This is a genomic window from Pseudoalteromonas sp. BDTF-M6 (genome assembly GCF_018334135.1).
Taxonomy (GTDB): domain Bacteria; phylum Pseudomonadota; class Gammaproteobacteria; order Enterobacterales; family Alteromonadaceae; genus Pseudoalteromonas.
In genome coordinates this window covers 57672-173014 of the sequence record NZ_JAGXTQ010000005.1, presented here as the reverse complement: position 1 = coordinate 173014, position 115343 = coordinate 57672, and the positions used below count along the sequence as shown (strand labels likewise).

Here is a 115343-nt window from a genome sequence, read left to right as displayed (position 1 = left end):
TGCCGTTTGCACCTGGAGGGCTTTCGCTCTACCGTACCGGTGAGCGTGGAACTGGGCGACATATTAGACGCTAAATTAGAGAATGCCTCAGTGGTGGCGATGAACTTTACCCTGCAGTTTATCGAGCCGGAAAAACGTCATGCGCTCTTAAGTCGAATCTACAATGCCCTGAAACCAGGTGGCGTTTTACTGTTGAGCGAAAAGCTGCGTGGTGAAAACCAAGTCGTCGACGACCTGTTGATAGATCTGCACCATGACTTTAAGCGAGCCAACGGCTATTCCGAGCTGGAGATCAGTCAAAAGCGCACCGCCATTGAAAATGTCATGCGCACCGACACCCTAGGCACGCATCTTACCCGCCTTAATGAGATTGGCTTTAGCCAAACCCAGGTGTGGTATCAATGCTTTAACTTTTGCTCCATGGTCGCCATAAAATAAACGGAACAACAATGAATCAATGGTTTAACGAATTCTATCGCCATATTGCCTGCACCGAGCTCAGTCATTGGCTCAATACCCTGCCGGCACAACTGCAACACTGGCAAGAAGAAGCCCGCCATGGCGATATGCCCAAATGGCAAAAAGTGCTCAATAACCTGCCAGAATTGAATGCCTCAGAAGTGAATATTCAAACCCAGGTGCAAGTGGGCACCAGCGAGGATATTAACGAGGGCCAGCGCAAGCAGCTCATCCATTTATTGCAGCGTTTTATGCCCTGGCGCAAAGGCCCCTTCTCACTGTTTGGGATTGACATCGACACCGAATGGCGCAGCGACTGGAAATGGGATCGTGTTTTACCTCATATCAGCCCACTGCATGGTCGCAAGGTGCTGGATATCGGCTGTGGCTCCGGCTATCACCTGTGGCGTATGCGCGGCGAAGGTGCCGAGCTGGTAGTGGGCATCGACCCAAGCGATCTCTTCCTGTGCCAATTCCAGACCATTAAAAACTATAATCCAGATCCGGCGGTGCACCTGCTGCCTTTAGGGGTAGAGCAACTGCCCGAGCTAAAGGCCTTTGATACGGTCTTTTCCATGGGCGTATTGTATCACCGCCGCTCACCTATCGACTTTTTAGCCCAGTTGCGTGCCCAGTTGCGTAAAGGCGGTGAGTTGGTGCTGGAAACCCTGGTAATTGAAGGCGATATCAATACCGTGCTGGTACCCGAAGACAGATACGCGAAAATGCGTAATGTCTGGTATATCCCCAGCACCGAGGCCCTGATGCTGTGGATGCGCCGTGTTGGTTTTAAGGATATTCGCGTCGTCGACACCGACCAAACCTCGCTCGACGAGCAGCGCCGCACCGAATGGATGGAAAATGAATCCCTGGCCGATTTCCTGGACCCCACTGATCCAAACAAGACCATTGAGGGCTATCCGGCACCATTAAGAGCCGTTATTGTGGCTACTGCATAAACAAGGACAAAGGTCCTCCTTTTCCTAGCTAAGCCGCGGCATTTGCTGTAAAATGCCCGGCGTTTAGAGGGCCTGTTTATCTTTGTGGTTTACTTTATGTTCAATCTAAACGCATTCTGATCACGACGCTCGTTATACTGCATAGTCACTCTATGTACATGGCGAGCAACACAGAGCAGGAGGCGTTTAGATGAACCCACAGGGCAGCGTTTGTAGCGCATTTCTACTGTGTTGTTACATGTTCATGTAGAATAACTACACCACACATGTGCCGCCTTGTACAAATCTGCTACAAACTGCTGCAGAAACAAACAACAAAGGTCAACAGACCCTGATCACCCCTAAATTAAATTTTGAGGAAACCCTGTGAGCGAACAAAAACAGTCTCTTAGCTACAAAGATGCCGGCGTTGATATCGATGCGGGTAACGCCCTAGTAGAACGCATTAAAGGCGTTGTGAAAAAGACCAAACGTCCTGAAGTGATGGGCGGCATCGGCGGCTTTGGTGCGCTATGTCAGCTACCGACTGGCTACAAAGAGCCTGTTTTAGTTGCCGGTACCGATGGTGTGGGCACTAAATTGCGCCTTGCTATCGACCTTAAAAAACACGACACCGTAGGCATCGACCTGGTTGCCATGTGTGTTAACGACCTTATCGTTCAAGGTGCCGAGCCACTATTTTTCCTTGATTACTATGCCACTGGCAAACTAGACGTAGACACGGCTGCCGACGTAGTAACGGGTATCGGCGCAGGTTGTGAGCTTTCTGGTTGTGCCCTTATCGGTGGTGAAACCGCTGAAATGCCTGGCATGTACGAAGGCGACGACTACGACATGGCTGGCTTCTGTGTGGGTGTGGTAGAAAAAGAAGGCATTATCGACGGCACTAAGGTTGCTGCCGGTGATCAGCTTATCGCCCTTGCTTCTAGCGGCCCTCACTCAAACGGTTACTCACTAATTCGTAAAGTATTAGAGGTATCTGGTGCAGACACTAACAGCGAATTCGAAGGCAAGACCCTAGGCGAGCACCTGCTTGAACCGACACGCATCTATGTTAAGCCGGTACTAGAGCTACTTAAGCAAGTAGACGTACGCGCGCTTTCACACATCACCGGTGGCGGTTTCTGGGAAAACATCCCACGCGTATTGCCTGAGTCGGCTAAAGCCGTGATCAAGGGCGACAGCTGGCAGTGGCCTGCGGTATTCAACTGGCTACAAGAAAACGGCAACATTGAAACGCACGAAATGTACCGCACCTTTAACTGTGGTGTAGGCATGGTGATTGCGGTTCCTGCCGACAAGCTAGAGCAAAGCCTGAGCATTCTTAAAGATGCGGGCGAAAACGCTTGGCACATTGGTGAAATCCAAGATGCAGCCGCTGGCGAAGAGCAAGTTGAAATCCTTGGCGGTGCGCAATAATGACACCAGGCCAGGTACCTGCCCGACTCGTTGTACTTATTTCGGGCAGTGGCTCTAACCTTCAGGCCATCATTGATGCGGTTGCAGCGGGTACCATCCCCGCTGAAATCTGCGCGGTGATCTCCAATAAGGCCGACGCATTCGGCCTTGAGCGAGCTAAAATGGCTGGCATCGAAGCAAAAGTGTTAGACCACAAGGCGTTTGCCTCACGCGAAGAATATGACGTGGCTCTGGGTGACCTCATTGAGAGTTTTTCACCCGACTGTGTTGTATTAGCTGGATTTATGCGTATTCTAACAGCTGGCTTAGTGCAAAAATTTAAAGGGAAAATGTTGAACATTCACCCTTCCCTGTTGCCTAAGTACCAAGGGCTGAACACCCACCAGCGTGCGTTAGATGCAAACGATAAAGTGCATGGCGTTAGCGTTCATTTTGTGACCGAAGAGCTCGACGGCGGACCTGTGATAGTTCAAGCACAGGTGGCCATCGAAAGTGATGACACGGCTGACAGCTTGGCGCAGAAGGTTCATGCACAAGAACATATTATCTATCCGTTGGTGGTTAAGTGGTTCAGCGAACAACGACTGAAAATGGAAGATAACTATGCAGTGCTCGATAACAACACCCTTCCAAGCCAAGGCGCCGACCTCAGCGCGTACTTGGACAGCTAAATTATTGATTGCCGCAGTCCTTGGCTGCGGTATCAATCTTGCTCATGCCGAGCCGCAAGACGCCAACCCCGCGTCACAAACCACCCTCAACGAATACAGCGCCGAATACATAGTGACCCGTCAGGGTGAACGCCATGGTGCCGCGCAGCGAAGCCTCACCCGAGTCGACGATAACCTGTATCAATTGAGCTATCACAGCGAAATAGAGTGGATGATTTTCTCAGACGAGCGTCAGGAAAGCAGCCGCTTTAAGTTTGTCGACGGCACCGTATTACCGATTGACTATGTGCTTGAGCGCACCGGCACCGGCCCGGATAAAACCTATAAAATCAGCTTTGATCACCAGCAGCAGCAGGTATTTAGCAACCAGTCCAAATACCCGCTCGAATGCACCTGGAACCAAAACTTCCAAGATGTACTCTCCTACCAGATCTCACTGCGCCAGGCTCTGAGCAAAGGCGAAACCAAGTTCAGCTATCCCATAGTGGATAAAAAAGGCAATGACCGAGAGTATCAATTCGAGGTGGTTGGCAACGAAACCATTACCTTGCCCATAGGCAATGTGGAAACCATTAAGGTGAAACGGGTGTACGACAACGATAAGCGCCAAGCCATTGCCTGGTTTGCACCGAGCATGGACCATATGATGGTGCGCATGTACAAGGGCAAAGACGGCGTAGAGCAATTCCAGGTGGAATTGGCCAAGTACACGTCGGGTACCGCAACCCACTAATCTGAGAACACACAACCAGGCGCTACACTTTAGCGCCTGACCTCTCTTACCTCAGCACTGCTGATGCTTGCCCGCTCCCTGTATTGCCAACAGCTGCCCGTTACTGTCAAAAGACAAGGCCAACAAGGTGCCGGATTGCAATTTCACTCCAGGGTGCTCTACTCGTTTCAACAGTTCCGAGCTCAAGGCGATCAACACCTGTTGCCGGCAATCGGCCAACAACCAATCCCCTTCGCTTTGCACTAAACGCACTAAGCGTATCGGCTCCGTTTCACTGCCAAGCGCATAGGCCTGGTGTTGCACCCGCAGCTGATTTGCCAGCTGCAGCTCGGCTTGATCTATGCTGCGCAATTGCGCTGGCACTGTGTCGCTGATGCGCATGCGCTGCTCGCCACCGGCGAGGTCAAAAATTTCCATGCGCGTATAGCTCTCAACACTATACAGGGGCGCATGCTCTTGCTTTGCCGCCTGCCAGGTGACCGACACCAGGGTTAATAAGGCCACACAGGCCATCAGCCACTGACCCTGATGCCACCAGCTACGGCAATTACGGGGGCTCGAATCGAGGGCCGACAACAAGGCTTTTTTCTCCTGTGCCTGCAGGGCGCTTTGTTGTTTTTGCTGTTGCTGCCATTGGGCCAGTTTGTCTGATCCGCGGTTTGCCATTACTGTTCTCCTTTGACCATGGTGGCGGCGATTTTTGCGCGTGCATAACGCAATCGGGTTTTTACACTCTCTTGGGCGCTGGCGGTGATCTGGGCAATTTCCTGCAAACTAAAACCCTCGAGTTGCAAGGTTAAAACCTCGCGTTGTAAGTGCGGCAAATCTGCTATCGCCGCTGTTAATTGCTGCTCGGTGGCGGCCATGATCAGTCCCTCTATATGCTGGGCGTCGAGGTGCAAATTAGGCTCTTGCAGACATTCTTCTACCGGTAGATGACGCTTTTGCCTGCGGGCATAATCAATCACCTGATTGCGGGCCAGACTAAATAACCAGGCCTTAAAACTGCCCTGCTGTTGCGGACTAAAGCGTTGTGGCTGGGCCAACCAGCGCAACCACACCTCATGCAATAAATCGAGCGCCAATTGCCGCCGCGTGTGACTATCCTCACTTAAGGACACTAACTGGGCCTGCAAAAAATACAGTACATCGTCGCTTAGCCTGAGCACCAAGACATCCCGTGCCTTGGCGCTGTCGGCGGCCAGTTGCGCCAATTGCTCGTCACTATAGTGGCTATAGTTTGGCGACAAGGGCGCAAATATCCGTGTGGCAACCGCTTTTAGCATCTTCACTCCTTAAATCGGCGACACCCTGGGCTCAAATCCAGGGTGGCGCCCTAGGCGACTAATTTTGCAAGTTAAAGTCTAATCTTACCTGTTGATTGGGCTGGCTCCTAGCCACACCCTCCACAACCTTAGGGCTAAACTTCCATTTACTCAGCGCCTTAAGGGCCTCACGATCAAAAATCCGCTTCGGCTCGGCGCTAATTACCTTAGCATTGATAACCTGACCGGTTGGGGAAATATCATAGCTCAGTATGACATAACCTTCGATCCCCTCACGGGCGGCGGTCGCTGGATATTGCGGCGGTACCCGCACCAAGGGCATGGCGGTATCGCGAGACATGGATGAAAATTCCCCCAAGTCCGACATCTCGGTGCCCACATCCGGCAATGTCGGCGCTAACGTCAGCACCTCATCACCAGGTTCCGCAGCCAGGCTTGGTCTTGCCTGCGGTCTTGGCTCAACCTTAGGTGGCACCGGCTTGGTTTTTGTGATCACCTCGGTGTGCTTAGGCGGCTCCATGATTTCCACAATGACATCGTCAAACACCTCAACGGGCGCACGTTGCTCTGCGGTCAATAGCGACACCATAAAGCTAAAGGTTGCCAAGGTGATCGCCGCAGCGGCTAAGGCAAAGGCAACCGCCTTAAAACCTGGTGCAATCAGATTATGGCTGGGCTCAAAACCCGGTTCGTATGTGCCACTCTGGTGAGCGCCCTGAGTAATATTCAATGTATTTTCCATGCTCTTTCCCCTTAAAAACTGACACCCTGACAAGTAAGGTGCTTAGTAAGAAAACGCATGGGGGTATGAAAAGGGGTGAAAATATTTTTAAGATTTTTGCATAGAGCTTGCTTTGGCCCAACTAAGGTTGGCCGTAAACAGGAGTCACAAAGCAATTCACATTGATAGAAGCGTTGAAATTAACACAACAAGGAATTTGTCGTTTGAAGTATAAGCTGACATAGTTTTGAAGTGAAATTGCTAAAAAGTTACCAACTACTATTTTCCGGTTTGTGCCAATTAGAGCCATTCAGCTACTTCTTCACACAACTAATAAAACCAATATAGCGGACGTTCAAGCTAGCCCTTTTTTGGACAGAAACAAGTTAGTGTATTTATTCGGTAACGCCCTACTGAGGAGCGAGTAATAGTAGGCTAAAATGTGTAGCGAAGCGAAACCGAGCCAACTGTTACGAGTCCCGTTTCAGTGGTTTGTTATGTGAAATTACACGTTCTCCATGAAAATTCCACCTGATTTGCATAGTTACTTCAGATATAGGCTGTGAAATAAACTCCTGAACTTTATCACAACGTACTACAACACCATCAGTGCTTAGAGGCACGAGTTGACCAGTCCAAGCAGAGCAATTAGCAATTAGTTTTTTTTCTTCTGTATATGCCTCAAATTCAACCGCCACACTCTTCCAAGTACTGCTACCTTTGTTACTTATAACACCTGAAATCTCTATCACTTCCCCCATATCTTTGTAACTTTGAATGCTGAAATATAAATCATGGCTCGGGTCATAATACATATCAGGAATATCACTTAAAAACAGTTCATCAGAGCTTATTGTCATCGACTCTCTTAACTGCTGCGCTTTTTCCATAGCATCTTCGAAGTCATTCAATCGATCTTTTTTACTTAGGTGATAGTGTGCTTCATCAACAATAGATATTCCCAAACCTAAAAGAACACCAATACCTAAGTATTTAAATACTGACTTCACGTATTTATCCCTTTCACATAACGCCCGCCACAAACGTGAGCAACGTGTTGCGAGTCGTTTTTGATGGCGATTGTTATATTTCCATTCTAACTAAAGGTGCTCGTTCACCCATGTAAATACTGACAGGAACAAGTAAACGCTTATCATCCTGCTCTCGAAGTTGATAATAATCTTCGGTGCATTCATAAGAAAATGAGTTATTTTCCCGAAGCACTAATTTTTGCATGACACCATTGCCGTTTTTGGCGCTGAGTTGACCATTATCGAATGTAACAGTCATAACCGTATCGTCTGCACCTTTGTATGTACCAATCAGAGCCTTAGCTTGCTCCGTGATGTCTTTCTCAGCAATTGGCGCTGGTGAAAGGTTAAGTTGCCTTGCAATCATATTTAACAAAGCCGGGCCTGGGTGAACAGCGTCATTGTTACCGAATACTGTGCCAAGTAAATCATGTGATGGAAAATAGACTGACCATGCCATAAAACCTGGCACCTGCCCTTGATGACTGTACGACGGTTGATCACTTATAGGGTATACATCAGTACCAAATCCATAATTTACTGATTCACCGTTGTTTAATTTTGCTCTAGTTACCATCAGCTGATAATTTTCAGCCGAAATTACCTTCCCTGAACTTAAACCACGATGCCACAGGCTCATGTCATCAAGAGTAGATGCAATTGCCCCCGCTGCATAAATCCAACTGCGGTCAACGTTTTCGGGAGCCACATACAGATCAGGCGCGTTTCTGTTTGAGGTATAGCCTTTAACAATTCGCTTTGAACTTACCCCTTTAGTAACAACAAACGAATTCTTCATGCCTAAAGGGGAAAAAATATTCCGTTGTAAATACTCGCTATATGTCAGCCCAGAAGCAACCTCAATCACCTTTCCCAACAAAATATATCCGGTGTTTGAATACGCATAATCAACACCAGGCTTAGCCAGGACTGGCATTTTACTCACAACATTGATCACTTCATCAATGGGGGCGTACTTGTCCCATCGCTGCCTGACCTCTGTATCCGAGTTGTAATTTGGCAGCCCGGAAGTATGGCTTAGAACACTTTCAATCGTCAGGCTTGCGTACTCGACTGGAATATCTGTAATAAAATCACCTAGGGTACTTTTTAAGGATAACTTTTTATTTTCAGCGAGTTGAAGTATCGCAGCGGCAGTAAACTGCTTTGAAATGGAGCCGATCTGAAAAGTGTCATCAACTCTTAATAGTTCGCGAGTGCTTAGGTCTGCAACACCAAGAGCGCCTTTGAAAACATGCTTTCCAGATTGTTCGATGCTAACTGCAAGTCCCGGTTTATCCGATGATGCATGGCAAGATAATATGGTTGGAAAATCATGTTCTTGTGCATCAACACAGGAAACAAAAAATAGAGAGCTAAACAGTAACTTTCTCAACATGAAAATAAACACTCCTTTGCAATGGAAATATAACATGTTTATAGCGAGCGAATCGCGCGTTTTTCTACCACAGCGTCGCTCGCTTTTCTGAATGACTCATTTGTAACAAACTTCTTAACTAATTGCCATTACTACTAAAATTCTGTAGTTCTAGCTTTTGTCTCAGGACAAAAACGAGCGATTGGGTCGTTTTCCTGACTATGCAAGCAATATACTTTGACGAAATAGAAAAGCAATTTTGAACGGCCGAAGTTCGCTCTTTTGAGTAATTCGCCTAAACACGTCTTGGGGCACAGGTGAGTTTGCCGTAATCGGCGCAAGCACACCTCTGGACAAAATTGAGTTAGGACGAATGCGTGCTTTGTGCCATTAGCTGCCGTTCACTGACTCATGTTTTACAGTATGATTCCCATTCTTCGAACTTAACTTGAAGGAAGCTTTCAATCTGAGGTATTAAATGCAGGTCGTGCGCCTGAACGTCATAAGTAAAGTAAAAATCTTTATATATGAAGCTTCTTTCGCATCTAAAGTTCATGGGCTTCTTGCCAATACAGCTTCCAATAAACCAATCATCAGGCATTGCATCTAGACGCGGATTAGGCGGGGTTTTCGCTAAACTCCACCACGTATCAATAAATCTTCTGTCGCCTATTTCATATAAATTTAAGCTTTCATTAAAATCTACTGCTGGCTCAGTTTTTTCTATTTGGACATTCCATGCAGCTTCTGCGACACCATTTGGTTTTCCGATTTGATTTAACCCCCAAATGATCCCTGTTATTTCATGTTTTAAATCAACGTTGTATTGGTTTATATGACTATAAGTATAACCAGCAATTGAGTCAGCTACTTCTTGTGCTGATATTTTATAAAGACCACCAGCGGCATTTTCATCTAGATCTTCATCATCAATAAACCAAAGATAAGGTACATTGACCATGAGTTCGTAAGATTTTGGAATGCAAAGCTTAGAGTTCGATACATTGACGATTCCATATTCCCTAAATGATTCTTTGACGTAATTAAAGCCAATAAAAAGCACAAGTAATATTGCTAGATATTTGAAAAACGTTTTCATTGAGTGTGTAACAATCCTTGATACCGTTATTCTGTGAAACACGATAGGAAATCATTAAGGTAGCTTCCGCTTATCGCTCACAGCCGAATTTCGCATACGTGCCATTAGTGGTCTTAAGGCGATCATTGAGTGTGAGCAGACGTTGAGTATAACGTATATTTGGACAGACAGTAGTAGTGCAACAGGCTGTTACCACAATTACTGTCACTAGGAGTAAAAATTAGTTACTGAACCCACAACATTATATTTGCCTCTATTTTAATCAAAGCCCCTTGAATTAGATACTGTATACCCATACATAGAAATTAGTGCTTTAGGAGGTGAAACAGCAAGTTGCATTGTTGTTCTTGAATGCACGACAAACTTATTTCATTTGAGTATAGGAGTCATTTATGGCGAAAGGTTCAAGTATTAACGGTAACGGTGGTAATAGCAGTGGCAACGACAGTTATACAATTACTGGTCGGGGAGAGGTCAGTAGAGCGCGGTTAGTCCGAGAGGTCAAACAAGGTAAGCATCCTGATACTCACATCTACAAACGTAATGGTATTGAGTACGCTAGAAACAACCCTAATCACGACAGACCAGATAACATTAACGAATAACCACTTTCTAAAGGGCTAGGCTGTAATAGCCCTTTGATTTTATTACCTACCAACCATTAATCAACGACTTTTTTGTCGCCCATGATATGTACGCATCCAATGTACATTTAGTTAATTGCCATGTGCCGTCATAAATATTATTAGTTCGAGTGGGAGCGTTCAGAAATGTTATGAGTAACAACTCTAAGTGATTTTGGGGCAGAAATGCGTTAGCCGAACGTCGGCTTTGTAGAATTGAGCAAGTTGCACTAGATGACTGTGAACGTCTCTAGATCGCTCTTTAGTGACATAAAGCAACAGACAAAAATCGGCACCATGGGGTGCCGATTTGTTGATTTAAACTTGTTGTTGCTTTAGTCGCTGTACATCTTTTAGCGGTGGTAAACCAAAGAGGCGGCTGTACTCTCTCGAAAACTGAGAAGGGCTTTCATACCCCACTACCCCGCTTGCTTGGTTGGCATCAAGACCATTGATTAGCATTTGATCTCTTGCCTCTTGCAAGCGTAGCGTTTTCAAATACTGCAACGGACTAGTGCCTGTAGTACTTTTGAAATGCTGCCTAAATGACGACGCACTCAGATGAGCTTGTTGTGCTAACTCGCTGTGCGTATGCGATGACCTATTGTCTACTGATAGTCTGAATTTTTCGGTAGCAGAGGGTGCGCGATATTTTTAGGGTATTACTGTTGAGTGAGCAGTTGCTATATAGAGAGAAAGTGAAAAGCGTGCGAGAAAAAAGCGAGCCTAAGATGTATGCGGCGATGCAAAACGTGAGAAACATTAAATAAGGATATTTCTCAATTCAAATTTATGTCAGTTTTAGATTAAAACTTGCAGATTTACACTTCAAAAAGCAAGGGGGAGAGAAAGTTGGGTGGTAGCCTTACCAGCCACATCTCGGCACACACATCACACGCTGTGGCTGCTCCCTTCCGGGCCTGACCAGGTTCACATGCTAGTGTTGCGAGAGGACCAATAAGGCCACCATAGTGGGCCTCTTTGGGCGCAGGAGGGATTATCCCGACTTTAAGGGTGAGATTCAAGGGAAATCCGTGAATTGTCCGATAAAACCAAGTTAACTGCCTAGTAAACAAACAGTTGGTTGTGTCTTGGGCGCGAGTTTAGGATATTGGGCCAGCCTGATGGCCAGCCCACCTCAGTGCTATCGAGAACCGAATGGCAGTGCCACCGACTCTCTTATTACCGGCATTTAATCAAGCTGGGCGCGGAGCTCGCGTAACACCCCTTTCACCTTGGCCACGTTTTCCGGGCCCATGCGCAGCAATTGCTTTTGCGCCGGCGGCAGGTTTTCCCATTCTGAATAGGCGTACTTATAGGTAACCGAATCGCGCAACAGCGGAATTTGTGTGGTCATCTCCGGCGTTGCCAGTACCAGGTCGATGGCCTGCACCAGGCGCTGCTCAAAGCTGGTACCCGGCTCACCTACTTCGCCATAGGCTTCGACAAAGAGTGGCTCGAAGCGTTTATACAGCGCCAAAAGTTGCTCGCTGTCCAGGGCGGTAAGAATGGCCACATAAGGGTCATAGCGTTTAAAACTTTGCGGGTCCATGGTCAGTACATCGCCTTCAACAACGCTGAATGGTTCTTGCAATTTAGTCACCGGCGAGTGATTGGTGGCAACGCGACCGGCGGCGAGATTATTAACAAATACCACGGTGCGACGGATTAAATCATCGTTCACCAATAGCTCGGCACTGCTGGCGGCCAAGGATTGCTCTACCCGCTCGCTGACCTCTGCATCGCTGTCATCCAAGCTTGGTAAGGGCTCTTCCATCACGGGCTCAGGCTCGGGCTGAACGGGCTCGGGCTGAACAGGCTCAGGGGTTGGCTGCGGCTCTAACTCGGGTTCGGGCTCTTGCGGCTCAATAACCACCTCTTTAGGTTCGGCAACAGGAGCCGGCTCAGTCGGTTGCTGCTGATTGCTGAGGGCAATAACCACCACAATTACCAGCACCACAACAACGATGGCGGCAAACAACAGGGTATTTCTGTTCGGTGTTTTCGTGTCTTGTTCGGGGGGCTGCTCTTTCATAGGTGCTCCGTTAACATAACCACGGTTTCAGCAAGGGCGATGGCCATCAGTGGCAGTGCCAACATTGGCAACACGCTTGCCTATACGTTTCTTTTTACTGAAGAATCTTTTACATTAAAGCTAGGTCTCCATTTAAGTGCAAATAATATGCGAAAGCAAACTAATTGCGGTCAAAAAGGCACAGCACTTTTTTTAAGCGGCGGTGGCGCTCGTGCGGCCTACCAAGTGGGGGTGCTTAAGGCCCTCACTCATAGTCTACCGCGTACTGCCCCGCTGCCGTTTCGTATTATCACCGGCACCTCTGCCGGGGCGATCAACTCTGTGGCACTGGGCTGCTGGGCATCCTGTGCCCATTTGGCCAGCCGTAAGCTGGATGCGGTATGGGGCCAATTTCATACCTCGCACGTGTATCGCAGTGACTTCGTCCATGTTTTTGGCCATCTTCTTCGCAACATACTCACCAGTTTTCGCTCCGGCCATGCCAACCATGCTCCGGGCAGCCTGTTTAATAACGCACCACTGCGGCGCCTGTTGGCCGAGGTACTGCCCATGGAGCGCATCGACCGTAATATTCACCGCGGTATCATAGATGCCCTGGCGGTCACCGCCTCGAATTACAGTAACGGCGATTCCATTACCTTTTTTCAAAGCCAAAGCGCCGAACCCTGGCAACGGGTGAGGCGCCAGGGACTAAAAACCCGTATCCATATGGAACACCTGATGGCCTCCAGTGCCATCCCCGTGGTGTTCCCCAGTGTAAGAATTCGACAGCAATATTATGGTGATGGTTCCATCCACCAAATGTCGCCGCTTTCGAGTGCCATTCACCTTGGAGCCGATCGCATTTTTGTTATCGGTGTCGAGGCGCCAAAAGATGAAAACCGTAAGTATGCCCCACACTATCCGGGTATTTCGCATATTGCCGGTCACCTGCTCGACAGTGTGTTCGCCGATACCCTGCAGGCCGATCTTGAACGCGTTGAACGCATTAACCGCACCCTGAGCCTGCTAAAAGACCGTGAAGATCACAAAGAGCTCAAACATATCGACACCTTTGTTATTAACCCCTCGCACAACTTTAATACCATAAGCAGCGAGTATTACGACGATATGCCCCTTGCCATTCGTATGCTGTTGCGGGGCATTGGTGTGAAACGCTACAGCGAGTCGAGCTTACCCAGCTACCTGCTGTTTGAGAAACGTTATACCCAACATTTGATCGACCTCGGCTATCAGGACGGACTTAATAAGCTGCCCGAATTACGCCACTTTTTGCGTTTAGATTAATGCCCCAGGTTAAGTATCGCTGCCATTGAGCAGGAAGCGCTCAGCAAGCTCCACCCGCCGCGGCTTGCCCTTCAGTACCAGCACATCCTGCCCCTGCAGCACGGTTTCGGCGCAGGGGTCGTCAATTTCCTGACCATGGCGGCGCATGGCCGCCAGGCTAACACGGCGCTGACCCAGGTTTAGCTCGGCAATGGTCTTTCCCACCGCATAGGCGTTATCCGCCAAGGCCATCACATGCAGGTATTCCAGACGGTCGCTCTGGATCTCACGGTGCGGGGCCTCATCGCTGATGTAAAAGCTGTGTAATAGCGAATACCGATTCTCCCGCTCCTGACTAACGCGACGTAAAATCCGCTTCATCGGCACACCACTCATAAATAGAACATGAGACGAGAGCATTAAGCTCGCCTCAAGGGACTCGGGCACCACTTCCGAGACGCCACATTCTTTGAGCTCTTCAAGGTGAGCATCGTCCGGCATGCGCGCTAAAATTTTAACCTCAGGAGCAACTTCTTTAATCACTTCGGTCACTAATTTGACCTTAGCTAGATCGGTGAAGGTGATCACCACCAGGCGCGCATTGGCGGTGCCTGCTCGCTGTAAAATCCCCTTTTGTGTTACATCACCAAACATCAAAGCGGCATTGGCCAAACGCCCTTGCTGAACCAGGTAGGGGTCTAAATCTATGGCCACAAATGGCAACGCCTCGGTGCTTAGAAAACGACTGATATTTTGACCGACACGCCCATAACCGCAAATGATCACATGTTCGCTCTGGCGCTCATCGACACAATTGATCTGATCGGGCTCTGCCGTGGCGGTAAACATGCGATGCACCCATCGCGGTGCGCAGTCGATCAAATAAGGAGTAATGGCCATGGATAAAACGCCCACGGCAATAAGTAATGACGCCAATTCGGTATCGAGAAGCCCATGGGTTTTCGCCAAGGCAACCAGCACAAAGCCAAACTCACCCATTTGGCATAGCATGATCGCAGCGCTGAAGGCATCACTTTTACGCTCTCCCAAAAGCTGTGCTATCAGCGCCAAAATCAGCCATTTCATCAGCATCATGGCCACTAACACCGCGAGCACGATATGAACATGGGAGACCACATATACCAAGCTGATCTGCATACCCACGGTGACAAAGAACAGGCCCATAAGAATGTCACGAAATGGGCGAATATCGCTTTCAAGTTGATACCGATACTGGCTTTCACCGAGCATCATGCCCGCCAAAAAAGCCCCCAGAGCCATAGACAGACCGAACCAATAGGTTAAACCTCCGGCAAACAGGGTTACCAGCAAGGTAGTCAATACAAAAAGCTCTTCATTGCGCATCCGCGCAACTTCGTTAAAGAGCCTCGGCAACAACCACTTGCCTATGGCCCATAACAAGGCGCACACCAAGCCCCCTTTGGCAAGGGCAAAGGCCAGGCTATAGAGTAATGATTGCTCGGCGTCTCCTGCCAATAAGGGAATAGCGATCAGTAAGGGCACCACCGCCAGGTCTTGAAATAATAATACGCCTACCGCCAACTGGCCCCGGCGTTTTTGTAACTGACCACTGTCTTTGAGGCATTTCACCACCACGGCGGTGGATGACAGCGCCACTAGGGTCGCTATCGCAAACGCGCTCAAGGAGTCGAACGAAAATAACCACAAACAACAAAAGAAGACGACCGAAGTCACCAATACCTGCAACAAACCGACGCCAAATACGATATTGCGCATCGCCAGCAGGCGGGGGAAAGAAAACTCAAGGCCTAAACTAAAGAGTAGAAAAACAATGCCTAGTTCGGCAATGCCATGCATCTGCGAACCGTTGGCGAGCCAGTCAAAGCCGTGGGGGCCAGCCATGACTCCGGTAACCAGGTAAGCCAGTATGACCGGCAGGCCAAGACGTTTAAACAACCATACCAGCGCCACCGCACTGACTAACAAGCCAAAGACTTCTATAAACAGCTGCTGCATGGCGCTCCTGTAGCGTCAACACCCTGACCGACTAATCACCCTCCATTAACTATAGCAAGGGCTTGTTTTATGGCTAGTTTGAATTAATGGCATAGTTTTAGCATGAAATCCTATACGAATTTAGTCTTGGAGCGTAACGCTTGGATAACGTCCATATTTTGACATACGGTCACACCGCCATGACCCAAGATGCGAGCACAGCGGCACATTTTTACCGCCCAACTTCGGTCGTCAACGTCACCGCATTGACACAAGAGCTCCAACGCAGTCTTGAGCTCCCCACCCTGCTTGATATTTTTGCCGAGCATGTGCGCCCACATGCCTACTTTACCGGCCTGCAACTGCATTCCTGTCTGGGTGTCAATGAAATGACGAACAGCCAAGACAATGCGGTGGCTAATCGTTTCGATATTGAGGTCGAGGGTGAGCACTTAGGCCGCTTGGTGTATTTAAGTGACGCCACCTTTAGTGCGGCCCTGCAAGAGCAGCTAAAAAAATGGCAACAAGTCCTCGCTTACCCGTTACGCAACGCCCTGACCTATAATCGCGTACTCCGCCTGGCCACACGCGATCCGCTGACTGGGCTTAATAACCGCAGTGACTTCAATATGAGTGTGGAAAAAAAACTGGAAGCCTGCCGACGCCAGCACCGTCCTTTTAGCCTGATGCTGTTAGATTTAGATTACTTTAAACAGGTCAATGATAATTATGGACACCAGGTGGGCGACCAAACCTTACAGGAATTTGCCACCCTGTTGCGCCAAAGCGTACGTGCCACGGATTCGATTTTTCGCTTTGGCGGCGATGAGTTTGCCATTCTGATCGACGATGACCATTACACCACCAATACGGTGATCGCCGAGCGTATTCAAGCGGCGGTGGGTAACAGCGAGTTAATGAACCGCTATGGCGTCAGTTGCAGTATCGGCTTTGCCCTTGCGCAAGCCAAGGATGTGAATATCAGTCTGTTCGAGCGCGCCGACAAGGCCCTGTATCAGGCTAAATTCAGCGGCCGCAACACCTATCAGGGTGCCTCTGAATTGTCCGCAGTGCCTTTTACTAGCTTAAATGCCCACAACGACAACCAAAAGCCGCCAAAGAATGCCAAAATAAGCTGATACAAGGACGTAAAGCTTGGCAGCTCGGCGAACATCACGGCCAACAAGGGCACCAGCAAGCCGACAATGAAATAAGTGCCGCCTTTACCCAGCCAATAGGCCAGTAACAGCGCCCCGCACACAACACCAAAAACCAGCGCTAATCCCAACACCGGCCACATTGGGCCATAAACACCGACAACTACGGCCAATAACACCAAGGTCACCAACACAGCCAAGGGCGCCTTTTGCACTAAAGACAGGCCTACATGAGGCTTCTTTACGGAAGAGTTGTTGTCAGTTGCCATTGCAATCCTTGTTGTGCCAAAAAATCGTAATTATAAAAGTAACCTACCACCGCCACTAGGGTGTCATTGTAAAAAATAAGCGGGATGCGTTGGCGCTCCCAGGGCGGCACCTTGAGCTCTTTTAGCCAGTGACTCAGTTTATTGCCATAGGGTTTGTGCTGCGGACGAATGCGGGCATTAAGCACCCCAAAACGCACCCACACCTGCTCATCGGCATTTGGCGCTCGCACCCCGACTCCGGGCTGACACATCAAGGTGCGCCCATCGTTTAGAGCATGTATACCCGGGTTAGCAAGGCGCTCGGCTATGGGCTCTACTTGGTGTTGAACCAAATACAGCTGCTCGTTGAAGCGGCGCACGCTCACCTCATCGCCGCAATGAGTGCGCAAGGTTAAACTAGGCTGACTATCTGCCCGAGCGCTCAACAGCTGCGCACACAGGCTTTGCAGCTGTAATTGTGAAGGCATGGCGACATCATGGCTCTGCAGCCAGTAACGCAGGGCATTATTGGCTCGGGCCTCGCCTAATGCCATTAACGGCGCCAGGGTCAGTTGCTCGGAGTTAACGCTCAGCTGTGTTAGGTCTTGGGCGGCGATCTCATCAAGCAAGCGCTGCTGCTGTTGCAGTAGCTCTGTGGTTTGCGCCACCTTGGCACTAAAGCCAGAGAAGCGTTTGTTCAGTTGGGGCAAAATTTGATTGCGTAAAAAGTTACGATCAAAACGGCTGTCGTCATTGGACTCATCGTGAATATGCTTTAGATCATGACGCTCGACAAAGTGCTGCAACTGCTTGCGGCTGATCCCGAGCAAAGGACGAAGCAAAGGACGCTGTTGCCAGTAGCTCAAGGCCTGCATGCCGCCGAGCCCTTTAAGCCCGGCCCCGCGCTTGAGGCGCAAAAAGAAGGTTTCTACCTGGTCGTCGCTATGCTGACCCAAAAGCAGCGCATAGCCTGCAGGCAAGGCCTTATCCATCGCCTGATAACGGGCCTGACGGGCCTTGGCTTCGATACCCAGCCTGGTCTGCTCCGACAACACCACCTGCTCGCTGTAAAAGGCAATGCCACGCCTACGACATTGCTCGGCACAAAAGGCCTGCCAATGATCGGCATTGGCGCTTAAGCCATGATGGATATGAATGGCACACAAGGGCATGCCCTTCTCCTGGGCGTAGCGCTGCGCCAGCTCGAGCAACACCATGGAATCCAGGCCGCCACTGAGGGCAACCGCCAAGCCCTGACAGTCGGGCAGCTCGTTAAGGAGGTGTGCTAATTGTATGGCAAAGCGTGTGTACATTGGGCTGGTCATTAGACGGTATTAGGCTGGCATTAAAAAAGGCCGACTGAGCGGCCTTTTTTTGCTTAACAGTAACCGAAGCTCATTAAGCGTTTGTAGCGCAAGTCCAGCATTTCCTCAACGCTGTTTTGACGCAGCTCGGCCAGGTCACGCTTCAACTGTGCCTTGAGGCTCTTGGCCATGGCATCATAGTTGCGGTGCGCGCCGCCTAGCGGCTCTTCGATAATGTTGTTGATCAAATCCAACTCTTTCACGCGCTGTGCGGTTACACCCATGGCTTCAGCAGCCAATGGTGCTTTCTCAGCACTCTTCCAAAGGATTGATGCACAACCTTCTGGAGAAATTACCGAATAGGTGCTGTATTGCAGCATGTTAACGCGGTCACCGACACCAATGGCAAGGGCACCACCTGAACCACCTTCACCGATCACGGTACAGATAGTTGGCACTTTCAGCGCCGCCATAACCTTAAGGTTGCGGGCAATGGCTTCACTTTGGCCGCGCTCTTCCGCACCCACACCTGGGTAGGCACCCGGAGTGTCGATAAAGGTGAAAATTGGCATTTTAAAACGTTCGGCCATTTCCATCAGACGCAAGGCCTTACGGTAGCCTTCCGGCTTTGGCATACCAAAGTTACGTTTGATCTTTTCCGCTGTATCACGGCCTTTTTGCTGACCGATAACCATCACTGGTTCACCGTCTAAACGTGCTACACCACCAAGAATGGCCGGATCGTTTGCAAATGCACGATCGCCCGCGAGTTCGTCGAACTCGGTAAAAATACGCTCGATGTAATCACGTGTGTATGGACGCAGTGGATGACGAGCTAGTTGCGAAACCTGCCATGCACCTAGTTCAGAAAAGATTTTATTAGTTAGTTCAACACTTTTCTCTTTTAGGCGACCGACTTCTTCTTCTAGCCCTAAATCCAGTTCGCCCGCTCGACTGACGTGACGTAGCTCTTCAATCTTCGCTTCCAATTCGGCAATTGGCAGTTCGAAATCCAAATAATTGAGACTCATGTGCTCATTAACCCATTTAATTAAATTCTAATTCTATATTTTGTGCCGCCATCAGCGATAACTTATGAATTAAGTCATCGGCAGGCGTCACACACCATTGTGTTCCTAGTTCCAACTCAGCCAAGGCATCTGGCCGCCGGTACAGTATTTTTACCGGACAGGTGCCAAATTTGTACGGTTCCAGCACTTTTTCCAACTTTTCGAAGAAGTTGTCGTCAATTTGCGCCATGTCCACCGTCATTTTCATCGCTTTAATGCGCTTTTCACGGGCCTCAGCGAGGGTACAGACGTCTCGGGCGGTCATTGTAATGCCGCCAGAGAAGTTATCAAAGCTGACCTGTCCAGTTATCACCAAGATATTGTTGATTTGCAGCAATTCTTGGAACATTTCAAACTGTTCTGGGAATAAGCGTACATCAATTCGGGCACTCTTGTCATCTAAGGTGATTAATCCCCAGCGTTTATTCTTCTTATTTATCAAAGTTCGGGCACTGATCACCAAACCTGCCGCGGTGGTTTGCACATCTCGCTCGGTCGGCGTCAGATCGACGAGTTTACCGCTAGTATAGTGCTTAAGTTCGCCACGATACTGATTGATTGGGTGCCCGGTCAAGAATAATCCCAGGGTTTCACGCTCACCATCAAGCCATTGATTATCGGTAAAGTATGGCACTCGTTTAAAGGCTTGTTCAACCTCTTCTGGCTCGGTGGCAAGAAGACCGAATAGATCACCCTGACCCAGTTGCTCGGCCTTATTGTGTTGTTCGGCGGACTTAATCGCCTCGGGCAGCGAGGCCATCAAGATGGCACGACCGCCCTGCACCGGATCCGGGCCCAGTTTATCCATGGCCCCGGCCATAATGAGTTTTTCAATAACCCGCTTGTTCAGGCGTTTCAAATCAACTCGGGCGCAGAAGTCGAACAGGTCCTTAAATGGCCCGTCCTGCTCACGGGCGCTCAAGATCGCTTCTACCGGGCCCTCACCCACGCCTTTAATGGCGCCGATACCATAGACAATCTCGCCCTGCTTGTTCACGGTAAACTTATACAGGCCAGCGTTCACATCCGGTGGCAACAAGGTGAGCTTCATGTTTTCACATTCGTCCACCAGGGTGACGATTTTATCCGTGTTATCCATATCCGCCGACATTACCGCGGCCATAAATTCGGCCGGATAATGGGTTTTCATCCACAGCGTCTGATACGACACCAGGGCATACGCGGCGGAGTGTGATTTGTTAAAGCCATAACCGGCGAACTTCTCTACCAAGTCGAAGATTTTCATCGCCAGTTCGCCGTCAACGCCGTTTTGTATCGCCCCTTCTTCGAAGGTCGAGCGCTGCTTGGCCATTTCTTCCGGCTTTTTCTTACCCATGGCGCGACGTAATAAGTCGGCGCCACCGAGTGAGTAGCCCGCCAGGACCTGGGCGATTTGCATAACCTGCTCCTGATACAGGATTACGCCATAGGTCGGCTCCAAAATGGGTTTCAGACTGTCGTGCTGGTACTGAGCATCCGGATAAGAGATTTCCTCGTTACCATGCTTACGGTCGATAAAGTTATCTACCATGCCCGATTGCAGTGGCCCCGGACGGAACAAGGCCACCAGGGCTATCATATCTTCGAAGCAGTCCGGTTTAAGGCGGCGAATAAGGTCTTTCATACCGCGGGATTCGAGCTGGAACACCGCCGTGGTTTCGGCGCGCAGCAGCAGCTCTATACTGGGTCTGTCATCCAGCGGAATGGCATTGATATCCACCGGCGCTTTGCCCTCGCGGGCGAGGCGCTCATTGGTCATATCCAGGGCCCACTGCAAAATAGTCAGTGTACGCAGACCCAGGAAGTCGAATTTAACCAGACCGGCGGTTTCTACGTCGTTCTTATCGAACTGGGTAACCGGGAACTTTCCCTCTTCATCGCAATACAGGGCGGCAAAGTCGGTGATGGTGGTCGGTGAGATTACAACACCACCGGCGTGTTTACCGGCGTTACGGGTACAGCCCTCGAGAATGCGACACATGTCAATGAGGTCGCGCACTTCCTCGTCGCCGTCATAGGCCTCGGGGAGGCGAGGCTCCACTTCAAAGGCTTTGGCCAAGGTCATACCCGGGTCGCCGGGCACCAACTTAGAAATACGATCAACGAAGCCATACGGGTGACCCAGCACCCGGCCCACGTCGCGAATAACCGCTTTTGCAGCCATGGTACCGAAGGTGATGATCTGCGATACCGCATCGCGACCATACAATTTGGCCACGTGGTCGATTACCTCATCGCGGCGATCCATACAGAAGTCGACGTCGAAGTCGGGCATGGAGACCCGCTCTGGGTTTAGAAATCGCTCGAATAGCAGGTCAAACTGCAACGGGTCGAGATCGGTGATCTTCAGGGCATAGGCTACAAGTGAACCCGCACCGGAGCCTCGCCCCGGACCTACGGGAATATTGTTATCCTTCGACCACTGAATGAACTCCATTACGATCAAGAAGTAACCTGGGAACCCCATTTGGTTGATTACGTCGAGCTCGATTTGCAAACGCTCGTCATACTCGCCACGGCGCTCTGCACGCACCTGCTCGTCTGGGAATAAGAATTGTAAACGCTCTTCGAGGCCGTCGCGGGATACCTTCACCAGGAAGTCATCGATTTTCAGCGAGCCCGTGGGGTAATCAGGCAAGAAATAGGTACCCAGTTGCACGGTGACATTACAGCGTTTGGCAATTTCCACCGTGTTTTGCAGCGCCTCGGGGATATCGCTAAACAGCTCGGTCATTTGCTCGGGCGTTTTTAGATATTGCTCTTGCGAGAAGCGCTTGGGTCTGCGCTTATCTTCCAGGGTGTAACCATCGTGGATAGCCACACGAATTTCATGGGGCTCAAAGTCGTCCGGTTTTAAGAAGACCACCTCATTGGTGGCCACCACCGGCAGTTGATGTGCATAAGCGTGCTCAACCGCCAGGTGTAAATAGGTTTCTTCGTCGGCGCGGGAGGTGCGGATCAGCTCTAAATAATAATCACCGGGGAAATGAGTGCGATAGAATTGGCTGATCTCTTCGATAATGCCAGCATTGCCCTTAAGCAGTGCCTTGCCCAAGTCGCCGTCTTTACCGCCGCTGATAATGATCAGGCCTTCACCATGCTCCGCCAGCCAGTCTCTGTCGACCATGGCACGGTGCATTACATGACCGCGCAAATAGGCCTTGGAAATAAGCAAGGTGAGGTTTTTATAACCCTGATTGTTTTTCGCCAGCAGCAACAAACGACAAGGCTCATCAGGAAATTCCGGGGTATTGAGCCAGATATCGGCCCCGACTATGGGCTTAATCCCGGCGCCGTGGGCAGCACCATAAAAGCGCACTAGGCCGCAGAGGTTCATTTGATCGGTAATAGCCAGGGAGCTGAGCTGCAACTCCTGCGCCTTGGCCACTATGGGCTTGGTTTTAGCCAGGCCATCGACCATGGAAAAGTCGCTGTGAACCCGTAAATGAACGAACTGAGGGGCTGCCATCGCTTATTGTCCTCGCTCGGCCAGTACCCGTTGGACGGGCTTAAAACTTTTTCTGTGCTGCTCAAGGGCACCATGCTCGGCCAAGGCTTCAAAATGCGCCTTGGTTGGATAGCCTTTATGCCCGGCAAAGCCGTATTGGGGATACTGGGCATCGAGCTCGATCATTTCCTGATCGCGCGCCACTTTAGCCAAAATGGATGCGGCACTGATCTCCGCCACCAGCGCATCCCCTTTGACCACGGCCTGCGCCGCCATATCGAGCGCCGGCAAACGGTTGCCATCGACAAACACAAAGTCTGGGTTAATATCCAAGCCGGCAACGGCGCGGCTCATGGCCAGCATGGTAGCGTGGAGAATATTGAGCTCGTCAATCTCTTCCACCGTGGCGCGGGCAATACAGTAACTCAGGGCTTTTTCTTTGATTTCTTCGCTCAGTGCCTGGCGCTTTTTATCGCTCAGCTTTTTCGAGTCGGTCAGACCGGTAATGGGCTTATTGGGGTCAAGGATCACCGCGGCGGTGACCACATCGCCCACTAAAGGCCCGCGCCCCACTTCGTCGACACCGGCAATATATTGAACGTCTGGGCGATTAATTTGCATCGATAAGCTCCAATACGGCTTTGGCCGCCTGACGGCTGGCATCACAACGAATATTCTGATGGATTTCGGTAAAACGGGCAATTAGCGCACTGTTGTCACCGTACAGGCGGGGCTCTAGCGCCGCACACAGGGCGTCGACGTTGCATTCATGCTGCAAATACTCGGGCACCAATTCTTCATCGGCCAATAGATTTGGCAGCGAGAAGTACTTGATGGTAAAGGTAAAGACGTTTTGCACCATCCAGTAGGTCATGGGTTTAAGTTTGTACCCCACCACCATAGGCTTTTTATACAACATGCCTTCCAAAGAGGCAGTTCCAGAGGCCAATAAAATGGCGTCGCTGGCCTGCATCGCTAAGCTTGACTGACCGTCGAGTAAAATAGCCTTAAGATTGGGCGCATGCTCTTGTTGCAGGGCTAAAAACTGCTCCTTACGCGCCGCATTAACCAGGGGCACCACCACCTTTAGATCCGGATTCTGTTGCTGCAAACGCTCGGCGGTTTGCGCATAGGTAGGGGTTAGCAAGCCAACCTCGGAGCCACGGCTGCCGGGCAGCAAAGCAAGTACCTTATCCTCGGGCGATAAGCCCAATTGCTCCCGCGCCTGGGTATTATCCTGCTCAACGGCAATATCATCGGCCAGGGTGTGACCCACAAAGGTGCAGGGCACCTGGTGCTCATCGTAAAATGCTTTTTCAAAGGGTAACAGGGACAACACCAAATTAGTGGCCTTGGCGATTTTATGAATACGTTTTTGTCGCCATGCCCACACCGACGGGCTGACATAATGCACGGTTGTAATGCCCGCTTCTTTAAGCGGCAGTTCAACACGCAGATTAAAATCCGGCGCATCGATACCGACAAACACATCCGGCGGATTAGCGATAAAATGCCGCACCAACTCTTTGCGAATACGCAGCAGACGCGGCAGACGCGAGAGCACCTCAACCAGGCCCATCACCGATAGCTCTTCCATATCAAACAGGCTGTCGCAACCTAACGCCTGCATGCGCGGACCACCGATGCCGACAAACTCTGCGTCCGGGTGAGATTTTAATATCGCTTTCATCAGGCCTTCGCCGAGAATGTCGCCTGACATTTCTCCGGCAACAATACCGATACGTAGAGGTTTAGCTGCTGCGCTCATCTAAAGGGGGCTTCCCATTTACCACTGTTATTATTAACAGCCTAGTCTACCCTGTTTAGGGTGTGCTTAAAACCTCAGCGGCGCACAAATCCATGACGCTGAAAAATAGCCGATTCTTTAGCCCTTTGGCACAGAGCGCAAGCCGGCTGTTTTTTCATCGCAATGAACTTTTTTATAAATTAGCAACTGCTAATGTGTGGTTGACTGTTAACCAATAAGTACGGATACTATGCAAACTTTCAGTTATTACTGAAAGTTCAAACAGCTTACATTAGGGGTAAACCATGATAGATGAATCCTTTGTAGACATATCCCGTCTGCAATTTGCAATAACGGCCTTCTATCACTTTTTATTCGTGCCACTGACATTAGGGATGACATGGATTTTGGTGATAATGGAATCGGTCTACGTGATGACCGGGCGAGAAATATATCGTGATATGACCAAGTTTTGGGGCAAGTTATTCGGAATTAACTTTGCGCTTGGGGTCGCCACCGGACTGACTATGGAGTTCGAGTTTGGTACCAACTGGTCCTACTATTCGCATTATGTTGGCGATATCTTCGGCGCACCGCTGGCCATCGAAGGCCTGATGGCCTTTTTCCTTGAGTCCACCTTCGTCGGCATGTTCTTCCTCGGCTGGGACCGCCTGACCAAGGTACAGCATCTCGGCGTAACCTTCTTAATGGCCATAGGCACCAACCTCTCCGCGCTGTGGATCCTTATCGCCAACGGCTGGATGCAAAACCCGGTGGGCTCCGAGTTCAATTACCAAACCATGCGCATGGAAATGCAAAGCTTTGCCGAGCTGGTCTTTAACCCGGTGGCTCAGGTGAAGTTTATTCACACCGTATCCGCCGGTTATGTGGCCGCCTCTATGTTTGTGCTTGGGATCAGCGCCTATTATCTGCTTAAAGGACGGGACGTGGCCTTTGCCAAACGCTCTTTTTCGGTGGCCTGTAGCTTCGGTTTAGCCTCGGTGCTGTGCGTTATCCTGCTCGGCGATGAGTCCGGTTATGAGGTCGGCGAGGTGCAAAAGGTTAAACTCGCCGCCATTGAAGCAGAATGGGAAACCGAGCCCGCCCCCGCCGCCTTTACCCTGTTCGGCATTCCCGACTCAGAAGCACAGGAAACCCACGCCGCGGTTAAGATCCCCTATGTGATGGGTATTATTGCCACTCGCTCCCTGGATGAAGAAGTCACCGGCATCAAGGAATTACAGCAGCAGCACGAGGTACGGATCCGCAGTGGTATGATTGCCTATCGCTATCTGGAAAAGTTGCGCAATGGTGATACCCGCCCCGAGATCGTTGCCGAATTTGGCAAGTACAAGGCCGACCTCGGCTATGGTTTGCTGTTAAAGCGGTATCGAGATGATGTCTATAACGCCAGCGAAGAAGAAATCGCTATGGCGGTGAAGGACTCGATCCCTGCCGTCGGCCCGCTGTTTTGGACCTTCCGCGTCATGGTGGCCTGTGGGGTGATCATGCTCTTTATTTTCGCCGCCTCTTTCTATTACAACGCCAAGCGCGTGATTGAGACAAAGCGCTGGCTGCTAAAGGCCGCCCTATTCGCCATTCCCCTGCCCTGGATAGCCATAGAAACAGGCTGGTTTGTGGCCGAGTTCGGTCGCCAACCCTGGGCAATTTCAGAAGTGCTGCCCACCTTTATGGCCACTTCCAGTCTGACCTTTAATGATGTGCTGATATCCCTGACCGGCTTTATTATCTTTTACACCATACTCGCTATTATCGAGGTGTGGTTGATGCTGCACTTTATTAAACAGGGTCCCAGCTCGCTGCACACCGGCAAGTATCATTTTGAACGCCAGGCCGCCCTTAAGGAGACTCAGGTATGATTTTCGATTACGAAACCCTAAAACTGATCTGGTGGCTGTTAATTGGTGCCCTATTGATCGGCTTTGCCATCACCGATGGCATGGACATGGGCGCCGCCGTCTTACTGCCCTTTGTCGCCAAAAAAGATGTCGAGCGCCGTGTGGTAATTAACACGGTCGGCGCGCACTGGGATGGCAACCAGGTCTGGCTGATCACCGCCGGTGGCGCATTATTTGCGGCCTGGCCCATGGTGTATGCCGCGGCCTTTTCCGGCTTTTACTTCGCCATGATGCTGGTGCTGTTTGCGCTGTTTTTCCGTCCCTTGGCCTTTGACTATCGCTCCAAGCTGGATAACCCGACTTGGCGTAATCGCTGGGACTGGGCGCTGTTTGCCGGCAGCTTTATTCCGGCGCTGATATTTGGTGTCGCCTTTGGCAACCTGATCCAAGGGGTGCCCTTGCATATAGATAATCTGATGCGGGTCAGCTACCTGGGCTCTTTCTTCGCCCTGCTCAATCCCTTTGCCCTGCTTTGTGGCCTGATCAGCGTGGCCATGTTGGTCGCCCATGGCGGTCTATGGTTGCAGCTGCGCACCGTGAACCCGGTGGCCTTGCGCGCCGCGAAATTGGGTCGCCTGGCATTGATCATAGCTCTGGTAGGCTTTGCCATTGCCGGAGTCTGGTTAACGCAAATCGAGGGCATGCAAATTGTCACCATGGCCGATACCAATGGCCATGCCGATCCCTTGGCGAAAACCGTCAGCACGGGTACCGGCTTGTGGCTCGATGGCTATCAACAGCGTCCGTGGAGCCTGGCTTTTCCGATATTGGCCTTTGTTGCCGGAGGCTTAGCCTTAGTAAGCTCATGGCGTAACAAAGCCGGGGTGGGTTTTGTGCTAACGAGCCTGATGCTCGTGGGTATCATAATGACCTTTGGCGCCAGTTTGTTCCCCTTCATCATGCCGTCAAGCCACGATGCCAATATGAGTCTGACTATTTGGGACGCGGTCTCAAGCCATATGACCCTTAACATTATGTTTATCGTGGTGGCATTGCTGCTGCCCATAGTACTGAGTTACACCACCTGGTGTTATGTGAAGATGTGGCGTCGCGTCAGTCATGAAGAAATCGAAAACAACTCTCACGGCAGCTATTAAGGAGGCATTATGTGGTATTTCGCTTGGATTTTAGGCGTACTCTTTGCCGTTGCGTTCGGCGTGATCAATGTGATGTGGTATGAAATGCAACAGCACACCGACAGTATTGCAGACGACGAGCAGGAGCACTTCTAAGCTCATGAACCCCCAACCAAATCGCGCGCAGCAACTCCAGCTGCGCTCCTTTTTAAAGGAATTTACCCGCCCCCATAACCGCCCCTTGCTGCTAAGCATATTTTTGGGCTTTAGCAGTGGCGTGTTGATGATCATCAGTTGCTATGTGCTGGCGCAGTTGTGCCATCAGGTGATGTTTGCCGGGCAAGACTTAGCACAGCAGGCACCAGCCCTGTACTTGCTGGCTGGGTTAAGCCTGCTACGGGCGCTGTTAATGGGCGCCAGTCGCTATGTGGCTGAACGCAGTGCACTCAATATCAAGCTGGCGATGCGTGAAGCGCTGTGGAAAGCCTTGGTCAAACAGCAAGGAAACGGCTTAAAAACCGGCCCTGCGGCGCAGTGGGTGCTCACCCTCAATCAGGGAGTGGAAGCCCTGCATGACTACTTCGCCAAATACCTGCCGGCGGTGGCCTATGCCGGGCTTATCCCCTTTGCCATTATCGCCGTGGTATTTCCCATCGACTGGCAATCCGGGCTTATTTTTCTTATCACCGCACCACTGATCCCATTTTTTATGATCCTCATTGGTTACAAGGCGCAAGCGCTAAACGAGCGTAATTGGCAACGGTTACAATACCTGGGGCAATTCTTTTTTGACCGCTTAAGCGGCCTGACTCAATTAAAACTTTTTAACAGCGCCCAGGGCCAGGTTAAGCGCGTTGAGCAGATGGCGGATCAATTTCGTATTTCCACGCTGTCGGTGTTGCGCATCGCCTTTATCTCCACCCTGGCATTGGAGTTTTTAGCCACCATCAGCATCGCCCTGGTAGCTGTGATCATCGGCTTTCGTTTGTATTTCGGCACCTTGGACTTTGCCACCGGCTTTGTGGTGCTCTTGCTCGCTCCCGAGTTCTACTTGCCGCTGCGTCAACTGGGGCAGCACTATCATGCCAAACTCAAGGGCCTCGCCAGTGCCGATTCCATGATGGCCATTTTGACCCAGCAAGAGCCCGCGCAGCAGGTTAACCAACAGAAAGACACCATAGCCTCGGTCACCAAGCTGCAGGTGCAAAACTTAAGCCTGCACCTTGATGAAAGCACCAATGCGGTATTAAAAAATATCAGCTTTGACACCGACGCAAATGGAATTTTAGCTCTGGTGGGTCACAGTGGCGCCGGTAAATCTACCTTAATGGACTGCCTGATGGGCTTATATCCGCAAACGAATAAGGCTATACGCATCAATGGCATGCCTTTAACGGATATCGATATCGCCAGCTATCAAAAGCGCATTGCCTGGGTCGCGCAAACGCCGACCTTATTCAGTGGCACCCTGGCGGAGAATATCGCCCTGGGAAGCGCGTCAATCGACCTTGCAGCCATTCGCTCGCTGTGCAAAGAGCTCGACCTGGACGCCTTTATCATGGCTCTTCCGCACCAATATGACACCCAGTTAGGCGAATTAGGCCATGGCCTATCCGGGGGGCAAATTCAACGCCTGGCTTTGGCCAGGGCCCTGTTACGGCAACCGGACATCCTCTTTTTGGATGAACCCACGGCGGCGCTTGATAAGCATAGCGAGCAAAAGGTGCAAGCCTGTCTTGAGCGCCTCAGCGCACACACCCTGGTGGTGATCATTGCCCATCGCCTCAATACCCTGACTCGGGCCCAAAAAGTCTTGGTGCTACAACAGGGCGAACTCGTTGAGCAAGGCAGTTACAAGGATTTGTTCGGCACACCCGGCTCGCACCTGGCAAAGATGATCCATGCTCCGGAGGTCGTCCATGGCTAATTGGTGCTTTCTTATTTCCCTCATTCGCCCGCACCTTGGTTGGGCGCTCTTAGGCATGCTCTTGGCATTTCTTGCCCTGGCCGCCAACATCACCCTGCTGGCCGTGTCCGCTTGGTTTTTAGCGGCCATGGCCGCCGCTGGCTTACATGGGGTGACCATGAACTACTTCACCCCGGCGGGCATTATTCGCTTTCTCGCCATCGTTCGTACCGCCAGCGGCTATGCGCAACGCCTGGTGAATCACAACACCACCTTTTTAATTCTGAAAACGCTGCGAGTACACATTTTCGCCGCCCTCACCCAGGTTCCGCAGCAGTGCTTTGCCAGTGTTGGGCGCCGCTTGTCACAGCTGCAAGAAGACGTTGAGCAACTCGATGAATTCTATATCGGGGTATTGGTGCCGCTGTTGCTGGCCGTAACGGCCTTGCCACTGATAGCCTGGGCGCTGGGCGTTTACAGCCTGGTGCTTATGCTGGTGACGGTAACGGCCCTGCTAACTACAGGCTTCTTACTACCGACCTGGCTCGGTCGCAATCTAAAGGGAGTGGGCAAGTGCACCCAGGAAGCGCAAAGCGATTTAAGCGAGTGTCTGGTTGAAGGAACGCGCGGCTTAAAAGAGCTGTATCTTGCGGGTGCCACCGAGCAATATTGGCGGCGCCTCGATACGGCGCAGCAAGCGCTGGCCGAAGAGCAACAAAAAGCCCACCGCTGGTTTGCCGGCCACCAAGGTCTGTCTCTGTTTATAAGCCAGTTGACCCTGGTGTTGGCGCTGCTGACTTTGATCCCTCTGGTCAACAACGGCCAGTTGGCAAACGTCGAATTAGCCATGCTGGTGCTCTTGGTGTTAGGTGCGTTTGAGTCCGTGCTGATGCTCCCCGATGCCATGCTAAAAATGGAACTTACCCTGGCCAGCGCCGGGCGCATTCGTGCCCTGCTGGCCGAGGTGGAGCATACTCCCACACCTGGCCTACAGGGAGAAAAACAGGCTTCCTCGGTCTTTTCCCTTGACCAAGTTCACTTTGCCTATCGGGCGCAGCAGCCCGTATTTCATGCTTTATCCCTGGACATAAAACGAGGTGAAAAGGTGGCCATTGTAGGCAGAAGTGGCGCCGGTAAGTCTACCCTGCTTGGCCTGCTAACGGCGCAATTACATGCGCAACAGGGAAAAACCCTGGCGTCTGGTATACCGATAGATGCGCTCGACCCCGCTTGGCTTAATCAGCAGCTGGGCGTGCTCAATCAGTATAGCCATACCTTTAGCGCCACCATTAGGGAAAACCTGCTGCTCGCCAAGGAGGATGCCTCTGATGATGAAATCTGGTCGGCTCTCGAACAGGCGCAACTAACGGCCACGGTAAAGCAAATGACTAAGCGCCTGGACACCCAAGTGGGGGCCACCGGACGCCAGCTGTCCGCTGGAGAAGCCAGACGTCTGCACCTGGCCCAGCTATTTTTACGCGACCCACAGGTATTGCTCTTGGATGAGCCCACCCGTGGCCTAGACGGTGATAATCAAAGAAAGGTGTTTGCTGGCGTGTTAGCCCTCGCAGAAAGCCGTACACTGGTGGTAAGCACCCATGAAGCCGCGCTACTTGGGCAAATGGACAAGGTGATCTGGATGGAGCAAGGCCGGATCAAGGCCATGGCCAGCCACGAGGCGCTCACGCGTCAATACCCCGAGTATCACACCCTTACTCACCTGCTTAACTAAATCTACGTATCAAAAGTGCATGCATAAAAAAAGCGCTAACAACCGGGTTAGCGCTTTTTCTTCAATTTTTGCTCTGTGAGCAACTCTTTAAACGGCTCGATTTAACGAATAATGCCGCGCGTAGAGTTGGTAACCAAGTCGATCATCGGCTGAATAGCCGGGAAGTTAGCCACTTCCTCTTGCAATTGTGCCAGCGCCTCATCCGCCTTAAGTCCCTTACGGAACAAGGTCTTATAGGCACGACGCAAAGCCATGATCTCATCAGACTCAAAACCGCGACGCTTCAAGCCTTCGGTGTTGATAGCAACGGGACGCGCAGGAGTGCCGATAGTGGTGACATAAGGTGGCACATCCTGGTTTACACCCGAGTACATGCCGATAAAGGCATGAGCACCCACTTTACAAAACTGATGCACGCCTGAGTTACCCGCCAGGATCACCCAGTCACCGATGTGCACGTGGCCCGCGACACTGGCGTTATTCGCAAAAATAACGTTGTCGCCAATCACTGCGTCATGCGCAACATGGGTATAGGCCATAAATAGGTTATTACTGCCAATCTTGGTGATACCCTGATCCTGAATGGTGCCACGGTGAATGGTGGCGCATTCGCGAATAATGTTGTTATCACCAATGATAAGCTGCGTCGGTTCATCCTTGTATTTTTTATCCTGGCACGCCTCGCCTACCGATGCGAATTGAAAAATGTGGTTGTTTTTGCCGATTTTCGACGGCCCTTTCACTACCACATGAGATTCAATAATGGTACCTGCACCGATTTCAACGTCATTGCCTATATAACTATAGGGACCAACTTGAACATCATCAGCAAGCTTTGCACCGGGTTCGATAATTGCGGTCGGATGGATCACGATTAAAACTCTCTTCTTGCACACATTAGTTCGGCGCTGCATACGACTTTATCGTCGACAACTGCTTCACCGTAGAATTTCCACATATTGCGACGCTCTTTTAGGAACTTCACATGCAAGTGCATGGTGTCGCCAGGTAATACCGGCTGTTTAAAGCGCGCATTGTCGATGGCTGCAAACAAGTATAGCTCGTTCTCACCACGATTTTCTGTGGTTTTAAAACCCAATAGGCCGGTTGCCTGGGCCATAGCCTCTAGGATCATCACGCCTGGGAAAATTGGCTGGTCAGGAAAGTGCCCGGTAAAAATCGGCTCATTAATAGTCACGTTTTTTACTGCGTGCAGGCTTTCACCCGGTGTGTAATCCAACACCTTATCCACCAACAGCATCGGGTAACGGTGCGGTAGTAAACTCAGTATCTCTTGAATATCTAAGCTATTTAACTGATTAGCCAACTTCTTTTCCTTAAAACAAAGTTATTCTTGTGACTTAAGCTCGGCCTCGATGGCCTTGATACGCTTGTTCATGTCACCAATATTGCGCAGGTGCGCTATGGTACGACGCCACTCTTTATTCTTACTGTGCGGCAAGCCCGAGGAGTAAATACCCGGTTCGCTAATGCCGCTGGTGACCATATTCATACCGGTTAGTACCACCTTGTCGCAGATTTCCACGTGACCTGTGATGGCGCTAAGACCGCCGATCTGGCAGTAACGACCTATTTTGGTACTTCCCGCAACCACGGTACAACCGGCAATGGCAGTCCCTTCGCAAATTTCCACATTGTGGGCAATCTGACACTGATTATCGATGATCACATTATCGTGGATAAGGGTATCGTCGATAGCACCACGGTCTATGGTGGTACTGGCACCAATCTCAACGCGGTTGCCAATTATAACAGAGCCGATTTGTGGGATCTTCACCCATTGGCCACGCTCATTGGCATAACCAAAACCGTCTGCACCTATCACGGTATTGGCCTGCACCAAACAGTGTTCACCCAGTTGCACCTGGTGGTACACGGTCACATTATTCCACAGCTTGGTATGGGCACCGATTTGCACATCTTTACCGATAAAACAGTGCGAGCCGATTTGCGCATGATCGCCAATCACCGCCCCCGCTTCAATCACCACCAATGGACCGATATTGGCACTGGCACTGACCTTGGCATCAGGGCTAATCACCGCGCTTGGGTGAATCCCCACGGCCGAAGCCGGCGTGCTGTCTAGCAACTGCGCCAACTTGGCATAAGCCACATAGGGGTCTTGGCAAACCAGTTTATTACCGGCAAAGTGCTCGGCGTCGGCGGCACTTAGGATCACCGCACCGGCCTGCGTATCGGCCAGTTGGCTGCGGTATTTTTTATTTGCTAAAAAACTAATATGCGCCGCAGTTGCTTTTTCAAGCGTCTGGATGCCAACGATTTCAAGGGTGCCGTCACCGATAAGTTCGGCACCTAAATGTTGGGCGATGTCAGCTAAGCTTTTTGCCATCATTACTTCTTACTTACGCGCTCAACCACTTTTTCTGACAGATCAGTTACTTCTTTAGGGTTGAAGTAAATAGTGCCGTCTTTAACCTTCACTTCGTCATAGTCACCGTCTTTGGCGATTTCTTCAATGGCGGTAATGATGGTTTTTTGTAGCTTGGCCAGCTCTTGGTTTTGACGTTGCTTGATTTCTTGCTCTAGCGGACGACCTTTTTCAGCAAGCTGCTTTTGCATGCCGTTAATCTTATCGCCAAGCGCCTTTTTCTGATCTTCGCTCATGGTTGGTGCTTCACGCTGGAACTTTTCCATTTCAAAGCGGATGTCGCCCTGAAGCTTTTCTAGTTCTTGGCGACGCTCTGAAAACTCACTTTTCAGTGTGTTTTCAATGGCCATTGTTTGTGGCACCTGAGAATAAATAGTTTGCATATCAACGATGCCAACCTTGTGCGCCAAAGCCTGCACCGAAGTACCCATGGTTAGCGCGGCTAATACTACTAGTGCTGTGTTTTTGAATAGTTTTTTCACAGAAAACTCCTTAGAAAGTGTTACTAATGTTAAAGCTAAATGTCTTGGTCTTATCATCTTCTTCTTCTTGCAACGGATAAGCAAAACTAATTAGCATGGGCCCCATGGGCGAGATCCACTGGATTGAAAGACCAGTTGAAACCCTGAAACGAGCTGGATCGGAAAAATCATCCAAGCGCGCCCGCTCATCGGGCTGAAGGTTTTGATAACGGTCAACGTTAAACTCTGTATCCCATACGTTGGCCGCATCGACAAAGAAACTGGTACGAACAGAACTGCTGTTCTCTTCATCTAAAAACGGCGTTGGAACTATCATTTCTACACCCGCTACCGCCTTAGCGTTACCACCGATACGACCGGCAAGTCGTAAGGTATCGAATTCCTCGGCACCGCCTATATTGCCGGTCGGTGTGCCGTCCGGCAAGGTTGTACCCGGGATATTCTGTGGAGAACGTATTACCGCCTGTGGCAAGATGGTATTACGGTCAAAGCCACGTAATTCCTGCTCGGTAATACGGAAGAATTCCTGCACCGGCAAGACCTGATCATAGCCATTGGTTTCGCCATAACCATTACCATAACCCAGCGCTGCACGTGCCGAGAACACCCAACGATGATCGTCGCTCACCGGCCAGTAATAACGTGAGTTATAGTTGATCTTAAAGTAGGTCAGATCCGAGTTAGGCGTGGTCGCAGACAGATTTAGCGACTGACGCGAACCCGCTGTTGGGAACATACCACGGTTAACCGTGACACGAGACCAACCGGCGCTGAGTTCATACTTGGTAAACTCAAAGCCAGCATCCGGGTTTTCCGGATCCAGGAAGGTTTCACGCAACACGCGCGTTTGCTCGTATTCGGCCAAATCGGACAGTTCTTCTTCAATCCAACGCACACCGAAGTTCAAACGGTTTACTGCATTGATCGGGAAGCCGATATTAGTGCCGAGACCATAGCTTTTCGACTTATAGTTGATCAGACTGAACTCACTGGCATCGTAGTTACGATAGAAAATACTCGAACCTTGTGATACTCCGTCTGGCGTAAAGTAAGGGTCGGTATAAGACAGACTGACGCTTTCAGAACCACGCGAGGTGTTGATATTAAACGCCACCTGATTACCGCTACCTAGGAAGTTTGACTCGCTGATACCAATGTTAAACTGCAGGCCGTAATAGGAACCATAGGCCAAACCAGCGGTAAAGCTACCGGCTGACTGCTCTTTAACGGTAAAGCCCACATCGACTTCATCATCCACACCGGGCACCGGGTTCACCTCAAATTCGACATTTTCCATGTAGGGCAAACGTTGAATCTGCAATTTTGAGCGCTCAAGGTTTTGGTTTGACAACCAAGCGCCTTCAAGCTGAGTCATCTCACGACGAATAACTTCATCGGCGGTACTTTGGTTACCAGAAATATCAATACGACGTACATAAACGCGCTTGCCTGGGTCAACAGACAACACTAATTGCACTTCTTTGGTTTCGTCATCGATTTCCGGAATGGTGCGTACCACGGCATTGGCGTAGCCAAAGCGCGCCAGGTAACTCTTAATAAATTCTTCCGACGAGGTCACCACTGAGCCATTGTAAAGCTCACCGGCCTTAAGCGGGATGACGCTGCGGATCAACTCTTCTCGACCAAGTAGGTCACCGATAAAGTCAAACCCCTTGACCATGTACTTCTCGCCTTCGGTGATGTTAGCGGTCACATACACGGACTCACGCTCGGGACTAACCGATACCTGAGTCGAGTCGATATTAAAGCGCAAATAACCACGGTCGAGGTAATAACTGCGAATTTTTTCTAAATCGCCCTCAATGGTTTGCTTTTGGTATCGGTCCGAAGACATAAACTTCCACCACGGCAAGTCCTGTTGTGACTCCACCAGGGTAAGTAACTCTTCGTCCGGGAATAACTCGTTACCAACGATGTTAATTTGACGAATAGAGGCGGCATCACCCTCATCAAAATTGATATTTAAACGCACACGGTTTCGCGGCAAGCGGGTAATTTCGATGTCTATTTTAGCGTTGTATTTACCAATACTGTGGAAGAATTCGATCAGGCCCTTTTCAACGCTATCGAGCACGGTGCGATCGAGTGGCTCACCGGTACGGATATTCTGCTGCTCTAAACTCTCGGTCAGCTGCTCGTCTTTGATGTCTTTGTTGCCGTCAAACTCGATGGAGCTGATGGTGGGTCGTTCGGTCACCTTAAAGACAATTTTATCGCCATCGCGGTACACTTCGATATCATCGAAGTGGCCTGATTTATAGAGCGCTTTAATGGTTTTTGACACCGTATAGGTATCAATTTGGTCACCCACGTTAATCGGGATATGGGTCAGCGCGGCGCCTAAAGCAACTCGTTGCAGACCTTCAACTTTTAAATCTTCTACGATAAAGGATTCTTGGCCCAGGGCGGCGAAACTGGCCCCTAATAAACTCGTTACTGCCAAATGTTTTTTTATAGCCATTTTATTATCTTTGTCCTTTACTACAGTGTCTTCACCCAAACGCACTAGTTAGAGTTCGTTTTGCGCACGGCTGTTTTGGTTTGGGCCATCGGCTGCGTCTAATACAACCATCTTATCATTGCTGTTTGGCTTACACAGCAGTTTCTTTGTCCATCCGGCTCGGTTTTTACCCATAAAATAGCCAAGCCGGCGGTAACCTCAGGTTACAATCGCGCAATATCGTTTAACAGCGCGAACGCAGTAAGCGCCAATAATAACGTTGCACCGATGCGAAAACCAATTTCTTGTGTCTTTTCAGAGACTGGCTTTTTGCGAATAAGTTCAATTATGTAATACATTAAGTGGCCACCGTCGAGTACCGGTAGAGGCAATAAATTAAATACCCCAAGGCTCACGCTGATCAGTGCTAAAAAACTTAAAAACGCGACGAAACCGTAGCTTACGCTAGTTCCTGCCCCAACCGCAATGCCTACGGGGCCACTGATATTCTTAATCGACACCTGACCGGTGATCAGGTTTGCAATCATTTCAAAGCTCAGACTGATCATTTGCCAGGTCTTTGCAACGCCAAGGCCAATGGCCGTGACCGGATTGTAACTGCGGGTCACAATTGCATCTTCAGGCCAAGGCTCCACCACAGGTACCACGCCAAGGTAACCGCGACTAAAACCATCTTCTGTGGGTTTGTCGGCCGGTATCACGGTTACATCCATGCCTGTTTTGCCACGCATTACATGAAATTGCAGTGGCTGCTCGGCGGAGCGCTCAATCTGCTGTACCAAGGCAGACCAGGACTTAATCAGCTTACCCTCGACACTGATCAGCACATCCCCTTCTTGTAACCCGGCTCGCTGTGCGGGTGAATCGGGAGCCACCATAGCCAGGGTCAAGGTCGCATCGGGACGAAAAGGCACGATACCAATAGACGCCAACGGCGATTGGTCGCGCTGCTGTAAGCTCCAACCCTCGAGATCCACCACCTTGATACTCTGGGTACCCGAAGGCGTTTGTATTTTAACATTGACGCTGTCATCACCCAGATGCTGCATCAATGCCAAGGTTACTTCCTGCCAGTCTTGGGTTTGCTGGCTACCGACTTCCAGCAGCTGATCGCCCGCTTTTAAACCGGCGGCCTCAACACGGCTTTGTACAGTAACATCGCCAATAATAGGCTTAACGGATTGCACGCCGATGACATACATCAAACTCAGGGCAAAAATAGCAAATAAGAAATTGGCGATGGGGCCGGCACTGACGATAGCAATACGGGCATACACGGATTTGGCATTAAAAGACAGGTGACGCTCATGCTCGGCAACCTTATCGACACGCTCGTCAAGCATTTTTACATAGCCGCCAAGGGGGATCATCGCTACCACGTACTCGGTGCCGAGTTTATCGTGCCAACGCAACAAGGGTTTGCCAAAGCCAATGGAAAAACGCAGCACCTTGACGCCTGCCTTGCGGGCCACCCAAAAGTGGCCGTATTCATGCACGGTAACTAAGATGCCCAAAGCTACAATAAAGGAGCCTAGGTGCCACAGAAATTCGAACATTATTTTGCCCTACTCTTAATTTGCTGCTGTGCAACGCACCTTGCATCGCCGTCGCACCGCAAAATTCCCTCTAAACAATCATCGTATTGGGTCGACATAGCCGCCAGGGTATCTGCATTTACCGCATAGATGTCGGTAAAGCGAATCCGGCCGGCTAAAAATGCCGCCACCGCCTCTTCGTTGGCGGCGTTAATTATGGTGGTCGCACTCTGCCCCGCTTTACAGGCCTCAATAGCAAGACGCAGGTTCGGGTAGCGATTAAAATCCGGAGCATGGAAGCTAAAATCTTTCATGGCACTGAAGTCCAACGGCGCCACGCCGGCATCAATTCGCTGTGGGTAGGCCAAAGCATGGGCGATGGGCGTGCGCATATCCGGCTGCCCCATTTGCGCCAAAACCGAGCCGTCGCAGTATTGCACCATGGAATGGATCATACTCTGCGGATGGATCACTACCTCGATATCGTCAGCGCTGGCATTAAACAACCATTTGGCTTCGATAAATTCCAGGCCCTTATTCATCATGGTCGCCGAGTCGACAGAAATTTTCTGACCCATGGACCAATTGGGATGGGCGACCGCTTCGGCAACCGTGATGTCTGCGAAGGTGTCCAGGGCTCGTTCGCGAAATGGGCCGCCGGAGCCGGTCAGTAAAATTTTACTAACGCCATGGCTAACCAAGGTAGCATCATGATGACCCTGAATGGCCTCGGGCATACATTGGAAGATGGCGTTGTGTTCGCTGTCGATAGGCAACAAAGTAGCGCCGTGGTGACGTACCTTGTCCATAAATAATTGCCCCGACATCACCAGGGACTCTTTGTTCGCCAGCATCACCACCTTGGCCGCTTCGATGGCGTACAAGGTAGGAATAAGCCCGGCGGCCCCGACAATGGCAGACATCACCATATCGACATCGCTGTGCTGACAGAGCATGGTCATATCCTGCTCATAGTCCACGACCTGGGTAGCGATACCCAGTGAACTAAGACGCTCGCCCAGTTGCCTGTTGGCATCGGGGCAAGACAGGGTCGCAAATCGCGGCCTATGCCGGACACAGTCGCTCACCATTTGCTCTAGATTGCGTCCGGCGACCAGAGCAAAGACCGAGTATTGCTCAGGATTGCGCGCAATCACGTCCAGGGTGCTTTGGCCGATGGAGCCGGTAGAGCCTAAAATGGTGACTCTTTTGCTACTCATAGGGTCATGGTCCAGGCGTAGAACACCACGAAGATAGGCGCTGCAGCAGTGAGGCTGTCGATACGGTCCAGAATACCGCCATGACCGGGCAAACACTTACCACTGTCCTTCATGCCGGCCTGACGTTTAAACATGCTTTCCAACAAATCGCCGACCGCAGAGAATGCCGCGACTATCACAGCCATCAGGGCATAGGGTGCCCACATGCCAGGCTCTACCCCTTTAAAATAACAAAATGCCAAGACAAAAATCGCGGCGCTTAGCAGGCCCCCAACAAAACCTTCGATGGTTTTATTCGGGCTCACCTTGGGCATCAATTTATGCTTACCAAAGTTTTTACCGCTGAAATAGGCGCCGATATCGGCACACCAGACAATGCCTAATACCGCCAAAATCAAATAGGAGCCAAACTGGCTCGACTCATCGTAGTTTGCGCTGCGCAGTACACAGAGCGCCAGCCACAATGGTGCCAGGGTCAATACCCCGGAAATACCGCGCATTAAATAGCCCTGTGACCAGGCATCGCTGAATTTAGGGTAACGTACCACCAATATGGTGGCCACAATCCACCAGGCCAGGGCCAGGGTGAAGACATAATTGATATCCGGCAGCATTTGACCCTGCTGCCACAGCGCGGTGATCGGCCAATGCCACTGCATTAACGCCACCAATACCGCGACTAACGCCACATAAATGAGCCTTTTGGCGCGATTACAAATACCCATTAACGCCGACCATTCGTAGGCGCCCAATAATACGATGCCGCCGGCACAGTAACTAAACCAATCTAGGGGGGCTAAAAACACTAATGCAAGGGCCAGTGGCGCCAGCACCAGTGACGTGATAATTCGTTGTTTAAGCAAGTCTTATACCTTCAACTTAGGGCTGAGCGTGTGAGAGTAATTGTTTTATTTGTTCACCGGTACATCCGAACCGACGTTCTCTCGATACGTAGCAGGCAATGGCCTCTGCAAAGACCGACTCGTTAAAGTCGGGCCATAGCGTAGGCGTAAAATAAAGCTCAGCATATGCTGCCTGCCAAAGCAGGAAATTACTGATGCGCAGGTCTCCACCTGTGCGTATCAATAAATCCAGTTCACTTTGTTCATTTAGACTAATATGCTTTGCCAGCGAGTGCTCGTCAATGTCATCCGCTGTTAATTCACCTGCCGATACCTTAAGCGCTAACTCTTTAGCGGCCTGGGCGATATCCCAACGACCACCATAATTTGCGGCAATATTCAGCCGCAGCCCGGTATTTTGGGCTGTAAGCGCTTGTGCTGCAGCTATCTTCTCTTGTAGCTTTTCGGAAAAGCGACCCAGGTCGCCAATGATGGATAATTTAACGTTATTTTTATGCAGCTTTTTCACCTCGCGGCCAAGAACCATTAAAAACAGTTCCATCAACGTAGTGACCTCTTCTTCCGGACGTCGCCAGTTCTCACTGCTAAAGGCAAATAAGGTTAACGACTCGATGCCCAGCTTAGAGCAAAATTTCACTGCTTCTCTAACCGCATCAACCCCTTTCTTATGACCGTACACCCGTGGGTGACCCTGAGCCTGCGCCCAACGACCATTACCGTCCATGATAATTGCCACATGTTTGGGCAATAATTGCTGCGAAATTTGTTCTGCGTCTAAAGCCATGTAACTCAAATTATCCACAAAAAAACGCCGCCTAGTATACCCTAGACGGCGTTACAAACCTAATGGCAATTTATGAGCAAATCGCTCAAATTTAGAGCGTTTAGATTTCCATCAACTCTTCTTCTTTGGCGCTTAGTTGTGCGTCCATTTCTTTGATGTACTTATCTGTTAGCTTTTGGATCTCATCTTCGCCCTGGCGTGCTTCGTCCTCAGAGATACCTTTATCTTTTAATAGTGCTTTGATATCGCTGTTCGCGTCACGGCGAATGTTACGTACCGCTACACGGCCGCTTTCTACTTCACCACGTACGATCTTGATTAAGTCCTTACGACGCTCTTCCGTTAGTGGCGGAAGAGGAACACGAATTACCGTGCCCGCTGATGCAGGGTTTAGGCCCAGATCAGACGTCATGATCGCCTTTTCAACCGCTTGCGCCAAAGACTTATCGAATACGCTGATAGCCAGGGTACGCGAGTCTTCGATGGTTACGTTTGCTACTTGGTTCAGCGGTGTATCGGCACCGTAATAAGAAACAGTGATGCCGTCTAGCAATGCTGGGTGGGCACGGCCAGTACGGATTTTAGATAGTTGGCTGCCAAGTGCGGCTACACTTTTTTGCATGCGCTCTTGCGCACTTTTTTGAATGTCGTTTATCACGCTAGTATCCTACTTATTTTGTCTCACTCGAGGCTTCAGAAGAAATCAAGGTTCCCTCTTCTTCACCCATGATCACGCGCTTAAGCGCACCAGGTTTATTCATATTAAAGACACTGATTGGCATTTTATGGTCGCGCGCCAAGGTAAAGGCGGCTAAGTCCATTACTTTCAGTTCTTTTTCAATTACTTCATTATAGGCAAGATGACGATAAAGAGTGGCTTCAGGGTTTTTCACTGGGTCATCACTGAACACACCATCCACTTTCGTGGCTTTAATCACGGTGTCAGCTTCAATTTCGATGCCGCGTAAACAGGCCGCTGAGTCGGTCGTAAAGAACGGGTTACCGGTACCGGCAGAGAAGATCACCACGCGGCCCGACTTCAATAAACTGATCGCCTCGGCCCAGTTGTATGCGTCACACACGCCGTTTAGCGGAATGGCTGACATTAAACGCGCATTCACAAAGGCGCGGTGCAACGCATCACGCATGGCTAGGCCATTCATTACGGTTGCCAGCATACCCATGTGGTCGCCTACTACGCGGTTCATGCCCGCTTCGGCCAAGGAGCCACCACGTAAGAAGTTACCGCCACCGATAACTAAACCCACTTCTACGTCGAGTTCTACGAGCTCTTTAATTTCCTGAGCCATGCGATCGAGTACTTTAGGATCGATGCCGAAGCCCTCGTCTCCCATTAAAGCTTCACCACTTAGTTTAAGTAGAACACGTCTAAAAATAGGTTTGCGACTAATATTCATATTTTCCCGGCCAATAACGAATTGTAGATAAAAAATAACCGCGCCTATGTGGGTACATAAGAGCGCGGTTATTCTAATTAATTTTGTTGGTCGACGCAAAAGCAAATCATGGCTTTTGCTCACTTCGGGCCGCTGCTTTCCTTTCTAATGACAAGGACATACGGGGCTGATAGCTAGGTCGCACCAACATGCTTTAAAAAGCGTAAAGGATTACTCGCCTTTAGCAGCAGCTACTTGAGCAGCTACTTCAGCAGCGAAATCTTCTTCTTTCTTCTCGATACCTTCACCAACTTCTAGGCGAACGAACGCTGACACTGACGCGCCACGCTCTTTAAGCATTTCGCCAACAGTTTGCTTAGGTTCCATGATGAAAGCTTGACCAGTAAGTGAGATCTCACCAGTGAACTTCTTCATGCGGCCAACAACCATCTTCTCAGCGATTTCAGCTGGCTTGCCTTCGTTCATTGCGATTTCTACTTGAACTGCTTTTTCTTTTTCAACAACATCAGCAGGTACGTCTTCTGGGTTTACGAACTCAGGCTTAGACGCAGCAACGTGCATAGCAACGTGCTTCAAAGTTTCTTCGTCAGCTTCACCAACTACAACTACACCGATACGGTCGCCGTGACGGTAAGAAGCTAGCTTGTCGCCATCGATGTACTCAACGCGACGTACGTTGATGTTTTCACCGATTTTAGCAACTAGGGCAACACGTGTTTCTTCGAACTGAGCTTGAAGCGCTTCGATGTCTGCTTTTGACTCAACAGCAGCGTCAAGTACCTGGTTAGCAAAACCTAGGAAGTTTGCATCTTTAGCAACGAAGTCAGTTTGACAGTTAACTTCAAGAAGCGCAGCGAAACCGTTACCTTCTTTGATAAGGATTGTACCTTCGGCAGCGATGTTACCTGCTTTTTTAGCAGCTTTAGCAGCACCGCTCTTACGCATGTTTTCGATCGCTAGATCGATGTCACCGTTAGTTTCAGTTAGTGCTTTTTTACAATCCATCATGCCAGCGCCAGTGCGCTCGCGTAATTCTTTAACTAGGGCAGCAGTTACAGCCATGGGAGTTTCCTCAAATCAATGTTTAGAGCAAGTGACCAAACGTCACTTTGAATTAAGAATATCAAGTCTTCACCGCTTTAGGATGAAGACTTGATGACAAGCGAGTCGCGATTACTCAGCTGCGACGAAATCGTCTTTTTCAGCTTGAACGGCGATGTTGCTTTCACGGCCTTCAGTAACGGCAGCAGCAACTGCGTTAGTGTAAAGCTGGATAGCACGGATCGCGTCGTCGTTACCAGGAACGATGTAGTCAACGCCGTCTGGGTTAGAGTTAGTATCAACGATAGATACTACTGGAATGCCCAGGTTGTTCGCTTCTTTGATAGCAATGTGCTCGTGATCGGCATCGATAACGAATAGTGCGTCTGGAAGACCGCCCATATCTTTGATACCGCCAAGGCTCTTTTCAAGCTTAGCCATTTCACGAGTAAGCATTAGCGCTTCTTTCTTAGTTAGCTTCTCAAACGTACCGTCTTGGCTTTGAGTTTCAAGATCTTTAAGACGCTTGATTGACTGGCGAACAGTTTTCCAGTTAGTAAGCATACCACCTAACCAACGGTGGTTTACGTAGAACTGGTCACATTTAACTGCCGCTTCTTTTACTGCTTCGCTTGCAGCGCGCTTAGTACCAACGAAAAGTACTTTACCTTTGTTAGACGCAGCATTCTGTAAGAAGTTAAGTGCATCGTTGAACATAGGTACAGTTTGCTCAAGGTTGATGATATGAACCTTGTTACGCGCACCGAAGATGAACGGCTTCATCTTAGGGTTCCAGTAACGAGCTTGGTGACCGAAGTGTACACCCGCCTTAAGCATGTCGCGCATTGAAACGTTTGCCATTGTATTTTCCTCTATATAATTTAGGGTTAAGCCTCCACATATCCCATAGCACCAACACCTTGAAATAACTTCTCAGTGCACCCAAGTGTATGTGTCGATATGTGTGTGTGTTAATATTAAATGGTTATGTCTTCGTTACAGACAAACCACTCGCAGTAAGATGATTTTTACCGGCGGTGATTTTATTTGTAAAAAGACGGCGCGCTTTATACCATATTAGCGACCAAGACTCAAATTTTTGTGCACTATTTGTGCGCAGCAAACATCTTAAAAAACCGAATTGGAGCATCAATGACTGCAGTGATCAAAACCCCGGAAGAAATCGAAAAAATGCGCGTTGCAGGCCGTTTGGCCGCAGAGGTGCTGGAAATGATCGGCCCGTATGTAAAACCTGGGGTGACCACTGATGAGCTCAACACCATTTGTCACAATTACATCGTTAATGAGCAAGATGCGATTCCGGCGCCACTGAACTACCACGGCTTCCCTAAGTCCATCTGTACCTCGGTGAACCATGTTATTTGTCACGGTATCCCTAATGACAAGCCGCTTAAAGAAGGCGATATTATCAATATCGATGTGACCGTGATCAAAGACGGTTATCACGGCGACACCTCAAAAATGTTCCATGTCGGCCAGCCGACGATTCAAGGCAAACGCCTGTGCGAAGTGACTCAAGAAAGCCTCTATTTGGCCATTAAAATGGTCAAGCCTGGCGTGCGTTTGGGCGACATCGGCGCCGCTATCCAAAAGTTTGCCGAAGGCTTTAGCTACTCGATCGTACGTGAATACTGCGGCCACGGTATCGGCAAAGAATTCCACGAAGAGCCGCAGGTGATGCACTATGGCCGTCCGGGCACAGGTGAAACCTTGAAAGCGGGCATGTGTTTAACCATCGAGCCCATGGTTAACGCCGGTAAACGCCAGTGTAAGTTGCTTAAGGACGAATGGACGGTTATCACTAAAGACCGCAGCCTTTCGGCGCAGTGGGAGCATACCCTACTGGTTACCGACAACGGCGTTGAAGTATTGACGCTGCGCAGCGATGAAGACCTGCCGCGAGTAATCGAGCACAGTTAATTAGCAAGGATAACTAAGTGGCCCTACCGAATAAACTAAAAGACCTGCTCGAGCAGGCGAGCAAATTGGATGAATACAAGGCCTGTAGCCAATACTTTTACAAATGGCTGGGTAACCAATTTGATAAACAACCGGTAGGCTCGCTTATCCGCGCCCGCGCCGAATACATAGACCGTTTGCTGATCAAGCTGTTTCACAGCTGTAATCTGGCTCATGAGCCGGAATTAGCCTTGGTCGCCGTCGGCGGCTACGGCCGGGGCGAATTACACCCCTATTCCGACATCGACTTTTTGCTTTTGGTGCGCAGCGAACCCGCTCCTGATCTGTGCGAAAAAATCGGCCAATTTGTTACCCTGTTATGGGATCTCAACCTTGAGATCGGCCACAGCGTGCGCACCCGTGAGCAAGTGATAGAGCAAAAGCGTGAAGACGTGAGTTTTGCCACCAGTTTGCTCGAGAGTCGCCTTATCTTTGGTAACCATATCGAGTTTGAAAAGCTCAAAGAGCATATTTTGCAAACGCCGGTCTGGGGCTCGGACGACTTCTTCATCGCCAAACGCCAGGAGCAAGACCTACGCCATCGTAAATGCCATGGCACCGCCTACAACCTGGAACCCAATATCAAGGAAAACCCAGGTGGCCTGCGCGACTTACAAACCATTATCTGGGTGGCGAAAAAACACTTCCAGGCCGAGGCCCTAGAGGAGCTCATCAACCATGGCTACCTCACCCACGAGGAATACCAAGAGTTGCTGGAATGTTTAGAGAACCTTTGGAATATTCGCTTTGCCTTGCATTTGGCCGCCGGGCGCAACGAAAACCGTCTACTCTTCGATCATCAGCCTCAGGCCGCCGAAATTTTAGGTTTTGGTAGCGATGGCAAGGCCTCAGTTGAGCGGATGATGAAACGCCTGTTCCGCATCATGAGCCGGGTACGCGAGCTAAACCAAATGCTGCTGGCCTATTTTGAACAAAGCATTTTGCCGGATCAACGCCAACTCCCGGTGGTCGAACTCGACCGCAACTTTGAGCGCATAGGTCATCAAATTCGGGTCAAGAATCCGTCGGTGTTTTTCCGCCGCGATCAACTTCTGGCGCTATTCGAGCACATTGCCGACCACCCAGAAATCACCCATATTTATCCGAGCACCATACGCACCATGCGTCAGGTGCGTCGGCGCTTACTCGGCGATTTGCAAGACTATGCCGGTTGCCGCGAAGCCTTTATGCGCTTGGTGAAACATCCCAACGGCATGGGACGTGCGTTTACCCTGATGCATAAACACGGCATTTTGGCGGCCTATTTGCCGCAATGGCGAAATATTTTCGGGCAGATGCAGTTTGACTTGTTTCACGCCTATACCGTGGACGAGCACACCCATAAGCTGATCAACAATATCTATCAGTATGGTGATAAAACTCGCGTCAGCGACTTCCCTATCTGCAGTGAAATCGTCACCCGCATGGACAAACCCGAGCTCTTATATTTAGCGGCAATTTTCCATGATATCGCCAAAGGACGCGGAGGCGATCACTCCGAACTTGGTGCCGTTGACGCCATTGCCTTTGCACGCTTACATCAGTTGCCCACTTCCGATGGCAAGCTGATCGCCTGGCTGGTCGAGAATCACCTGCTGATGTCGGTCACGGCACAGCGCAAAGACATCAACGATCCGGACGTAATCAACGAATTTGCCGGCAAGGTTAAAAATGAGCGCCAACTCGACTACCTCTACTGTCTCACCGTGGCGGATATCCGGGCGACCAATGACAATCTGTGGAACGATTGGAAGAACACCCTGCTGCGTGAGCTCTATCTGCACACCCAGCGAGCCCTGCGTTTAGGGCTGGAAAACCCCATGGATATGCGCGACCAAATTCGCGATAAAAAACATCAAGCTAAGCAAAGGTTAATCAACCTTGGTTATGATGAGGGACAAATTGATCTGCTGTGGAGCCGCTTTAAGGCGAATTATTTTACCGCCTTTAGTGAACAGCAGATTTCCTGGCATTGTGAGCACTTACTAAACGCTGAAGACCTCTCTCAGCCTAGTGTTACCGTGTCCCCTGAGCCTATGCACGGCGGCACCCAGGTCTTTGCTTATAGCCCCTATAGCGCCAGTTTATTTGCCCGTCTGGTGAGCGTCATTGGCTCAAAAAAGGCGCAAATACAGCATGCCCAGGTGATGACCACCAAAGACGGCTATGTAATTTTCAGTTTTGTGATTTTAGAGGTCAACGGCGAGCCATTAACCAAAGGACGTGGTAATGGTATTAAGCGCGCTCTGGAGCTCTTTATGCTCGATCCCAAGAAGAAGATCCGCATTAAGAAGAGCCGCTCACAGCGCTTTAAAGACTTTAACATTAAGCCCAAGGTGATATTGCGTCCTCATGCCCATGCGGATCGCAGCTTAATCGAAATTCAGGCGGTGGATATTCCCGGGTTATTGACCAAAATAGCCCAGGTATTTCAGCGCCACCAATTACATATTCATGCCGCACGCATCACCACGGTGGGCGAGCGCGCAGAAGACTTTTTCGTCGTTTCTAACAACGACTACAAGGCCTTGACGGATGAAGAACAAGTTAAAATCCATCAAGCACTTAGGAAGAAACTAAACGCCGACAACGAGGCAACAACCGCCTAGTCGGCGCACTAACGAGGATAACATGGCAGATTTAAAAACCATTATTGAGCAGGCGTGGGACAACCGCGACGCCATTAGCCCAAATACCGTATCGAGTGAAGTCAAAGACGCCATTATCGCCGTGCTTGAGCGCCTGGATAAGGGTGAAGCCCGCGTTGCCGAGAAGATCTCTGGCGAATGGGTTGTGCATCAGTGGCTGAAAAAAGCGGTACTGCTATCGTTTCGTATTCGCGACAACCAGGTTCTAGCCGACGGTGCTAATCAGTATTACGACAAGGTACCGCTTAAGTTTGCCGATTACACGCCGGAGCAATTCCAACAAGAAGGCATGCGCGTGGTGCCAAATGCGGTAGCTCGTAAAGGCAGTTATATAGGTAAAAACGTGGTATTGATGCCTTCTTACACCAATATCGGCGCCTACGTTGATGACGGCACCATGGTTGATACCTGGGCTACGGTAGGCTCATGTGCACAAATTGGTAAAAACGTTCACCTTTCAGGCGGTGTGGGCATCGGCGGCGTGCTAGAGCCACTGCAGGCCAACCCCACCATTATCGAAGACAACTGCTTTATCGGCGCACGTTCGGAAATCGTGGAAGGGGTGATAGTCGAGGAAGGTGCGGTGATCTCTATGGGTGTGTACATTTCACAAAGCACCCGAATTTATGACCGCGAAACGGGCCAAATCCATTATGGCCGAGTGCCTGCCGGTGCGGTGGTGGTTCCAGGCTCCATTCCAAGCAAAGACGGAAGCCACAGCCTGTATGCCGCCATTATCGTGAAAAAGGTCGACCAGCAGACTCGCGAAAAAGTCGGTGTTAACGCCCTATTACGCGGCGTAGAATAAGTACTGTATAAGCCTTCACTGACGGTGAAGGCTTTCCCTCCCCAACTACTTTATTCCACCTCACCTATAAAGTTTGAAATATTTACTTCGCTGCGGTAATCATAGGGTCGTTAACCCTAGTCTGATCGCTTATGAGGTAGATAAATGAACAAACGCGCCTTTTTAAAAACCTGTTCCCTCCTTGGCATCGGCCTCATGGCCAGTACCGGGGCTCAGGCCATCGGCATTCCCAAACTCGGGGCGCAAAGCGTTATTAAGCCCAAGACACTGCAAAAAGGCGGCACAATAGCCCTTGTCAGCCCCTCTGCGGCCACCGCAGAACACAAAGATTTGCTACTAGCACAACAACTAATAAAGGCCCTGGGCTATAAGGTTAAAGTGGCCGAGCATGTACTCGCTCGGCGCGGCCATTTGGCGGGAACGGATGCGCAGCGAGCGGCGGATCTCAACGCCCAATTCGCCGATCCCGAGGTTGATGCTCTGTTTTGTTTGCGCGGTGGCTCAGGCGCGGCGCGCCTGCTGCCCCTGCTCGATTACCCCGTCATCGCCGCAAACCCCAAACCCCTCTTGGGCTATTCGGACATAACCGCCCTGCACAACGCCCTGCTCGCACAAACGGGCTTGATCAGCTTCCACGGCCCCAATGCCACAAGCGAATGGGATCCCTTTAATGTGCAGCAGTTTCAGCGCCTGTTCGAACAGCGCCAGCGCATGCACTATATGAATCTGCCTCGTGGCGAGGACGAGTTGGTTAATCGCGATTATCTGACACAAACAATCACACCGGGGAAAGTATCTGGGCGCCTTGTAGGCGGAAATCTTACCGTGCTGACCGCTTTGGCGGGGTCGCCCTATTTACCAAGCTTTGACGGAGCAATTTTATTCTTGGAAGACACAGAAGAAGCGCCCTATCGTATCGACAGAATGATGAGCACCTTAAAGCTGATGGGGGCGCTGGATAAAATCGCTGGGTTTGTCTTTGGCGATTGCAACCAGTGCACACCTAGCGCCGGCTACGGCTCGCTGAGCCTGGATGAAATTTTCGCGGATTATATTAAGTCACTGGGAATACCGGCCTATCGAGGCGCCATGATTGGTCATGTAAAACAACAATTTATTTTACCCGTTGGCGCTCAAGTCACGCTCGACGCCGATGCCGGCTCTATCACCCTGGCCGAGTCGGTATTTAGCTAGCAACTTTTCGGGCACAAAAAAGCCCCTAACGGGGCCTTGTGCAAATATTCGATTAGGCTGAAATGGCAGTGGCCCAACCTAGAATTGCATTAAGGCAACCAATGCCCGCGAATACCGCGATAAATGCAACGAAATATTTGAAGTTGAAAGGGTCTTTAAAATCACCTTTATGCGCCATTGTAATTACCTCTTAAACACGACAAAAAACGGCGCATATAGTAATCTAATATTGGCTATCAATCCAGCGTTAGCACTATGCTTCTTTGGGCTAAGTCGGTCAGGATCTGCTGCGCCCCGGCTTGCAATTGTTCTTCACCAAAGCTAGGAGCATGCTGCTTAACCAAGGTACACAAGGTCTTAAGGGTAATCCCAGGATGCTTACTAAGGATGTCGAGCAACAGTGCCGTCATGCCATTGAGCGCTAAAAACTGCACCTCATCATCTCTATCACGATAGACACAAATATAACTGGGCACCTCATCCGGCGCGTCCGGTTGATTATCAATGGAAATGGTTTGCACCGGATAGTGATAACACACCACCTGAGCACATTCACTAAAATACATGGGCTCATCGGTGATGGTACTAATAGCGCGATAAGTGCCCTGCACCTTAGCGGTGGCTACGGCAAGTTCGACCCATTCATAGTGCGCCAGCTCAAGTAAAAAAGCGGGATCGCTGGCCCGAGGCGTATACTCTTGAGCTAAAAAATGCACAAACTCTTTTGAGATATCGAGAAAGTATGGGGATTGCGCCTGGTGGTGCGCAAAAAAGGTGCGTACCAGCTGTTGCCACTGCTGCGGTTTATAAAGGCTATGCAATACCGGGAAACCACTTTCTAAAAAGCCGTTGACGTTATTGAAAAACAGCTCTCGGTAGATTTTCATGCGTCGCTCTTCGATATCCTCGGGCTTGGGATTGGCCTCTGGATCGCGAATATAATCACTGAATTGCTTTTGCACCTGTTTAAACTGCATCTTTAGGCTCGCTGCTGATTAACTAAAAAAGGCTGTTGCAGCTCGGCTATGGTATCGAGCTCGGTTATTAACTGTGGCAAGGGAGGGATATTAAAATCACGCTCAAGCAAGGTTGGGTGCACGCCATGGCATTCATAGGCCTGCTGTAACAACTGCCACACTGGGTCTATCACATCGGCGCCATGAGTATCGACAATTAAATCGTCCGCTTCATTATAGTGACCGGCCACATGAATATAGGCGATCCGCTCGCTGGGCAGATCTCCGAGGAATGCACTGGCATCATAACCGTGGTTGACTGAGTTAACATAGATATTATTAACGTCGAGTAAGAGCTGACAATCGGCCGCCGCCAATACCTCCTTGGTAAACTCCAGTTCGGTCATTTCTTGTCCCGGAGCACCATAATAAGAGACATTTTCCATGATAAGCGGTCGCTCTAAAATATCCTGCACCTGGCGAATACGCGCCGCGACATAATCAACCGAATCACCGGTGAAGGGAATGGGCATCAGATCATACATATGGCCGCCGGCGGAGCAATAACTTAAGTGCTCGCTGTACATTCGAATATTATGCTCATCAAAGAAGCGTTTCAGGGCTTTGATAAAATCGATGTCCAGGGGATCGGGCGAGCCTATCGATAAGGAAAGGCCATGACAAATAAAGGGGTGGCGCTCGGTCAAGGCTTTAAACTGTTTACCCAGCTTGCCACCAAAGGGTAACCAATTTTCAGGCGCCACTTCCATAAAGCCAATTTGCTCGGGAATATGGGTGAGCATATCGTCAACCATTTCGCGACGTAGCCCAAGGCCAACATTACCTATCTCTGTGGCACAGGTTTTCATCACGTACTCCTTAGGTATTCCTAAACACACAAGCCGCGTGTGACGGCGGCTTGCATAGGTTTTGACTCGGTCTCAATGCTTATGCGCTGTGGCCGCCACATTTACCTTCTTTCTCGGCTTTACCTTCACCGCATTTGCCTTCTTTCTCACCTTTTTTGGCTTTGCCTTCACCGCACTTGCCTTCGCCACACTTACCTTCTTTTTTGGCTTTGCCTTCACCGCATTTGCCTTCGCCACACTTACCTTCTTTTTTGGCTTTGCCTTCACCGCATTTGCCTTCGCCGCACTTACCTTCTTTTTTGGCTTTGCCTTCACCGCATTTGCCTTCGCCACACTTACCTTCTTTCTTGGCTTTACCTTCGCCGCACTTGCCTTCGCCGCACTTACCTTCTTTCTCGGCTTTTTTAGCTTCACCGCAGCGACCTTCTTTTTCGGTCTTACCTTCACCGCACTTACCTTCACCAGCGTCTAGCTGATAACCGGCTACCATTTCTTGCATTTCAAATGGATTAGCCTGGGCATCGGTAGCTGTCATTGCAGCACCACCGGCAACAACCGCGCCAAGGGTCAATGCAATTGAATTTTTCTTTAATGTGTTCATGCTCTTGCTCTCTCTGTGTTAGTAGCTGTCAAATTAAGTAGACCCGACCTTGCGGCGGATGCTTTCACTAATGCTAGATTATTTTTTTAATCAGATCACAGACTTAAATATGAACTGATAATGCTATTTTATCAATAGCCTAGTTCAGGTTAGAATACGCGGCCAAAATTTCCCATAAGGTCAAACATGAAACTTATCCTCGCACCCATGGAAGGCGTTGTAGATTTTAAAATGCGCCAGCTGCTGACCGACATTGGTGGCTTCGATCTATGTGTGACCGAGTTTGTTCGTGTCGTTAATCAACGTTTGCCGCGCCGCGTGTTTATGCGCTATTGCCCGGAACTACACAACGGTGGCTTTACCCGTTCGGGTACTCCCGTGCGCATCCAGTTGCTTGGCCAAGACCCCCAGTATTTAGCCGAAAACGCCGTCAAAGCCGTTGCCTTAGGCTCTCATGGGATTGACCTGAATTTTGGCTGTCCTGCGAAAACCGTGAATAAAAGTAAGGGTGGCGCCGTGCTTTTGAAAGAGCCGGAGCAGGTCTATCAAATCGTCAAGGCGGTGCGTGATGCCGTTGATAATGAGCATATTGTTACCGCTAAGGTCCGACTGGGATTTGACGATGATTCTTTAAGCAGTGAAATTTTCGATGCGGTGGCGCAAGCCAAGGCCGATGGTATTGCCATTCATGCGCGCACCAAGCGCGATGGCTACCGTCCGCCGGCCTACTGGGACAAGATAGCCCCTCTGCTGGCAAGAAATACAAATATGGAAGTAGTCGCCAACGGTGAAATTTGGGATCTAAATGATGCCCATAACGCACGAGCCCAGAGCCAATGTCAGCATCTGATGTTGGGCCGCGGCGCCCTGGCTATGCCCGATTTAGCGGCCTGGATAAAAGCAGAAGATTCGGGGCAAACCCATCGCCACCTAAGCTGGCATGATGTTATCTATCATATCGTGCACTCGTCCATGCACGACGATGAGCAGATGTCGAAACGCTACTTCGCCAATCGCACAAAACAGTGGCTGGGTTATTTAAAACGCACCTATAACCAGGCCGATGCCTTGTTCGAAGACATCCGCCGGTTACACGATAAAGATGAAGTATTGGCGGTGTTAAAACACCATAGTGAGCAAGCCGAATATTAGTTCACTCTTTTTCGCCTTTAGTTGATCACGGTCATATCGACTCAGCCATTTACTGGCCACAATAAAAGCTACCTAAGTTAACAGTGGACTGTGTCATGACCATCGAGACGCTCGACTTTGAATCGAAAGTAGAGGTGTTGCTTTCGCAAGTGCGTGAAGAGCTATTAAACCGCCTGCGCTACTCCACCCTCAGCCATGAAAACGAGCTATATCAGACCTTGGCAGCACACCCGGAGTGGGACTGGGTGGCACACCTTCGCGATAAATCCGGACCCACCTACAAGGATTTGGTAGATAAGCTGGAGCGCCTTGAGGCAACTCAGTGCCAATTTGATTTGGGGCTCTTCGGCTTTTGCAGCGATTGTGAAGAACCCATTGAGGCGGCGCGTCTTGTGGAAGACGTCACCACCCAACGCTGCCGACGGTGCGAAACTCACCTCAAGGCGCGTTAACCACGTCAGCATAGATAAAACTCTGTCCTGGGTGGGTCAATACCTGCATCAAGATGCGCGTTGCCCCCCCTGCATCTATACCTTTATTAGCCAAAGCCGTATAGGCAAACTGCTCACTCCACATTTGTGCGTGTACACCCAGGTCAACTTCCATCCAAATCAGTGCCATATAGCGCTGTGACGGCGTTAATTGCTGTGTCTTAGCCCACCCCCTTAGGTCACCATAGCCTTGGCGCCAATCCAGGTCTGGCATAAATTGAGCCCCCTCTTGGTCTGGCAATGGCTGTGCATCCAGCCCTTTAAGGCCCTTTTGCTCGTCTAGGATATGGGTGTACCACTGAATGGGAGAGCGTACCTGGTTACTGTAATAGTTAATCTTCGCCTGATACCACTGTGCGCCATTGGGCAACTGGCCCAAACCCAATTGATTACGCGGCATATAACGGCTTAAATACGTCTCCAAGCTGGTGATAGCACTGTTAAGCATCTGCGCTGTGCTGTGTGTTTTAATTTGCCCTAGCTGAGCCTGTATGTGCGCGATTTCCACGGCATTGAGGTAAATCTTACTTTGCTGCCCTTGCTCTAAGGCCTGCTCAACAAAACGAAGCCATTTTGCTAAGCCTTCTTGCCACTGGGGGTCTTGAAAAAAAGTCGAACTGGCATCAATTTTTGCCGCTAAAGGCCAGGGCTGATAACGACGCACAAACCGCTCTTCGGTGATCAGGTAATCCAGGGTTTGCGCCTGCTCAGGCGTTAACTGCGAACGTGCGATGGCATTATAAACATCGTGGCGTTGCTTAAGGTACTCCGGAGTGTAGGGCCAAGGCTGGCTGGCATCGCCCTTTTCGCCGCTGAGCCTGGCATTGAGCTGTTGTAGGGCCGCAATGGCTTGCTCAGAATTTAAATTCGGCGCATCGGAACACCCCGCCAAGAATACTAACGCCACGGATAAAATTCGCTTGATCATAATCTGCTCAACGCTGTTATTTAGTTTTTAAATATAAAAAAAGCCCCAAATGGGGCTTTTTATGGTCACATGCTGTGATTAAAGACTTACGCCGTTACGCTGCGCCTTATCTTTAATAAAGGTCTTCCAGCTGCGAGCAAACTTACGTGTGCTTGGATCTTCCGCTGCTTTGGAGATCGCTGCATACGCCTGCTTGTATTTCTCTTGCTGTAAGTAGGCTTCGGCAAGGTCTGAATAAATTTGACCTTTCTTATCCGAGCCCAAATCAAGCGCTTTGTTTAACAAGGCCACGGCCTTGTCGAACTGTTGCTCTTGTAAACGCAATGAACCTGCTTTACGGAAAAGCTCGGCATCGTTATCAAACTTTGCTGCTTCTTCGTAATACTTAGCCGCCGTCTTAATGTTTTTCGCATTATGATAGTAGCTGGCAATTGCCGTTACATTTTGCTTAGTGCGCTCAACCTTTCCTTCATTAACCGCTTTTTCCATATGGAAACCGGCTTTATAAGGTACACCAACGAACGAGTATAGCTGGGCAAGTACCTTAAAGTCTGTTTCAGACTCAAGGAAGCCACTATCGTATGCGATATCCATGATATTCAGACCTTTTGAATAGTCCTCTACCTGCATATAGAAACGACCTAGGTTAGTCCAAGACTTTTTGTCTTCGGGCCAACTTTTCACCATACGTTCGCCAACTTTTACTACGTTTTTGAAATCTTTCGTTTCGTAGTATGCGCCCATAAGTAATGAGAAAGGTGCCTTTTTAGGCTCGCCTTTAGCATTTATCTCAATGGCGCGCTCGGCGGGTTGAATAACGTCTTTAAACTGGCCAAGCTCATAGTTCGCCTGCGCAATACGCGTGTACACCGTGGCATCTTCTTCACCGGTGAAGTCCATCCAGTCGATGTACGCCTGCTTCGCTTCTTTGTACTTCTTGGTGTTAGCCAATAAGTCACCAATTAGCTTCATTGCTTGTTCTTGGTCGTTGAAGTTAAGCACATCTGGCTTAACCGCTTCACGAATGTGCTTGATCGCTAACTGATAGTTGTCTTTCTGAGCGTACAGCTGACCTAAGTAACGGTCTACCGTAGCCTTATCGAACTTATCAGAAGGATCTAACTCTTTCAGAATAGCAATGGCACCGTCGATATCTTCAGCTTCATAAAGCTCGAAAGCCTTAACCACTTTTTTACCGACGCGCTCGCCCATGACCTTAGTCTTGGCATTTTTGCGCTTTTCGATCTCCGCGTAGTTTGGCGCAGCCACCGCTGAGGTGCTGACTACGCCGCCCGATACGGAGATTAGCAGAGCGAGTGCAGTAACTTTCGATAGATTTTTCATCTCTACACTCTCCTTACTGGTCTTGGTTCAGTTTAAAGTCAAGCTGTACTGTGATGCCAGGCTGTTTTACCGGCTTGCCATCAACAACTTTAGGCTTGTACTTCCATTTACGCAGTGCACGCTTAGCTTCACGGTCGAAGATACGCTTAGGTTCGGCGTCGATTACCTCAACGTCCTCTACCCCGCCCACTTCGTTGATGGTGAATGAAAGTTGTACCCAACCTTCTTTACCATCACGTGCGGCTTGCACTGGGTATTTAGGTTCAATTCGCACAAGAGGTGTCGCATCACCATCTCGACCAAATGCACCTGGGCCACTTAATCCACCGGCAGAACCACCCACGTTAACACTTGGCATATTGAAGCCTAGTGCGCCAGCATCAGGGTTGCTGTTGTCTGGCTGTGGCGGCTGCGGTTTAGGCGGCTGCTTTGGCGGTGGAGGCGGCGGCGGCGGTACACGCTTACGCTCCTGCACCTTGGATTCAGGTGGATTCGTCATAATTTCGACAACGATCTTCTCTTTCTCGTTAGCGGCGCGTCCGTCTCCCCCGGAGATCAGATACGCCATGAAAAAGAATAAGCCGAAAGTAACTGCCCCACCTGCAATCAGTGAAAACAGAAAACGAATCATTACTTTTCTCCAGCGATGGATATCTTATCGATACCTGCAGCTTTAATTTGGTCCATTACCTTCACAACTACACCGTGCTTCGCTTCTTTATCCGCTTGGATAATTACGATTTCGGTTGGTTGCTCGGCTAATAGACGTTCGATATTCGCAGCTACACGCTCAACATCTACCTGACGCTTATCCATCCAAATTTCACCGTTAGAGCGAATAGCAATGAAGATATTTGCATTTTTCTTCTTAGTCGCTTGCGCTGCTTCAGGTTTATTTACATCAATACCAGCTTCTTTAACGAACGATGTAGTTACGATAAAGAAGATCAGCATGATGAATACGATGTCTAGCATCGGCGTCATATCGACGGCTGCTTCTTCTTCTTCACGAAAACGTTGTTTACGTGCCATATTCAAATCTCTCTCTAGTGATGAGGCAAGCTATCAATCAGCTTTTCTTTAGCCATTTTCGCACGTGCTTCTAGACGTGTACTAAAGAATACACCTGATAGTGCCGCAACCATTCCAGCCATTGTTGGGATTGTTGCCATTGAAATACCTGATGCCATTAGTCGAGGGTTACCAGTACCTTGGGTAGCCATGGTTTCAAAAACCGCGATCATACCCGTTACAGTACCCAGTAGACCAATCAATGGACATACAGCTACCAATGTCTTAATCAACAACATGCGCTCATCTAATTTTTCAGACGCTTCAGAAATCCATGCATCGCGGATTCTGTGTGCGTACCAAGACGTAGTGTCTTGGCGGGCGTCCCACTTAGCTACGATTCCTTTTTTCATTTTCGGAAACTCAGCAAGTAGGAACCAATAGCGCTCAATCATTAAAACCCACATGAGGAAGAGTGCTATCGCGACCACGTATAAAACCTGGCCGCCTGTGCCAACAAAATCCCTGATAGATTCCCAAATCTCCATCAGGACTAGCATTAGGCTTTCTCCTTCTCCGCGTGAGCAGCGATGATACCAGCGCTTTGCTCATCAAGAATGTGGATAATTGATTTACTACGACCGGCAACAACAGCGTGTACTAGGATTAGCGGAAGTGCCGCGATTAGACCTAGGGCTGTAGTTACTAGAGCCATTGAGATTGAACCAGCCATGATCTTCGGATCACCTGTACCGAATAGCGTGATCTGCTGGAAGGTGTTGATCATACCAACAACGGTACCAAGTAGACCTAGTAGTGGTGCGATAGCAGCCAAGATCTTGATGATGTTGATACCCATTTCGATGCGTGGCGTTTCACGTAGAATCGCTTCATCAAGCTTAAGCTCAAGGTTTTCAACGTCTTGGTTTTTGTTGTCTTGGTAAACTTTAAGGATACGACCAAGCGGGTTACCTTCAGAAGGTGCGCTGGTGTTCTTAAGTTGACTCTTGATCTTACCTGAAGTGATTGTTAGGTCTACAAGACGTACAATCGCGATTAGGAAACCAATCACTAGTAGAATAGCGATGATGTAACCTACTTCACCACCTTGGTGGAAACGCTCTTCAGGAGTCGCTTTCTGCGTGTTTAGACGCAGGATTGAACCACGAGTTGGGTCAACGTAGAAACCAGTGTACGCGTCTGCTGAAGTATTGATAAGTGCCTTAGCAGTGTCTAGCACGTAACCGTCTGGTTGACGACCTAGTGGTTGAATCGACTGAGTGTCACCAGAGTAAATCAGGTAACCGTCGTCTGTGATAAGGTTGAAGTTACCGATACGAGTTACTTGCTTAGTAGACGTTGAACCGTCAAGCTCAGAAACTTCGGCTTCGAAAGAAGATACTTTCGCAGACTCGGTCATTTCAGTTTGTAGCGCAATCCAAAGCTCTTCTAGTTCACGCGTAGTTGGTAGCTCTTTAGCCGCCGCTAGTGAACGAAGGATTTCAGCACGTCCAGGCTTTTCAGCACTTACTAGTGATGCTTCGATTGAACCAATTGTTTCTTGTGCCGCACGACGTACAACACCGAACATCTCACCTAGGGTACCTTTTGCATTTTCAAGTGCAGTTTCTTTTTCCGCTAGGGTGATTTCGTTTTGTGCGTATTCTTTTTGCAGACGCTCACCGCGTGCTTTTTCAGCCGCTAGTTCACGCTTAGCAGTGTTTAGCATAGCTTGCTGGTCAGCACGAGCCGCTAGGAACTCTTGCTCACGTTGCTTGTTTAGCTTGCCTTCAGAGATACGCTCTTTCTTTACTTGCTCAAGAATTTGGTCAAGTACTTGCGTGTTTGCGTGGGCATTAAGCGCAGCACCGGCAGAAACAGATAGTACTGCTGCAACAGCAAAACCTTTAAATAGTTTCTTCATTATCGATTACTCCGCGCCGAAGATTGGTAGTTTAACAAGATCCGGAGCCGCTTGCTTACGGGCCATACGGATTGTCTCTTTGATAGGCTTCAAGAATTCGTCACCTAACGCTTCCCATTGCTTAGTAGTGTTATTCCACACCCAAGCACTCTTCTGGTCAAATGACTGCGCTACATAGGCAATACGACCAAGACGCGCGAAGTCTACAGAGATATCACGACCGTCGATGTTTAGGGTGCCTTGGTTAGCAACCATAGTCGTGCTGTAGTCTTTCTCTACCATGTAAGCTTCAAGAACCTGACGGAACTTCTCAGAAGTTGTTACAGAAGCGCTAGTCATGATGTCGCGTAGTTTTTCAATACGCTCCATACGCTCTTCAGTATCAAACGGAACGTCCGCTTTGATGAATTGCTCAAGCGTATCGATCATGCGATACATCAAAGGCACAACGTTTTGTTTCGTTTTGTCGATACCAGCGATCTGACGCTCCAAAGACTCGATTTGAGAGTTTTGGTCATCAACAAGGCGCTGAACGTGGTCGTTATAGACCTTCATGATTTCTGTTTCATCTACAGTAGAGCGGTAATCGGCGATTAGCTCTTGAGTTTGACCGTAGATGTTGTCGATTTTAGTTTGAGACTTTTTAGCAGCCGTTTGAATTGTTGCACCAGCTTTGTGCAAGTCATTCAACGGATCTGCCATCACATTGTTGCTTGCAAGTGCAGCTGCGCCAACCAACGCAGAAGCTACAAGACTCTTTCTGATTTTAACAGACATAGTTCCCAACCAATTAAGTAATGTTACTTTTTGAATTTTTATCGGCTCACTCTAAATGAGCCAACCTAGGTATCTTTTTACTGATACCAACTTGCCAATAATGCTAAAAGGTTCAAGTGCTGTCAACTTGATGTTCATCGCAATTTTTCCAGCATTCGTCTTATTTTCCTTATGTAAACAAAAAATTAACATCGACCTAGTATGTATAGGCCAAAATAGCTCACTCTTACGAAATTTTGGAAATGAAAAGTTAATTTAACTGCAGTAAAAAATGTTTAATTTTTTTCCTTCTTGACTGCAATCTAAGATCAAAAAAATAGTAACCGCTAGCGCTTGCCACCACCTCCCTTAGCAAAACTCTTGGTCAATTCATCCCGCATTTATTACAACAGCTATATATATAACCCTTATAAATGTTGCAATATGCACAGAAATCATCCAAGGTATTAAATTGCGTTAGCAAAATAATTCCAAGACATTGGTATCACTGACTAAAGTCTTACCCGAAGTAGGTGTTTCCCATGGATTGGTATATTAAACATTCAACAGGTACATATAAAAATAAGTAAGAAGGGATCTCCTATGAAAAAATCACTCGTATACTTGTTAGTTGTAGGTTCGTTGTTAGGCGCTGGCTTTGCGCAGGCCGACGAAAAGGAATTGCCTGAAGTGTTTCAAGGCTTCACTTGGAACTCTCAAATTACCATTTCCTATGATGACTTAGACGCTTTACTCGATGCGACTGTATTAGATGTAGGCATGTCAGATAGAAGCAGTGCTAAAAGCAGCAGCACAATTGGAACGCGAATGCGCTCTAGTAAAAATAGTGATACAGCGTTCGAAGCAAACCGCTTTATATTTGAAGAGCTCAAAAAATCTACCGTTAAAGATGCTTTTCATGACATTCGTGTAAGCCTAGAGCAAGTACCCTCAGAAATTGCCATGAGCGAGCTTAAAACTCAGGAGCAACTCGCCTATTGGCTGAACCTTTATAACATCGCTCTTCTTGAGACACTCATAAGCGAATATCCCATTCACGATATGGAAGATGAGCTTACTGGAACAGACTCTATTTTAGATAGAAAGTTTCTCAATGTAGCGGGCCATTCGCTATCTCTAAATGATATCCAACACAATATCGTGTATAAGAAGTTTGGCGATAAGCCCATAGTCATGTACGGGTTTTACCAAGGTAATATTGGTAGCCCGAGTCTGAACCCTGAGCCTTATACGGGTGATAGGGTGTATCACCAATTGGAGCACCGTGCCGAAGAATTTATTAACTCAAATCGCGGCGTCGTCCCTGCAAAGAAAAATACGCTCGAAGTGTCACGCTTCTACGAACAATCTAAAGCTCTGTTTGCTAACTTTGATAATGACCTTAAGAAGCATTTAAGCGTTTTTGCAAACGCTGATATCAGGTCTGATGTAAAACAAGCTAAGCGTATTAATACGGATATTGAAAATTGGAGCATTACTGATATTTACGGTACAGCCCGCACATATGGGGCAGGCGCAGCAACAAACAATGCAGCCATGCTCGATTCTGTTGTGAGTAATTCAAGTAAACCAATTGGTGGTGAGGGCTCAGGCAGTGGTATCGGCGCAACAAACTTGAGCGCACTGTCAGACCAAATTGCTAGCCGTACCGTTAATTTCGGTCGCTTCACACCAGAGCAATTGGAGTTAGTTCAAAAACTTAATATGGCGAGAAAAGAAAACTTAGGAACTGTCGAAATTAGTGATTTACCAACAAAGTCTGACGAGTCTAAGAATTAAATCTTGTCAAATCGTAAACTATGGCTGGTGAAACAACACCAGCCTTCAATTCAAAAGTAAATAGCCTGTTACAATTATTTAATTGTTGATATTGAAAGTGGTATCATGAAAACATGATATTCTGATAAAGTATTTTCATTGTGACGGCGTCTACACTCCAAACATTATTTCAGCATCGTCAGTATGCTAAGTGTCTTGACTATATCTCGCGTAATGTGCACACCCCTAAGCCGGTTGGAACTTGGCTTATCCAAGGTCTTTCTCATGCTGCTTTACAGCAAAGAGATAAAGCGGTTGAAATTTTATCATACGCTTTAAATCAATACCCTCGCCACGCGGAGCTAACAGTTCAACTAAGCCAACTGCAGTTACAGAATGAAATGTTCAACGATGCTTTGGCGACGTTAAATCAATTAGAAATTCGCCACCCTCAAGTTAGTTTGCTGAAATCAAAAATTTTAACTGGGTTAAAACGCTGTGCGGATGCGATGGAAAGCCTCAATGATGCGAAAGAAATCGGTCTCGATGCCCTATCCTACCATTCACAATTGGCAAGTATTTATCAACAACAAGCACGTCTTGATCTAGCTATCTGTGAACTAGAAAAATCAATGTCACTTAAAGAAAATGATTTTCACCAGCAGTATCAACATGCTTGCTTATTAAGAGAACTAGGGAGACAAAAACAAGCTCTAAAGGAGTTTCTGTCGCTTTACCCTCAAGGTAAACAACTCCCTGAGTTAAATTTTGTCATTGGCTGTACACACTATGACTTGGGCAACTATAAACAAACCGAAGAGTATCTTGAGCGTTGCCTTGCCCTGGCTCCTTACTATGTACCAGCACATGAATGTTTAGGTAAATTACGCTGGCAACAAGGGCGAAAGAATGAATTCCTCAATAGTTTTGATCGCACTAGACATGCCCACCCTCCGCATCCTGTATTAGAACGCTCGCGAATTGCTCAACTACTAGTGACGGGGCAATATGAACAAGCATTGGATTCAGCAAATTGGGCTCGACGTCATTTTTCAGAAGATGCTCAATTCATTCACCTAACAGGCGTTATTAACAAGCGCGTTGGACACGACGAGCAAAGTATTGCGCTGCTGCGACAAGCAGCGACGCTAGAGCCTAATAATCCAAGATTCCAAATTGATATTGCTAATCATGAGATTAAATGCCATGAGTATCAATCTGCTCAAGAGCGTTTAGCACCTTTGCTCAAGTATTTTCCGGACAATCAGGAGCTCTGGGCCTACTTAGGGATTTGTTGGCGCTTGAGAGGCGATGAACGACATTTATGGCTCAATAATTATCAAAAGTACATACAAACTTTCGAATTACCTGTCCCCTCCAATTTTGATAATCGAGAGCACTTTGTAGACGCATTGAAAAAAACAATAGGTCACTATCACAGTCCAGGGCAAGAACAGCCTTTGGATCAAAGTGTACAGGGTGGTAGCCAAAGCGAAGGGCATTTGTTGTTTTTACAAAACCCAATTATTCAAGCATATCGAACTTCTCTAGAGCAAGTAATAAAGGAGTACTTAGCAAGCTTGCCTATCGATTCAAGTCATCCACTATGCCGTCACAATACAGGACGCTTTAAGATCGCTGGGAGTTGGTCTGTCAAGCTTGCGAACAAAGGATTCCATACCAATCACATCCATTCTCAGGGGTGGCTTTCAGGGCCCACTTATTTGAGTGTCCCTTCTACGATTCATCAGGGTGACCCGATGCGTCAGGGATGGGTGAAATTCGGTGAAACTTGTTTAGGCCTCGGAGATCGTGAAGAGGTCGCTCTTGCAGTTTGCCCCAAACCGGGGCAAATCGTGTTATTTCCGAGCTACATCTGGCACGGAACTTATCCGTTTACAGCTGAGAGTCCACGAATGACTTTACCGTGCGATATTAGTCCTCTTGGTTAAATCGAGCACAGAACTCCGGATACATTGAACTAGCACGAATCGCTTCTATGTATTGCTGGCATCGCCCTGAAGAAGTTTTATAAAGGGGCTTTCTCACTTGCCACACGCTTGCTGTTTTTACAGAGTTACGGCGAGTATGAAAGTTTAATATCTCGCCATTCCAGTCAATTTCTAAAAACGAAAGTAGCTCTCTCGCTACCTTTATTGGCTCGCTAACGAACTGATCGTAATCTAAAGTGAAAATTGATTCAGGATATAGGCCCTGCCAATGAAGCTTCAGTCGCTGCATTTGGTCATGATAATGCAACGTATCATCCAAGCTAGTGGCATAGCTCATGCCCGGCCCCAGGTATTGAAAATATGCTGACAATGCATTGTCGAGAGGAGCTCGCTGGGTCCATATAAATTTAGCTTTTGGAAATACCTGTTTGATCAAGCCCACATAGCGGTAATTTTCCGGTCTTTTATCAGTAAGTATTTCGGCTTCAGGAAAAGCGGTACTCACTTCTCGTAAGTAGGCATCCCTGATCTTTTTTAAACGGTCAGAAGTTAGCCCCTTGGTGTACTCAGGGAAATAGTTCGGCTTTTGTGTTAGTACGCGATGTAAATGTTCAATTTCACCACCATTAGATATCTCGGGTAACACACCTAAAACCTGCTCTGCAAGCGTAGAGCCTGAGCGGAACATGCCACAAATAAAGATTAACTCTGGTCCATTTGCATCGCCGCTAGGTTGATTGAAAACCTGAGGATAGGATTCAATAATACTGTCTACAAACTTCTCATGCTCTTCTCTGTGATAACGCTTTTGATTGTTTCGATTTAACCTATTAGCTTCAACATATGCTCCCCACGCTTGATTGTAATTTTTACAATCATTGAGCATCTTTCCTAAGCCATAAAGTAAAAAACAACGATCTGAAGATGATGCGCGTGGATTGTTAATACCCCGGCGAGTTGCTCGTATATCTGGGTCATACTCATCTGTGAAGGTTTTTAAATCCGCTAACCGCGCTAGCGCTGAGAAATAATGAGGGTCACTTTGATAGGCATTCAAAAACGCTTTTCTCGCTTTTGGACCATTTGCTTGCTGTTCTTCAAGATTACCCAAGTTGTACCATGCATCGCTGAAATTCGGTTCTAGTTCAACGGCTTTTTCCAAATATTGCCGTGCCAAATTCTCATTCGCTAGATAGTCACTCTGGATCACTGCCATATTCAAATAAACTTGATGAGCATCACTGACATTCGCATCTAAAGCTGCTTGGTAGAAACTGAGCGCTTGTTCGTACTTGCCAGCTTGTTTCATATAATATGCGGCGTTAAACCACAGATCCGCTGGTGCTCTATGTAGGCGTGCGGCCCTTTCGTAGCAAAGCGCAGCTAATTCAGTTTCCCGTTTATGCAAGTGAATTTTCACTCTTAAATCGACAGCATCCATTGCATCGGGCTGCTGCTGCAACCACATATCCAAATATTTGATAAGTGCTACTTCATCTTTATTCGCCATAGCTTCTCTGACGAAAGTGGGTGCTACGATGCGAACATGTCCCTTTTCAGCAAGACCATCTGCTAAGTGTTGAGCTGTTTGCCAGTCGTGTTCTTTCAATAACCTTTGAATTTCTTCTGTACTTGGCATATCCACCCTTATATTCAAGCCATAAAAAAAGCGAGCCGAAGCTCGCTTTATTCTACTCTAAATAATCTTAGAATTTGAACGTAACGTTAGCGTGGAAGTAACGACCAAGTGTGTCGTAGAAACCGGCTACCGCGTTAGCGTTAGTAGAGATAGCACCGCCAACTAGTGGTGGCTCTTTATCTAGGATGTTGTTCACACCGATTAGCACTGACGTGTAATCGTTGATAGTGAACTTACCTTTAAGATCCAAGTAGCTTTGAGAACTGATACCAGTTGTAGCAACTGGGCCTTCATTCTTCTCACCTACTGAACCGTAGTAACGCCATTTAAGAGTCGCACGCCAGAAGCTACCAGTGTCGTAGTTCATAGTCATAACATGACGCCACTCAGGTTGTGCGAAACAGCCGTTCTCTAGAGTATCAATACAATCGTACGGGTCAGAAACACCTGGAATATCAGTTGTTTCTTTAGTGAGCATATACGTACCGATGAAGTTTGTAGACAGTGAACCACCCAATACATCTACATCGTAGTTAGCACTTACGTCAACACCTTCCCAGTGTAATTGACCTAAGTTGATGTCTGTTGCAGTTACGCGACCAGTACCAACCCAAAGGCTACCATTACCAGGTGTACGATTTACTAGGTCACAGAATTCAGCACGGCCAGTCGTTGCACACTGACGAACGATAACTTCTGGATCAATGTTACCGATAGCTTGCTCAAGCTCAATGTCCCAGTAATCCACAGAGAAGTTGAAACCTTCAAACGGGTTAGCAACAACACCAAGAGTCATTGTATCCGCGATTTCTGGGCTCAGATTTGGGTTACCACCGTATAGTGCATTGTACTGGTCAGCAGGGCTCGCGCCGATGTTGCCGTATTGTGAGCTAGATACACCCGTGTTAGCACACGCTGAAGCTGAAAGTTCAGGTGATGCAGTCGCACACGGATCGATACCACCCCATAAGCCTTCGCTTTGTGCAGCAAATAGTTCACCGTTGTTCGCAGCACGAACCGCACGGTTGAAGCTTGTACGTAGTTTCCAATCAGAAGTCACGTTCCAGTCAAGAGCTGCTTTATAAGTAGGTTCTGAACCTGAAGTGCTGTAATCAGACCAACGGTAGCCTAGGTCAAGAGTCATGCTCTCAGCAAAAGCAACGTCTTCAACCAGTGGGACACTGATCTCTGTGTATAGTTCAGTTACGTCATACTCACCGTTAAGGCTCTTAGTTGGACCACCTTGACCAAGTAGAAGACCCTGAGCATAAACTTCATCCGCTGTGCGGCTGAATGTTTCTTCACGATATTCAGCACCGAATACAGCTGCTAGTGGGAAGTCAGAAGAAGGTAGACCAAAGCCCAAGTCACCAGTTACGAAACCACCGATGATGAACTGCTCAGTGATACCTGTAAGGATTGCTGTACCAGTAAGTTGTGAGGCTGCTTCAGCAGTTACACCGCCTGGAGTAAATACTTCGTAAGGGATACAACCGTCTGTATCAGCACAGCTTTCGCCATTTGCAGAAAGTGCTGTTGTGATACGAGGACCGAAGAAGTCATTGATGTAAGCATCAGATGAAGAAGTTGAGCCATACTGCATCCACGCATCGTAAGTCCACGAGTCAGTCAGCTCGCCTTCTGTACCAAGAACCATACGGAATGAGCTATGCTCAAGGTTCGCAGCACGAGGGCCACCTTCAACGTTACGCTTACCAACGTATGCACCGATGCTGTCATCCATAGTGATGCCAAACTCGTCCATAAACTGTTGACGCTGTGCATCAGAGAATAGGTCGCTTGTTAGCGGAAGGATGTACATTTGGTCGAAGAACGTACCAGACTCAGCGATCTGACCAGTTGTACGGTCACGCATGTACATTGCTTCTGCATAAGGACGGAAGTGATCGTTGATTTCATAATCCGCGAAGAAACCGAAAGTATGACGTTCATCTGGACGCATGAAGTGGTTAATAGGCGCATAGTTATAGATGTTAGAACCATCGTAATCAGCGAAAGAACCATCTTGCTGAAGTGACCAGAATACTTCTTGCTCGTAATCGTAACCTTCAGCACCGATAGGCGCGATGAAGAAGTTAGGAACAATAGCGTTTGCAGAACCACCACATGAAGTACCAGCACCGTTTAGAGCACAACCTGAGTAGTCACGCGCTTCTTGACGAAGTTCATTTTGACGGTTGTAAGTTACATAACCTACAGCGTGGCCTTTACCACCGTCAAAAGAGCCACCGAGTGTTGCACTGAAGTCGAATGATGAACCATCGAAACCAGAATTACCGTCTTCATAGTCAAAACCACGGTCATCCATTAGACCTTGCATGTAACCATTGTCATTATCGTGCTGGAATGCAGTCACGCCAAGGTCTACTTCAAAGCCTTCGAATTTGTCGTCCATTACAAAGTTTACAACACCAGCTACCGCGTCAGCACCGTAAGTAGATGAGCCACCACCTGTTAGTACTTCAACACGTTGAACTAGTGCCGCTGGGATTTGGTTAATATCAGCAGATTGAGTGTAGATACCACCAGCTTGAACACGACGACCATTTACAAGAACAAGTGTACGCTGTGAACCCATACCACGAAGGTCAAGGGTTGCTGTACCAGTTGCACCGTTAGACTGGAATGCAGTATTTGATGCTTCAATTTGTGGCAAGCTGTTCATCATGTCTTCAACGCGAGTGAAACCCGCTACTTCGATGTCAGCTTGAGTAGTGATTTGTACTGGGCTTGCAGTTTCAAGGTCGGTACGCTTGATACGTGAGCCAGTAACTTCGATACGTTCTACTTCATCAGCACCTTCTTCAGCAGCCAAAGCATTTGCTGAAATACCTGCAGTTGAAGCAGCACCAAAAGCTAGTGCCAAGCGCACTGATTTTGCAATTTTGCTGTTTAACATTGGATTCTCCCTGGGTCACATCTAAGGTGTGACTAATTATTTTTTGTCGTGAACAACTAATCATGAAATGTAAAAATATACACTCACTAGTAAGATAGTAAACAATTTCAGAAATATTGGTCAACAGTAAATTAACAATGAAAACACAAAAAACTACACTCAAGAAACAAAGTTGTGTCTTAAATATCTATTTTCCCTATAGAAAACAATACAATGAAATACAACTGAGCCAATATAACCACAGGCAAATAATTTGTTACAAAAGCCGGAATTGCTTACCTAGTTGGCCGTAATCAATGGTCATACCAATGCCCTGAAGATCATCGATAATAGGTTTCAATTGCTTTTCCAGATAATGTTCTAGCTCCAACGCGTGAGTAGTGGGTAGCAACTTAGGCCCCGACAAGGTGATCACATAGTGAACCCAGACGCCCTTACTCAAACCCTAATCAGATTCCCGCGCCGCGCGCACATGACGAGGGGTAGCTTATGTATACCGATCAGTGTCTTTGCCAAAGCGCTAGCTCTAAGTAAGCAGCGCCACATCAGAGCAATTATGCAGTTTATCTGTATAGTCATTGACCACCTGTTGAACGTCTTCACTTGTAAATAAGGCGCTAAAAAAATGTCGATAAAAATCCCGTACAAACTGGGTCCAATCACTCCGTACCGACTCCACCCCCTTAAACACAAGGCGATAACCATCTTGTACTAACAAACCTGTCGCGCCATTTTTGGTCAATTTGTTCCACTAAGTCCTATGCAACGGGATGACTTTGCACTTCATCAAACTTGCTCGAGAACGCCACGAAGGTGGAATCCGTGTCACCATAATTACACTCTCGCCCAACCCTTCAACCAGCCTTTGATGGTTTGCATAATTTCACGGCCGTGCAAGGCCATGGAGCTTGATAAACTGGGTTCATAAAAGCGACGCCCCTTTGACCCGAGTACCCACAGAGGGTATTCATAATGATTTTGCTCGCCTGCTGCAAATGATGGTCATCTTCGTTTTTAGCCCGTTGACAAGCCTCGGCCAAACTCACCACTAAGTCTGGTAAGTGATGCTTAGAGCGAGAACGCTGACGATTGAAGCCAGATAAAATAACAAACCCCATCACGACGCTATTGCGTTTGCATGGAAAGAATAAAGCCGGCGGTTGCAGGAGCGCAGGTAGACAAGGAAAATATCACTCACACTATATTAAGTGCGCTCAGTTACACCAAGCGGCGCCAGAATTACAGCACGCAAATCCCCTTTACCATAGCCGAGTCGGTGACTAACTCTTGAGTCTTTACCCTACTCCCCCTAGAATATCAGCACTGTAAATATATACATAAGTCAAATCATGCTCTCCGATCCGCTTAAAAAGACCATACGTACCGCTCATCAGCGGATCGCCGCCAGCCTTGAAGATTATCGGCCCAGGCCAAGTCAGAATTACCTGGTGGCGGAAATAGCCAAAACCCTGGCCGGGGAGTATGACAAAAAGCAACGCATCTGTGTTATCGAGGCGGGCACGGGTACGGGTAAATCCCTGGCCTATTGCCTTGGCGCCCTGCCCATTGCCTTAAAAGCCAATAAAAAACTGGTCATTTCCACGGCCACGGTCGCCCTGCAGGAGCAACTGCTATATAAAGAGCTGCCTTTTTTTGCCGAGCACAGCGGCTTAACCTTTAGCTATGACTTGGTCAAGGGACGCGGCCGCTATATCTGCGCCCATAAGCTGGAAAATGCCGTCAATGGCGACGATCAGCAAATGGCACTGATGCCGACGTTGAGCTCGCCGCTCAGTGAGATGGAGCAAAAGTGCCTGAAGCAATTACACCAGGCCTATAGCAATAAGCAGTGGCAGGGAGACAGAGACTCTTGGGCCGATGTGATCCCGGATAGGGTGTGGGGCCTGATCAGCGGCGATAAGCATTCCTGCCAACGACAAATGAAGGCGCACCAAACCTGCCCCTTTCACCTGGCACGCAACAAAATTGCGCAAATGGACGTGCTGGTTGCCAACCACAGCCTGTTGTTGGCCGACCTTGAGCTCGGTGGCGGGGTCATTTTACCCGAGCCGGAAAACTGTATTTACGTTATCGACGAGGCCCATCACCTGGCCCATATCACTCGGGACTTTTCCTCCGCCGCGGCCACCATCAAGGGCACCCAGGATTGGCTTGAGAAGTTACTTAAATTCAGCGGCAAAATGGCGCAAACCATTTTCAGTGCCAGCGCTGCGGGCAGCCAATTTAAACTTAACGATGCCGTCGACGATATCGGCCGTGGCCATAAAGCCGTGCTGACCATGCTTGATAGCGCCGCCTATGAATACAACGAAGACCAGACCTATCGCTTTGCCCATGGCCGTTTGCCCGAACAACTGACACAGCAGGCGCAAGACATAGGCGAGGCCGTAAAAACGGCGCTGCGAACCCTAAATAAAATGCACGAGGCGCTGAGCAGCGATGTTAACGATGGCGATGTTAAGGGCTTTATCGCCGAACCCATGCTTGCCGAGAGCGGCCAATACATTGCCCGCTTAGAAACCTTGCACAAGCTCTGGTCGAGCTACAGCAAGCACAGTGAAAGCGTGCCCCATGCCCGCTGGATAAAGCGCATGGAGTATAAAAATCACCATGATTACCTGCTCAGCGACTGTCCCATCGAGGTGGGTTTTTATCTTAAAGACAAGTTATGGCGCGAATGCGCCGGCGCGGTGCTCTGTTCGGCCACACTCACGGCCTTGGGCTCCTTTGAACATTTCGCCCATGAAAGCGGCCTGCTTGGCGAGGCCGGCGTTAAATTTATCAAGGTGCCCTCGCCGTTCGACTACCCGCAGCAAGCCCTGCTGCATATCCCAAAAACCGAATGTGAACCCACAGACAAAGCCTTTAGTGATTATCTGGTCAAAGCCTTGCCCCAGAGTTTAGAAAAAAAGCGGGCTAACCTGGTGCTTTTCGCCTCTTACTGGCAAATGCAGCATGTCGCCGAACGTCTTCGAAAACAGGGTTGGGACATACTGGTACAAGGTGAAATATCCCGAGATGCCCTAGTGCGCCGCCATAAAAAGCGCATCGATGACGGTCAGGGCAGCGTGTTGTTCGGTACGCAAAGTCTATCGGAAGGTCTTGATTTACCGGGTGATTACCTGACTAATCTGGTGATCACCAAGATCCCTTTTGCGGTGCCTACCTCACCCATTGAAGAAGCTCAGGCCGAGTTTGTACAAAGCAAGGGAGGCAACCCGTTTTTATCCATTACGGTGCCCGATGCGGCAAAGAAATTAGTACAAAGCTGTGGTAGACTGCTGCGCAAAGAACGCGATAGCGGTCGCATTACTATCTACGACAGACGCTTAGTCAGTAAACGTTATGGTAAGGCGATGCTTGATACGTTACCGCCATTTAAAAGACAAATTGACTGATCATGTTTGAATTAGCGATCGACCCCTCAACCTGGGCCATACTGTGTGCCGTGGCATTGGCTGCCGGTTTTATTGATGCCATTGCCGGCGGTGGCGGCATGCTCACTGTTCCAGCGCTGTTAACCGCAGGACTGCCGCCCCATCTGACTCTGGGGACTAATAAGTTAGCCGCCAGCTTTGGCTCACTGACCGCCAGTATTACCTATTATCGTAAGCGCCTGTTCGACCCGGCATTTTGGGCCGGTTCAATTGTCGCCACCGCCATAGGTGCGGCCATAGGCACCTTGATCGTCGATAGTCTCAGCATAGAGTTTTTGAATAAACTCATCCCCGTGGTGATCATTCTGGTGGCCATTTATTCCTTATTCGGCAAGCTTAGTCCCGAACAAAGCGATCAATTACCCGTGCTCACCCCTTTGCTGCGTGTTAAGCAATGGCTACAAGGCCTCGCGTTGGGCTTTTTCGACGGTATCGCCGGCCCGGGCACCGGCACTTTTTGGACCGCCAGCAACAGTGTTTTGTACAAGATGAATTTATTGTTGAACTGCGGCCTGGCCCGGTCCATGAATTTTGTCAGCAATTTTATTTCTCTTATCACCTTTGTCGCCTTGGGCCATGTGAACTTTATTCTCGGCATTACCATGGGGATGTTTTTAATGTTCGGCGCCTGGCTGGGTGCCCACTCGGCCATTCGCTTTGGCTCTAAGGTGATCCGCCCGGTATTTAACACCGTGGTGATTGTGCTAGCACTAAAGCTTGTGTACGAGGCCTATCTGTAATGACCCGCGGCGATGCTCTGACTCGATTAAAACACACGGTTCAGCGCCTGCGTGCTGATGCCGAACAATTCGATAAGGCTAAATGGTTTGCCAAAAATCGCTATATGCAGGCCCAACATACCTTGTTTGAACGCTCTGTATTCAACACCAGAAGCATGCAGTTAGTCGACTATGTAGATGAAGTTGAACAACAGTTAGAGCGGCTAAGCCACAGCCAATTCCAAGGAGCACGCCATCAATACGCCTTTGCCCTCACCCAGCTCAGCGAGCAGATAGAAGCCATAGTCAAAGTATTGAAGGCGACGCCGGTGTGGGAAAAGGAAAACACGCCCAGCGCCCGAGCGAGGAAGTACCAAAAGGCGGTGCAACAGATCATTCAACCTACCAATGAGCTCTACCAGGAGCTGGCCAAAAACCATGAGTTTGAACGCCGCCTAGAGCAGATGATCAACGAGCGCCAACAGCAATTGCATCTCGCCAAAGGTGAGCAGGCGACGCTATTAAATAAAGAGATACTGGCGTTGCATGCGCGCTTGGGACGCTGTCGCAAGGCTATTGGTGCCTGCGAAGAGCGCATTCAATACGCGGAAAAACAGCAGCAGCGATGAACCTCTTTTATCACCCCCTGTATTCGGCACTGCCCTTACCGGCGCACCACCGCTTTCCCATTGATAAGTATCGACTGTTACATGAACGCCTAATGCTGCATCCTGAGCTGAGCAAAGCGGCTCGGCTGCGCTGTGCCGAGCCTATCTCGCAGCAACAACTGGCCCTAGCACACACCCCCGAGTATATAGCCGACTTTATTGACGGCACCCTGCCCGCCAGCGCCCAAAAGCGCATCGGTTTTCCCCATAGTGATACCCTGGTGGCACGCACCTTACAGTCTGTCGGCAACTCTCTTGGTGCCGCCTATTGTGCATTAGAGCATGGCCTCGCCATAAACCTGGCCGGCGGCTACCATCATGCCTTTGCCGGCCATGGCAGTGGTTACTGTATCTTCAATGACTTGGCCATTGCCGCGCGAGAGCTCATACATCAAGGGCGGGTTGATACCGTGCTACTGCTCGATTTGGATGTCCACCAAGGCGACGGCAGTGCCAGTATACTTGACGAAGATGAGAACATTATCACCCTCTCTTTGCATGGCGAGCAGAACTTTCCGCGCTTAAAACAGCGCTCGGATTATGATTTCCCGCTGCCAACGGGCTGCGATGATGGCCTCTACCTGGAAACCCTGGAAACGGCGCTGAATCTGGTACTGCGCCTGCATCAGCCAGATATCATCTTGTATAACGCCGGTGCCGATGTGGTGGCCGAGGACGAACTGGGCACCCTGTCCTTATCCCTTGAAGCGGTTCGCCAACGCGATACCCAAGTGATGACCATGGCGAAGGAAAAAAACATCCCATTATGCTGTGCACTCGGCGGCGGTTACCAACGCAATCTGGAGCAGGTGGTGGACGTGCATTGGCAGTTGCTGCTAAGTGCCTACTATAGCTACAAATAAGGCCCCGTGATACTACCAGTATTTGCTGGACAGCGCTCCTAGGTGCGCTATGATAATTGGATATCAATTAGGTTAGGGCATAGAATTCATGAAGTTACATGACGATGTTCATAATTATTATGAAAAGCTCGTAGTTGAAGAAATGGCGCAGCAACAGCTGCAACAACAGTATGATGAAGACACCCTGGCCGACCTCAGCTGCACCGTACTAAATCAACTGCCATCGCGCTATATCCGCTCCGATGTCGACATGTTGTTTTATCTTTCCTCAGAGGAAGCCGCGCACATGCGGCTGCAGGTGCAGGCTGCGATCCAAGTAGCCCGCGGGTTAATAGCAAAACGAGGTACCCATGGAGAATTCAGACAAGTCCCTAGATGATGCCCCGGATGAGGTTAAACTGGCGGTGGATTTGATCATGTTGCTGGAGCAACATAACATAGACCCGCAATTGGCCTTAAGCGCCCTAGCAATCGTTAAACGCGATCTTGAGCAGCGCATTTCAGAGCAGGCCTAAAAACAGTAACTACTGGCGCCTAATTAGGCGCCGAGCCTAACTAAATCTTTTCCCCTAACTTAAACAGAGCAAATTCTCCCGCTTCCATCTTATGCCAGCGCTCGTCATTGGTAAGCGGTCGCGTGGCTATCACGGTAACTATGTCGTTGGGCGTCGTTTCTTCTTGAAAATTCACCACCAGATCGGTGTCGATCAGGGTCGCCTTGCCAAAGGGAGCGCGGCGGGTGATCCAATGCAGATTATTGGTGCAATACGCCAGGACATGAACGCCGTCGGTCAACAACATATTAAACACACCCTTCTCACGTAGATGGTGCGCTAATTTAGCCGCATAGCGAAATACGCTTGCCATATTGGCGGGGCGTTTGGGGTACTTTTCGCGAATTTTATCCAGTAACCAGCAAAACGCCAGCTCACTGTCGGTATTGCCCACCGGCTGATAGAAGCTTGGCTTTAAGTCATTGTAATTAGACAGCTGACCGTTATGCGCGTAAGTGATCTCCCTGCCCCAAAGCTCCCGAGTGAAGGGGTGGGTATTCTCCAAGCAGGTGCGACCCCGATTAGCTTGACGAATGTGGCTGATCACCGACTTACTTTTAATGGGGTACGCACGCACTAATTTGGCGATTTCCGACTCAGCGCTCGGTAAAGGGTCTTTAAACGAGCGACATCCCTTACCCTCATAAAAGGTAATGCCCCACCCATCGGTGTGCGGGCCGGTATTACCGCCGCGCTCTAATAAGCCAGTGAAACTAAAACAAATATCCGTGGGGACGTTGGCCGACATGCCAAGCAATTCGCACACATAAACTCCTAAAAAACCGAGAAATATTAAGCAACAAACTGATTTACAGCCCTATAATTAAACACAGAGCTTGCAACCCCCATAGAGTAACGCTAATCTACTCGGTAGTGGTCAGACCTCTAACAAGGAATAAGATTATGACACTCCTTTTTTTACTCGCGCTCATTGTCGTGCTGTCCTACGCCAGCTATCACAGAGCCAGTTACAACACCTGCCTGGGCTTGGCGATTGCCACCATGCTAATCGGCACCTTCGCCGGAGCCTTTGGCTTTATCAGTTGGTTGGTCTTCTTGCTTATTGCGGTGCCCCTGTCGGTTACCACAATTCGCCAGCAATACCTGACAAAGCCGCTGTTTAAGACCTTTAAAAAAGTCACGCCCACCATGTCCGAGACCGAAAAGTCGGCCATCGACGCCGGTACCACCTGGTGGGAAGCAGACCTATTCTGCGGCAACCCGAACTGGAAAAAACTCCACCACTATCCGGCGCCAAAACTAAGCGCCGAAGAGCAGGCCTTCCTAAACGGCCCTGTTGAAGAAGTGTGTGGCATGTTTAATGACTGGGAAGCGACCCATGAATTAACAGATCTACCGCCCGAGGTATGGCAGTACCTGAAAGACAACAAATTCTTCGCCATGATCATCAAAAAAGAATACGGTGGCCTGGAATTTTCTGCCTATGCCCAGTCTTGTGTGCTGCAAAAACTCACCAGTAAATCCACTTTGCTGTCCTCAATTGTCGGTGTACCAAACTCGTTAGGCCCGGGCGAATTGCTACAGCACTATGGAACCAAGGAGCAGAAAGATCATTACCTGCCACGCTTAGCGCGCGGTGAAGAAATCCCGTGTTTTGCACTGACCTCACCGGAGGCTGGTTCAGATGCCAGTGCCATCCCGGATTATGGTGTGGTATGTAAGGGTGAGTTTAACGGCGAACAAGTAACGGGTATTCGCTTGACCTGGAATAAACGCTATATCACCTTGGCACCGGTTGCTACCGTCCTTGGTCTGGCCTTTAAACTGCAAGATCCGGATGGCCTGCTTGGCGACAAAAAAGAACTGGGCATTACCTGTGCACTGATCCCAACCGATATGGAAGGCGTGGACATTGGCCGTCGCCATTTCCCACTGAATGTGCCATTCCAAAATGGACCAACCCAGGGCAAGGACGTATTCGTCCCCTTGGATTACATTATCGGTGGCCCAAAAATGGCTGGCCAAGGCTGGCGTATGCTGGTTGAGTGCTTGTCGGTCGGCCGTGCGATCACCCTGCCTTCAAACTCCACCGGTGGCATTAAGTCATTGGCCCTGGCGACCGGTTCCTACAGCCGTATTCGCCGCCAGTTCCGCCTGCCTATTGGTAAAATGGAAGGCGTTGAAGAAGCCATGGCAAAACTGGGCGGCTATGCCTATGCCAGCGACGCAGCGGTGGCCATGTCGACCGGTGCGGTAGACATGGGCGAGAAGCCTTCGGTAGTGTCTGCTATCCTCAAATACCACCTTACCGAACAAATGCGCGAGTCCACCATGCATGCCATGGATGTACACGGCGGTAAGGGCATCTGTCTTGGCCCGAACAACTACCTGGGCCGCGGCTACCAGGGTGCTCCCATTGCCATCACGGTAGAAGGCGCCAACATACTGACCCGTAATATGATCATCTATGGTCAAGGGGCGATCCGCTGTCACCCGTTCGTGTTGACCGAGCTGAACGCCACCACCATAGAAGACCAAAAAGAAGCGCTGGATGTGTTCGACAATGCGCTAATGGGCCATATCGGCTACACCATCTCTAATCTGGTACGTACCAAGTGGTTGGCACTAACCGGTGCCCGCTTTACCTCGGTGCCCTTTAAAGATGAGACTGCACAATTTTATCGCGATGCAGCCCGCTTCAGTGCCTCACTGGCACTGATGTCAGACATTTGTATGGCGGTATTTGGCGGCTCATTAAAACGCAAAGAACGCATATCTGCGCGCCTGGGTGATATGCTGAGTTATCTCTACCTGGTATCGGCAACGCTAAAACGCTATGACGATGAAGGTCGTCAAAAAGAAGACCTGCCTCTGGTACGCTGGGCTTGCCAAGAGTACCTGTATCGCTGTCAACGTGCCCTAGCGGATCTGATCAACAACATGCCTTCTGCACCACTGCGTGGTTTGCTTAAGGTGATCCTCTTCCCTTGGGGTCGTCCGGTACGCAAGCCGACCGACAAGCAAGAGCATGTGATTGCCCAGCTACTGCAAACGCCAAACGAAACCCGTACGCGTTTGGCACAGCATATTTTCTTAAGCGAAGGGCCTAACAGCCTGCTCGGCAATCAAGAAAAAGCCCTGCGCGATATTCTTGCAGTCGAGCCACTGTTCGATAAGGTCTGCCGCGCCACAGGTAAGAAACTGGCCTTTATGCAGCTCGATAAAATTGCCGAGCAAGGCCTCGAAGCCGGTGTACTTACCGAAGACGAAGCACAGCGCCTGTGCGACGTTGAAAAGCAGCGCCTTGATGTCATTAATGTGGACGACTTCGACCCTGCCGATCTATTGGCCGGTAAAGCGGCGCGTAAGCAAACAAGTAAAAAGGCTTCAGCCGCTTAGGCTAAAGCTAGCTACATCCTGTTAAAAAGCTGGCCGCCGCCGGCTTTTTTTATGCCCGTTAAATTTGCTAACAATTTACTGGCGATAAATTCCACACTTTTCTTGCATTTACGCCTGCCTAAGCAAACACTGTTAACGCCATAATAATAACTTTAAGGATGAGAACCATGTCTAAAACCTTGGTCGCGACCAGCCTGGCTGCCGCGTTAACCCTGGCCCTAAGTGGATGCCAATCGGGCACCTCTACTACGGCCCAAAACCAAGTCACTGCACCTATATCTGTGGAAGCAACAGCTGCTGCTATGCCCACCTACAGTGCGCAAACCTTTTTCGACACCGTTAGCCTGCGTGGCAACAGCTTTAACCACACGGGTGAGAAGCTGCTGCTGAGCAGCGACGAGACGGGCATTTATAACCTTTACGAGGTCAAGGTAAGCGACGGCAGTCGTACCCAGATCACCGATGCGCAAGACAGCACCTACAGCGTCGGCTATTACCCAAACGATGACCGCATCTTGTTTCGCCGCGATAACGGCGGTAATGAACTACACCATTTGTTTGTGCGTGAACTCGACGGTACCATCACGGATTTAACACCGGGCGAGCAAACCCGCGCCGGTTTCGTCGGGTTTAGTAAAGACGGCACCAACTTCTATGTGCTGAGTAACAAGCGCGACCCTAAGTTTATGGACTTGTACAAGTACGATGCCAAAACCTATGCCGCCGAACTGGTTTATAAGAACGAACAGGGGTTTAATGTCGCCGCCGTTAGCCCAGACGGCCGATTTATCGCCTTAAATAAAACCAACAGTAACCGCGACAGCGACTTTTACCTGCTCGACACCCTAAAACGCAGTGCCAAGCCAACCCTACTAAGTGCCCACAATGAACCGGCCAATTACAATGCCTGGGATTTTAGCGTCGATGGTCAGTCTCTCTACTATGCCACCGATGCCAAGGGTGAGTTTCGCCAGCTCTGGCGTTACGACCTGGCCACCGATGAACATAGCCTAGCCCTGAAAGCGGATTGGGATATTAGTTTTCTACGCTTTTCAGAGACTGGACGCTATATGGTTAGCGGCGTCAATGCCGATGCCAGCACCGAGGTCAGTATTTTCGACACCAGCACCAATAAGCAGTTAACCCTGCCGAGGTCGCTTCCCAAGGGCACGCTCAGCGGCGTTGAATTTAGTCATGACGAGCGCTTTATGTCCTTTTATCTGAGCTCGGATACCAGCCCTCGAAACCTCTATCACTGGGAAATAGGCAGCGAGCAGGCACTGCGCCTGACCAGCACCCTGAGCGAGGAAATTGACGAAAACAACCTGGTAAGCAGTGAAATTGTCCGCTTTAAAAGCTTTGATGGTCTAACCATACCCGGGGTTCTCTACAAGCCTAAACAAGCCTCTGCAAACAATAAGGTTCCTGCCCTTATTTGGGTGCATGGTGGTCCAGGCGGACAAAGCCGCACCGGTTACAGCGCCATGCAACAACACTTAGTGAATCATGGCTATGCCATTTTTGCGGTCAACAATCGCGGCAGTTCAGGCTATGGCAAAACCTTTTTCCACCTTGATGATAAAAAACACGGTGAAGACGATCTGCAAGACATCATCTACGGCAAAAAACACCTGCAAACGCTGGATTGGGTCGATGGCGATAAAATCGGCATTATGGGCGGCAGCTACGGCGGCTACATGACAGCGGCGGCGCTGACCTTTGCCCCGGAAGAGTTTGAGGTCGGCATTAATATCTTCGGTGTGACCAACTGGGTGCGTACGCTCACCTCCATTCCACCCTGGTGGGAAAGCTTTAAGAAGTCGCTTTATGACGAAATGGGCGATCCGGCCACGGACGAAGCGCGCCATCGTCGCATCTCGCCACTGTTCCACGCTAAAAACATCACCAAGCCCTTGCTGGTAGTGCAAGGCGCTAACGATCCTCGGGTGCTGCAAGTAGAAAGCGATGAACTGGTAGCGGCGGTGAAAGCTAATGGTATTCCGGTTGAATACGTGCTGTTTGACGATGAAGGCCATGGTTTTAGCAAACGGGAAAACCGGATTGCCGCCTCTGACGCTTATGTTCGCTTTCTGGATAAGTACTTAAAGGGCGAATAAGCGATAGCTAACGGATGAAAAAGCCTGAATACGAATAGCTGGTGACAGACACCGGCTATTTTTTTGCCTGGTTTTTCTTAAATAAAGACTATAGAAACTAAGGTTTTTAGGGACTTTTAAGGGAGAAGTTTTGCTTAAGGGGAGAAGCAAATGGCGGAGTGGACGGGACTCGAACCCGCGACCCCCGGCGTGACAGGCCGGTATTCTAACCAACTGAACTACCACTCCGCAGTAATGATGTGTGTACATATTTTCAGGCTAAATGGCGGAGTGGACGGGACTCGAACCCGCGACCCCCGGCGTGACAGGCCGGTATTCTAACCAACTGAACTACCACTCCGCAGAAGCGCTGAATTGCATGTACTAAAGAGATATAAAATGGCGGAGTGGACGGGACTCGAACCCGCGACCCCCGGCGTGACAGGCCGGTATTCTAACCAACTGAACTACCACTCCGCAGTATCTATATTCTTTAACTATTCCTAATGGCGGAGTGGACGGGACTCGAACCCGCGACCCCCGGCGTGACAGGCCGGTATTCTAACCAACTGAACTACCACTCCGCGAAGGAATATTGTGTTTGCTTAAATGGCGGAGTGGACGGGACTCGAACCCGCGACCCCCGGCGTGACAGGCCGGTATTCTAACCAACTGAACTACCACTCCGCAGAGAAAGCAAACTAGGATAATTGGCGGAGTGGACGGGACTCGAACCCGCGACCCCCGGCGTGACAGGCCGGTATTCTAACCAACTGAACTACCACTCCGCGTTATCCAAACTGTTCAGGACTCTGCCCTGACAGCGGCGTGAATGATACGAATCACCCCTTGGTGAGTCAACAGTTTTTTTGAAATTTTAAGGCTTTTTTAGTCATCTGACATCGAAAGGTTTAAAATTTCACCTGATTTATCACTTTTTGAACCATTTTTACCGAAGTTTGCTTGTGGGGCATGTAACCGGCTTTGTTGTTTTTTCCGCCAAAACAGTAAATTAACACCTGCCATTACGGGCTTTTTCAACACTAAAACGCGGATCAACACGCCACCGAACAACAAAATAACCAAGTTACCCAGTGCCACCAGCAGCACATTTTCAAAGGTATTTTCCAGCCCCTCACCTTGAGTCCGAGACTGAAATTGGTCCTCAACGCCAGCAGCTGTATTTACGCTTAGCACATCATCCGACACTGAGCTTGGTGCCGACGCAGACATCGCCGCTGAGGTCTTAACCGCTTTTTCTATGGGCCGGGTGATGACAAAGTCATGGTTCGGTAAATTGGCCATAAACTCACGGCCATTGATATTGGTGGCAAACATTTCTACCTCAATCTCGTAACGACCGCGCTCATAATTGCTCACCTTGAGGCGACGCTCAGCTAAGGCGCTGGCGGGTATAGAAAAGGCTTGCTCATCATTATTGGGATAGAAGATGCGCCCTTGTAGCAACACCGACTCTGGCTTAACCAGCTCGGGGTCAAGGCGAAATACCAGCTCATGGTCCGCGCCGCTCTCCCCCTTAATCAGTTCATAGGCTAATGGCGGCTCTTTGACCACCACCGGCTCTTGCACCACCTTACGCTGAATAAGCGGCGTGGTTAAGGCGATTTCCGGGCGCCACTGGCCAGGGGCAAAGTCGAGGCGGAACTCGCCGGTAAAAATGGCATCACCGGGGCGCTCATCAAAACCGCGGCCATCGTCTTTAAAGTCGGCGACATGCTCGGTACCGGCGCCAAAGTTGGTAAATTCATTGTTGTTGGTGCTGACAAAGTCCACCTGCAGATTAATCACCTCGTGGAAATGCCCCACCTCAACCTGTTCGCCGTCATTGAGTACACGCCCGGTCAGCTTGATGATCTCACCGCGAAACAATAAAGGCGGCAAGGTATCCACTTCTAAGGAAATATCGCCCAACACCATGATCCGGCTTTCGGGAAGGATCTGACCCACCACCTGCCAAGGACCAGGCATGGGGTTGCGCAACTCGATCAGATCATAACCGCGCTCATCGTGCCATTGCAGTTGCTCGTCATTAAGCGCGTGCGGGGCATACAATTTACTGCCATCGGGGCGCACCAAGACCACGGCAGGTGAGCCGGGACGACGAAAAAAAAGCAGGGTTATTTTGTCAACGTCATGGTCGATGCGAAAGCGGTTGTTTAGCAACGGCAACTCATTGCCCTTAGATAGCAGGGTCAGTTTATCCTGCTCACTGGCAAGCGCAGTAAAACCTAGCGGGGCCACCAGGCTACTGAGGCACACAAGGCCCGTCATTAGGCTTGCAATAATGCGTGCATTAGTGCGTGTCATATTATTTCCCTGTTTTAAAGCGCGGTATTTATTCACCGCGCCATAAACAGCTGCCACCCTCTTTGGCAACCAAATCCAAACGCTGCTCGTGCGCTGCCAGTTCTTCATTGCTGGCGCTGATCACAGTGAGCGGGGCTCGGTCGCCCGGCAAGCGGATAATACCGCCGCTGTTGGCGCTGTCTTGTTGTTCGTTATTTTGCGCTAAGTTCAGCTTTTTCTGGCCTCCGGTCATGGCCAGGTAGACGTCAGCCAAAATCTCGGAATCCAGCAATGCGCCGTGCAGGGTTCGCTTTGAGTTATCTATATCATAGCGACGGCATAACGCATCCAAACTGTTCTTTTGACCCGGGTGCATATTTCGGGCCATAACCAGGGTGTCAAGGACCTGACATACGTCCTCGGTTTTTGGCAGTCCGCGATTGAGCAAGGCAAATTCATGATCCATAAAGCCGACGTCGAACGGCGCGTTATGGATGATAAGCTCAGCGCCGCGAATATAGTCGAGAAATTCGTCGGCTACCTGATGATACAGGGGCTTATCCTTTAAAAATTCGGTGGTAATACCGTGAACATCTATGGCTTCGTCTTCGATACCCCGTTGTGGGTTAATATAAACGTGAAAGTTGTTGCCGGTCAGACGGCGATTAACTAATTCCACACACCCTATCTCAATAATGCGATGGCCGTCTTTGGGGTTAATGCCCGTGGTTTCAGTATCGAGTACTATTTGTCTCTGCGCCATATCAGTTTACGCCCATATTTGCTATCTTTGCTGCTTTGGTCATTGTACATAATAACAAGGAAAAGCGTGCAAAAAAGCGTAGAAATTTATACCGATGGCTCCTGTTTGGGCAATCCTGGACCGGGCGGCTACGGGGTGTTGTTACGCTATGGGGAGCATCAGAAGACGCTCAGCCAAGGTTATAAAAACACCACCAATAATCGTATGGAGCTGCTTGCGGCCATTGTCGCCCTGGAATCCTTAAAACGCCCCTGCCATGTCGATATCACCACCGACAGCCAATACGTTAAGCAGGGCATTGAAAGCTGGATAGACAATTGGAAAAAGCGCAATTGGCGCACCGCCAGTAAACAGCCGGTGAAAAACGTGGATCTGTGGCAGCGTCTCGACGCCGCACGTGCTCGCCACCAGGTAAGATGGCACTGGGTAAAGGGCCACAGTGGTCATGACGAAAATGAAATCGTTGATGATTTAGCCCGAGATGCGGCCATGAGCAATCACCTTTTAGTGGATGAGGGCTATCAAGCTTAGTCCCAAAGATGCCGCCGCCGTTGGCCGAGGCTAACTTTACTCAAGGGTGTGAATGTTATATAACGAATGGATATAACTTATAACTAATTTTGGAATAGCTATGTCACTCAAGGTCATTCCCTTTTACCATGATGACAGTAACACCCTGAGTTACATTCTTTATTGCACCGAAACGAAAGTGGCGGCGGTGATCGATGCCGTTGCCGACTATGACAGCGAGTCCAAGACGCTCAGCTACACCAGTGCCGACAAGCTACTGGCCTTCATCACTAAACATCAGTTACGGCTAGAATGGATCATCGAAACTCATGTTCATGCCGATCACCTCAGCGCCTGTGCCTACCTGCGTCAGCAAAGCGCGGGGAAAATTGTGGTCAGCGAGCATATCACCGAGGTCCAACGAACCCTTAAACCCATCTATCAACTTGATTGTGTTACCGATGGTTCACAGTTCGATGTACATGTAAAAGATGGCGATTCCTTGGCGCTGGGTGAGCTAAATATTCAAGTGATTGCCACTCCGGGACACACCCCGGATGGCATTAGCCTGTATTGTCAGGGTCATGTATTTATTGGCGATACCTTGTTTATGCCGGATTCCGGCAGTGCCCGTTGCGACTTCCCTAATGGTAGTGCCGCCGAGCTTTACGACTCCATTGTCCGTCTGCTTGAGCTACCCGAGCACACCAAGGTCTGGGTTTGTCATGATTATCAGCCCAACGGCCGTGCTTTGGATTGCCACAGCACCATTGCCGAGCAGCGCCAGGAAAACGTGCATCTGCAACAAGCGCAAGGGGACTTTATCGCCCAACGCCAGCAACGTGATGCAACACTGAATAAACCAAGGCTGATGGATATCGCCGTGCCCTTTAATCTACAAGGCGCCCTAACCCTTTAACCTTTTGTTGGCGCGCCGCTGGCGGCTCACCTCCACTCCTTTGATAGCGGGCTTAAACGTTGGGCGAGCGTGCCACTTGGGTTTGATTGGCGTCAAAGGCGTTACCCTTTTGCGCGCCACCAGCATATATACACTGCCCATGGGCTTTAGGTAGTGACGACAAAAACTACGCCAGCGCGCAAAGCGTGACAGCCGCGAGCCACGCGCTAGGGACGCATGTAAAAAGCGCTCATCGGCGATCAGTTCAAACCCCAGTAAATCAAGCCAGTCTTTAACCCGTGAGGGAGTAAAGAAACGACCACTCCAGGGCAGCTTTTGCCTGCTAAAAGGAATTAAACAGGCCAGGCCGCAAAAACTAAGGGGATTAAAGCCGGTGATCACAATATAGCCGCCGGCTATCAGGGTGCGATGGGCTTCCCTGAGTATATGGTGAGGGTCGGTGTTGTATTCCAGGCACAGACTTAGCACGCAGGCATCGACACTGCCCTCGGCAAAGGGCAGTTCATCCACTTCGGCAATCACCCCAGCCTGCGGCGTACGCGCCGCCACGCCAACCTGATGCTTAATGGGGCTTGCCGAGGTATCCAATTGCACGCTGAGATCGCCTATTTTCAACAGGTGATAGCCAAACATGCGCTCCAGCCAGGGCTGCATCTTGCGCTCGATATCGCTTTGCAGATACTCGCCATGGGGAAACTGCCCCCAGGCATGGGGCGGCGGATGTCTTTGCAAACTCAGTGCTGGTTTCACACAATTAGCTCGTTATACTAGGAATATGATAACGATATAGAGCAATGGTCGATGGCGCAAGTAGAGGCAATCAAAGCTTATAAGGATAATTATATTTGGGCGCTACAAGGTAGCGATAATAAACAGGTGGTGGTGGTCGACCCTGGCCTGGCGGAGCCAGTCTTCGCCTATCTTAAAGAACAGAACAAGACCCTGGCGGCCATTCTTATTACCCACCATCATTGGGATCACACCACAGGGGTGGCGGCACTCAAGCTCGCCTATCCAGGAATAACGGTATACGGGCCCAAAAACAGCCCATTTACCGATGTCGATGTCGCACTGAGCGACGGCGATACGCTCAAGGTACTCAATTATGATTTTCAGGTTCGCGCGACCCCAGGACACACCTTAGATCATATTTGTTATTTTGGCGCAGGCTTGGTATTTAGTGGCGACACCTTGTTTAGCGGCGGCTGTGGGCGCCTTTTTGAGGGAAGCGCCGAGCAAATGTGGCAATCGATGCAGGTCTTTCGTGCCCTGGATGATAAAACCCTAGTGTATTGCACTCACGAATACACCCAGGCCAACATGCAGTTTGCCGCCGCCAGTCAGCCTCATAACGAAGCGGTTTTAAGCTATCAACACCAGGTCGAGACCAAGCGAGCGCAGGATATCATCACCCTGCCAAGCACCATAGGCCTGGAAAAGCGCATCAACCCTTTCTTGCGTGCCGATGTCATCTCCCTTGGTGCCATCCCCCCGCAGTTTCGACCACAAGATGACGAACCCAACGCTAAGTTTGCCGCCCTGCGAGCCTGGAAAGATAATTTTTAGGCCGACACCTTCCCCAGTAAAAACAGGGCAAAATTTGTCTGCGCTCATAACTTTTTGCTAGTATGCGCGCAGATTAATCAAAAATTAACGGTCCATGAACAAGATTACCTATTCGCTGGCATTGTTGTTGGCATTATTAACGGGTTGTACCGCAACCGATACGACCCCGGTGGCGCAGTTACCGGACAATGGCGCCAGCCCGCAGGAGATCAGCGAAGCACTGACCCTGGAATTATTGGATGATGGACAACTGGGTGAAGAAGAAGAACCGGTTCCGGTATTTGATGATGTGTGGGAGCGTATTCGCTTTCAGCTATCCATCGATGTCCCACAAAACCGTCCGGTGGTGACCGAGCGTAATTATTATGCGCGTCATCAGGCCTATTTGGATCGCATTTCCAAACGTGCCGAGCCATACCTTTACTACATAGTTGAAGAAGTTGAAAAGCGGCAGATGCCCATAGAGATCGCTCTGCTACCCATTGTTGAGAGTGCCTTTGATCCTTACGGCTACTCCCACCGCAGCGCCAGCGGCATTTGGCAATTTATGCCGCAAACCGGCAAGCGTTTTGGGCTGAAGCAAAACTGGTGGTACGACGGTCGCCGTGATATTACCGAATCTACCCGCGCTGCGCTGGATTATTTGTCTTATCTGCACAAAACCCTCGAGGGTGACTGGCTTAATGCCATTGCCGCCTATAACTCGGGCGAAGGCCGGGTAATGCGCGCCATTAAGAAGAACCGCCGCAAACACTTACCCACGGATTTTTGGTCCTTGGATCTGCCTAAAGAAACCACCGCCTACGTGCCTAAACTACTCGCGCTTGCCGACTTGCTTAAACGTCATGACGAGTTTGGCGTGCGTTGGAATAAAATCGTTAATGCCCAGGTCGTGGACCGGGTCGACGCGGGTACGCAAATCGATCTTGAGATGGCGGCAAAAATGGCGGGCATTTCCCTATCGGAGCTATACCGTCTGAACCCAGCCTTTAACCGCTGGGCCAGCGACCCTGAAGGGCCGCATCATTTATTATTGCCGCTCGACAGCATAGCGCGCTTCGAAAAGCGTCTAGCGACGGCACAACTGAAAGACCGCATGCGCTGGCAACAGTATGAAGTTCGCTCCGGCGACAGCCTGTCCTTGATAGCCCGCAAACACAACACCAATGTTAAAGCCATTCAAAGCCTTAACTCTTTATCGTCGACCAACATCCGCGTTGGACAAACGCTGATGATCCCCTTATCGGATCAGGGCGCGGCGCACCTGCCAGAGCGTGTCCGCCTAGCGGTGAACGGTGGCTCAAGTGTCACTCGCAGCCATACTGTAAAATCCGGTGATACCCTGTGGGATCTTAGCCGTGAGTACGATGTCACCCTGGCCCAGCTGAAGGCCTGGAATAACCTTAAAGACAATGCGGTACTGCGCCTTGGACAAAAATTAAAAATTCGCCAGTCGGCCAACTCGGGAGCCATCAAGAGTGTCAACCGCACCATCACCTATAAGGTGCGTCGTGGCGACTCCCTCTCTCGCATCGCCTCGCAATTTGGTCTGCGCGTCAGTGATATTCAAAAGTGGAATAAACTGGACAGCAAAAAATACCTGCAACCGGGGCAAAAATTAAAACTGATAGTCGATGTGAAACGCGGATAATATTCACCTAAGCAATTGATTATCATAAAAATAAAAAGCGCTCTTTTGAGCGCTTTTTTTATATCTTAGCGGTGTACTTACGACTGTGCGACCAAGCGCTCTACCCAAGGCAGTGCCACGGGCCCGGGGTCAAAATCAACCATGGCATCAATATCCAAACGTGGTTGAATGATCTTGCCTTGCAGCTCAATCAACAACTCCTCAAACTGGCGTCCACCGCCGCAGAAGGTCTCACCATAACTGCTGTCGCCTAGGGCAATCACGGCGCAGGGCTTAGCGCCGAGCAATGGAAACTGCTCTTGTAAACCTAAATAGAGCGGCAAAATGTTGTCTGGCAAATCACCCTGCCCCGTGGTCGAGGTAACCACCAGGATCTGTTCGGCAGCGATAATATCTTCAACCTGAGGGTTATCCACGAGCTTAGCGTTGCTTCCTAATTCGTTAATATGAGCGCATAGGGTCTCGGCAAGACGCTCGGCGGCGCCATACACACTGCCGTAAAAAATACTGATGGTTGCCATTAATTGTCCTTTACATAGGGTCTGTTGACCTTTGTTGTTTGTTTCTGCAGCAGTTTGTAGTGAATTTATACAAGGCGGTACATGTGTGGTGTAGTATTCTACACAAACATGTAACAGCACAGTAGAAATGCGCTACAAGCGCTGCCCTATGGGTTCATCTCAACGCACCCTGCTCAGTGTTGCTCGCTATGTACATAAAATGACTATGCAGCATAACGAGCGTCGTGATCAGAATGCGTTTAGATTGAACATAAAGTAAACCGCAAAGATAAACAGACCCTAATAACTTTCTTCACTTTGCGGCCAGCCCAGGCGCGCGAAAATAGCCAGGGCCTGCTCACCAAGCGGTGCACGAATATGAATGGTTGTTTGCGTATAAGGATGCACAAAGTACAGATCGGTTGCAAACAGCATTAAGCGCGCACAGCCAAAGTGATCGATAAAAAAATGATTCTGGGTGTTATCGCCGTGGTTTACGTCATTAATAATGGGGTGGTTAATGCCGTTGAGATGACGACGTATCTGATGCTTGCGCCCTGTTTTTGGCCAGCACTCCACCAGCGAATAGCGCACGCTGGGGAATTTACCCAGGCTCACTGGCAAGCTTGCCTGATGCAGGCAATGTACCTCGGTTTGCGCTTCTTGCGGCGCTTTATTGGTGTCGGTAAATTTATCGGCGATTTTATCCAGCTTTTCTTTTAACGGCCTGTCTATCAGACGCTGCTGTGGCGCATAGCCACGAACCAAAGCCAAGTAACGTTTACGGATCAGCTTGTCGCTGAACAAGGTCTGTGCGTCCCGCGCCGCCTCACTGCTGAGGGCGAACAAGAGTATACCGGAGGTGGGCCTGTCGAGGCGATGCAAGGGGTAAACATGCTGGCCTATTTGGTCGCGCAGCATTTGCATCGCAAACTGAGTTTCTCTTTTGTCTATGGGCGAGCGATGTACCAGCAGGCCGGACGGCTTATTTATCGCAATAAAATGCTCATCACGATAGAGGATTTGCAAAGGCTCAACGGCCACCACTTCGATTTCCTGTCCCTGGGCCTGCGCTTGCTCACTCATCAGCGGTCCCCTTATCTGCGCTTAGGTGCAAATCTATGGCTTCTAGTGTCCTATGCACACTCAAGTAACGACCGGGCCACTGTACCTCGGCCATGGGAGTCAGCGCTATGCTACTTGGTAACACCGCTCGACGTTGCACCAATTCGCGCATTTTTACGATAAAGACAAACTGTAACCACTGCTCAAAGCGCAGCGTATCGACACAAAAGGGTTGCTGAGAGTGCAGTAACTGCGCATCTATGGGCTCTTGTTGCCACAGTTGATGTGCCTGTAGCTGAGTTTCTAGCTGCTGTAACAGCATCGCGGTTTTGTCGTACATATTAGGGTCTGTTAACCTTTGTTGTTTGTTTCTGCAGCAGTTTGTAGTGTATTTATACAAGGCGGCACATGTGTGGTGTAGTTATTCTACATGAACATGTAACAACAAAGTAGAAATGCGCTACAAACGCTGCCCTGCGGGTTTATCTAAACGCCTCCTGCTCTGTGTTGCTCGCTATGTACATAAAATACTATGCAGCATAACGAGCGTCGTGATCAGAATGCGTTTAGATTGAACATAAAGTAAACCGCAAAGATAAACAGACCCTAGGAATAAGTAATTTTCGCAGCCGCCATCATAGCATTTCCCTTGGGTTGATGACGCAATATGCCTATAATTTGCGGAATTTTATTTCTAGGAGCAGCCCATGACTGCAAATATTGCCACCTTAGCCGAGTTACTCGACGCCGCAGGCACCACCTGGCGGGTGTACGACATTGGCCGTCGCGTGCAGAAATTAGATAAGGCCACCTTTGCCGATATCGAGGCGACCAATCAGCCCTACCCTTTCCCATTGGCTCAGCATGCCTTACTCGCCATTCAATTCTGGGATGCCAAGGCCTCCGCTGAACCCTATGTGTGGTTTTTAAAGTTGCCGCTGGATGAGCAAAGCAAATTGGTTGCCGCCAGTCGCGACCACTTCGCCAACATGGTGCTAGAGGCCGTGGGCACCCAGCTACTGGGCGATGAGCAAGAGCAAAGTAAGCTCGATAACAACCCCTATGTGTTTACCCCCAACGCTAACAAACGCGCCGCCTTTAATGCCCATATCAAGGTAGAGCTGCGCCAAAGTGCATCCCAGTACTATGAGCACACCCAGCTGTACTTCAGCGGTAAGCTGGGTTGGCACCAATGGCAGAGCATCGCGGTACAGGGACTGGCGGATTTTGCCGCGCGTTTGAACCAAGGTGATAACGAGCAGTTGTTATGCAGCGCCTGGGCAAATCTTCCGGTGGAAGTGCGCCAACCTTTGGCGGCACAATTAGAAAACACTCCGGTGTCGACGGCGGTTGCGGAAATGCTGCACCAATCGATACAAGACGCCTTAACCCAAGGCGATAAGGCCCTGTTGATTGACGCCCTAAGGGCTATCAGCTTTGCCCCTGCTACGGGAATAAGCGGTGCCGTTGTCGATCTAGTACTGGCGTCGAGTTGGAGCCAAGATGCAGATATTTGTCAGGTGATTGCTGGGCGTCTATGGAGCCACCTTCAGGAGCCCGAACGCTTAGCCGCATTCATGGAAAAAAGTGCACAAATAAAATCCGAGCAAGCTATTTTTGCCAGCCTGTTTGCGGATCTCGTTGCAATCCCAACGCTGCGCCCCCATGTCTTAGCTATGTTACGGTGCGAGCAACGCTCAGAAGCGCTATCGCGGGCAATTGGAGGCTTGTTCTCTTAGTGGTTACTTTGTGGATTTTGATGCTGGTCGCGGCGGTGATCGGCTTATTTTGGTATCGCCGCAAGTTGGCGGAAACGGCGCGAATACATGCGCAAAACCAGTGCCAACAACTGGGTGTACAGCTGGTTAGCGTTGCCTGCCTTAAATGGCGTATGGGTATATTAACTAATGGTAAGCTGGGGATACGCAGTACGTATTTGTTCGAGTTTTCAAGCGATGGAGAGAGCTTGTATCAAGGCAAACTGTACATGGACAACGAGCACCTGCACGGCAAAGACATTCCCCCACACAAAATATAATGCATAAAACTAAGGCGTGACCAAAGTCACGCCCTAATCCGTCTCTTCCCTGTGCGATATCCTATATCGCTGACCATTGTGGTCGTCCTTTTACCTTCCTGGTTCGATTACCTATCTTAACCGACAGCATTCCGTGCCCTAATTCCTGCTTCATCCTGAAGTGTCCACTTGCCATCTTGGCTATTCCTAGGCTCCAAGCCTTCCCTGCACATCCTGTGCTCCAGTCCTTGAACGGTTATCCTAAACCGTCTAGTCCCTTACTCGTCCTGCACGCCCTTGCTTTATTGGCCTCTATCCCTTCCTTGGCCCGGCGCTCCCTGCACCCTTGTCTTCCTGACCCTTATAATGATAGAGAAAAATGTCGTCAGTGCAGCCATTATGAATCAATTGAGAACAATGTCATTTAAATGACATAAATGGAAAACACTTACAATTCATAGCGTTGTGTTTATTTTGCTTAAATTTTAGGAAGCAAGAAACAGGGATCCCGCACATCAATGTGAGATATTTCCTACAAACAAACTTCCCTATACGCCATTGCTTTTATGTTTGAATAGCAGCTCTCCGCTGACCTTACTAAATTTCAGCGTCTGCAATACCTCAAAACCATGGCTGGTAAAAAAGTCGATATGAGGTTGTTGGGTAACAAATACCGCCATGCCTTTGAGGGCATTATCTTCCTGCATCAGAGTATCGAGGCTATTGAGTAGGTAGTGACCTAAACCATGACGCTGGTTTTGCGGCGCCACGGCAATAAAGGCAATAAATAAGTAATTGCCCATGGTTTGTAGCGCATTGCGTATGGTTTGCTCTTTTTCGATCAATTGCTGGGTGGTCAGGTAACCGGCACTCATCATCAATTTCAACCGCCAATGCCAGTATCGCTGCGCCGGCATAGAAGCCGCCGAGGCAAACACACAAGCGATGGCCTGTAATCTGTCCTCGACAAATAACCCCACCAAAGGCTGTTTGGATTGCCAAAACGTATGCAGCTCTTCACGAATTAAAGCGCGCAACTTTTTCTCGTAGTGCTGTTGAGATTGATCTTCGCCTTGCAGCAACTCTCTCATCAAAGGGTCTTTATGGTAGGCTTGATAGATCAGACTGGCGGCTACGTTTAAATCCTCAGGTGTGAGGTACTTGACGCTGTAATCGAGGGTCACTGACATAGAATTTCCTTGTTATCATTGTTGTTCTATATTTAAACATAGTTGTTATCGACAAAATTGAGAAACTCATGGATACCTCAAAGCACACTATGAATACGCTGTTTGAACAACTGGGTTTACCCAGCAGCGATAGCCAGATTGAACAGTTTGTAAGTAATCACAAACTAGGCAACGATCTTAAGTTGGCTGACGCCCCTTTTTGGTCCAATGCGCAACGTCACTTCATTAGTGAATCCCTCGCCGAAGATGCGGATTGGGCGGAACTCATTGATATTCTTGACGCTCAGTTAAGACATTAGGTATTTGCCGGCTGGCCTGGTGCCAGCGCCTAGTCTGCGGACAGTTTGGGTTCAGCAAAATCGCACTACACTGCGCGGATATTCTTCGCTCCCGAGCGAATCTGCTTTTATAATGCGTCGATTTTCAGTAAGAGGACCTAGCACAATGAACCCTGTGGTGTTTGAAGCGATCAAAGCCCTATTGGCTCAAAACAAAACCCCCACCGTAGCCCTGACCAAATCCATGTTAAGCGAGCCGGTGCCCATGCCGATGATCATCGCAGCGGTCAGCCAGTATAAAAACAATCCAGAAGCCTTTAAGAATATGGTGATCGAACCGAGTGCGCAGACATCGCAACAAAAATCATCGCAACTGGATCGCATAGAGAAAAAACTTGATAAACTATTGGCTTTATTAGAAGCCAAGAAGTAAGCATGTTTGTTGCCGATTTAACCTTTGACTGTTATCAAGATACTCAATTAGCCGACGCCGAGCAGGCGATCAACCAAATGGTGGTGGCGCTGCGCGCGAACGGACAGATAATCGGCGACGAATTTCCAACGGTATTAAAAGAGGGCTACTTCCTTACCCGGGTGATGTGCCCAGAAGAAGACTCGCTGCATCCCTTGCATCACAGCCCTTTTGTTAAACACGCAATCAACAAGCTTAACGAGGCCGGATTGCTGGCCCCGAAAGTAAAGGTGATCGGTCAGGATATTCATGCCAACAGCGCCGATGCCTGCTCCGAGCCAAGCTGTTATATTCTCTATACCACTTATTTGCATACCTGCAGCCCCCTGTACTGCGGCGATGATTTTCTGCCGGTGCCGCTTTATAACATACCCGCCATAGCCAATGGCGACTACAAGACCTTAATAAAGTGGCAAGAAGACTGGCAGGCCTGCGACCAACTGCAAATTAATGGTGCTACTCGAGCAGAATTTGCGGCCCTTGATGAATTAAGCCTGTTGGATAGTTCACTTAGCCGCCGTGGGCTGGACTTGAGCAAGCGGATTCGTTTTCTCACCAAAAAGCCGGTGTATTACTATTTATACCGAGTTGGTGGCGAAAGCCTGCAACAAGAGCTGCAACGTCGCTGCCCTGGCTGCGATGGCGAGTGGGCACTCGCCGAGCCTTGGTTTGGCTTATTCGATTTTCGCTGCGAGCGCTGCGAGCTGGTCTCGAATATTTCCTGGGATCATCAATAGGATCAGATCACCTCAATGGCGTCTAATAAGGCGCTGATATTCTCGGCCAATACATGGTGCGGCTCCTTGCCGACATACTCGAGGCATACCGCACCATCGTTTAAACGTACCGTCAGCAGTAGATCATCTTGCTCGGTTAAACCGATAAACACAGTATCCTGCTGCTTTAAGCGGCGCTTCATCAGTACATGGCCGGTAATGTTTTGCTGTAAGCGGACAAAGTCTTCTTCATTCCATGGCAATAGCAGCTCGATACCATGACCATCGATTTGCGCCGGTAGGTTACCACTGTAAACGCAGCAAAATAGCTGCTCCAATTGCGCCGGGAATTCAACCTCCAGCGCCATGGCTAAATCGCTCAAGGTTGCGTTATCGTCGCGCACATAAACTTGCCACTGAACCTGATCACCCTGCTCGGTGCCGCTGATGGCAGCTGGGCTTTGTGACTCCGGGTCAATATAAGTCATGGGGTTAGAGTTGAACTGAGCCTGGTGCTTGTCGATATGAGTTTGTAGTGCCTGTTGGAGTTGTGTGCTTACACTCATGCATGCTTTCCGTAAATTCGTTATAATGACGCCATTGTAACTAGATTTATGGCATCATGACAGATTACCGTAACGCCCCTGAGCTGCAGGCCAGCCTGCTGGGTAAAACCACTGAATACAAAGACTCCTACGACGCGAGTCTGCTCTACCCCATCGCCCGTAAGCTTAACCGCGACGACCTGGGCATTGATGAGCAGGCGTTGCCATTTCAAGGCGAAGATCTGTGGACCGGCTATGAGCTTTCCTGGCTCAATGGCAAGGGCAAACCGCAAGTAGCGGTAGCGGAATTTGTGTTTCCCTGCCAAAGCCCCAGCATTATCGAGTCCAAATCGTTTAAGCTATATTTGAACAGCTTTAATCAGACGCGCTTTGAGAGCATGGACAAGGTAAGGGAGATCCTCGAAGCGGATCTGAGCAAGGCGGTGCAAACCCCGGTCAAGGTGACCTTGTACGGACCAGACGATACGTCGCAGTTTGCCGCCACGGCACTCCCGGGATTCTGTATCGACGAGTTGGATATAGAGATAGACACCTTCGACCTCGATCCGGCGCTGTTACAGCTTGCAACTAATAGCGAACCGGTTGAGCAAACCCTGTATAGCCATCTGCTCAAGTCGAACTGCCTGATCACCTCGCAACCTGACTGGGCCAGTGTGGTGATCCGTTACAAGGGGCCACAGCTATGCCATGAATCACTGCTGCGCTACCTGGTATCATTTCGCTCCCACAACGAATTCCATGAGCAATGCGTAGAGCGTATTTTTAGCGATATAATGGCGCTGGCCAAACCGCAAGAGCTTGAGGTTTATGCCCGCTACACCCGTCGCGGCGGCTTGGACATCAACCCCTATCGCTCAACGCATCAGCAGCATATTCCCTTTAGCCTGCGGATTAATCGTCAATAACACTGGGCACCACCATGGCGCAGGTATCGATGTAATTCGGGGTGGCCACAAGGCGGTTCTTGCGGGCCGCCACCAGCGCCTTAAAACGCGCCGAGTCGGTGCGCATCACCCGAATGCTGGGTTGCTGCTCTGGTGCTAATTGATCGGCAAATTGCAGATCTAAGATAGGGTTAAACGGCGTTTGCGTGCTCCCAGGGCGTTGTAAGCGCTGCAGGTGCTCCATGCCACTGAGAACGCGACCGAATACCGTGATGTTTTTATCCAGGTAGCGCGGTGCATGGCCAATCACCACATAAAACTCACTGGTGGCGCTGTCTACGCCATTCCCTCGCGCCATACCTAAGGCACCCATACAATGAAGCTGCCAGGTTTGCGTGCCCGCCTTATTTTGACCTACGGCAAAGCCATTAATAAAGCCACTGCGCGGCGCATAGCCGTCGTTGTCGTTCACCTTAAGATCTAGCTGCAAAGGCTGCTCACTGTGCCACACAAACTCTTGTTGCAGCGGCGCAATATCCGTTTCTTGCTCACCCGCTCCACCCTGGGCAACAAAGCCTTCGACAAAGCGATACATGCTTAGGCCTTTATAGAAACCCGATTTCGCTAACTCACGCAGTCTGAGCACATGCTTAGGCGCCAACAAAGGGTTCACCTCGAGGTAGACGACGCCGCTTTGCAGGGTGAGGATCATCAGATTATTACTATCCACCTGGCGCCAATCGGAGGGCTCGGCTGCGGCCATGATCTCTGCGGGCGATTGCAAAACTGGTTTAGCCGGGTTAAAGGCGTAGGCCTTGGGGATCAATGGACCAGTCATTTGCGCGCTCAACAAGCCGGCCGTTAGCAAGGCTAAGGATTTTTTTATCATTATTATTTCCCTTATGATTTAGTCGATATCGAAGCGATAGAGAATATCCAACGTATCATACAAACCGCTGGTCACCTCGATATACAGTCTTTGTAACACCTGGTAGCGCACCGCCACCTCGGAGATGGACTCAAACACGCCGACACTGTATTTAACCTGGATCCCCGGAGCTATATAACCGGCGATTTCCACCTTGGTATCATCGCCGCTGCCGCTGGAGTTAAGTGTCACATCACTCAATCCGATTGACTCACCGATACGCGACACCAGGCCTTCCCCGCGATTGGTACCCTGCGCCAAGAGCATGCGTGTAAGCAAGGCATCGGTATTGGCATCACCATCGCCTAGCGGTTGTCCATTAAGCACGTAGGACAAAGCCTGTGAGCGGTCCATGGCCGGCTCGGAAAACACATGCAGCTGCGGTTGCTCGACGCTGCCGGCCAGTTCAATGCCCGCCACCACACCATTGGCGGTGTTATCCGGGTTACGAATGGCGCGCACATTAATATAGGGCTTATCTAGGGCGCCGCTAAAGCCTATTTGTCCTGTGCGGATCAGCAAGTCTTGACCAAATGCGCGGTACTTACCATCGACCAGGGTCAACTCGCCCACTGCCAGCGGGTGGCTCTCGTTGTTGGCGGTGATGCTAAGGTCGCCCTTAATGTAGGACTTCAAACCGAACGAGTCGACATACACATCATCTTTAATATTTACTTTTAAATCAACGTCATACATAAATGGTACGGTGGGCTCCTGTACCGGCGCATCAACAATGATTTCGTCATCACTGACCTTGACCGCGCCCTGGGGCAGCTCTTTGATTTTGATGCGCCCGTAAGGAAGATCAATGCTGCCATCCAGCTTCACCTGGCTCGCACTCACATCAATATTAAGATCTGGAGAAAGCGCAATCATAATGCCCTGATCCGGGATAAGCACAAAGCGCTGCCCCTGGACTTTCACCGTCAACTGCGGCTGCTCACCAAGCCAAAGCCCTTCGCCGCTTACGTTCAACTCACCACCATCCACATTGGCTAATTGACCGGAGACACTGATTTGCTCCCCGGCTAGTTGCACGCTCAAGCGTGAGTCGGCCAGGGACAGGGGTAAGGTATCCCCTTCCAGCGCTAGCTTTTGTGCATTCAGTTGGCCGTGCACCTTGGGTTCAGTGATATTGCCGGAAAAACGTAAGTCGGCGCTGATATCCCCCGCAAGATTCTTTATCTGGGGCACCAGCGATGCAAACTTTGTCAGCTGGACGGCATCCACTTGCAGCTGACCGTTGAGGTGCTGCGCCGCCATAACGTCGGTGACCTTCACATCGGCGTTGAGGTTACCCAAAATAGAGGACTCCAGCTGTAACTGGGCTTGTGCCTGGTTAATGTCGCTATGCAAATACAGGGCTAAGGTTTCAACGGGATAACTATGTTGCTGCTGCTGGTGCAGGTAGCTCGCCTGTAATTGTTCGGTATGCAATTGCACATCTATGTTCGGCGCCTCGCCGCTGCGCCAATTAAACTGGGCATGGCCCTTGGCCACACCTGCCAAAGCGGCTTTTGGCCCAAGAAATGGCTTGAGCGCCTGGAGATAAAAATGCGTCAGTGTGGCCTTAACTTCACCCTGCAACGGATCTATGGTGGCGGGTTCAACACACAGGTCCACGGCATCGCCGCCCAAACATAAACGCTCCGAGCGCAGCGCCTGCTTGGCCAAATCCAGATGCACGCTCGTTGGTGCGGATAAAGCCACCTGGTGCTCCTGCAGCGCTATATCGAATTGTTCCAGTTGCACCTTTAACTCTTGCTGTGACGATGACAGCTCACTGACAAACGCGCTTTGCAGTTGTGCCAAAGGCGAATCAATAAGCAAAGATGTTTGTTGCACCTTGTCACTGCCTCGGGATTGTAAGGCAAGGCTATCCAGGTGTTGGGCGCCGGCTTTAATACCGGATAACTGGGCAGAAATATCGTATTGAAGTGCGTCGTGATATTCACTTTCAACATCCAGGTTGAGGGTGTCCACACTAACGCCGGCACCTTGCACCTGCGCCAATTGCGCGTCGAGTTTTATTTTCGGTGTTAAACGCTGGCCACGAAGCTGCAACTGGGCTTGACCTGCTGCCGTGTATCCGGGCAACAGGGGGGTATCGGCGGATAATGCCAGCACCCCGTCTAGGCGCCACTGCTCGTCTATTTCTCCACTGAGGTTTAAGCTGTTCTGACCCTGACGCAAACGCAACTGGCGCACGACCCCGTGCAGTGAGCTATCAAGATCCAGGTCGGCCTGCAGTTGCAGCGCCATATCATTGACTGTGCCGTCTAAGGTCGACGGTGCTACAGCCAACTGCCAGCGACCTGTGGGGTCCAGCACGAAAGTGCCGGCTACCTTGCCAGACACATCACTGCGCACCGTATCGATAAGGTATTCGCTATGCAGATTTACCAGCTCGGCATTAAAGTTAGCACTTAGGCCATCGCGCCAATTCAGCTCGGTTTTTACCTCGGCTCGGCTGTCGCCAGCGAGCAATTGCAATGACGCGACCTGCAAAGAACTTAAGGTCCCCTTGGCGTTCATTTGACTGTGTAACTCGGGGTAGTCTGCCAACTGCGATTGCAAGTTTATGTTGACTTGATAATCATCAATATTACCCTCTACACGAATATCGCTTTGGTGTAATTGCAACACTTCAGCGCCTGTCGATGAACCCAGCGGAAGCTGCCATTGATGTTGTTGTGCTTGCAGCATAAAGGGCCAGTTGGTTTGCCGTAACTTGGCAGTGGCGCTCAGCGTCAATGGATATTGACCCTGGTTTGCCAGCGCCAATTGCAACTCGCTGAGGCTCCCGCTTAAATCAAGCTTGCTGCGCTCCCCAAGAGCTTCCAACTGCAGCGTTAACTGCAATGGATTATTGCCAGATAAGGCCACATCACCCTTTAGCGCCGCATGCAGCTGCTGTGCGTCCGTGGTGCCGCCCTGCTGCTGCGGCAGCCCGGCCACCAGCTCAGGTGGTAAGGCATAGCTTACATCCAGTTGCTCCAGCGACAGCTTGCTACCAAGCAGCGCCGCATTGAGCTGCAAGTTGCTGAGCCTATGCTCGCTTGCCCCTTGTACCAGTGTCGCATTGTTGAGGGCAAGGTTCTGAATACGGATGTGCAGGCCAAGATCAAAATCGATGTCGGTCAGCGGCGGCAATTGCATCAGGGGCCCCCGCTCTGGCTGTTGCTGCGCTGGAGCCAATTCAACCCTCAGTTCATTGACCTTAAAGGGCTTGATATTAACGCGCTTACCTTGGGCACTAAGGCCGGCACTCAGGTCGCGCACGTTGATTTTTTGCCCCGCCACCGCGATATCCGCCTCGGCGAGCGCCAGGCGTTTAACGTCAATATTCGGCAACTGGAACTGCAGCAGAGGGCCAGAGGCGTTCGCATCCGCTTGCTGGCCGTCGCTGCCGATGTCGGCGTTCGGGCTTAGCTGTGGCTCTTGCTCGGAGTCGGCACTAGCGCTTTGCACGCTGAGGCGCTTCGCCGCGACATTATCGATACACACGCCGCCACAACCGAGCACGCGTATATCAAGCTGCACATGCTCGACATCCAGGGATAGGCCGTCGCTTTGGTATTGTAAATCGAAGGGACCATTGGCAAGCAAACGGCCTTGATGCAGCTCGATATTAAGTCCTGATACCAGGTTGTTAGCCAAGGCCACGACAGCACGGTTACCAAACCCGGTAAAAAGTAACAAGGCCACCAAGAGGACCAGAGTAATAAGGATGGCGGCAATCACTTTGACGCTTAAAAGAAGAATGCGCTTCATAGTTCGGGCCCCACGGTAATGCTGAGTCGGGTTGTATTGCCAGGGGTTGATAACGCCCAGGCATGATCAATGCGAATAGGCCCCACGGGTGTAAGATAACGCACGCCAAAACCCACACCAACAGAGAGCTTTTCGGAAAAGTCGTTAGTGGCGGTACCGGCATCAACAAACAAGGCGCTGCGCCAGTTACTGGCAAACTGGTAATTGTATTCCAAGGTGCCAGTCACTAGGTATTTGCCCCCCACTTTGGCGCCATCGACCTCGGGTGAAATAGACTCGTATTTAAATCCGCGTATGCTTTGATCGCCACCGGCGAAAAAGCGCAGTGATACCGGCACATCACCGATGTCATCGACGTACATGGCACCTATATTTACGCGACTAAAGAACAAATGGCGCTGCCAATAGGTATTTAACCAGGCATACTGTAGCTGCACGCGAATGATATCCGTGGACGAGGCCAGAGAATCGGCGCCAACCTCGGTACTGATCAACCATTGCCGCCCCCAATAGGGCGTGGTGCCCCCTTTTGAACGCTTGCGCGCATAGCTGACGCCGGGTAGCAACATGGCCGTGCTTTTCTCTTCCTCGCCAATGCGAAATTCTTCATATTCACGACGGAGAAATACGGTGCGGATCCAATCTTCTTCAATTTTCCATTGCCGCTGTACCAGACCGGTCAGAGTCTTTGAGAAGATATCTGTATCTATATTATCCTCAAGCTTATAACCAAGGCTAAAACGCCAAATATCATCGACCGGATCGGCGACCGGTATGGTGTAGGAAAGGCTTATATCCTGCTGACGCTCGGACACATTGAGGTTACTTTCCAAATAATGCCCTTGCGCGCCTATCCAGGGACGCGACCACTTAAAGCGTACCTTTGGGCCCAAGTCTGTTGAGTAGCCGCCGCCGACCTCAAAGCTGTCCTGTGGCTTATGCAGCACCTCAACGCGAATAGGCACTTCCTGTGCGCTGCGTTTGGCAATGTCGGCATAGACGCGCACACTGCTGAAATAAGGGGTCTGCGACAATGCCAGGTTAAAGTTGCTCACCTTAGTGGCGTTATAAGCTTGCCCCGGCTCGAACTCGGCCAGAGAATGGATGTATGCGCTCGCAGGAGTGTCGGTAGCGATATTCAAGGGGCCAAAGCGATAGCGCTGACCTGTGCTCATCACCAAACTGATCTCGGCGCTGTAGTGACCTCGATCGATTGCCAAGCGCGCCTCTTGCCACTTGGCATCAAAGTAACCAAGTTCAAGCAGTTGCTTATCGATAGTACTTTTGGCCGCATCATAATGACCATGATTGATGATGTCGCCGCGTTTAAGTGGCAACTGCGCCAGCACCTGCGTCAACTCTTTGTCTTGCTCTCCAGGACCAAGTAATCGGTACTCCAGGCTTTCGATACGTGTTGCCTGCCCCGCAGTGATCTTGGCAAGCACCTTGGGCTCGGCGCTGTTGTCTTCGAGGCGCAAGTCAACTTCGGCATGATAATAACCCAGGGCTCGCATACTCAGTAACACCTGGTCGGTCGCATAACGCTGCAATTGCCGCGTTGGCTGCTCGCCACTGAGCTGTTGTAAATACAGGGCGACGTTTTTCTCCAGCTCCCCCTCGATACCCTCAATGCTGTAGCCGGAAATGATCCTTCCTTGCGGGAACTTGCCAGGCTCAGAGCCCCATGCGCCATAGGAGTCGAATGAGCACAGGCTCAGCACCAAGAGCAGGCTTGTTAGTAGGGTTAACTTCAACTTACTGTGTCTCCATTTCAATCACTTTTCCACCGCCTGTGCCAGCCTTATTGAATTGTATTTCAAAACTCGAGCCTGTTTGCTTGGGGCGTTAGCCCACAGAGGCTATAAAGATCAACAAACGCTCTTAATACTTAAGTTTATCACCGCTGGCCTGAGCCAATCACTAATGACGACGAAAAATTTCACTCAAGTGGCTTTTTATTTTTAGTAAGATATTAGACAATCGTAAGATTAACGCTTACATGAGATAAACGATGCACTTTCCAGACGACGACACAGGCCAAATTTTGCAACAAATGCACGAGCAAGGCGTCGACTTGACGCAACTGCACAGCGTCGATTTCTTTTTGTTGTTTGAACAACAAGCGCATGCACAAGGTTTTATCGATGCCCTGGCCCATGCCGAGGTCGCGCCAAAAGCCAGCCTCAGTACCTGCCCGGATACCGGTGTGTTCGAAGTGAAGGCCAGCATTACCATGGTGCCCGAGTATGAGCTTATCAATAACATGGAAGCCTATTTAGAAAGCCTGGCCGACAAACATAACGGCTATGGCGATGGCTGGGGCCTGCTGGACGAAAGCAGCGCCGAATAATAGCGCCCCTAACGTTAAGCGCAAAGCCTATCAACGACTATAGGCTTTGCGATAACTTCCCTGATAATCAAACAGTTTCTCACTGACCTGCCAACCGTATTTTTTCGACTTACGGGCGATCACAAAATCTGGCCAACCCAAATGCTGTTGCAGTGCCACAACCTGCTCGCTACTGCGCCACTGATTAACGCCAGGTGCATTATGACGCTTACCGTATTGGCAATTGAACAAGGCCAACACCTTGGCATTTGCAAGGTCGTACACTTCCGATACCTCGGCTCCGTCCTCATCATAATAGGTAAGCTTAAGCTTACCCTGCGCTGTTTGCTCACAGCTTAAACCGCTGCAACGCAGCACCAGGGCGTCTTTCAGGTTTAGCGCCTGACGCAGCTTATCATCCGGGTCCACCAACTGATGCTCACAGCTATGGCATCTGCGCGCGGCAATATCATTTTCGCTAAAACACTGGGGACATTCTTTAAATTTAAAACGGTAATCGCATTGTTGCTGCTCTTCGCCATCGTCCAATAACCCCTGACAACGGCGGCCGTAATGCTCAATAACCTGACCCGCCGCATCCTTTTTCCCCCAAAACACGTTGGCAAAACCACAGCCGGGGCAAAGCACCTGCACCGGCTCACAATTTGGGTCCGGACGCTGCATCCCCACCTCGGGGTGATGAATATCAAAGCCGTTACCGGCATAGTCTATTACCAAGCATTCCTGCTTATCGGCACATAAACGAAGCCCACGGCCAATAATCTGCTGATACAGGCTGACCGACTCCGTCGGTCGTAACAAGGCAATAAAATCAACATGGGGAGCGTCAAACCCTGTAGTTAAAACAGAAACATTCACCAGATATTTAAACTCCTGTCGCTTAAAGCGGGCGATGAGGTCATCGCGCTCTGCCGCAGGCGTTGCGCCAACGATAATATGGGCCTGACCGGATGGTAAATAACGGTAAATTTCTTCGGCATGGGCAACGGTGGCGGCAAAAATCATCACCCCGCGCCGGTTATCACTTTGTGCTATCACGTCCGAGATAATGGCCTTGGTGGCACGCGTACTCTGTTGCAACAAGGCATTTAGATCCCCTTCACTGGGCGGTGTAGCGCCATATAGCAAGGCGGAAAAGTCATAATGCTGCACCGCCGCATCAACAATACGTGGCGGTGTTAGATAACCCTTATTGATTAAATAACGCAGCGGCAACTCGTAAATACAATCGCCAAATGGCGCATCACTTGGGCCACGAACAAATCCATGGTAATGACGATGATATACCCAGCCACTGCCAAGCCGGTATGGCGTCGCGGTCAAACCCAGTACTTTAAGCTGTGGGTTTATTTTCTGCAGTGCGGATATAACCTGGGCATATTGACTGGTCTGCTCTGTGCTGACGCGGTGGCACTCATCGATGATCACTAAAGAATAGTGGCGCTGTAACTTATCTATACTACGAGCCAATGATTGAATACTGGCAAACGTGACCTGCTCGTTTAAGTTTTTATCATTTAAACCCGCAGAGAAAATACCCGGTGTTAAACCCATGTCACGAAATTTATTAGCGTTTTGTTCAACCAACTCTTTAACGTGAGTCAATACCAGGATGGGATAACGGGCTAATCGGGCCAGCTCGGCAATGACCAGGCTTTTACCTGCACCGGTGGGCAAAACAATAACGGCCGAGCGCTGTGATTTACGAAAATGCGCTAGGGTATTGTCGACGGCTTGTTGTTGATAGTCTCTGAGTGTATACACTGCTGACACCCAAAAAAGGAAAGGTCCATTGCTGGACCTTTGGGTTTACGGTTATTTCGCGAGGTATTTAGTGAGGTCTACATCCTGAAACGCTTTAGGGCGTTTACCACGGCCGGACCACTCCACCATCTTTCCTTCAAACTCGCGACGATACTTAGGCTCTACCTTAGTACGCTTGTCCTGGGTCACATCAACAATATCTTCCACACTGAGCCCTTTTTCCTTCATCAGTTGTAGAACTTCCTGTTTCGCTTTTTCTTGCTGTTGCTGATTATCGAGCGCAGTGTTCAGAATATTAATTGCTTTTTCCAACTCATTAATAGATGCCGATTTGGCAAATGCTCTGATTTCTCTCACTGTGATCTCTTATATACTTTAAATGTGGAAATAAAATAATAATTGAAGATCAGTGATATATCAAAGTAATTATATTAATTAATGACTTAACAGCTGACTAGATAATGTTGGCGTGGCGCCAGGGGGAAGAAGTGAAGCCGAAACGGCTCCACTAATTATTAACTCTAGGACAGAGTCAATAAGGAATTAAACCGGAGTTACATTTTCCGCTTCTGGTCCTTTCTGGCCTTGTTTAATGCCGAAAGAAACCTGTTGGCCTTCGCTTAGAGTGCGGAAGCCTGAACCATTGATCGCGCTGAAGTGAACGAATACATCTGGGCCATTTTCTTGCTCGATAAAACCAAAGCCTTTTGCTTCGTTAAAAAACTTTACTTTACCGTTTACTTGATCTGACATACTAAAGTGTTCCTGTAAGTCAATTTCTATTACTCGCCTGAAACCAGGCACTATCCTCCCTGAGCCAGTGTCGCTACCGCTAGGGTCCGGTACAGGACTAAACGAGGTTAGTCACACTTACAGCGTAGGCCGCACAAAACCGTCACATTAAACGCATTAACTCAAAGCAGTTCCTAGACTACCATAGAAAATATTAATAAGCTTTAAATTATTTGAAATTCACAGTAATGACATATTCGGGGATTTGCCCCCTTAAAAGGGCCGAGGTTCTGTATATTTCCCAAGCGATTATGATATGTTACTGACAAACATAGATTCTTGTAGCCAGATATAAAGGAGCGGTCAATGAAGAATTTACTTATAGCGGGTGTGGTTTTGCTGTTGAGCGCCTGCGCCTCGGGCCCGGACTTTGACTACGACAAGTCGGTAAACTTTGCTCAATACAAAACCTTTGCCTGGTTTCCCGATGCCAGCCTAACCAATGCCACCAACAATTATCAAATTAGCGAATTAATGGAGCGTCGCGTTCGACAAGCGGTGAATGATGAGCTTAGCGCCAAGGGCATGAGTATGGTGGCTGCGGACCAAGCGGATGTGCTGATCAACTACCATGCCTCGGTAGAGAAGAAGGTCGATGTCGATACCTTTACCACAGGCTACAGCGCCCGTTGGGATTACTGGGGCATGGGCTACAATGTGCAAACCACCACCCGCGAGTACCAGGTGGGCACCTTAGTGATTGACGTGGTCGACCGCGCTTCTAACCAACTGGTATGGCGCGCCGCCAAAGAAGGCCGTTTGAAGAAAAATCAGACGCCAAGCGAGCGCACCGCGGTCATTCGCGAGTCGGTTGCTGAGATTTTCAGTAACTACCCGCCAGGCACAAACCAATAATATCTGCATCCACTTGCGGTGCTTACTGCAGTTAGGTAAGCGCCTCAAGTTGGGTTATTCTCCACATCGCCTCGGCGTTATTGCTGCCACACACGTCTTCACACGCCTTAAATTGTAAACACACCGCCGGCCGCGACGGGTCGCCAAACAACTTGCACAAATTATTTTTGTCTAGCTGGACACATCGTTGCCCTGCTTTCTTACCCTTGGGCATACCGGGTATGGGGCTGGAAATACTAGGCGCAATACAGCACGCACCACACCCTAAACGACAATTCATATTCGACCCCTAAAACAAACGCGGTCGCCATTTTAACAGATTACATGCTTTGTTACATATTACACATACCTGTAAACATGATTGCCGCTACCATATAGCCTGTCATCGAACTATACAGGGAGCTGCATTGTGGCCAGCAAAAAACAAATACTATTACCTATTGGTGTATTGGGAGTGTCAGTGGCACTTTTCGCCACCTTTATGGCAATGAAAAAGCCACCGGAGCAAAAACAACAGGAAAACATAGCCCCACTGGTAGAGGTCACCCCGGTCAACCTGACCGATGTCACCATGCAAGTGCATTCCTACGGCGAGGTTATGGCGCAAGAACAAACCGAACTGGTTGCTCAGGTGTCCGGTCAGGTGGTGTCTATCGCCGAACAGTTTGTTAAAGGTGGCTTTGTAAAACAAGGCGATGAGCTTATTCGCATCGACCCCAATGACTATGAAGCGGCCCTTATTGAAGCCCAGGCTGGCTTAGCGCAAGCCCAATCGGCGCTAGAGATAGAACAGGCACAGGCCCATGTGGCAAAAACCGAATGGCAACGCATTAAAGACAATGCCAATGCGGTGATCCCCTCGGAGCTCTATTTACGTAAGCCTCAGCTTGCAGAAAAACTGGCGAAATTCCGCGCCGCTCAGGCCCAGGTTAAACGCGCCAAACGTAATTTAGAACGCACCTCAATTCGCGCCCCATATGACGCCCTGGTCACGGCGAAGAAAATCAGCCTTGGCAGCGTGGTGAACCCAGGTAATGTGCTGGGTCAAATCGATGCCACCAGCATTGCTAAGGTACGTTTACCGGTAGCCAACCAGGATCTGCAATACCTGATCGATGGTGGTATTGGTGCCAAGGTTACCCTGACCAGCGAAGTGGCCGGTAAAATGCGCACCTGGCAAGGCTCCATAGTGCGTAACGAAGGCGTCGTCGATAAGCGCTCGCGCATGACCTACTTAGTGGCCTATGTAGAGCAGCCCTATCAGCAGGCTTACCCACTGCGCTTTGGTGCCTATACCAATGCCCGCATTGTCGGTAAAAGTGTACGTGATGCCGCCATTGTCCCCAGCCATTTGATCAAGGACAACCGCATCGCCCTCATTGATAATGAAATCAAGCTGATGTTTAGCGACCTTGAAGTGATCCGCGAGCAAGACGGCATGGCCTTTGTGACCGCCGGTCTGCAAAGCGGCCAGCAAATTATTACCTCGGCGCTGGAATACCCGACGCAAGGCATGCAACTGCGCTTAGACGAGCAAGAGCCTAAAACGGCGCACACGCAATTAGCGCTGAAGGAGGACTAAGCCATGGTGCAAAGCACAGAAAAAGGCTTGATCGCCTGGTTTGCCCGCAACCCGGTAGCCGCCAACCTGCTGATGGTGATCATCATAGTAGGCGGTATTCTCAGTGCGCTTTCTATTCGTAAACAGGCATTCCCTCAATTTGAGAGTAACTGGCTCAGTGTTCAGGCCGTGTATCCCGGTGCTGCTCCGCAAGAGGTGGAAGAAGGGATCACCATTAAAATTGAGGAGTCCCTGCAAGGTTTAGAGGGCATAAAACGCCTTATCACCTATTCGAACCGCAGCTTTTCGCAAAGCTGGATTGAGGTTGATGAAAACTATGACTCGCAAGAAGTTCTTGACGAAGTCAAAATGCAGATTGACTCCATCTCCAGCTTCCCAGCGGAGATGGAGCGCCCTAATATTCGCCGCGAAAAATTTACTCAAGAGGTGATGATCCTCGCCCTGTATGGCGATATGAGCAATTACGATCTCAAGGAGCTTGGTAACAAGCTGCATGATGAGATGCGTGCTTTGCCTCAGGTCAATCTCGTTAATTTTAATTCGGGATTGGATTATGAAATAAGCATTGAGGTCAGCCCGGACAAGCTACGCGAATATGGCCTGACGTTCCGTGATATCGCCAGTGCCGTTCGTAACTTCTCGGCCAATATGTCGGCAGGCCAAATCCGCTCCGATAATGGCTATATTTCCATGCGTGTGGAAAAACAAGCCTATCGCGGCGGTGAGTTTGAACGCCTTCCTTTATTAACATTAGAAGACGGCGCCCAAGTATTTTTAGGTGATGTAGCGACCATACAGGATGGCTTTGAAGAAGGCCTGCAATATTCAAAATATAACGGTAAAAACTCCCTGATTTTTGAAGTCCGTGCGTCAAAAGATCAAGATGTCACCCGTGTTGCCGATGTGATGGACGCCTATTTAGAGCGTAAAAAGTCGGAGCTTCCCGAGGGCGTCACACTGGCCCCCATGATTGACATCACATACTACCTTGAAGGTCGTCTCGACATGATGATCGAGAATATGATTTGGGGTGGTATCTTGGTCATGCTGATGTTGGCCTTGTTCCTGCGTATCCGTCTCGCTTTCTGGGTGATGATGGGTCTACCCGTCTCCTTCCTAGGTGCCTTTTTAATGATGCCGGTAGGCTTTTTAGACGTCACCATAAACCTGGCTTCCCTGTTTGCCTTTATTCTGGTGCTGGGGATCGTGGTGGACGATGCCATCGTCGTCGGTGAGTCGGCGCACGCCGAAATAGAGAAACATGGTCACAGCCTGGATAACGTGGTGCGTGGCGTAAAACGCGTGGCCGTACCCGCCACCTTCGGGGTATTGACGACCATTGCCGCCTTCTTACCACAAACCTTGGCCAGCGGCCCGGGAGCGGCGTTCTCTAAAGCCATCGGCGGCGTGATTATTCTATGCCTATTGTTCTCCCTGGTGGAATCCAAATTAATTCTCCCGGCTCACCTGGCGGCCATGAAGAACCGCCCTGTTAATCCGCGCAACCCCTTGCACCGCTTACGCAACAAGATTGACGGCGGCCTACAGTATTTTATCGAGCGAGTATACCGCCCTGCTGTGCAGCGCTGTATTCACTATCGCTATACCGTGATCGTGGGCTTCTTTGGCATCCTGATCGTCAGTGCCGGCTTGTTCGCCGGTGGCTTAATCAAGTTTGTTGCCAACCCGAAGATCCCTCATGACTTCCCAAGTATTAACATTGAGATGAATTTGGCCTCGTCGGAAACAGCAACCCTGGATACGGCCAAAAAGGTTGAACGTGTGGTCATGGACGTGGAGAAAGTCATCGAGCAACAATATGGCATGCCCATGGTTAAGGATATCTCCCTTAATATGCAAGGGCGCACCAACGCACGCTTAATGATGGTCTTGGTAGAGCCGCACCTGCGCCCTATCGACACCTTCGCACTCAGTGCCTTGTGGCGTGACAATATGCCGCCGCTGCCGGGGATGAAGTCAATGACCATTAACGACAGCATTATGAATGGCGGTGGTGGCCGTGATGATGGTGATATCAGCTTCCGCCTCGAAGGCAATGACGCCGCCGAGTTGAAAGAAGTAGCCGGCAAATTGAAAGAAAAGCTGGCCACGCTCAATGGTGTCGGCGATATCAATGACTCTATGCAAAGTGCGACCGATGAAGTACAGCTGGATCTGAAACCCATTGCCTACAGCCTGGGCCTGACCTTGGCCGATGTTGCCTCACAGGTAAACTTCAGCTTCTACGGCCTCGAAGCTCAGCGTATTCTGCGTGATGGCGAAGAGCTCAAAGTCATGATCCGCTACCCCATTGAAGAGCGTAACTCTATCAGCGAAATCAATGACGTGCGCATTATTACTCCGGCCGGTGCGGAAGTGCCTTTAGCAGAAATAGCCACAGTCAACCTGGTTGACGGGGTAAACCGCATACGTCGTGAAAACTCTAAACGTACGGTTAATGTCTGGGCTGCCGTAGACACCAATCAGGCACAGCCGTTTGAAATTGCCAAGCAAGTGCGCGATGAGTACCTTCCGGCGCTATTGAAAAACTACCCTGGCGTGCAGAGTAATGTCGCCGGTCGAGTGCAAGAAGAAATGGATAGCGTCGCCGAGCAACGCCGTGATCTCGCCTTATCGCTGTTGATCATTTTTGCGCTGTTGGCCATTCCACTGCGCTCCTACTCGCAGCCGCTGCTGATTATGTCGGTGATCCCCTTTGGTGTGGTCGGTGCCGTGTACGGTCACGTTATCCTGGGTATGACCATGAGCAGCCTGTCCTTCTTCGGCATTATCGCCGTGGCCGGTGTGGTGGTGAACGACTCACTGGTGATGGTTGACTATGTGAACAAGGCACGCGCCCAGGGCATTGCTATTAAACAGGCGGTAGTAGAAGCCGGTTGTAAGCGCTTTAGGGCCATTCTACTGACCTCGATCACCACCTTTATTGGTTTGGTACCCATCATTATGGAAACCAGCTTGCAGGCACAAATCGTGATCCCCATGGCGGTATCGCTGGCCTTCGGTGTGCTGTTCGCCACAGTGATCACCCTGGTGCTGATCCCTTGCCAATATGTGGCATTGGAAGACTTTAAACGCGGCCTGCGTAAACTCTTTGGCAGGGCCCCTAAGGTAAAGCCAACGCCTGAACTAAAACAGCAAAGTTAAGTACCCAGTATTTATCCCAACCAGAAAAGCCTTGCCCCGCGGCAAGGCTTTTTTTATGCTGATTTATTAATAGTTTCAACAGGGTAGAAATTCAGGGATGAAAAAAATTTTACAACATGGAATTGTGGCTTTAGCCCTGCTTCACCTTTGCGGCTGTGCCAACCTTATCGCACATAACATTACTAAACCTTCTGGTGATCAGGTCGTTGTCGACGACTCCTTCAACGATTATATAGACCTTCATCGTCAATGCATTGACGACGCCACACCTTGCCTAGAGTACTATCAAGCGAAAGGCTATCAAGAAATCAGCCAACAGCACGAGGCCAAACAGCATCTGAGCATCAAGATAAAAATAAATGATAAAACCCAATTATGGGATTTTAACTATGACCCCGAGGATCCTCCCTTAGCGCCGCTCACCGAGGATATCATCTATCTATTTCCTGGCTGGGGTACTGATCCCAAGATATTCATGATGCATGGCAATTGGCTTAGCACCATTAGCGGTGCCGATGTGTACATTTTGCCAAGCGCCAATGCCTCGCACAGATTTAGTTTTGGTATTGACTACCTTCCCTACCTAAAAGCACATATCCAATCGCGACAACCGAGAAAAGTGCACCTTATTGGTTTTAGCATGGGAGCCGTGGCGGCCTCGCATCTGCATACCGAGCTGGATAACAGTGCCCTCTATTTACTGGCACCAATGACGGATTTCCGCACTAGCATTCACACCTTTGCGGACAAGTTCTCGCCTTGGTACGCAACCCTAGTGCCAAGCAGCAGTGTAGATTCTGCAGTAGATAAGGTGCTTAGCGATGCCACACTACAGGAGCGAGACTTGGATATTGTCGCCAAGCTTAACGACTACCCGAGTTCAAGCCATATCTACCTTGGTAATCGCGATGCCCTGGTCGACAACAAGCCCTGGTTTGCCTCTACCAATAAAAATCTGGATATCAAGAGCTATGATGAAAGCCATATGTCCTTGATCACCCTGACCAACCTTGAAATGCTTAGTGCCCTAACGTCGACGCTATTAGCCTACCCGGTCAGCCCTAAAGACACAGTTATTCTTGGCACTGTAAGCAGCGAGGATTAACTGTCCCAACTAAAAAGGCTTTGCCCGTGGCAAGGCTTCTATGCCTATGGATTTATTAAACTTTCGATTGGTAGTGGTGACGGAACAACATCAAGCTAAGGGACACAAAAGAAGTACTTTGGGTGTCCCGTTTGAGCAACAGGTTAGTATTTTGGTACCTCATACCCTGCAACCCAAAACACATTTTTGATTCCATTTATACCAACAGTTTCAAAGCTCTCAATAAACCACCCATTAGGATCTACATCACGGTCAATTCTCTCGGAGAGTATTCGAATATTTTCACCCAGAGAAGATTCAATAGGGTTCGATGAAAATATAAGCATTAGACCGTGTTCGGAATTACTGCCTTTCAGCTTATCGAAGTCGTTTCTGATTCCTGGAATTTCCGGATTACCAGTTGAACTCATCCAACGCTTCATTTCTACCGCAACATAGTATTTGGGGGTACATTCGTTTGAAAGCACCACGAGGTCAATTAGGTCCTTTTCAATTTCAACTTTTCGGTTCAGAGTCTTAAAAAGGTGTTTAGCTACTACGAACTGATAATACCGCTCGTTATTAATATAAAGGAGACCACTTCTATCTACATCATAAGCTTGGTTATTACCAATAGCATCTAAAAGATACTGATCCTCTGCATTAAGCGCTTCTCCTGATAGAGACACAATTTTCTTAAGAATCGGAGTCATATTTTTCCTTACGCATCTGGTGCCTTAGTGAAGTGAAGCGCAGCGGATCAGAGACCCAATCTCACAAAGACGAACAACATGCGCTTATTAGTGTTTATATTTCGTCTAGCTCGAGCTTCATTTGTTTACAAATATCTTCACGTATCAAAATGATTGCCCGACCTTGATCTTCGGCTTTGGCTTGGAGCGGCAACAATATGCTTTGATCAGCCCAAAACTCAGGACTTGCCATCATCCTTAACACTTCTTGCGCTGTATTGGTGGCCTCTCCAAGGTTAGCCGTAAGTTTATCCAAGAGACTATCTAACATTGATGATGATATTAGCCGTATGCTATTTGTTTCTGTTGTGAGTTTCAGGTGTTCTTGATTGAGCTCACCAAATAGAGCCATCATACCCTTATTAAATTCAGCAATAGCTTCATTTTGGATAGTGTCTTCACCAACTAGATAGCTCTCCATGAACTTTGAGTAAATCGGACCGAAACGCTGCATGAAAATCTCGTTGCTCTTGGCATGAAATTCGTCCAGCAGTGTGAAGAACTTAGCAAATTGTTTCTTCTTCTCTTCGTATTTGTGCTTTCGTAGTTCAATGTTGAGGACGTTAGTTTTCTTTAATTCTTCAACCTCTTTAGCGAATCTGATCTGAACCTGCTGCTTTTGCTCTTCTAAGTTTTGTATATCTTCTTTCAAGGCGCGATTCTTACCCTTCTCTTTACCATAAGCAACAAAGTAACCTGCCGCTATACCTAGTAAAAATGATAAAAATCCAATTATATATTCCATTCAATGCCCTATTTTGGTTGAACAATAGCGCCTTACTAATGGGCACACAAATACTTGGCTAAAATTTGTGAAGAACAAGCGTCAGCTAAGCTTTAAACGTCCATTCACTAGTGCACTTGCTAAACCAATCTAAGCCCATGGATAGGCATAAGCTTTGTTTAACTCTGTTAGCCAAAGTTGCTCTCTGGAATTTCTGGTTCTAGGCTCCTGTATACCTTTTAGGCGTTGCATTGCTTCGAAAAAACCAGGACCTGGTGAGTTACTATTTACGCCAATAACAACTGATGTTCTGAAGGGGCGGTCGGCATCGGAATCCTGTTGATCAAGAACCTCAAATATTTCGCTCAACGGGTGTGATGACCAAGCTCCATCAAAGTCTGGAAGGCCGAATGCTTGCGCTATAGATGAATAATTCGCAGTTCTTTGAGGATGTGCTTTCAAAATATCTTCGAGATATCTTCCCACTAAGTTTGGATCTACCACCATTTTAATTACCTCCATGTACTTATAGGTTTGTCTAATAGCATCTTAGTGCGAATTCCCGGTTAAGGAAGTTATCCACAACCTAACCTTTTCCCACTAATAAAATTTTTATTTAATGATAGTAATAAGTTAGCAGGTGTTTTTCTCGCGAGCAATGAAGAAGTAATTAAGTAAAGCGAGTCGTTACTTATTCGAGCCTTGCTTGGCTCGCTATGTAATTTATTTTCCCAGTGAATATCAGAAACCTATCTCTTATCACCACATAACCGAGCCGGTTTGTGTGTTACATAGCGTGCCAGAACAACCACAATTGACACATTTTTACTTATCTCTCTTTGAAAAAGGCTTACGGCACTAATACGAAATAATAGGTATGGATCTCCCCGTTTAGATTCGCGCTGGAGAAATCAGATTTTGTTGTGGATTGTGCTGTTGATAGCGAGGGCGACGGGTGACCGAAGCCTTGCTTAGCAGCACCCGGAGGTGGAGGCATGGATGCCGACAGGATCACGGCTTCATGGATGAATTGTTCTAAGGTGATTGATACTTAAATCGCATCAACAGCTATGCGCAGCGTTTAACAAAACGCTGAGTTCGCAAGCATTGGCGAATCACGGGTGCCCTAGGAGTTCCAAGAGGGCAACGAGTGACCGAAGCACCGCTTCGCAGCGCTCGGAGGTGGAGGCAGGGACGCCGTAACTTCGTCACGAACAGGAGCCCAGCTTCAAGGATGAATTACTTGCACCGTGGTTATGCATTTCCTCTAAGTCGGCGGCCGACAAAAATTGTCAGGCTGCTAGGTAACCGCTCCTGCGTTACTCTAGTACCGCCATCCATGGCGGCAAAGCCTGACCTACAGGCATAAAAAAACCCGCTTTTAAGCGGGCTTTTAAACACATCAACGAAGGTTAGATATATTCAATCTCAGTGATTTCATACTCTACCGTACCATTGGGTGTTTCTATATTCACACAGTCGTCCAGTTCTTTACCGATCAGGCCGCGGGCGATGGGTGAGTTTACAGAGATTAAGTTGTTCTTAATGTCCGCTTCATCATCACCCACAATGCGGTAAGTCACTTCAGCATCCGTGTCTACATTGACAATGGTCACAGTCGAACCAAAAATCACCTTACCATTGTTAGGCATTTTCGTTACGTCAATGATTTGCACATTAGACAATTTAGCTTCAATTTCTTGAATACGTCCTTCGCAAAAACCTTGCTGCTCGCGAGCGGCATGATACTCGGCATTCTCTTTGAGGTCGCCATGTTCACGCGCCTCGGCGATATCAGCGATGATTTTTGGCCGAGTGACTGTTTTTAATTCGTTTAACTCTGCACGCAATAACTCGGCACCGCGTGTGGTCATTGGAATCTTTTGCATAATATTCCCACTTACAGCAAGCCGCAGCGCAAGCGCTGCGGCCTATTGCTTAGTTAATTCGTTGGTGTAACTCTTGAACTGACGAGACACTACCACGGTCATCCGCAGAGT

105 protein-coding genes, 6 tRNA genes, 1 other RNA gene and 1 pseudogene (2 of these 113 cut by a window edge) are annotated in these 115343 nt (G+C 49.5%); 44 read left to right on the top strand and 69 right to left on the bottom strand.

Annotated elements, in window-relative coordinates; genetic code table 11:
* The 5 genes from cmoA to KD147_RS13095 all read left to right on the top strand — a co-directional run.
* On the top strand, positions 1-438 hold the 3' portion of the coding sequence (gene cmoA, locus KD147_RS13115) for a carboxy-S-adenosyl-L-methionine synthase CmoA (RefSeq protein WP_212548156.1). The gene continues 288 nt to the left of window position 1, outside the view; the window shows 438 of its 726 coding nt (coding positions 289-726); its start codon lies off the left edge, out of view; the stop codon is at positions 436-438.
* 11 nt (positions 439-449) lie between these two features.
* Positions 450-1418, top strand: a complete 969-nt coding sequence (gene cmoB / locus KD147_RS13110; RefSeq protein WP_212548155.1) for a tRNA 5-methoxyuridine(34)/uridine 5-oxyacetic acid(34) synthase CmoB — start codon at positions 450-452, stop codon at positions 1416-1418.
* Positions 1419-1784: 366 nt separating this feature from the next.
* Entirely contained in the window at positions 1785-2837 is a 1053-nt protein-coding gene (gene purM, locus KD147_RS13105) for a phosphoribosylformylglycinamidine cyclo-ligase (RefSeq protein ID WP_212548154.1), read from the top strand.
* Positions 2837-3508: a phosphoribosylglycinamide formyltransferase gene (gene purN, locus KD147_RS13100; RefSeq protein ID WP_212548153.1), complete on the top strand. Its 672-nt coding sequence runs from the start codon at positions 2837-2839 to the stop codon at positions 3506-3508. Before purM ends, purN begins: the two co-directional genes overlap by 1 nt.
* Positions 3441-4241: a DUF3108 domain-containing protein gene (locus KD147_RS13095; protein ID WP_212548152.1), complete on the top strand. Its 801-nt coding sequence runs from the start codon at positions 3441-3443 to the stop codon at positions 4239-4241. The genes purN and KD147_RS13095 overlap by 68 nt, the downstream gene beginning before the upstream one ends.
* Positions 4242-4292: 51 nt before the next feature.
* Here the strand turns inward: KD147_RS13095 and KD147_RS13090 are convergent, their stop codons facing one another.
* From KD147_RS13090 to KD147_RS13050, 9 genes and pseudogenes are all read right to left on the bottom strand, one after another.
* The gene (locus KD147_RS13090) at positions 4293-4907 is read right to left on the bottom strand and encodes a hypothetical protein (RefSeq protein ID WP_212548151.1); all 615 of its coding nucleotides are present in this window, start codon (positions 4905-4907) and stop codon (positions 4293-4295) included.
* A complete protein-coding gene (locus tag KD147_RS13085) occupies positions 4907-5527 on the bottom strand; it encodes an RNA polymerase sigma factor (RefSeq protein WP_212548150.1) in 621 nt (206 codons plus the stop codon). Before KD147_RS13085 ends, KD147_RS13090 begins: the two co-directional genes overlap by 1 nt.
* Positions 5528-5585: 58 nt before the next feature.
* The gene (locus tag KD147_RS13080) at positions 5586-6269 is read right to left on the bottom strand and encodes an energy transducer TonB (protein ID WP_212548149.1); all 684 of its coding nucleotides are present in this window, start codon (positions 6267-6269) and stop codon (positions 5586-5588) included.
* A gap of 449 nt (positions 6270-6718) precedes the next feature.
* Positions 6719-7258: a hypothetical protein gene (locus KD147_RS13075; protein ID WP_212548148.1), complete on the bottom strand. Its 540-nt coding sequence runs from the start codon at positions 7256-7258 to the stop codon at positions 6719-6721.
* A gap of 73 nt (positions 7259-7331) precedes the next feature.
* Entirely contained in the window at positions 7332-8678 is a 1347-nt protein-coding gene (locus KD147_RS13070; RefSeq protein ID WP_212548147.1) for a serine hydrolase domain-containing protein, read from the bottom strand.
* 388 nt (positions 8679-9066) lie between these two features.
* Complete coding sequence (locus KD147_RS13065; protein ID WP_212548146.1) at positions 9067-9756, bottom strand: hypothetical protein; 690 nt, start codon at positions 9754-9756, stop codon at positions 9067-9069.
* Between the two features lie 941 nt (positions 9757-10697).
* Positions 10698-10949: pseudogene (locus KD147_RS13060) on the bottom strand (helix-turn-helix domain-containing protein); the annotation flags it as partial.
* Positions 10950-11242: 293 nt separating this feature from the next.
* Positions 11243-11339: signal recognition particle sRNA small type (gene ffs, locus KD147_RS13055), an RNA gene on the bottom strand.
* A gap of 232 nt (positions 11340-11571) precedes the next feature.
* Positions 11572-12414, bottom strand: a complete 843-nt coding sequence (locus tag KD147_RS13050) for a DUF3014 domain-containing protein (protein WP_212548145.1) — start codon at positions 12412-12414, stop codon at positions 11572-11574.
* Positions 12415-12561: 147 nt separating this feature from the next.
* Between KD147_RS13050 and KD147_RS13045 the strand changes: the two genes are divergently transcribed.
* Complete coding sequence (locus tag KD147_RS13045; RefSeq protein WP_105190839.1) at positions 12562-13701, top strand: patatin-like phospholipase family protein; 1140 nt, start codon at positions 12562-12564, stop codon at positions 13699-13701.
* 9 nt (positions 13702-13710) lie between these two features.
* Here KD147_RS13045 and KD147_RS13040 read toward each other — a convergent pair whose 3' ends face one another.
* Positions 13711-15678 (bottom strand): monovalent cation:proton antiporter family protein, encoded by a 1968-nt coding sequence (locus KD147_RS13040; protein WP_212548144.1) that lies wholly within the window; start codon positions 15676-15678, stop codon positions 13711-13713.
* 140 nt (positions 15679-15818) lie between these two features.
* Here KD147_RS13040 and KD147_RS13035 point away from each other — a divergent pair, with 140 nt between their 5' ends.
* Positions 15819-16796 carry a GGDEF domain-containing protein gene (locus KD147_RS13035; RefSeq protein ID WP_212548143.1) on the top strand — a complete coding sequence of 326 codons (978 nt, stop codon included), beginning with the start codon at positions 15819-15821 and terminating at the stop codon, positions 16794-16796.
* On the opposite strand, the gene KD147_RS13030 is transcribed toward KD147_RS13035, so the two are convergent.
* The 6 genes from KD147_RS13030 to lpxB form a co-directional block, all read right to left on the bottom strand.
* On the bottom strand, positions 16703-17083 hold the full coding sequence (locus KD147_RS13030) for a hypothetical protein (RefSeq protein WP_212548142.1): 381 nt from the start codon (positions 17081-17083) through the stop codon (positions 16703-16705). The two genes, KD147_RS13035 and KD147_RS13030, sit on opposite strands and share 94 nt — an antisense overlap.
* The gene (gene tilS / locus KD147_RS13025; RefSeq protein ID WP_249319271.1) at positions 17056-18375 is read right to left on the bottom strand and encodes a tRNA lysidine(34) synthetase TilS; all 1320 of its coding nucleotides are present in this window, start codon (positions 18373-18375) and stop codon (positions 17056-17058) included. Before tilS ends, KD147_RS13030 begins: the two co-directional genes overlap by 28 nt.
* A 65-nt stretch (positions 18376-18440) precedes the next feature.
* A complete protein-coding gene (gene accA / locus KD147_RS13020) occupies positions 18441-19397 on the bottom strand; it encodes an acetyl-CoA carboxylase carboxyl transferase subunit alpha (RefSeq protein WP_105190787.1) in 957 nt (318 codons plus the stop codon).
* 16 nt (positions 19398-19413) lie between these two features.
* Positions 19414-22905 carry a DNA polymerase III subunit alpha gene (dnaE, locus tag KD147_RS13015; RefSeq protein ID WP_212548140.1) on the bottom strand — a complete coding sequence of 1164 codons (3492 nt, stop codon included), beginning with the start codon at positions 22903-22905 and terminating at the stop codon, positions 19414-19416.
* Between the two features lie 3 nt (positions 22906-22908).
* Positions 22909-23505, bottom strand: coding sequence for a ribonuclease HII (gene rnhB, locus KD147_RS13010; RefSeq protein ID WP_212548139.1), 597 nt, complete (start codon positions 23503-23505; stop codon positions 22909-22911).
* Entirely contained in the window at positions 23495-24652 is a 1158-nt protein-coding gene (gene lpxB / locus KD147_RS13005) for a lipid-A-disaccharide synthase (protein WP_212548138.1), read from the bottom strand. The genes rnhB and lpxB overlap by 11 nt, the downstream gene beginning before the upstream one ends.
* A 284-nt stretch (positions 24653-24936) precedes the next feature.
* Here lpxB and KD147_RS13000 point away from each other — a divergent pair, with 284 nt between their 5' ends.
* The 5 genes from KD147_RS13000 to cydC are packed head-to-tail and all read left to right on the top strand — an operon-like array spanning position 24937 to position 31264.
* On the top strand, positions 24937-26511 hold the full coding sequence (locus tag KD147_RS13000) for a cytochrome ubiquinol oxidase subunit I (RefSeq protein ID WP_212548137.1): 1575 nt from the start codon (positions 24937-24939) through the stop codon (positions 26509-26511).
* Positions 26508-27647: a cytochrome d ubiquinol oxidase subunit II gene (gene cydB, locus KD147_RS12995; RefSeq protein WP_249319269.1), complete on the top strand. Its 1140-nt coding sequence runs from the start codon at positions 26508-26510 to the stop codon at positions 27645-27647. The genes KD147_RS13000 and cydB overlap by 4 nt, the downstream gene beginning before the upstream one ends.
* Positions 27648-27656: 9 nt before the next feature.
* Positions 27657-27782 carry a cytochrome bd-I oxidase subunit CydX gene (cydX, locus tag KD147_RS12990; RefSeq protein WP_105190793.1) on the top strand — a complete coding sequence of 42 codons (126 nt, stop codon included), beginning with the start codon at positions 27657-27659 and terminating at the stop codon, positions 27780-27782.
* A 4-nt stretch (positions 27783-27786) separates the two neighbouring features.
* On the top strand, positions 27787-29553 hold the full coding sequence (gene cydD / locus KD147_RS12985; RefSeq protein WP_212548136.1) for a thiol reductant ABC exporter subunit CydD: 1767 nt from the start codon (positions 27787-27789) through the stop codon (positions 29551-29553).
* Entirely contained in the window at positions 29546-31264 is a 1719-nt protein-coding gene (gene cydC, locus KD147_RS12980) for a thiol reductant ABC exporter subunit CydC (protein ID WP_212548135.1), read from the top strand. Before cydD ends, cydC begins: the two co-directional genes overlap by 8 nt.
* Before the next feature lie 101 nt (positions 31265-31365).
* Here cydC and lpxA read toward each other — a convergent pair whose 3' ends face one another.
* The 13 genes from lpxA to rpsB form a co-directional block, all read right to left on the bottom strand.
* The gene (gene lpxA, locus KD147_RS12975) at positions 31366-32136 is read right to left on the bottom strand and encodes an acyl-ACP--UDP-N-acetylglucosamine O-acyltransferase (RefSeq protein ID WP_105255167.1); all 771 of its coding nucleotides are present in this window, start codon (positions 32134-32136) and stop codon (positions 31366-31368) included.
* Positions 32137-32138: 2 nt separating this feature from the next.
* Positions 32139-32591: a 3-hydroxyacyl-ACP dehydratase FabZ gene (gene fabZ / locus KD147_RS12970; RefSeq protein WP_105255166.1), complete on the bottom strand. Its 453-nt coding sequence runs from the start codon at positions 32589-32591 to the stop codon at positions 32139-32141.
* Between the two features lie 21 nt (positions 32592-32612).
* Positions 32613-33635, bottom strand: coding sequence for a UDP-3-O-(3-hydroxymyristoyl)glucosamine N-acyltransferase (gene lpxD, locus KD147_RS12965; protein WP_442792656.1), 1023 nt, complete (start codon positions 33633-33635; stop codon positions 32613-32615).
* 2 nt (positions 33636-33637) lie between these two features.
* Complete coding sequence (locus KD147_RS12960) at positions 33638-34156, bottom strand: OmpH/Skp family outer membrane protein (protein WP_105255164.1); 519 nt, start codon at positions 34154-34156, stop codon at positions 33638-33640.
* 10 nt (positions 34157-34166) lie between these two features.
* Positions 34167-36638 carry an outer membrane protein assembly factor BamA gene (gene bamA / locus KD147_RS12955; protein WP_212548134.1) on the bottom strand — a complete coding sequence of 824 codons (2472 nt, stop codon included), beginning with the start codon at positions 36636-36638 and terminating at the stop codon, positions 34167-34169.
* 203 nt (positions 36639-36841) lie between these two features.
* Positions 36842-38194, bottom strand: a complete 1353-nt coding sequence (gene rseP, locus KD147_RS12950; protein WP_212548133.1) for a sigma E protease regulator RseP — start codon at positions 38192-38194, stop codon at positions 36842-36844.
* Positions 38194-39393 (bottom strand): 1-deoxy-D-xylulose-5-phosphate reductoisomerase, encoded by a 1200-nt coding sequence (ispC, locus tag KD147_RS12945; RefSeq protein ID WP_212548132.1) that lies wholly within the window; start codon positions 39391-39393, stop codon positions 38194-38196. Before ispC ends, rseP begins: the two co-directional genes overlap by 1 nt.
* Complete coding sequence (locus KD147_RS12940; protein WP_105255161.1) at positions 39390-40256, bottom strand: phosphatidate cytidylyltransferase; 867 nt, start codon at positions 40254-40256, stop codon at positions 39390-39392. Before KD147_RS12940 ends, ispC begins: the two co-directional genes overlap by 4 nt.
* Positions 40257-40272: 16 nt before the next feature.
* Positions 40273-41040: a polyprenyl diphosphate synthase gene (gene uppS, locus KD147_RS12935; RefSeq protein ID WP_249319266.1), complete on the bottom strand. Its 768-nt coding sequence runs from the start codon at positions 41038-41040 to the stop codon at positions 40273-40275.
* Between the two features lie 100 nt (positions 41041-41140).
* Complete coding sequence (frr, locus tag KD147_RS12930) at positions 41141-41698, bottom strand: ribosome recycling factor (RefSeq protein ID WP_212548131.1); 558 nt, start codon at positions 41696-41698, stop codon at positions 41141-41143.
* 13 nt (positions 41699-41711) lie between these two features.
* The gene (pyrH, locus tag KD147_RS12925; protein ID WP_105255159.1) at positions 41712-42458 is read right to left on the bottom strand and encodes a UMP kinase; all 747 of its coding nucleotides are present in this window, start codon (positions 42456-42458) and stop codon (positions 41712-41714) included.
* Positions 42459-42668: 210 nt separating this feature from the next.
* The gene (tsf, locus tag KD147_RS12920; RefSeq protein WP_212548130.1) at positions 42669-43520 is read right to left on the bottom strand and encodes a translation elongation factor Ts; all 852 of its coding nucleotides are present in this window, start codon (positions 43518-43520) and stop codon (positions 42669-42671) included.
* 111 nt (positions 43521-43631) lie between these two features.
* A complete protein-coding gene (gene rpsB, locus KD147_RS12915) occupies positions 43632-44360 on the bottom strand; it encodes a 30S ribosomal protein S2 (RefSeq protein ID WP_105255158.1) in 729 nt (242 codons plus the stop codon).
* Positions 44361-44639: 279 nt separating this feature from the next.
* On the opposite strand from rpsB, the gene map reads away from it, so the two are divergent.
* The 4 genes from map to KD147_RS12895 all read left to right on the top strand — a co-directional run bounded on the left by map (position 44640) and on the right by KD147_RS12895 (position 50129).
* On the top strand, positions 44640-45440 hold the full coding sequence (gene map / locus KD147_RS12910) for a type I methionyl aminopeptidase (RefSeq protein WP_267894662.1): 801 nt from the start codon (positions 44640-44642) through the stop codon (positions 45438-45440).
* A 17-nt stretch (positions 45441-45457) separates the two neighbouring features.
* Positions 45458-48088 carry a [protein-PII] uridylyltransferase gene (gene glnD, locus KD147_RS12905; RefSeq protein WP_105255156.1) on the top strand — a complete coding sequence of 877 codons (2631 nt, stop codon included), beginning with the start codon at positions 45458-45460 and terminating at the stop codon, positions 48086-48088.
* 22 nt (positions 48089-48110) lie between these two features.
* Positions 48111-48935 (top strand): 2,3,4,5-tetrahydropyridine-2,6-dicarboxylate N-succinyltransferase, encoded by an 825-nt coding sequence (gene dapD, locus KD147_RS12900; RefSeq protein WP_105255155.1) that lies wholly within the window; start codon positions 48111-48113, stop codon positions 48933-48935.
* A gap of 144 nt (positions 48936-49079) precedes the next feature.
* Positions 49080-50129, top strand: coding sequence for a S66 peptidase family protein (locus KD147_RS12895; protein WP_212548129.1), 1050 nt, complete (start codon positions 49080-49082; stop codon positions 50127-50129).
* A 236-nt stretch (positions 50130-50365) separates the two neighbouring features.
* Here KD147_RS12895 and KD147_RS12890 read toward each other — a convergent pair whose 3' ends face one another.
* From KD147_RS12890 to KD147_RS12880, 3 genes are all read right to left on the bottom strand, one after another.
* On the bottom strand, positions 50366-51106 hold the full coding sequence (locus KD147_RS12890; protein ID WP_212548128.1) for an HvfC family RiPP maturation protein: 741 nt from the start codon (positions 51104-51106) through the stop codon (positions 50366-50368).
* A 2-nt stretch (positions 51107-51108) separates the two neighbouring features.
* On the bottom strand, positions 51109-51954 hold the full coding sequence (locus tag KD147_RS12885; RefSeq protein ID WP_105255152.1) for an HvfB family MNIO-type RiPP peptide maturase: 846 nt from the start codon (positions 51952-51954) through the stop codon (positions 51109-51111).
* Between the two features lie 79 nt (positions 51955-52033).
* Positions 52034-52555 (bottom strand): HvfA family oxazolone/thioamide-modified RiPP metallophore, encoded by a 522-nt coding sequence (locus KD147_RS12880; protein ID WP_105255151.1) that lies wholly within the window; start codon positions 52553-52555, stop codon positions 52034-52036.
* A 186-nt stretch (positions 52556-52741) separates the two neighbouring features.
* Between KD147_RS12880 and KD147_RS12875 the strand changes: the two genes are divergently transcribed.
* Entirely contained in the window at positions 52742-53707 is a 966-nt protein-coding gene (locus KD147_RS12875) for a tRNA-dihydrouridine synthase (RefSeq protein WP_212548127.1), read from the top strand.
* Between the two features lie 95 nt (positions 53708-53802).
* The gene (locus tag KD147_RS12870) at positions 53803-54159 is read left to right on the top strand and encodes a TraR/DksA C4-type zinc finger protein (protein ID WP_212548126.1); all 357 of its coding nucleotides are present in this window, start codon (positions 53803-53805) and stop codon (positions 54157-54159) included.
* Here KD147_RS12870 and KD147_RS12865 read toward each other — a convergent pair.
* From KD147_RS12865 to KD147_RS12835, 7 genes are all read right to left on the bottom strand, one after another.
* Positions 54146-55126, bottom strand: coding sequence for a hypothetical protein (locus KD147_RS12865; protein ID WP_212548125.1), 981 nt, complete (start codon positions 55124-55126; stop codon positions 54146-54148). The two genes, KD147_RS12870 and KD147_RS12865, sit on opposite strands and share 14 nt — an antisense overlap.
* 78 nt (positions 55127-55204) lie before the next feature.
* Positions 55205-56470 carry a tetratricopeptide repeat protein gene (locus tag KD147_RS12860; RefSeq protein ID WP_212548124.1) on the bottom strand — a complete coding sequence of 422 codons (1266 nt, stop codon included), beginning with the start codon at positions 56468-56470 and terminating at the stop codon, positions 55205-55207.
* A gap of 13 nt (positions 56471-56483) precedes the next feature.
* Positions 56484-57101 carry an energy transducer TonB gene (locus KD147_RS12855; protein WP_105190818.1) on the bottom strand — a complete coding sequence of 206 codons (618 nt, stop codon included), beginning with the start codon at positions 57099-57101 and terminating at the stop codon, positions 56484-56486.
* Positions 57101-57502: an ExbD/TolR family protein gene (locus tag KD147_RS12850; RefSeq protein ID WP_105190819.1), complete on the bottom strand. Its 402-nt coding sequence runs from the start codon at positions 57500-57502 to the stop codon at positions 57101-57103. Before KD147_RS12850 ends, KD147_RS12855 begins: the two co-directional genes overlap by 1 nt.
* Positions 57503-57516: 14 nt before the next feature.
* Positions 57517-58041 carry a MotA/TolQ/ExbB proton channel family protein gene (locus tag KD147_RS12845; protein ID WP_105190820.1) on the bottom strand — a complete coding sequence of 175 codons (525 nt, stop codon included), beginning with the start codon at positions 58039-58041 and terminating at the stop codon, positions 57517-57519.
* Complete coding sequence (locus tag KD147_RS12840; protein ID WP_212548123.1) at positions 58041-59405, bottom strand: MotA/TolQ/ExbB proton channel family protein; 1365 nt, start codon at positions 59403-59405, stop codon at positions 58041-58043. Before KD147_RS12840 ends, KD147_RS12845 begins: the two co-directional genes overlap by 1 nt.
* A 6-nt stretch (positions 59406-59411) precedes the next feature.
* Complete coding sequence (locus KD147_RS12835) at positions 59412-60182, bottom strand: DUF3450 domain-containing protein (RefSeq protein WP_105255145.1); 771 nt, start codon at positions 60180-60182, stop codon at positions 59412-59414.
* Between the two features lie 582 nt (positions 60183-60764).
* Here KD147_RS12835 and KD147_RS12830 point away from each other — a divergent pair.
* The gene (locus KD147_RS12830; RefSeq protein WP_212548122.1) at positions 60765-61961 is read left to right on the top strand and encodes a DUF547 domain-containing protein; all 1197 of its coding nucleotides are present in this window, start codon (positions 60765-60767) and stop codon (positions 61959-61961) included.
* 140 nt (positions 61962-62101) lie between these two features.
* Entirely contained in the window at positions 62102-63892 is a 1791-nt protein-coding gene (locus KD147_RS12825) for a putative 2OG-Fe(II) oxygenase (RefSeq protein ID WP_212548121.1), read from the top strand.
* On the opposite strand, the gene KD147_RS12820 is transcribed toward KD147_RS12825, so the two are convergent.
* The 3 genes from KD147_RS12820 to KD147_RS12810 form a co-directional block, all read right to left on the bottom strand.
* Positions 63876-65531: a tetratricopeptide repeat-containing sulfotransferase family protein gene (locus KD147_RS12820; RefSeq protein WP_212548120.1), complete on the bottom strand. Its 1656-nt coding sequence runs from the start codon at positions 65529-65531 to the stop codon at positions 63876-63878. The two genes, KD147_RS12825 and KD147_RS12820, sit on opposite strands and share 17 nt — an antisense overlap.
* Before the next feature lie 67 nt (positions 65532-65598).
* Positions 65599-68451, bottom strand: a complete 2853-nt coding sequence (locus tag KD147_RS12815) for a TonB-dependent receptor domain-containing protein (RefSeq protein ID WP_212548119.1) — start codon at positions 68449-68451, stop codon at positions 65599-65601.
* A gap of 256 nt (positions 68452-68707) precedes the next feature.
* Complete coding sequence (locus tag KD147_RS12810; protein ID WP_212548118.1) at positions 68708-68893, bottom strand: hypothetical protein; 186 nt, start codon at positions 68891-68893, stop codon at positions 68708-68710.
* 696 nt (positions 68894-69589) lie between these two features.
* On the opposite strand from KD147_RS12810, the gene KD147_RS12805 reads away from it, so the two are divergent.
* From KD147_RS12805 to rsmS, 7 genes are all read left to right on the top strand, one after another.
* Positions 69590-69742: a hypothetical protein gene (locus tag KD147_RS12805; RefSeq protein WP_212548117.1), complete on the top strand. Its 153-nt coding sequence runs from the start codon at positions 69590-69592 to the stop codon at positions 69740-69742.
* Between the two features lie 58 nt (positions 69743-69800).
* Positions 69801-71870: an ATP-dependent DNA helicase DinG gene (dinG, locus tag KD147_RS12800; protein ID WP_212548116.1), complete on the top strand. Its 2070-nt coding sequence runs from the start codon at positions 69801-69803 to the stop codon at positions 71868-71870.
* A gap of 2 nt (positions 71871-71872) precedes the next feature.
* The gene (locus tag KD147_RS12795; protein ID WP_105255141.1) at positions 71873-72649 is read left to right on the top strand and encodes a TSUP family transporter; all 777 of its coding nucleotides are present in this window, start codon (positions 71873-71875) and stop codon (positions 72647-72649) included.
* On the top strand, positions 72649-73257 hold the full coding sequence (locus tag KD147_RS12790; protein WP_105255140.1) for a primosomal replication protein: 609 nt from the start codon (positions 72649-72651) through the stop codon (positions 73255-73257). The genes KD147_RS12795 and KD147_RS12790 overlap by 1 nt, the downstream gene beginning before the upstream one ends.
* The gene (locus KD147_RS12785; RefSeq protein ID WP_105255139.1) at positions 73254-74159 is read left to right on the top strand and encodes a histone deacetylase family protein; all 906 of its coding nucleotides are present in this window, start codon (positions 73254-73256) and stop codon (positions 74157-74159) included. The genes KD147_RS12790 and KD147_RS12785 overlap by 4 nt, the downstream gene beginning before the upstream one ends.
* Positions 74160-74247: 88 nt before the next feature.
* Positions 74248-74538: a late competence development ComFB family protein gene (locus tag KD147_RS12780; RefSeq protein WP_105255138.1), complete on the top strand. Its 291-nt coding sequence runs from the start codon at positions 74248-74250 to the stop codon at positions 74536-74538.
* The gene (rsmS, locus tag KD147_RS12775; protein WP_105255137.1) at positions 74510-74674 is read left to right on the top strand and encodes a pleiotropic regulatory protein RsmS; all 165 of its coding nucleotides are present in this window, start codon (positions 74510-74512) and stop codon (positions 74672-74674) included. Before KD147_RS12780 ends, rsmS begins: the two co-directional genes overlap by 29 nt.
* Positions 74675-74714: 40 nt before the next feature.
* On the opposite strand, the gene KD147_RS12770 is transcribed toward rsmS, so the two are convergent.
* Positions 74715-75479, bottom strand: coding sequence for a class II glutamine amidotransferase (locus KD147_RS12770; protein WP_105255136.1), 765 nt, complete (start codon positions 75477-75479; stop codon positions 74715-74717).
* A 137-nt stretch (positions 75480-75616) separates the two neighbouring features.
* Here KD147_RS12770 and fadE point away from each other — a divergent pair, with 137 nt between their 5' ends.
* Positions 75617-78073, top strand: coding sequence for an acyl-CoA dehydrogenase FadE (gene fadE / locus KD147_RS12765; RefSeq protein ID WP_212548115.1), 2457 nt, complete (start codon positions 75617-75619; stop codon positions 78071-78073).
* Between the two features lie 167 nt (positions 78074-78240).
* A complete protein-coding gene (locus KD147_RS12760; RefSeq protein ID WP_212548114.1) occupies positions 78241-80190 on the top strand; it encodes a S9 family peptidase in 1950 nt (649 codons plus the stop codon).
* Between the two features lie 151 nt (positions 80191-80341).
* Here the strand turns inward: KD147_RS12760 and KD147_RS12755 are convergent.
* From KD147_RS12755 to dnaQ, 8 genes are all read right to left on the bottom strand, one after another.
* A tRNA-Asp gene (locus KD147_RS12755) sits at positions 80342-80418 on the bottom strand.
* A 35-nt stretch (positions 80419-80453) separates the two neighbouring features.
* Positions 80454-80530, bottom strand: a tRNA-Asp gene (locus tag KD147_RS12750).
* Between the two features lie 39 nt (positions 80531-80569).
* A tRNA-Asp gene (locus KD147_RS12745) sits at positions 80570-80646 on the bottom strand.
* A 30-nt stretch (positions 80647-80676) separates the two neighbouring features.
* A tRNA-Asp gene (locus KD147_RS12740) sits at positions 80677-80753 on the bottom strand.
* 26 nt (positions 80754-80779) lie between these two features.
* A tRNA-Asp gene (locus KD147_RS12735) sits at positions 80780-80856 on the bottom strand.
* Positions 80857-80880: 24 nt separating this feature from the next.
* Positions 80881-80957 (bottom strand) — tRNA-Asp (locus KD147_RS12730).
* A gap of 100 nt (positions 80958-81057) precedes the next feature.
* Positions 81058-82497 (bottom strand): TIGR03503 family protein, encoded by a 1440-nt coding sequence (locus KD147_RS12725; protein ID WP_249319265.1) that lies wholly within the window; start codon positions 82495-82497, stop codon positions 81058-81060.
* A gap of 28 nt (positions 82498-82525) precedes the next feature.
* The gene (gene dnaQ / locus KD147_RS12720; protein ID WP_105255133.1) at positions 82526-83239 is read right to left on the bottom strand and encodes a DNA polymerase III subunit epsilon; all 714 of its coding nucleotides are present in this window, start codon (positions 83237-83239) and stop codon (positions 82526-82528) included.
* 66 nt (positions 83240-83305) lie between these two features.
* Here dnaQ and rnhA point away from each other — a divergent pair, with 66 nt between their 5' ends.
* Both rnhA and KD147_RS12710 read left to right on the top strand, forming a co-directional pair.
* Complete coding sequence (gene rnhA, locus KD147_RS12715; RefSeq protein ID WP_212548113.1) at positions 83306-83770, top strand: ribonuclease HI; 465 nt, start codon at positions 83306-83308, stop codon at positions 83768-83770.
* A 100-nt stretch (positions 83771-83870) separates the two neighbouring features.
* On the top strand, positions 83871-84668 hold the full coding sequence (locus KD147_RS12710; RefSeq protein ID WP_212548112.1) for an MBL fold metallo-hydrolase: 798 nt from the start codon (positions 83871-83873) through the stop codon (positions 84666-84668).
* Here the strand turns inward: KD147_RS12710 and KD147_RS12705 are convergent.
* Entirely contained in the window at positions 84657-85418 is a 762-nt protein-coding gene (locus KD147_RS12705) for a class I SAM-dependent methyltransferase (RefSeq protein WP_212548111.1), read from the bottom strand. The genes KD147_RS12710 and KD147_RS12705 overlap by 12 nt on opposite strands.
* A gap of 51 nt (positions 85419-85469) precedes the next feature.
* Between KD147_RS12705 and gloB the strand changes: the two genes are divergently transcribed.
* Positions 85470-86234: a hydroxyacylglutathione hydrolase gene (gene gloB, locus KD147_RS12700; RefSeq protein ID WP_212548110.1), complete on the top strand. Its 765-nt coding sequence runs from the start codon at positions 85470-85472 to the stop codon at positions 86232-86234.
* Positions 86235-86328: 94 nt separating this feature from the next.
* Complete coding sequence (locus tag KD147_RS12695; protein ID WP_212548109.1) at positions 86329-87885, top strand: LysM peptidoglycan-binding domain-containing protein; 1557 nt, start codon at positions 86329-86331, stop codon at positions 87883-87885.
* 77 nt (positions 87886-87962) lie between these two features.
* Here the strand turns inward: KD147_RS12695 and KD147_RS12690 are convergent, their stop codons facing one another.
* The 3 genes from KD147_RS12690 to KD147_RS12680 form a co-directional block, all read right to left on the bottom strand.
* Positions 87963-88406 carry a flavodoxin domain-containing protein gene (locus tag KD147_RS12690; protein WP_212548108.1) on the bottom strand — a complete coding sequence of 148 codons (444 nt, stop codon included), beginning with the start codon at positions 88404-88406 and terminating at the stop codon, positions 87963-87965.
* Between the two features lie 279 nt (positions 88407-88685).
* The gene (gene truC / locus KD147_RS12685) at positions 88686-89471 is read right to left on the bottom strand and encodes a tRNA pseudouridine(65) synthase TruC (protein WP_212548107.1); all 786 of its coding nucleotides are present in this window, start codon (positions 89469-89471) and stop codon (positions 88686-88688) included.
* Entirely contained in the window at positions 89464-89790 is a 327-nt protein-coding gene (locus KD147_RS12680; protein ID WP_212548106.1) for a YqcC family protein, read from the bottom strand. Before KD147_RS12680 ends, truC begins: the two co-directional genes overlap by 8 nt.
* Before the next feature lie 367 nt (positions 89791-90157).
* On the opposite strand from KD147_RS12680, the gene KD147_RS12675 reads away from it, so the two are divergent.
* Together KD147_RS12675 and KD147_RS12670 are read left to right on the top strand one after the other, a co-directional pair.
* Positions 90158-91189: a DUF3549 family protein gene (locus KD147_RS12675; protein ID WP_105255124.1), complete on the top strand. Its 1032-nt coding sequence runs from the start codon at positions 90158-90160 to the stop codon at positions 91187-91189.
* The gene (locus KD147_RS12670; protein ID WP_105255123.1) at positions 91189-91488 is read left to right on the top strand and encodes a DUF3301 domain-containing protein; all 300 of its coding nucleotides are present in this window, start codon (positions 91189-91191) and stop codon (positions 91486-91488) included. Before KD147_RS12675 ends, KD147_RS12670 begins: the two co-directional genes overlap by 1 nt.
* 527 nt (positions 91489-92015) lie before the next feature.
* Here KD147_RS12670 and KD147_RS12665 read toward each other — a convergent pair.
* Complete coding sequence (locus tag KD147_RS12665; protein WP_105255122.1) at positions 92016-92657, bottom strand: GNAT family N-acetyltransferase; 642 nt, start codon at positions 92655-92657, stop codon at positions 92016-92018.
* A 68-nt stretch (positions 92658-92725) separates the two neighbouring features.
* Here KD147_RS12665 and KD147_RS12660 point away from each other — a divergent pair, with 68 nt between their 5' ends.
* The 3 genes from KD147_RS12660 to KD147_RS12650 all read left to right on the top strand — a co-directional run bounded on the left by KD147_RS12660 (position 92726) and on the right by KD147_RS12650 (position 94144).
* Entirely contained in the window at positions 92726-92956 is a 231-nt protein-coding gene (locus KD147_RS12660) for a DUF2789 domain-containing protein (RefSeq protein ID WP_105255121.1), read from the top strand.
* A 145-nt stretch (positions 92957-93101) separates the two neighbouring features.
* A complete protein-coding gene (locus KD147_RS12655) occupies positions 93102-93368 on the top strand; it encodes a hypothetical protein (RefSeq protein WP_105255120.1) in 267 nt (88 codons plus the stop codon).
* A gap of 2 nt (positions 93369-93370) precedes the next feature.
* Positions 93371-94144: a Zn-ribbon-containing protein gene (locus KD147_RS12650; RefSeq protein ID WP_105255119.1), complete on the top strand. Its 774-nt coding sequence runs from the start codon at positions 93371-93373 to the stop codon at positions 94142-94144.
* A 2-nt stretch (positions 94145-94146) separates the two neighbouring features.
* Here the strand turns inward: KD147_RS12650 and syd are convergent, their stop codons facing one another.
* Positions 94147-94689 (bottom strand): SecY-interacting protein, encoded by a 543-nt coding sequence (gene syd / locus KD147_RS12645; RefSeq protein WP_212548105.1) that lies wholly within the window; start codon positions 94687-94689, stop codon positions 94147-94149.
* A 56-nt stretch (positions 94690-94745) separates the two neighbouring features.
* Here syd and queF point away from each other — a divergent pair, with 56 nt between their 5' ends.
* The gene (gene queF / locus KD147_RS12640; RefSeq protein ID WP_212548104.1) at positions 94746-95594 is read left to right on the top strand and encodes an NADPH-dependent 7-cyano-7-deazaguanine reductase QueF; all 849 of its coding nucleotides are present in this window, start codon (positions 94746-94748) and stop codon (positions 95592-95594) included.
* Here queF and KD147_RS12635 read toward each other — a convergent pair.
* The 3 genes from KD147_RS12635 to KD147_RS12625 are packed head-to-tail and all read right to left on the bottom strand — an operon-like array spanning position 95581 to position 102029.
* On the bottom strand, positions 95581-96462 hold the full coding sequence (locus KD147_RS12635; protein WP_212548103.1) for a peptidylprolyl isomerase: 882 nt from the start codon (positions 96460-96462) through the stop codon (positions 95581-95583). The genes queF and KD147_RS12635 overlap by 14 nt on opposite strands.
* A gap of 18 nt (positions 96463-96480) precedes the next feature.
* Positions 96481-100275, bottom strand: coding sequence for an autotransporter assembly complex protein TamB (tamB, locus tag KD147_RS12630; protein WP_212548102.1), 3795 nt, complete (start codon positions 100273-100275; stop codon positions 96481-96483).
* A complete protein-coding gene (locus tag KD147_RS12625) occupies positions 100272-102029 on the bottom strand; it encodes an autotransporter assembly complex protein TamA (RefSeq protein WP_212548101.1) in 1758 nt (585 codons plus the stop codon). The genes tamB and KD147_RS12625 overlap by 4 nt, the downstream gene beginning before the upstream one ends.
* 257 nt (positions 102030-102286) lie before the next feature.
* Between KD147_RS12625 and KD147_RS12620 the strand changes: the two genes are divergently transcribed.
* Positions 102287-102625 (top strand): ribonuclease E inhibitor RraB, encoded by a 339-nt coding sequence (locus KD147_RS12620; RefSeq protein WP_105255114.1) that lies wholly within the window; start codon positions 102287-102289, stop codon positions 102623-102625.
* 30 nt (positions 102626-102655) lie between these two features.
* Here the strand turns inward: KD147_RS12620 and radD are convergent, their stop codons facing one another.
* From radD to KD147_RS12605, 3 genes are all read right to left on the bottom strand, one after another.
* A complete protein-coding gene (gene radD, locus KD147_RS12615; RefSeq protein WP_349304698.1) occupies positions 102656-104389 on the bottom strand; it encodes a DNA repair helicase RadD in 1734 nt (577 codons plus the stop codon).
* Positions 104390-104440: 51 nt separating this feature from the next.
* Positions 104441-104746: an H-NS family histone-like protein gene (locus tag KD147_RS12610; RefSeq protein WP_105190341.1), complete on the bottom strand. Its 306-nt coding sequence runs from the start codon at positions 104744-104746 to the stop codon at positions 104441-104443.
* A gap of 186 nt (positions 104747-104932) precedes the next feature.
* Positions 104933-105142, bottom strand: coding sequence for a cold-shock protein (locus KD147_RS12605; protein ID WP_105190342.1), 210 nt, complete (start codon positions 105140-105142; stop codon positions 104933-104935).
* A gap of 345 nt (positions 105143-105487) precedes the next feature.
* Between KD147_RS12605 and KD147_RS12600 the strand changes: the two genes are divergently transcribed.
* Positions 105488-106036 carry a DUF4136 domain-containing protein gene (locus KD147_RS12600; protein WP_212548099.1) on the top strand — a complete coding sequence of 183 codons (549 nt, stop codon included), beginning with the start codon at positions 105488-105490 and terminating at the stop codon, positions 106034-106036.
* A gap of 31 nt (positions 106037-106067) precedes the next feature.
* On the opposite strand, the gene KD147_RS12595 is transcribed toward KD147_RS12600, so the two are convergent.
* Entirely contained in the window at positions 106068-106316 is a 249-nt protein-coding gene (locus KD147_RS12595; RefSeq protein ID WP_105255111.1) for a YkgJ family cysteine cluster protein, read from the bottom strand.
* A gap of 129 nt (positions 106317-106445) precedes the next feature.
* Between KD147_RS12595 and KD147_RS12590 the strand changes: the two genes are divergently transcribed.
* The 3 genes from KD147_RS12590 (at position 106446) to KD147_RS12580 (ending at position 111888) form a co-directional block, all read left to right on the top strand.
* Positions 106446-107618 (top strand): efflux RND transporter periplasmic adaptor subunit, encoded by a 1173-nt coding sequence (locus tag KD147_RS12590; RefSeq protein ID WP_212548098.1) that lies wholly within the window; start codon positions 106446-106448, stop codon positions 107616-107618.
* Positions 107619-107621: 3 nt separating this feature from the next.
* A complete protein-coding gene (locus KD147_RS12585) occupies positions 107622-110783 on the top strand; it encodes an efflux RND transporter permease subunit (RefSeq protein WP_249319263.1) in 3162 nt (1053 codons plus the stop codon).
* Positions 110784-110880: 97 nt separating this feature from the next.
* Positions 110881-111888 (top strand): hypothetical protein, encoded by a 1008-nt coding sequence (locus tag KD147_RS12580; RefSeq protein ID WP_212548097.1) that lies wholly within the window; start codon positions 110881-110883, stop codon positions 111886-111888.
* Between the two features lie 143 nt (positions 111889-112031).
* Here KD147_RS12580 and KD147_RS12575 read toward each other — a convergent pair whose 3' ends face one another.
* From KD147_RS12575 to carB, 5 genes are all read right to left on the bottom strand, one after another.
* On the bottom strand, positions 112032-112580 hold the full coding sequence (locus KD147_RS12575) for a hypothetical protein (protein ID WP_212548096.1): 549 nt from the start codon (positions 112578-112580) through the stop codon (positions 112032-112034).
* Positions 112581-112674: 94 nt separating this feature from the next.
* Complete coding sequence (locus KD147_RS12570) at positions 112675-113364, bottom strand: hypothetical protein (RefSeq protein WP_212548095.1); 690 nt, start codon at positions 113362-113364, stop codon at positions 112675-112677.
* A 129-nt stretch (positions 113365-113493) separates the two neighbouring features.
* Positions 113494-113850 (bottom strand): hypothetical protein, encoded by a 357-nt coding sequence (locus KD147_RS12565; RefSeq protein ID WP_212548094.1) that lies wholly within the window; start codon positions 113848-113850, stop codon positions 113494-113496.
* A gap of 905 nt (positions 113851-114755) precedes the next feature.
* A complete protein-coding gene (gene greA / locus KD147_RS12560) occupies positions 114756-115232 on the bottom strand; it encodes a transcription elongation factor GreA (RefSeq protein ID WP_105255108.1) in 477 nt (158 codons plus the stop codon).
* Positions 115233-115281: 49 nt separating this feature from the next.
* Positions 115282-115343, bottom strand: the 3' portion of a protein-coding gene (carB, locus tag KD147_RS12555) for a carbamoyl-phosphate synthase large subunit (RefSeq protein ID WP_105255107.1). The gene runs 3157 nt beyond the window's last position; only the last 62 of its 3219 coding nucleotides appear in the window; the start codon falls outside the window, past its right edge — the gene reads right to left on this strand; it ends in the stop codon at positions 115282-115284.

What these genes read in the sequence shown, in the direction of transcription:
- rpsB (WP_105255158.1), bottom strand. Translation starts at nt 44,360, where the DNA reads ATGGCAAACGTTTCAATGCGCGACATGCTTAAGGCGGGTGTACACTTC.
- KD147_RS12665 (WP_105255122.1), bottom strand. Translation starts at nt 92,657, where the DNA reads ATGTCAGTGACCCTCGATTACAGCGTCAAGTACCTCACACCTGAGGAT.
- KD147_RS12855 (WP_105190818.1), bottom strand. Translation starts at nt 57,101, where the DNA reads ATGATTCGTTTTCTGTTTTCACTGATTGCAGGTGGGGCAGTTACTTTC.
- fadE (WP_212548115.1), top strand. Translation starts at nt 75,617, where the DNA reads ATGACACTCCTTTTTTTACTCGCGCTCATTGTCGTGCTGTCCTACGCC.
- KD147_RS12845 (WP_105190820.1), bottom strand. Translation starts at nt 58,041, where the DNA reads ATGCTAGTCCTGATGGAGATTTGGGAATCTATCAGGGATTTTGTTGGC.
- KD147_RS12570 (WP_212548095.1), bottom strand. Translation starts at nt 113,364, where the DNA reads ATGGAATATATAATTGGATTTTTATCATTTTTACTAGGTATAGCGGCA.
- KD147_RS12805 (WP_212548117.1), top strand. Translation starts at nt 69,590, where the DNA reads ATGGAAAGAATAAAGCCGGCGGTTGCAGGAGCGCAGGTAGACAAGGAA.
- KD147_RS12795 (WP_105255141.1), top strand. Translation starts at nt 71,873, where the DNA reads ATGTTTGAATTAGCGATCGACCCCTCAACCTGGGCCATACTGTGTGCC.
- KD147_RS12620 (WP_105255114.1), top strand. Translation starts at nt 102,287, where the DNA reads ATGCACTTTCCAGACGACGACACAGGCCAAATTTTGCAACAAATGCAC.
- KD147_RS12690 (WP_212548108.1), bottom strand. Translation starts at nt 88,406, where the DNA reads ATGGCAACCATCAGTATTTTTTACGGCAGTGTGTATGGCGCCGCCGAG.
- rnhB (WP_212548139.1), bottom strand. Translation starts at nt 23,505, where the DNA reads ATGCAAATTAATCGCCCAGACGTTCAATATATTGCCGGTGTCGACGAA.
- KD147_RS12595 (WP_105255111.1), bottom strand. Translation starts at nt 106,316, where the DNA reads ATGAATTGTCGTTTAGGGTGTGGTGCGTGCTGTATTGCGCCTAGTATT.
- KD147_RS12585 (WP_249319263.1), top strand. Translation starts at nt 107,622, where the DNA reads ATGGTGCAAAGCACAGAAAAAGGCTTGATCGCCTGGTTTGCCCGCAAC.
- tamB (WP_212548102.1), bottom strand. Translation starts at nt 100,275, where the DNA reads ATGAAGCGCATTCTTCTTTTAAGCGTCAAAGTGATTGCCGCCATCCTT.
- KD147_RS13080 (WP_212548149.1), bottom strand. Translation starts at nt 6,269, where the DNA reads ATGGAAAATACATTGAATATTACTCAGGGCGCTCACCAGAGTGGCACA.
- cydX (WP_105190793.1), top strand. Translation starts at nt 27,657, where the DNA reads ATGTGGTATTTCGCTTGGATTTTAGGCGTACTCTTTGCCGTTGCGTTC.
- KD147_RS12575 (WP_212548096.1), bottom strand. Translation starts at nt 112,580, where the DNA reads ATGACTCCGATTCTTAAGAAAATTGTGTCTCTATCAGGAGAAGCGCTT.
- KD147_RS12815 (WP_212548119.1), bottom strand. Translation starts at nt 68,451, where the DNA reads ATGTTAAACAGCAAAATTGCAAAATCAGTGCGCTTGGCACTAGCTTTT.
- KD147_RS13070 (WP_212548147.1), bottom strand. Translation starts at nt 8,678, where the DNA reads ATGTTGAGAAAGTTACTGTTTAGCTCTCTATTTTTTGTTTCCTGTGTT.
- KD147_RS12605 (WP_105190342.1), bottom strand. Translation starts at nt 105,142, where the DNA reads ATGTCAGATCAAGTAAACGGTAAAGTAAAGTTTTTTAACGAAGCAAAA.
- rsmS (WP_105255137.1), top strand. Translation starts at nt 74,510, where the DNA reads ATGGAGAATTCAGACAAGTCCCTAGATGATGCCCCGGATGAGGTTAAA.
- pyrH (WP_105255159.1), bottom strand. Translation starts at nt 42,458, where the DNA reads ATGAATATTAGTCGCAAACCTATTTTTAGACGTGTTCTACTTAAACTA.
- dnaQ (WP_105255133.1), bottom strand. Translation starts at nt 83,239, where the DNA reads ATGGCGCAGAGACAAATAGTACTCGATACTGAAACCACGGGCATTAAC.
- KD147_RS12860 (WP_212548124.1), bottom strand. Translation starts at nt 56,470, where the DNA reads ATGAAAAATCTATCGAAAGTTACTGCACTCGCTCTGCTAATCTCCGTA.
- KD147_RS12885 (WP_105255152.1), bottom strand. Translation starts at nt 51,954, where the DNA reads ATGAAAACCTGTGCCACAGAGATAGGTAATGTTGGCCTTGGGCTACGT.
- dapD (WP_105255155.1), top strand. Translation starts at nt 48,111, where the DNA reads ATGGCAGATTTAAAAACCATTATTGAGCAGGCGTGGGACAACCGCGAC.
- KD147_RS12835 (WP_105255145.1), bottom strand. Translation starts at nt 60,182, where the DNA reads ATGTCTGTTAAAATCAGAAAGAGTCTTGTAGCTTCTGCGTTGGTTGGC.
- KD147_RS13050 (WP_212548145.1), bottom strand. Translation starts at nt 12,414, where the DNA reads ATGAAAGAGCAGCCCCCCGAACAAGACACGAAAACACCGAACAGAAAT.
- KD147_RS12820 (WP_212548120.1), bottom strand. Translation starts at nt 65,531, where the DNA reads ATGCCAAGTACAGAAGAAATTCAAAGGTTATTGAAAGAACACGACTGG.
- KD147_RS13040 (WP_212548144.1), bottom strand. Translation starts at nt 15,678, where the DNA reads ATGCAGCAGCTGTTTATAGAAGTCTTTGGCTTGTTAGTCAGTGCGGTG.
- KD147_RS12760 (WP_212548114.1), top strand. Translation starts at nt 78,241, where the DNA reads ATGTCTAAAACCTTGGTCGCGACCAGCCTGGCTGCCGCGTTAACCCTG.
- rseP (WP_212548133.1), bottom strand. Translation starts at nt 38,194, where the DNA reads ATGTTCGAATTTCTGTGGCACCTAGGCTCCTTTATTGTAGCTTTGGGC.
- KD147_RS12600 (WP_212548099.1), top strand. Translation starts at nt 105,488, where the DNA reads ATGAAGAATTTACTTATAGCGGGTGTGGTTTTGCTGTTGAGCGCCTGC.
- KD147_RS13030 (WP_212548142.1), bottom strand. Translation starts at nt 17,083, where the DNA reads ATGGCAACTGACAACAACTCTTCCGTAAAGAAGCCTCATGTAGGCCTG.
- KD147_RS12660 (WP_105255121.1), top strand. Translation starts at nt 92,726, where the DNA reads ATGGATACCTCAAAGCACACTATGAATACGCTGTTTGAACAACTGGGT.
- KD147_RS13000 (WP_212548137.1), top strand. Translation starts at nt 24,937, where the DNA reads ATGATAGATGAATCCTTTGTAGACATATCCCGTCTGCAATTTGCAATA.
- KD147_RS12850 (WP_105190819.1), bottom strand. Translation starts at nt 57,502, where the DNA reads ATGGCACGTAAACAACGTTTTCGTGAAGAAGAAGAAGCAGCCGTCGAT.
- KD147_RS13065 (WP_212548146.1), bottom strand. Translation starts at nt 9,756, where the DNA reads ATGAAAACGTTTTTCAAATATCTAGCAATATTACTTGTGCTTTTTATT.
- KD147_RS12790 (WP_105255140.1), top strand. Translation starts at nt 72,649, where the DNA reads ATGACCCGCGGCGATGCTCTGACTCGATTAAAACACACGGTTCAGCGC.
- KD147_RS12635 (WP_212548103.1), bottom strand. Translation starts at nt 96,462, where the DNA reads ATGATAAAAAAATCCTTAGCCTTGCTAACGGCCGGCTTGTTGAGCGCG.
- KD147_RS13045 (WP_105190839.1), top strand. Translation starts at nt 12,562, where the DNA reads ATGCGAAAGCAAACTAATTGCGGTCAAAAAGGCACAGCACTTTTTTTA.
- truC (WP_212548107.1), bottom strand. Translation starts at nt 89,471, where the DNA reads ATGAGTGAGCAAGCGCAGGCCCAGGGACAGGAAATCGAAGTGGTGGCC.
- gloB (WP_212548110.1), top strand. Translation starts at nt 85,470, where the DNA reads ATGGCGCAAGTAGAGGCAATCAAAGCTTATAAGGATAATTATATTTGG.
- KD147_RS13095 (WP_212548152.1), top strand. Translation starts at nt 3,441, where the DNA reads ATGCAGTGCTCGATAACAACACCCTTCCAAGCCAAGGCGCCGACCTCA.
- KD147_RS12650 (WP_105255119.1), top strand. Translation starts at nt 93,371, where the DNA reads ATGTTTGTTGCCGATTTAACCTTTGACTGTTATCAAGATACTCAATTA.
- dinG (WP_212548116.1), top strand. Translation starts at nt 69,801, where the DNA reads ATGCTCTCCGATCCGCTTAAAAAGACCATACGTACCGCTCATCAGCGG.
- KD147_RS13085 (WP_212548150.1), bottom strand. Translation starts at nt 5,527, where the DNA reads ATGCTAAAAGCGGTTGCCACACGGATATTTGCGCCCTTGTCGCCAAAC.
- KD147_RS12680 (WP_212548106.1), bottom strand. Translation starts at nt 89,790, where the DNA reads ATGTACGACAAAACCGCGATGCTGTTACAGCAGCTAGAAACTCAGCTA.
- greA (WP_105255108.1), bottom strand. Translation starts at nt 115,232, where the DNA reads ATGCAAAAGATTCCAATGACCACACGCGGTGCCGAGTTATTGCGTGCA.
- KD147_RS12780 (WP_105255138.1), top strand. Translation starts at nt 74,248, where the DNA reads ATGAAGTTACATGACGATGTTCATAATTATTATGAAAAGCTCGTAGTT.
- KD147_RS12580 (WP_212548097.1), top strand. Translation starts at nt 110,881, where the DNA reads ATGAAAAAAATTTTACAACATGGAATTGTGGCTTTAGCCCTGCTTCAC.
- lpxB (WP_212548138.1), bottom strand. Translation starts at nt 24,652, where the DNA reads ATGAGCGCAGCAGCTAAACCTCTACGTATCGGTATTGTTGCCGGAGAA.
- KD147_RS12875 (WP_212548127.1), top strand. Translation starts at nt 52,742, where the DNA reads ATGAAACTTATCCTCGCACCCATGGAAGGCGTTGTAGATTTTAAAATG.
- KD147_RS12785 (WP_105255139.1), top strand. Translation starts at nt 73,254, where the DNA reads ATGAACCTCTTTTATCACCCCCTGTATTCGGCACTGCCCTTACCGGCG.
- KD147_RS12870 (WP_212548126.1), top strand. Translation starts at nt 53,803, where the DNA reads ATGACCATCGAGACGCTCGACTTTGAATCGAAAGTAGAGGTGTTGCTT.
- bamA (WP_212548134.1), bottom strand. Translation starts at nt 36,638, where the DNA reads ATGGCTATAAAAAAACATTTGGCAGTAACGAGTTTATTAGGGGCCAGT.
- tsf (WP_212548130.1), bottom strand. Translation starts at nt 43,520, where the DNA reads ATGGCTGTAACTGCTGCCCTAGTTAAAGAATTACGCGAGCGCACTGGC.
- queF (WP_212548104.1), top strand. Translation starts at nt 94,746, where the DNA reads ATGACAGATTACCGTAACGCCCCTGAGCTGCAGGCCAGCCTGCTGGGT.
- KD147_RS12695 (WP_212548109.1), top strand. Translation starts at nt 86,329, where the DNA reads ATGAACAAGATTACCTATTCGCTGGCATTGTTGTTGGCATTATTAACG.
- KD147_RS12895 (WP_212548129.1), top strand. Translation starts at nt 49,080, where the DNA reads ATGAACAAACGCGCCTTTTTAAAAACCTGTTCCCTCCTTGGCATCGGC.
- dnaE (WP_212548140.1), bottom strand. Translation starts at nt 22,905, where the DNA reads ATGGCAGCCCCTCAGTTCGTTCATTTACGGGTTCACAGCGACTTTTCC.
- cydC (WP_212548135.1), top strand. Translation starts at nt 29,546, where the DNA reads ATGGCTAATTGGTGCTTTCTTATTTCCCTCATTCGCCCGCACCTTGGT.
- cydD (WP_212548136.1), top strand. Translation starts at nt 27,787, where the DNA reads ATGAACCCCCAACCAAATCGCGCGCAGCAACTCCAGCTGCGCTCCTTT.
- KD147_RS12840 (WP_212548123.1), bottom strand. Translation starts at nt 59,405, where the DNA reads ATGAAGAAACTATTTAAAGGTTTTGCTGTTGCAGCAGTACTATCTGTT.
- KD147_RS12890 (WP_212548128.1), bottom strand. Translation starts at nt 51,106, where the DNA reads ATGCAGTTTAAACAGGTGCAAAAGCAATTCAGTGATTATATTCGCGAT.
- KD147_RS12880 (WP_105255151.1), bottom strand. Translation starts at nt 52,555, where the DNA reads ATGAACACATTAAAGAAAAATTCAATTGCATTGACCCTTGGCGCGGTT.
- KD147_RS13090 (WP_212548151.1), bottom strand. Translation starts at nt 4,907, where the DNA reads ATGGCAAACCGCGGATCAGACAAACTGGCCCAATGGCAGCAACAGCAA.
- tilS (WP_249319271.1), bottom strand. Translation starts at nt 18,375, where the DNA reads ATGTACACACGCTTTGCCATACAATTAGCACACCTCCTTAACGAGCTG.
- KD147_RS12675 (WP_105255124.1), top strand. Translation starts at nt 90,158, where the DNA reads ATGACTGCAAATATTGCCACCTTAGCCGAGTTACTCGACGCCGCAGGC.
- cmoB (WP_212548155.1), top strand. Translation starts at nt 450, where the DNA reads ATGAATCAATGGTTTAACGAATTCTATCGCCATATTGCCTGCACCGAG.
- KD147_RS12725 (WP_249319265.1), bottom strand. Translation starts at nt 82,497, where the DNA reads ATGACACGCACTAATGCACGCATTATTGCAAGCCTAATGACGGGCCTT.
- lpxD (WP_442792656.1), bottom strand. Translation starts at nt 33,635, where the DNA reads ATGGCAAAAAGCTTAGCTGACATCGCCCAACATTTAGGTGCCGAACTT.
- cydB (WP_249319269.1), top strand. Translation starts at nt 26,508, where the DNA reads ATGATTTTCGATTACGAAACCCTAAAACTGATCTGGTGGCTGTTAATT.
- uppS (WP_249319266.1), bottom strand. Translation starts at nt 41,040, where the DNA reads ATGGCTTTAGACGCAGAACAAATTTCGCAGCAATTATTGCCCAAACAT.
- KD147_RS12830 (WP_212548122.1), top strand. Translation starts at nt 60,765, where the DNA reads ATGAAAAAATCACTCGTATACTTGTTAGTTGTAGGTTCGTTGTTAGGC.
- syd (WP_212548105.1), bottom strand. Translation starts at nt 94,689, where the DNA reads ATGAGTGTAAGCACACAACTCCAACAGGCACTACAAACTCATATCGAC.
- KD147_RS12710 (WP_212548112.1), top strand. Translation starts at nt 83,871, where the DNA reads ATGTCACTCAAGGTCATTCCCTTTTACCATGATGACAGTAACACCCTG.
- KD147_RS12865 (WP_212548125.1), bottom strand. Translation starts at nt 55,126, where the DNA reads ATGATCAAGCGAATTTTATCCGTGGCGTTAGTATTCTTGGCGGGGTGT.
- ispC (WP_212548132.1), bottom strand. Translation starts at nt 39,393, where the DNA reads ATGAGTAGCAAAAGAGTCACCATTTTAGGCTCTACCGGCTCCATCGGC.
- purN (WP_212548153.1), top strand. Translation starts at nt 2,837, where the DNA reads ATGACACCAGGCCAGGTACCTGCCCGACTCGTTGTACTTATTTCGGGC.
- accA (WP_105190787.1), bottom strand. Translation starts at nt 19,397, where the DNA reads ATGAGTCTCAATTATTTGGATTTCGAACTGCCAATTGCCGAATTGGAA.
- KD147_RS12655 (WP_105255120.1), top strand. Translation starts at nt 93,102, where the DNA reads ATGAACCCTGTGGTGTTTGAAGCGATCAAAGCCCTATTGGCTCAAAAC.
- KD147_RS12565 (WP_212548094.1), bottom strand. Translation starts at nt 113,850, where the DNA reads ATGGTGGTAGATCCAAACTTAGTGGGAAGATATCTCGAAGATATTTTG.